Below are 80,961 nucleotides of genomic sequence, written 5' to 3'. Positions count from 1 at the left end.
CTAAATCAAAATCATAGTTACCACTGCGTAAATCACAATTACGTTTTAGCTCTCGTGTTAAAACTGACTTATCTTTTTTAATAACTATTGCTATTTCGCTTTTACTGAAATTCTGCTCTAATAATACACTAATAGTATACCTTTGTTCACTGGTTAAATGGCTCATTATTTACAACTTTGGTCAGGAGTAAATAAAGACAATTTATTCCATTCGAAGGAGAGGACTTTAATGTCCTTTCTTTTGAAAAAATTATCCTATCCCTTTTCCTGAGAGTTGCATTAACTAATTGAATCTAGTAATAAAATCAATGGCATTCTGTTTAAATGCGATTACGGCATCCTGTTTATTTGCAGAAATGAATACCAGTTTAGGAATGCTAAATTCTAATTCTCCGAGCATATTAAAAAAGGTATCTTCTTTAAAAGAAATATCTAAGAAGACGAGATCCGGTTTTTTTAATTGTATCGTATTTATTCCTTCAATTATGGAGTTAGTTTCGCAAACTATTTTCAGAATCATGAAGTTTTCCTTTTCAAATTTATTTATGATTTGTAAAGTCTCTTTTTCTTCTGTAATAATTACGGCATTAATAGGGGTCATAGATGTGTACTTAAGGGATAATTTATCCTTAAAATGAAGCAATATCTTTAGTTTTAAATGTAAAGTGTTTATTTTAAGTGTAATAGGTGAAATATAAAATATTTTTTTATGTTTGAAGATAAAACAATAAATAGCAATAGTGTGTAGTAGTTCTTTTTAAAAAATTAAAAGTAATAATTGTTATATTCTCTGTATTAAGTGTTGTTTAAAATTGTTTTTTGCTAAAATGATAACATCTTTTTAAATTAAATTTTGGTATTTCCAATAACACAATGGACTTTGATGTTTTTTATTTTTTTATGCTCATAAAAGGATTAAGTATTCACAATCAAATAGTAATGTTTTGATCCGTTTGAAGGTAATTTTAGAATATATACCTTTTAATCCTTTCAAGCAAGGTAATATTATTTCTTCATAAAAGAACTATTTTTGAAAGTTTGTACTATCCTTTGAATCCTTACAACAGTATCAATTAGTCATAAACTCCGTACCGATTCCTAGTCCGGAACATTATTTGCCTTTGATTTATACTTTTCTAAAAGGAAAATTCGAAGATTTAAGTTTTCTTAATGATAAATTATTGGTGGATGAATTCGGTGATGATTTTATACGTTTAGTGAAATAAATCTATTATTTAGGGAAAACAATATGGTTTTACCAAGTTAAATCTTAAAAATACTACGGACGAAAATAAATAAAGTATATAAATGGTTTCACTAAAGAATACTATTGTAGTTTACAAACCTAAATTGTTTTTATTGTCGTAGCTGCCTTATCAGTCAAGAAGAATAATTCGCCATCCAATGGTTTAATTAATTGAGTAGGATATTTTTCAGGATTATAAGCTCCATTCAGAACCTCGTTTAGGGCATGGGCTTTATTTTCTCCGAAAGTCACTACTACAATCTGCTTCGCTCTATTAATAAGCGGTGCAGTTAATGTTATTCGAAACATATTTTGCGACTCAAGATAATAGGCTGCTACCCATTTATCACGTTCTTGTAATACTACTTGCCCTGGAAAAAGAGAAGCAGTATGGCCATCGTCACCCATTCCTAATAAAACAAGGTCAAACTGTCCGCCCTCGCCAGTTATATTTTTAATAGATTTTTCATATTCTAAAGCATAAGCCTCAGCAGATTCTCCTTCCTTATACATAGGAAATATGTTGTTTTTTGGTATACTAACATGACTTAGCAGGGTATCGTTAGCCATTTTAGCGTTGCTAAGTGCATCATCAAGAGGAACCCAGCGCTCGTCACCCCAAAAAACAAAAACCTTTTCCCAATCTATTTTGGTCTTATAAGGAGCTGTTGCTAAAAGGGTGTAAAGAGCTACAGGCGAAGATCCTCCGGTAAGTGCAGCCACAAAGCGACCGCGTTTCTGTATTGCATTTTGTGCAGCAGCTACAAATAGATCTGCGGCTTGGATTGTTATCTCTTCTTTAGTATTAAAAATTCTTACCATCAGCTGCTACTTCTACTTGTTTTGTTTGTACTGCTTTTTTATTTTTTTCTGCCTTGTCCGCTTTCTCTGCTTTCTTTCGTAGCTTTTCTTCTTCGGCATCTAGCGTATTTGATGCCCAAGAATGCCCCTGACGAGCCAATAATTCATTTGCCGCTTCAGGACCCCAACTGCCAGCTTCGTATTTGTGTAAACTTGAAAATTTATCGTTTTCCCAAGCATCCTGAATGGATGTTACCACATCCCAAGCTTCTTCGACCTGATCGGAGCGCATGAATAAAGTTGGGTCTCCCTGTAAAGCATCTAATAAAAGGGTTTCATAAGCTTCGGTTGCTTGTGTAGAGCAGGAGAAATAGTCAAAAACCATTTCAGCTGGTTTTAACGAAAGAGACAAGCCCTGTTTTTTGGTCATAAACTGCAACCTAATATCCATTGCCGGTTGAATGTTTATAATCAATCGGTTTGGCATCATTCCTTCTTTTCCAAAAGAAAAAGTAGAATGAGGTACCGGTTTGAATTGTATAACGATAGAGGATTGTTTTTCCTTCATTCTTTTACCTGTTCGAACGTAAAAAGGAACACCTTGCCAACGCCAATTATCAAGATAAAACTTCATGGCCACAAATGTTTCTGTTGTTGATTTTGCATCAACTCCCTTTTCTTGCAGATATCCGGGTATCGTTTTTCCATTTACCGACGCTTTATCGTATTGACCCCTTACTGTGTAATGATTGACTTCTTCTGGTGTTATACGACGTATCGCTTTTAAAACGTCAGCTTTACGGTTTCTGACCTCATCTGCTTGTAATGATGTGGGTGCTTCCATGGCAACCATAGTCAAAATTTGCATTAGGTGATTTTGAATCATATCCCTTAATGCTCCTGCACCTTCATAAAATCCGCCGCGGTCTTCGACCCCAACTTCTTCCGCAACCGTTATCTGAACTGAGTCGATGAAGTTACGATTCCATAGCGGCTCAAACATAGAATTTCCAAAGCGGAAAGCTAGGATGTTCTGTACTGTTTCTTTCCCTAAATAGTGGTCTATGCGATAGATTTGTTCCTCTTCGAAGGTTCTTGCCAATAGCTTATTTAAGAGCTCGGCAGAACTTTTATCGTAACCAAAAGGTTTTTCAATAATAATTCGATCTTGGTCCGGATTAGCTGCAAGGTCTAATTTCTTAATATTATTAGAAATCGTTTCAATAAAAGAGGGTGCTATCGAGAGGTAAAAAAGTCGATTGGCACGTGCCCCAAAAGCCGAATCTATTGCGTCCAACTTTTGTTTCATTAGCAAGTATGATTCTTCTTTGTCGATATCATTTTGCAAATAACTAATATGAGAAGCAAATTGCTCAAATTCTTTTTTGGAGGTTATTTTATTTCTGGAAAACTCGGTCAGGTTCTCGCTTACATGGCTTCGATAAAGCGCATCGCTGCTTTTTTTCCTTCCAAGCGCAATGATCTCAAAATTTTCTGGCATGCGACCATCAAGATAAAGATTATAAAAAGCGGGGAAAAGCTTTCTTTTTGCTAAGTCACCTGTAGCCCCAAAAACAAGAATGATGGTAGGCTTTATAGTATCGAGATTATCCATTATGTTCCATTTAAAATTTAGTCATTCCACTCCGTGTGGAATATACCGTTAGTATCTGTACGTTCATAGGTATGAGCCCCGAAGTAGTCCCGCAATGCCTGTATTAAGTTAGTCGGAAGTTTTTCTGAGCGGTATGCGTCAAAATAGGCTAAGGAGTTCATTAGACCTGCTATAGGTATTCCTTTTTGAACTGCAAATTGAACTGTAGATCTAATATTGGATTGATTCTCATTTAAGGTCTTTGCAATGCTGTCATCGAGAAGTATGTTTTTAAGTTCCCCGTTTTTGGCATAAGCCTGACGGAAATCTTCTAAAACTGTGGATCTAATAATACATCCACCGCGCCAAATCTTAGCTATTGTCTCTAGGTTAAGCTCATAGTTGTACTCTTTCGAAGCTTTGCTTAGCAAAGCCAATCCTTGGGCATAGGTAATTAATATAGAAAAATATAAAGCCCCTTTAAGTGTTTCAATGGCCAAAGGAAGTTCTGTATCCGTTTGTTCTGCATTCCAAATCAATTTTGAGGAAGCCTCAATTCTTTCCAGTTTGTTTTTAGACATTTCCCGCATTGCAACGGCAGCATCTACTGTTGAAAGGGGAACTTCTAAATCCATGGCATTTTGAGAAGTCCATTTTCCTGTTCCTTTGGATTTCGCCCAGTCAGAAATTAGATTTATTAACAGCTGGCCGTCGGTATCTTTTTTCTTCAGGATGTGTCCTGTTATTTCAATCAGGTAGGATTCGAGTTCAGTGTTATTCCAGTCTTCAAATACTTTTTGAATTGTAGTATCGTCTAGTTCGTATCCGCGTTTCATAAGATCATATGCCTCTGAAATAAGCTGCATAATACCATATTCAATTCCGTTATGAGCCATTTTTACGTAGTTCCCTGCAGATCCGTTGCCTAAATATTCTACGCATGGTTCTCCATTAACTTTTGCTGCTATGGATTCAAAAATGGGACGTAGCCTTTCATAAGCTTCTTTATTGCCCCCGGGCATAAGGCTAGGACCAAAACGGGCTCCTTTTTCGCCTCCGGAGATTCCCATTCCAAAGAAGTGGATCCCTTTGGCAGATAATTCTGTATATCTACGGTCAGTATCAGTAAAATAAGTATTTCCGCCGTCGATAAGAATATCTCCTTTATCGAGGTGGGGCAGTAGGTTTTGAATGACAGCATCTACCGCTTTTCCTGCAGGTACAAGTATCATAATAGCCCTGGGCTGCTTAATAAGTTCAACAAATTCTTTTACGGCTGTTGTGGCTTTAATTCGGTGTTGAGAATGCGCTTCCTCTGTAAGAGAAAGAACTTTATCCGCATCTAAATCTAATCCAGCTACAGCATATTTTTGGTCTGCCATATTTAAGAGTAGATTACGTCCCATTACTCCTAGGCCCACTATCCCAAAATCGAATGTATTCATAAATAGTATGTAAATTTATTATTAGAAAAAAAAAGGCTGGACTTTATTTATAAAGTCCAGCCAAAATTAGTCAATTATTAGGCTACAGTAACACTATTTATAGCTTCTTTTAATGCTTTTGCAGCAGCAGCTGGATCTTCAGCACCATAAATGGCACCACCTGCAACAGCTACGTCTGCACCAGCAGCTACAACATCCTTAATTGTACTAAGGTTTACACCACCTGCTACAGAGAAAGGAACTTTTGCTAATTTACCCTCACTGATAAGTGTTTGTACAGAATAACCTGCTAATGTTTGTTCGTCAAGACCAGCGTGTAGTTCAACAAAAGCAACTCCAAAAGCAGTTACTTCTTTTGCTCTTTGTACTCTATCTTTAACTCCAATAGTATCAACTACTACCTTTTTACCGTATTTTGCTGCAGCTTCTACCGCGCCTTTTACAGTTGCATCATCTACAGCACCCATAACGGTTACTAGATCTGCTCCAGCTTTAAATGCGATCTCAGCTTCTAGGAAACCGGTATCTGCAATTTTCATGTCTGCAAAAATTAATTTGTCAGGGAAAGCTGTTTTCATTGCTGTTACCACACTAAGTCCTTCCGATTTAATAAGAGGAGTACCTAATTCTATAATATCTACGTAAGGTGCTACTTTATGTGCTAGTTCTAATGCTGCTTCTGTAGTAAGTAAATCAATTGCGACTTGTAATTTTGTCATGTCTAAAATGTTTAAAAAAAATTAATAATATAAAAAAAATCGTTATTCCAGGTTGGCGTGTTTCGGCCATAAATCTTCTTTGGTCAATTCTGATTCTTGCCAAAGCGACATAAAAACGCCTTCTAGGATAAATAATGTAAACTGTTCAAAAAGGCTGCCAGCATACTGCTCAGAGACTGAAACTCCAAAGTCAGTTTTTGTTGCCGCTTTTATGAATATAATATGGTCTGCCACTTCTGCTAATTTGCTTTCTGCATCTGCAGTCAGCGCAATAACTGTGGCTTTTTGTTTCTTTGCTTTCAGCGCCGATGATACTACTGAGGATGTTGTGCCGGATCCTGATGCCAGCAATAATAAATCTCCTTCAAGAATGGCGGGTGTATTTGTTTCTCCTACTATGAATACCGTAAAGCCTAAATGCATAAATCTCATGGCTGCCATTTTTAATGCAAGCCCACTTCTTCCAGCCGCCATCACAAAAATTCGTTTGGCTGCTTTAATTTCGTTAACCAAAACCTTTATCTCTTGAGGATTAATCTCATTTGCTAATTTTAGGTTTTCCTCTAAAATAACATGCAGGTTTTTGTTTGTCAAAGTATTTATACTCATATTGTTTTATTTTTTAATAAGACTCATCACTATTTTATGGGTCAGTTTTTTACACCAATAGAATGGAATAATTCTGATCGATATTTTTTCGATTGTCTTTGTGTTTTAATTGATTGAATTTACAGAAAGCCTTTTAGATTGTAATTCCTCCAATAGAGTTAATATCAATAATAAGGTTGTGATCAATTTTGCAACGGTAATTTGTATCTATTTGAATAGTACTAATTACTGAGGCAAAGATAGATCAGTAGGGAAGGAAGGATGTTATATAAACAGGACTATGCGGTATAAATTTGCGCCAGTTCGTTTTGAAGGTCTGTTGGCGTTTCCTTTAGTTTAGCTTTTACAAATTTATTAAGTGCTGAAGGGGAGCTGAACCCAAGGTCAAATGCGATTTCCTTATGCGAGCGATCCGTAAATAGTAATTGTCGTTTAATTTCGGTTAGGATCCGGTTGTGGATTGCATTTATTGCGGTTTCGCCAGAATATTTTTTATTTAGTGCATTTAACTTTTTAGTACTTATAGCTAGTTTTAAAGCATAGTATTGTACAGTGCGCTCGCTTTTGTATTGATGATTTAAAAGTTTTTTAAAGGCTATATAGGTATTCTGGTCTGGACCTTGAGTGTCCTGATGTAAAACAGGATGTTGGCCATGTATCGATTCAATGAGTCCCAAAAGGAAAATTTTGATATAAAAACGGGCCTGCTCCTTTTTAACAAGGCTCGGGGTATTGTAAATATCCTGTATGTTCTTTATAATTGGAAGTACCTGTTCAAATTCAAGGATAGAAAGTGCAGTGCAATTCAGGTGAGCCGATAAATTAACATTATAGGCACTAAGCTCATTTTTTAATATATCAGAACAAAACAATACTTCTTCAAATAATATAATTTTACCAGACAAATCAGTGGACAGATTTGACACGAAGGAGATTTGTTCCGGAAATATAATGGAAATTTTTCCTGAATTTAATAAATGAATTTTATCTTCGATATGTACTTTAATATTTCCAGATTCCACTAAGATAATACAAAAATGATCTTTTTTATGTGGTTCGAAATAATCTTGAGCACTTGTTGTCCCAAGGTCAAAAACTCGGAAGGACAAATTTTTATCCTCCGTTTTTTGAATATTTTTTTTAATCTCAAACCTCTTTAAGTACATAGGGTATTTTATAAATAAGTGATGTGAACGCTCTAATTAGCAACTCAAATGCAGGAAATTCCTTGGAGCACAACTTCCAATGTTACTTCAAACGATAATTAATTAAATTTAATACGCTTATTTAGTCGAATTATTTTTCTACTATATCTTAATTTAGGCATTGACAATAAGTATATTATGATGTTAAACGAAGTAGAAATAAATTATAAAAAAATAATTGACAAATATACACTTTCTTAATTTTAATAGAATGATTTAACTTAAAATTAGGCTATAACTAAAGTCAGTACTGATCTAAGATTAGTACCAAGTAGTTTATATTTGCTGGATTCAAGTTACTAATGCAACTTTTTGGTTAAACATATAATTTGGTGTTTCAAAATTAAATCTTTTTCTCGGACGGTTATTTAATTTTTTTTTCACTAATAACATATTGTTTATCAATTTTTAATTAGTTCTGGCTACGTCCATTAAAACGGTGCAATTTCCAGCTCTTTAATTTCCATTATAGGTTAAGAAACAACGTTAAGAATTGGATAATCAATTAGTAGCACTTTTTATAGATTAAAAGGTGATTTTTGAATTCATCAAATCTCTTAGTTTTTAGGCAAGGTAGTACCGATTTGCAATAAAAAAACTATTTTTGGTAATAATTACTCTATTTATTTTGCCATTTTTAAACCATTCAAACTATTAGAATTTTTGAATTATCACTTGTTTTTTTAACTGTATTTTTTTTGTAAAAAAATGAAGGATTCGTTACAGCACCTTTAAGCAATCACCAAATTTAATTATGAGTAAATTAAAAACGCACACATTAACTTAACTTCTTATCAATTTTTTACAATGAAAATAATAGCAGTCATTCCCGCACGTTACGCTTCAACACGATTTCCCGCAAAACTAATGCAGGATTTGGGAGGAAAAACGGTCATTTTAAGAACCTATGAAGCGGCCATAAATACCAATTTATTTGATGATGTTTTTGTAGTGACAGATTCGGATTTAATTTATGACGAGATCATTTCTCATGGTGGAAAAGCCATCAAGAGTATCAAGGAACATGAATCAGGAAGTGATCGAATTGCGGAAGCAGTAGAAAATCTGGACGTTGATATTGTTATTAATGTACAAGGAGACGAACCATTTATCGATGTAGAACCTTTGGCAAAAGTCATTGAAGTTTTTAGAAATGATTTGGATCAAAAAGTGGATTTGGCTTCATTGATGCGCGAAATTACAAATGAAGATGACATCAATAATCCGAACAATGTAAAAGTGGTCGTGGATCAAAATAGATTTGCACTGTACTTTTCACGCTCCGTGATTCCGTATCCAAGGGAGAAAAATGTAGGCGTTCGCTATATGCAACACATTGGAATTTATGCGTTTAGAAAACAAGCGTTACTGGATTTTTACAGTTTACCGATGCAATCTTTGGAAGCATCCGAAAAACTAGAGCAGTTGCGCTATCTTGAATTTGGAAAACGTATCAAAATGGTGGAAACTACACATGTTGGAATTGGAATTGACACACCAGAAGACCTAGAAAGAGCCAGAAAAATGGTATAGTTTAGTTCTGGTTTTCATGATCAAAATAGCCTTTCGTTTTTACTTTGGTGGAAAAGAAATTCAAGAAAAGCACAATGAAAAACAGAAATAATAAGGCTTGTGTAGTTACTAGAAATTTTCCAATGGTAGTTATTGGATGATAATCGCCATAACCAATAGAAGAGGAAGTTACAATACTAAAATAAACTGCGTCAAACCAGTGATAAAAAGGTCTGTTTAGGTAACTGCCAACGGAATAAAAGACAGCATACGCAAATGCAATCTCTAAATAATTAAAGAAAAGCAACAACATGGATCTCTTGTAGGATCGTGGTTTTGAAAATAAATCAGATGCAAAAATCAGAGTTGGAATATAAAAGACCGTTTCCAAAAACACATAAACAAGAATCCAAATAAGCCATTCTTCGCTTTGCCAATGATTTACTAATATCACTATTGGAAAAATCACTTTTAATAAAACATAAAAGTCTAAAGCTAGATCTTGATATTCAACTCCTTTCTTGGTGGCCCAATATTTAATGTAAATTCCAGGGAAAAGCAATTGCGAAGAAGCCAGTAATAATCGGACTATTTTTTCAATTCCATTGTCTTCTTGATGGTCGTTGTTCCAAATGGATTGTATGTTTTGAATCCGTTTTTGAATGGGATTGAATTGGGGCTGAGCACCTTGAGATGGTTTCCCTAAAAGCAATTTTTTTATAATTTTTTTCATTCAATACGCGTTTAAAATAGGCGATGTAAGAGTACAAAATAATTGTGCTGCAATGTTACTAGATTGGATTATAATTAATTTCTAGTTTTTTAGCGTTCCAATTTTTCGATTAAAATTAACTCGTTGTGAATTTCAATTCGCGGAATTGTTTTAATTTTAAATTGCTTGTTGTAAAATTCAGCGATATATTTTTTGTTTCTTATATTTTGCGTTTCATTCAAAATCATCGTATTGAAAAGAATAACACCGCGACTTTTTAAAAGAGAGCAAACCCTGTTGATGAAAAAAGTTTCAAATAAAAAATTTGGCATTGTCGTATCTAGAAAAATATCAATAATAATTAAATCGTATTTGGCTTTAGTTTTTAAAACAAATTCGAAAGCATCATCAATCACAATTTCAAGGTTTTTTATTTGGTCAAGTTTAAAATAGGCATTGGCTATTTTTATAATCTCGGCATCAATTTCAACTCCGGTAATTTTCCCTTTAAATTTAATTTCCTCCACCAATGTTTTTATAACACTTCCTCCAGCAACTCCCAAAACAAGGATATGATTCATATCAAGTATTTTTTTATATCCAATATTTTTTAATCCTAATCTCAAAATGCGTTGCAAGCTGCCATAAGAATAATTAGCGTTTTGTGAATCTAAAACTAATTCGCCATTAGCCCAAGTGACTTCAATAGATTTACTCAATACCGATTTTGTCTCATAAATTTTTATTGGAATAAGATAACTGAATATTTTTTTTATCATTGTAAGCTGTTTGACTCAAAAATAAGATTTAAATTATTTAATTTACGCTAAATAGAAAAGAATGAAGAAACAATTATACAAATGGATATTTTTCAGACTCATGGGTTGGAAAATAGTGGGTAGCATTAATGCAGATATAAAAAAATGTGTTATGATGGTAATGCCTCACACTAGTTCACATGATTTTTATTTGGGCATTTTCACCAGAGGAATTACCGGATTAGAAATGAATTGGGTTGGTAAAAAGGAATTATTTAGTTTCCCATTTGGATTTTATTTTAGATATATGGGAGGAGAACCTTTAGATCGCTCTGGAGGGTTGAATAAAGTCGATTCCATTGCAGCTATTTTTCAACGAAAAGAAATCTTTAGACTAGCAGTTGCTCCAGAGGGAACACGTCAAAAAGTAACCGAACTAAAAACTGGATTTTATTACATTGCTTTGAAAGCAAATGTGCCCATTGTTCCAGTAACTTTCGATTTTGGAAAAAAAGAAGTTAATTTAGGGAATCCTTTGTCGCCGTCAGGTGCAATTGAAAATGATATGGCCATTTTAAAAAAGCATTTCATAGGAGTTCAAGGTAAAAATCCTCAAAAGGGCTATTCAGTATAAATACAATTCAAAATAAATTGTTTAAAGTCAAAACCAGTTAAAAGAATTTTTACCAATTTCAAAAACACTGATTTGCAACAGACCACTAAAAAATTTAAATTCGTAACCTCGTGGATATATTTATATAGAGTACTTGCGGAACTGAATTCATGATGAGCAGAACCGCTACATAATTTGAAATGTTTTCATAGAATAGACCACTATTCAATAGTTTGACCAAAAGGAAGTCTCTCCCATAACCTTATTCTACTATTATCGGATCGGTAAAGCACTGACTAAGATTCCCTCTCAATAGCAGCATAGGTCTGAGAATCTCCATTATATTGTTCTACGAAAATAGAAATAGCATATGGAATTAGTCTACTCGGGAACGTAACTTTTGAAGGTTCCATTTTTATAAAAAATCACGATTTTATCAATTGCACTAGAATCAGGCTCTTTATTGCCGTTTGGATTTTCTATTTTTTTTGTTTCTAAGGATGGCTTCGGATCTGAGATGTTTATTTCCGAAAATAAATTCGCTGGAGTTGTATCCGTTGCAGGAGGAATTTGAGCATTAGATTTTATCATTGGCTCAATCGTATTTTCCTTTTTATCAAACTGCTCTGAATTTTTGGGAAAGGTTCCTTTTCCATTCAAAATCCAATACAAATCAACATCAGGAAACACGACTAATATTTTAAGAATAAAATCCAAGCTGGGTTTGTTTCTTCCTGATAGCAGGTGGGACAAACTGGAGCGCTGTACACCAATTTTATCTGCAAAAGAAGAAGCATTCAAGCTGTAATAATCCAGTATAATTTCTAATCTTTTTATAAAATCCTCTATGTTTACCATTGTAAATTAGTATTAAAAAACTACTATTTACAAATGTAATTAAAATCAAGTGAAATACCTAAATTACAACTGTAAATCACTTATTATCGATACTTTTTATTAAAGTTTTATTAAATGTAAGTATACATAAACCACTAATAAATAAATATTTAAATAACAATAAGTAAATCAATAACATTTGTCATTTAAAGGAATGCAAGCCTACGTAGTTTGCTTCAAATAAGTGTTTACATCAATGAAATAAATCAAATTAAAATAGTTTACAAATGTAAATATAAAGATGTTTACTTTTGTAAATCAAATAAAACATCATGGATTTAGAACAATTATTCAGTCAATATAAAGAAGAAACCATTCGCGGTCGTTACATTACTTTAGATTCTATTGAACCGTTATTGCAAAAATTAAACACCAATAATCAACTTCAAATAATTGGGAAATCAGTTCTTGGAAAATCAATTTATTCGTTTGAAATAGGTGAAGGTAAAACTAGGATTTTTCTTTGGTCGCAAATGCATGGGAATGAAAGTACAACTACAAAAGCGTTTTTTGACTTTCTAAATGTATTGCAGAGTGGCTCTGAATTGGCGCAAAAATTACTGAATACATTTACTTTCTGCAGTATTCCAATGTTAAATCCTGATGGCGCAACATTATATACGAGAGAAAATGCCAATAAAGTGGATTTAAATCGCGATTCGCAAGCACTTACGCAACCAGAAAGTAAGATTTTAAGAGATGTTTTTGAATCTTTTAAACCGGATTATTGCTTTAATCTTCATGATCAGCGTACTATTTTTGGCGCAAGCGATACGGGCAAGCCGGCTACATTGTCCTTTTTGGCACCTTCTTACAATAAAGAAAGAGAAGTGAACGAATCTCGATTAAAGGCTATTAATTTGATTGCGAGTATTAATGAAGAGCTTCAGCAGTATTTACCCAATCAAATTGGTCGTTTTGATGATTCGTTTAATATCAATTGTATTGGGGATACTTTTCAATATTTAGGAGTACCCACGGTTTTGTTTGAAGCAGGGCATTTTCAAAATGACTATCAAAGAGAGATAACTCGAAAATACGTTTTTATGGCATTGATTCTAAGTTTTACTGCACTGAGCGAAAACGTTATAGTTAGCAACGGAATTAACAAATATTTGAATATTCCTCAAAATAAAGTCGTTTTTTATGATTTTATGTATAAAAACATCAAAATAAATTATGATGGTATCGAAATAATCACCAATTTTGCAGGACAATATAAAGAAGAGTTAATTGAAAATCAAATTTGTTTTAATGCCTACGTTGTTCAGATAGGCGATTTAGAAAATTATTTTGGTCATTTTGAATACGATGCTAAAGGAGCACTTTATAAAGATGATTTTGATTCAATTCCTAAATTAAACCAAAAAGCTGATTTTTATTTAGATAATAACATAAAAGTTGTTAACGGAATGATAAAAATATAATATTTTCGTCTTTTTATTGTTTTTATGTATATTTTTATACTTTGTTAAAGCAATTAATAATATTAATTAAAGAGTTATGAGTAAATTTCGTTTAGATGAAGTAGATCACCAGATTTTAGATATGTTGATAGACAATACAAGAGTTCCATTTACGGATATTGCAAAAAAATTATTAATTTCGGCAGGTACGGTGCATGTTAGAGTTAAGAAAATGGAGGATGCAGGTATTATAATGGGATCTTCATTAGTGCTTGATTACGATAAATTGGGATATTCATTTATCGCGTATGTAGGTGTTTTTCTAAACAATACTTCTCAAACAAAATTCGTTTTGGAGAGAATTAATGAAATTCCGTACGTGACAGTAGCCTCTGTTACTACAGGGAAATTCAATATCTTCTGTAAAATTAGAGCTAAAGATACGAAGCATGCAAAGGATGTTATCTTTATGATAGATGATATAGATGGTGTGTATAGAACTGAAACTATGATATCTCTAGAAGAAAGTATTAATGACAAGAAGCGCTTGATGCATACTATTTTCAAAAATATGTAATTAGTCTTGAATGTGCTATATAATAAATATAACCTCAAGTTAATTCTTGGGGTTTTTTTATGACAAATGAATTAACTAAACCAACTACAACCGAATAACTATGTACACACTACCTAAAATCGAGCGTTTCAATCAAGACGTTCTATCGAAATATAATATTTACAATAGTGTTTTTATTACGCTGCCTTTTCACTCTATAGATAATACAGGAGCTTTACTTCCCTTATTTACAGATATTTGCGATACAGGCTTCAAAAAACAAGAAACACCAAAGGAAATAGTTGATTTTTTTGCTCAACGTTATTTACATGATGCCTCAGAGGCTGATAAAATTGACATCATGTTTCGCTTTATTCAGTATATTGAGCGCCAAATCGTATTATTTGATGCTATTGAAGATGCTGCTTTTCCGATTGTTAATAATATGGAAGGAAGAGGATCTCTCCGAGATATAAAAGAGAAGTCTGACGCAAAAAATAAACAAGAGGAATTAATTGATTTCTTAGAAGATTTCAATGTGAGAACGGTTTTAACGGCTCATCCTACACAGTTTTATCCTGGAGCAGTTCTTGGGATTATCAATGATTTGACAGAGGCAATCCGCAAGAATAATTTATTAGATATCAAGCAATTGCTAGCGCAATTAGGTAAAACTCCTTTCATTAAAAATGAAAAACCGAATCCTTTTGATGAAGCAGTCAGCTTGATTTGGTATCTTGAAAACGTATTCTATGAAACTTCCGGAGAAATGGTTCATTATCTTCAAAAAAATATTTTTGATGGTAACTCCATAAAAAATCCTTTAATTAAGCTTGGGTTTTGGCCTGGCGGAGACCGTGATGGGAATCCATTTGTAACAACGGAGATTACTTTAAATGTAGCCGAACGCTTGCGAACTTCCATTTTGAAATGTTATTATATTGAAATGAGAGGATTAAAAAGAAAATTAACTTTCTCAGGTGTAGATACTTTAGTTAATCAGCTTGAACAAAAACTTTATAGATCTGTTTTTTATTCAAAGGGGGAAATTTTTATCACTTTAGATGAATTTAAATCACAATTGAACAAAATAAAACAGATCATTATTGATCAACATCAATCCTTATATTTGGACGAATTAGATGCGCTTTTGATAAAAGTTAATTTATTTGGATTTCATTTTGCTTCTTTAGATATTCGTCAAAACAGTAAAATACATGATTCCGTGTTTCATGACATCGTCGCGTATTATTTAAAAACCGATGAATCTGTTTTTCCGAAAAATTATTTTGAATTAACTGAAGAAGAAAAATTTAAAGTCTTGTCAAATACAAGTGGTACTCTTGATCCTGCTGTTTTTGAAAATGAATTGACACGCTTGACAATTGAATCCGTTCAAGCTATCAAAACAATACAACAAAATAACGGAGAATTTGGTGCTAATCGCTATATAATTAGTAATAATGAAAGTGCGCTTAACGTAATGGAAACCTTTGCTTTATTTCGTTTAAGTAATTGGGAGGATCCTACAGTTGATATTATACCTCTTTTTGAATCGGTAGATGATTTGCAAAATGCGCATGCCATTATGGAAAAATTATATACCAATCCGGCTTATGCAAAACATTTAATTAATAGAAATAATAAGCAAACCATCATGCTTGGTTTTTCTGATGGTACAAAGGACGGAGGCTACCTTATGGCAAACTGGAGTATTTACAAAGCCAAAGTAGAACTTACAGAAATATCAAGGAAATATGGCATTAAGGTTATTTTCTTTGATGGTCGTGGTGGTCCGCCAGCTCGTGGGGGTGGAAAAACACATAAGTTTTATGCTTCTTTAGGACCAAAGATTGAGAATAATGAAATTCAGGTTACAGTGCAGGGGCAGACTATTAGTTCTAATTTTGGTACATTAGATTCTTGCAGGTATAACTTGGAAAATTTACTGAGTGCTGGTGTGACCAATCAAGTTTTTGGTAAAGGCGATAATGAATTGACTTTAGAGGAAAAAAGTATATTAGATCAATTGGCAGGTTTAGGATATGAAAAATATTTAAGTTTTAAGAATCATCCCAAATTCATTCCTTATTTGGAACAAATGAGTACGCTAAAGTACTATGCCAAAACGAACATTGGAAGTCGGCCATCGAAAAGGAGTAAATCAGAACATTTAGATTTTGCTGATTTAAGAGCCATTCCGTTTGTGGGTTCTTGGAGTCAGCTAAAGCAAAATGTTCCTGGTTTTTTTGGGGTCGGTACCGCTTTAAAATATTTTGAGGATACGAACCAATGGGATAAAGTCCAAGATTTATATGATCATTCTTTGTTCTTTAAAACCTTGTTGGAAAATAGTATGATGTCATTGGCTAAATCATTTTTTCCTTTAACCGCTTACATGAAAAAAGATCCGCAGTTTGGAGATTTTTGGCAAATTATTTATGATGAATTTTTAGAAACAAAACGATTGCTTTTAAAAATAGCAGGTCATAAAGAGCTTATGGAAAATTATCCAGATGGTAAAGCATCTATACAAATAAGAGAACGTATTGTGCTGCCATTGTTAACAATACAACAATATGCTTTATTGAGAATTAACGAGTTGAATAAGGAAAATACACCTGATGAATCCCTTATAAAAGTGTATGAAAAAATAGTGACTCGTTCTCTTTTTGGAAACACAAATGCTAGTAGAAATTCAGCTTAAAAAATATAAAATGAAATCAACACAATTACCTGTAAACGAATATGCAGCTTATTATACTCCTTATATAAACGCTTTGGGAGAAGTCACATTGATGGATGAATTAGAAATTTCATTACACGATTTTATTCATTTTGTACAAAACATTCCCATGGACAAATTTGATTATCGTTATGCCGAAGGAAAATGGACTATCAAAGAAATTATTCAGCATGTAATTGATACGGAACGCATTTTTGCTTATCGGGCATTGCGAATTTCGAGAGATGATCAAACGCCATTACCCGGCTTTGATGAAAATGATTATATTGACAATACGAGTGCTAACAGCAGAAGTATCCAGGATTTATTAACTGAATTTTCAGCGGTTAGACATTCGAATATGTTTCTATTTAAAAGTTTTTCAGTAATTCAGTTAGAAAGAGTAGGAACTGCTTCAAATGCAGTTGTCTCTGTTCGTGCAATTGGTTTTATTATGATTGGTCATCAAAAACACCATCAAAAAGTTTTTCAAGAAAGATATTTATAATTTATTGAAAACCGGCTGACCAGATTTTAAGCTTGTTTTCAAAAGACATGGTGTTAGCAGGACTAGTAGAAGGCATCACATAATACGTGATGCCTTTTATTTGGCCGAATTTTTTCAGAAAGTATTTATGACTTTCTTTTCCGTTAAAAATGACGGTAGTGATTCCAGGGAATTCTTTGAATAGTGTTTCAAAATCATTTGCTTTTTGATTTTTGATATGAATGTCTAAGCTCCCTTTTCTTTCGCAATTTTCTAAAACATCCCAAAGCCCAATTTTATTAGCTTGGAGCAATTGTATTTTATCTTCGAAAACTTCAGCAATTGGTAAATTATCCAACAACGTGTACATTATTTTCCAAAAATGATTTCTTTTGTGCGCATAATATTCTTGTTTTTCCAATGATGCAATGCCAGGCATAGTTCCTAGAATCAAAATTTCTGTTTGTGAATTCACAAAAGGAGGAAAGGAATAAATCATAATAATTACTAAACTACTGCATTTTCTTTTTCTAATATTGCTAATGCCAATCGGATCTTTCCATAATCAATTTTTTCTTCAAAATAATCAAAATAGGGTTTTAAAGTATTTGGTGATTCCAGTTTTATTCGTGCTTCGGCAATTTGCGTAACTTCTTCTTTTGAAATAAAAGAATCCAAATCTATGTCAGCGCCATCAAAGTACAATTTAGCTAAATGGGACATAATCGTACTTAGACCTAACTTTCTTTTTTGAGCAATTGCTTCAACAGAAAATCCATTTTTATACAATTCTAATGTTTCTTTATAAGTAGTAGCTTCTTTCTTTTTTCTGACAACTCTAGAATTTTGAAAATCAATAATCGCATTGATAAAAGCATCGCCATATTTTTCTAGTTTTGCTTTTCCAACGCCGTCAATTGCCAGTAATTCCTGATCGCTCATCGGTCTTTCAGTTTCCATTTGGCGCAAAGCCGCATCACTAAAAATTACATAAGCTGGAACGGATTCTTCTTTGGAAATTTCGTAGCGTAGTTTTCGTAAGGTTTCAAAAAGTGAATTCGTAACCGATTTGCTTTTTGCTTCCTTTATAACTTGCTTGTCGATATTAATTTTTTGGACAGTTGTGAGTTTTACTTTTTCGCCTTCAAATAAAACTTTTTTGGCGAAAGCCGTTAGTCGGATTTTATTTTGTTGATGAAAAGCAATTTCACAATAGCCTAAATTAATTAGTTGAATTAAATATTGGTTCCAGTCAAACCAAGAAAGGTCAGTTCCGATACCATACGTTTTTAAGTTTTGGTATCCTTTTTCATAAATATATGCATTTTTGGAACCTCGGAGAAAGTCGATGATCACCGGTAATGACTCCGTTTCATGCAATCGAATAATTGCCGATAACGCTTTTTGAGCAATAATGGTTCCATCGAAAAATAGCGGTGGATTTTTACAAATATCACAATTACCGCAGTTTTCTGTAACGAGTTCGCCAAAATAGGAGAGTAATATCTTTCTGCGACAGCTCAAAGCATCAGCATATTGTTTCATACGCTCTAGTTTGGCTAGTTGTACTTCAGCATTTAAACCTTGTGAGGCAAATTTTTGCAATTGAATCACATCGCCGTAACTTTCGAATAATAAGGTTTCTGAGGGTAAACCATCTCGGCCGGCTCGACCAATTTCCTGATAATAACCTTCAATATTTTTCGGCAAGTTATAGTGAATCACCCAACGCACATTTGATTTATCGATACCCATTCCAAAAGCAATTGTTGCACAAACGACTTGGCATTCATCATTAATGAATTCGTCTTGAGTTTTTGAGCGAATTTTATTATCTAAACCAGCATGATAGGCCTTTGCATTGATTCCAATTTTTTGTAATTTTTCGGCAAGTTCTTCGGTTGTCTTTCGGCTTAAGCAATATACGATTCCGGATTCGTTTGGTTTTTCTTGAATAAAATCTATAATTTGTTTTACTCTATCCAAAGCGGGACGAACCTCTAAACTCAGATTTTTTCTATCGAATGAAGCAATAAATATTCTAGGATTTATTAAGTTTAATTGTTGGCTAATATCTTTACGCGTAGCTTTATCAGCAGTTGCAGTTAAAGCTAAGATTGGAGTAGAAGGGAAGCGGTTTTTGAGGTATCCAAGATTCGTATAAGCGGGTCGGAAATCATGTCCCCAAGATGAAATGCAATGTGCTTCATCAATAGCAATAAGACTTATGGTTAAACTATTAAAAATATTGTCCAGAAAAGACAAGCTTTCTGGAGCAATGTAAACCAATTTAATTGCATTTGATTTTAAGCTTTCGATATAAAATTGTCGCTCCTCTTCGGTTTGACTGCTATTGATAAAACAGGCTTCAATTCCATTGGCTTTTAATCCATCAACTTGATCTTTCATTAAAGCAATAAGCGGAGAAATTACGATTGTAATTCCAGGAAATACTAATGCGGGCAATTGAAAACAAATTGATTTTCCACCACCAGTCGGCATTATTGCTACTGTATCTTGCCCGGAAAGAATACAGTTTATTATTTCCTCCTGATTGGGTCTGAATTTTTCAAAACCAAAGTTTTCCTTCAGTTTGGCGTGTAATAATTCTTGAGTCATTGTGGCGTATATTTAGAGGTCTAAAGTTATAAAAAAAGGAACTCGTGTAGGAGTTCCTTTTTATAAATATATTTAAAATGGGATTAATTAATCCTCATCTTCGTCATCATCGTCATCTGAAAAATCTTTTTCATCCGCATCATCGTCATCGTCATCATCACCTGAGTCATCATCTAGTTTGTCAGCAGCATCCTCATCCTCGTCCTCATCATCAATATCATCATCTAAATCCAATCCTTTAATTGGTTCAACAACTTCATCAATCATGATTTCATCATCTTCATCATAATTTTCAATTCTATCAGCTAGTTTAGTACTTACTTTAACTAAATAAATAGTGTCTTCAGTTCGTACTTCAACTGCTTCAATCAATTCATTTTTAGCGTTTCTAAAACTAATAATGTTTGAATCATCATAACCATCTGGAAATTTATCAACCAAAAGATTTAAAATTTCATTGGTAAGTTTTGCGTAATCAACTATTACTCTTTTCATAAAATAATTCTATAGGTCTAATAAATAAGCGAAAATTAAAGGTGCTACAATGGTAGCATCTGACTCAATAATAAACTTAGGCGTTTTAATATCTAACTTACCCCAAGTAATTTTTTCATTTGGTACCGCCCCAGAATACGAACCATAACTGGTTGTCGAGTCTGAAATCTGACAGAAATAACTCCAGAAAGGAATATCATGCATTTCCATATCTTGATATAACATTGGCACCACACATATTGGAAAATCTCCTGCAATTCCACCACCAATTTGGAAAAAACCTACACCATTAGTACTGTTTTTTGGATACCAATCTGATAAGAAAACCATGTATTCAATACCTGATTTCATTGTAGATGCTTTTAAATCTCCTTTTATTACGTACGATGCGAATATATTTCCCATGGTACTATCTTCCCATCCTGGTACAATAATAGGTAAATTTTTCTCGGCCGCTGCATACATCCAGCTGTCTTTTAAGTCGATTTCGTAATATTCCTCAAGAACTCCGGATAGTAACATTTTGTACATGAATTCATGTGGAAAATAGCGTTCTCCTTTGTCATCAGCATCTTTCCAGATTTTGTAAATATGCTTTTGTAAACGACGAAATGCTTCATGCTCAGGAATACAAGTATCTGTAACGCGGTTTAAACCTCTTTCCAACAAATCCCACTCGTCTTGTGGAGTCAAATCACGGTAATTTGGTACTCTTTCATAATGAGAATGAGCAACTAAATTCATGATGTCTTCTTCTAGATTTGCACCTGTGCAAGAAATGATATGCACTTTGTCTTGACGAATAATTTCAGAAAATATTTTTCCAATCTCGGCCGTACTCATAGCACCGGCCATACTCACCATCATTTTTGCACCATTGGCTAATTGTTCTTCGTATGCCTTAGCTGCGTCAACTAAAGATGCAGAGTTGAAATGCAGGTAGTGCTTTTCAATAAACTGACTGATTGGTCCTTTGCTCATTTTTTTTAATTTAAATACCTAATAATCATTACGTTAAAATTATTATTTCAAATTTAACGATTTTTAAAATTGAATAACTGAATGCTTGTTAATTTATTTTCGGTCGTAGCCTAATATTTTTAAAACGTCCTCTGAGGTTTGTTGTTCTGAGAAAACTTCAGTGGCTAAAATCCCGTTTTCATCTCTATCTATTAATATATGCTTGGGTTGCGGAATCAAACAATGGTGTAATCCTCCGTATCCTCCTATAGTTTCCTGATATGCTCCGGTGTTAAAAAAACCAATGTACAATGGTTTCTCTTTATTGTATTTTGGCAAATAAATAGCATTCATGTTCTGCTCGGAGTTGTAATAATCATCGCTATCACAGGTCATTCCGCCCAGTAGTACTCTTTCATAAGTTTCATTCCATCGATTGACTGCTAACATAATAAAACGTTTGTTGATAGCCCAAGTATCTGGTAAAGTGGTAATAAAAGAGGAGTCGATCATGTTCCATTTTTCTCTATCATTTTGTTGCTTCTGATATAAAACTTGATAAATAGCGCCGCCGCTTTCTCCCACTGTAAAGGAACCGAATTCGGTAAAAATATTTGGTACATCTACTTCAGCTTCATCACAAGCAATTTTTATCTGATTGATAATTTCATCAATCATATATTGATAATCATATTCAAATGCTAGTGAGTTTTTTATTGGAAAACCACCACCGATATTTAATCCGTCAAGTGTTGGACATTCTTTTTTTAATGCCACGTATACTTTAATACATTTTACTAGTTCATTCCAATAATAGGCATTGTCATTGATACCGGTATTGATAAAAAAGTGCAACATTTTCAGTTCCAATTTTTTATTTTCTTTGATTTCTCTTTTATAGAAGGGAACAATATTTTTGTAACCAATACCTAATCTTGACGTATAAAATTCAAATTTTGGCTCTTCTTCGGCAGCAATACGAATACCAATTTTGAATTTGCTTTTTATCTGTCCTTGTAGTAGATCTAGCTCTTCAAAATTATCAATAATTGGAATCGTATTTTTATGACCATTATTTATAAGACGTGCAATATTATCAATGTATTGGTCTCTTTTGAAACCATTACAAATCACATAGGTACTTTTATTGATTTTTCCGTTTGCCAATAAATTTTCAACAATATTAATATCAAAAGCAGAGGAAGTTTCAATATGAATGTTGTTTTTGAACGCCTCGTTCATAATGTATTCAAAATGAGAGCTTTTAGTGCAATAACAATAGTAATATTTTGCCTCATATTTATTTTTTTCCATCGATTTACGAAACCAGCTTTTGGCTTTATTGATGTTATTTGAAATTTGAGGTAAATAAGTAAATTTTAATGGCGTGCCATATTGCTCAACCAATTTCATCAAATCAATGTTGTGAAATTGCAGGTTATCTTTGTTTAAAGTAAATTCTTCTTGAGGGAAATAGTAGGTTTGATTTATTAAATCAGAATATTTTGTATTCATTAGATGTCGTAATTATAGATTAAAATATTGTAAAAATAAAGTAACCGATAATTCAAACCCGAATATTTGCATAAACGATCTGAAGCTTTTCGTGGTCTGCTTTTAAATATTGGAAAACTTCAAAACTAAAGTTTCCTTTGATAGAATAAAACCGCTTTAATATCTTTAGAAAAGACATCTTTTTTTGGGTTTTATTAGAACTATAATTTTGTTTGTTTTGACTTTTTTTCATTGGTGCAAATGTAAAAAATATTATATACGCAATGCAATCCTTTTTATAAAAATTAATTAAGATTTATAATCTAGAAATGCCTTAAGAATTAATTCATTTTCAACCGATTGATTGATTTTTATTTTTCCGATACCGTCAATCAAAGCAAACTGTATGTTTCCATACTCATTTTTTTTGTCGTGTATCAACAATTCCAAAATAGGCTCTATATCTTTTTCTTCAAAAATGATATCGTCATAGATGGATTTAATGCCAGATTTTATCTCAGAGAATTCCTCTTTACTAATTAGTTTTTTATGCAATGAGATGAAACTTTCCAAGATCATCCCAACAGCTATGGCTTCTCCATGTAACAAAGTTGTTTTATTTTCATTTTCCAAAAAATAGCTCTCAATGGCATGGCCCAAAGTATGACCAAAATTTAATGACTTACGAATATTTTTCTCTGATGGATCTTGGATAACAATTTCATTCTTTATTTCAACCGAACGGTAAATTAAGGAATCAAAATCAGCAAAATCAATGGATTTTAAATCTAAAAATTGCTCCCAATAGGCCTTATCATATATTAAACCGTGTTTGAGCATTTCAGCGAGACCGGAACGCATTTCATTTTGTGGCACCGTTTCAAGATATTGGGTGTCGATAAGCACCATTTTTGGCACATTAATAACACCAATTTGGTTTTTTAAATTTCCTAAATCGACCCCGTTTTTTCCGCCTACAGAAGCATCAACCATTGACAGTAATGTGGTAGGAATGTGAATAAAATCAATTCCTCTCTTGAATGTTGAAGCAACAAAACCACCTAAATCAGTAACAACACCACCACCCAAATTAATTACAAGGCTTTTTCTGTCGGCACCAAGTTCAGTGAGAACATTCCAAATTTGGACGCAAGTCTCAATATTTTTATTTACTTCACCTGCATCAAATTCAATGATTTCAATAGTAAGGTCAGTTTCGAGAAAAGGGAGAAATTTTGGAATGCAAAATTCATTCGTATTACTGTCAACAATAATAAAAATTTTAGAATACTTATTTTCATTCAAATGAATATTTAAGGCTTCGTATGCTTTTTCGTTAAAATGTATTGGGTAACTGTTGGCTTGAATTGATTGCATCTTTATGGATTAATTGGAACCGCAAAATAAGGTAATTTTTGGGGAATAATATTCAAAACTCTGTCTATATTTGTACAAAAATTATAACAAATAATGGAAAAAATATTCAATAATACCCAAGTTGCCTTTTCATTAAAAAGTGATACCGAATTAGATAGAGCTTATTTCCTTTTCAAAATGATTGCTAATCAGCCTTTAGTTCGAATTGGAACCGCTGTTACAAATTTTGCTTTGAAAGCCAATCTCCCTGTTGAAGGCTTAATTCGCGCTACTGTTTTTGACCACTTTTGTGGTGGTGTAAATGAAGTAGATTGCCTATCTGTAGTGGATAAAATGTATACGAAAGGGGTTTCTTCTGTATTGGATTATTCTGTGGAAGGTAAAGAAGAAGAAGATCAGTTTGATGCTGCGCTTGAAATGACTCTAAAAACAATTGAATTTGCAAAAGAACGTTTAGCTATTCCTTTTGCTGTATTTAAACCAACTGGTTTTGGTCGTTTTGAATTGTATGAGAAATTAGGAGATCAGCAAACGTTAACTCGGGAAGAACAAGCAGAATGGAATAGAGTAGTAGCACGTTTTGATTTGGTTTGCAAAGATGCTCATTCTAAAAATGTAGCTCTTTTGATTGATGGTGAAGAAAGTTGGATGCAAGACGCTGCAGATGATTTGGTAACTGAAATGATGCGCAAATACAACAAAGAAAAAGCAATTGTTTTTAATACGTTGCAAATGTATCGTTGGGATCGATTGGATTACTTGAAAAAATTACATGAGCAAGCCAAAAATGACGGATTCTTTATAGGAATGAAATTAGTCCGTGGTGCTTACATGGAAAAAGAAATGGCTCGTGCCGAAGAAAAAAGATACCAATCACCAATTTGCGCTTCAAAAGAAGCTACAGATGATAATTATGATGCCGCTGTTCGCTATATGATTGAGCATTTAGATCTAATGTCAATCTTTGCAGGAACTCACAATGAGTTAAGTACATATACTTTAATGGAATTGATGCAAGAAAAAGGAATTAAAACAAACGATGACAGAATCTGGTTTGGTCAATTGTACGGAATGAGTGATAATATCAGTTATAATCTAGCTGCTCATGGGTATAATGTAGCAAAATATTTGCCTTTTGGTCCCGTTAAAGATGTGATGCCGTATTTGATTCGTCGTGCTGAAGAAAATACTTCAGTTGCGGGACAAACGAGTCGTGAATTAGAGATGATAAAAGCAGAACGCAACCGAAGAAAAGGAAAATAGAAATCAGTTTTAAGTACATTTAAATCCATAAAAAAACTCCATTCTGATACACTGAATGGAGTTTTTTTTGTCAAATTAAGAAAAAAAATTTAAGAATTGCTAAACTGCAGATTACTTAAATTTTTATAGATACCATTTTCTAAAGCGATTAATTCCTGATGTGTTCCTTGTTCCGTGATTTTTCCTTTATCCAAAACTAAAATTTGATCAGCGCTTCGAATAGTTGAAAGACGATGTGCAATTATAATACTGGTTCTTCCTTGCATTAAAATCTCTAGTGCTTCCTGAACCAGTTTTTCGCTTTCACTGTCTAATGATGATGTAGCTTCATCCAGAATTAAAATACTTGGATTTTTCAATAATGCTCTTGCAATTGCAATACGTTGGCGCTGTCCTCCAGAAAGTTTAATGCCTCTTTCGCCTACAATCGTTTCAAATTTTTCAGGGAAACTTTCAATAAAATTAAAAGCATTAGCTTGTTTTGAAGCAGTAAGAATTTCTTCTTCGGTGGCATTTGGTTTTCCATAAGCAATATTTTCTCTTATGGTTCCGCCAAATAATATCACGTCTTGCGGTACAATACTCATGTTTCCACGAAGACTTTCTAAATCAAAATCATAAATATTTTTTCCGTCAACCAATATTTGTCCTTCATCAATATTATAAAAACGCAATAAAAGAGAAGCAATAGTCGATTTTCCGGTTCCACTTGGACCAACGATGGCTATTTTTTGACCAAAATTAGCCGTAAAACTAACGTCTTTCAATACTTTGATTTCTTTTCTTGAATGGTAACTAAAAGCTACATTCTTGAAGGTAACGTTTCCTTTTATTTTTTCAATTGTAGCAAGATCACGAACCGAATTAATTTTTTCAGGAGTTTCATCTAATAATTCAAAAACACGTTCGGTTGCGCCAATCGCCTTTTGGATTTGGGCATATAGTTCTGCAATTCCGCCAAAAGAAGCACCTACAAATGTGGAATATAATACAAAAGAAATCAATTGTCCTACGCTCATTTCGCCGCTGATGCTCAATCGAACACCAAACCATACTACGGCAACAATGGCTCCAAAAAGACAGAAGATAATGAATGATGCAAAGTAACCTCGATATTTTCCCCCTTTGATAGCAATGGTAACGACTTCCTTTATTTTTCCGTTGTAACGGGCAATTTCGTACCATTCATTGGCGAAAGCCTTAACAATACTGATGCCTTGCATAGTTTCTTCAACAACTACTTGACTTTCGGCAACTTTATCCTGAACACTTTTTGAATATTTTCTGATGAACCGTCCAAAAATAACGGCCGCCACGGCAACAAGCGGAACTACGGATAACATCAATAATGTCAGTTTAATACTTTCATTTGCCAATAAAAGAACGCCACCAATAATTAGAATAAATTGTCTTAAAAATTCGGCTATGGTTGATGTTAAAGTGTCTTGTATTTGGGTTATGTCAGAACTGATTCGGCTATTTAATTCTCCAACACGTTTTTGCGAAAAGAATGACATTGGTAATTTTACCAAATTACTGTAAAGTGCTACTCTAAGATTAGCCAATGTGTTTTCAGTAAAATTGACGAATAAGTACAATCTAAAAAACGAAAATATAGATTGAAGAAATAAAATGACAATTAATCCTAAAGCTATAGTATTAGCCTGAGAATTATCTTTGTTTTTTACGCAATCGATAAGCATTCCCATTAATTTAGGAAAAGCGAGAGCAGTCGCTCCGGTGAATAATAAAAAAATTAAACCTACATAAAATTTCCAACGATGATTTTCTGCATATTGAAATATTACAGTTGCTTTTTGAAGTGAAGTTGCAGTAATTTTTGATTTTGGTAAATCATTTTCTTTGAACCTGGCCATTATCTATTATTTATAGCGCAAATGTAAGACTATAACGAATCAATACAAAAAAATACTAGAGTTTCATTCTCATTATAAAGTGCTATGGTAGAGCACGAAAGTAAATAGAGTCAATATTTTATTGATTTTTTTTATTATTTTGCTTGCAGATACGATTTCTAGCTGTATATTTGCAATCGCAATAAGGAAATGAAAATAACTACATTGTTTAGGGCGATTAGCTCAGCTGGTTCAGAGCACCTCGTTTACACCGAGGGGGTCGGGGGTTCGAACCCCTCATCGCCCACCATAATTTACAAACCTCCAAAATCAAATGATTTTGGAGGTTTTTTTTGTTCGAAAAATTGACAGATATTTTATATAATCGGATCAATCCCAAAACCTGAGATTAATCCCCAAACTCCAGTATTCAACAAAACTGTAATAAAAAACACCAATAGTAGTTATTATGTAGCTATTTCATTACCAGTACGATTTGGCAATGACCATCCCGCAACATTTACTATAGGTTTCCAATTTGGCATTGTGTTCTAAAAATGCCTTGTCATAGATGAAAATCCAATATATACTTTGAAAGGATTACTTTTTTATTTCCTGAAATTAGGAACAGTTGGTTTTGTTGGTCCAGTAGCATTGTTTAACTATATGCATCGAGATTTAGATGAAAATAAAAAATGGATTTCAAAAGAAGAATAAAAATAAGGTTTAGCTTTAGCACAGTTAGCACCTGGACCATTAACTATTTATTTTTGATATTCCAACGGCACTAATAGCTATTGTTACAATTTTTGCTTTACTTTATATTAATAAAATTCAAAAACCATCTATTATTGCTGTTGCAGCAGTATTAGGTATCATTATAAAATTAATACTATGAACAGAAAAGAGTTTTTAAAATCGAGCACTTTATTAGGTGCAGCTTCGCTAATTCTTCCAACAAATAATGCATTTGCCACTAATCTAGCGGACAATTCAATTGATAAATTGGTTGATGGAAACGGCAATTATATTCAACAAACGCTTCCGTACAGTGAAATTTTTTTAGAACCCTACATGGATGCCGAAACCTTGCATCTACATTATACTTTTCATCACGGTGGCGCAGTAAAGGGAGCGAACAAGGATTTGCAAATGATAAAAAAAGCATTGGACGAAAACATTTTGGAAACCATTGATTTTTGGACAAAAAAATTATCACATCATTTTTCATCACATATTCTACATTCGATTTTTTGGACAAACCTTACCAATAAAAACACATTACCGCAAGGTGATTTGTTGCGGCGAATAGAAAAAAGTTTTGGGAGTTTTGATAAACTTAAAATCTTAATTGCTGCTACCTCAAAAAATGTAGATGGCAATGGTTGGGGAATTTTAGCGTATCAGCCTTACAGCGACAGTTTGGTAATTTTACAATGCGAAAACCACGAAAAGCTAACACAATGGGGTGCTATTCCTTTACTGGTTATTGATGTTTGGGAACACGCCTATTATTTAAAATACAAAAATAAACGAACCGATTTTGTCGATGCCTTATTTAATATCATCAATTGGGATAACGTAGCGATGCGATTAAACGATGCATTAAAATTGACGCAATAAAATGTTAAATAGACATATTCAAAACAACTATCATATAAGGTTTTTTAGCCTTATTTAAATTAAGGAATGACTAGAATTAAATGCCGTATTTTAATGAACCCTAAATATATTCTTTGCTACAGATTTTACAGATTATCAGAGATTAATTTGCCATAAAGCATTTTTTTTTATTCCTTAAAATCTGCGGCAAAAAATCTTTTAATAATTGTTATCGTATTTTTATATTGCGACAATATATCTTTCTAATTACTTATTTGTAATAATGAAAAATTATTTTGAGATCGGCAGTTCTTCAAAAAAGTGCAGTTATTTAAAATTGTAAAGAAAAATATCTAAATTTTTCAAGGCGATTAGTTCAGCTTGTTTAGAGGAAGTCGTTTACACCAATTGGGTTCAGGGTTTCGAACCGTTTATGGCCCACTATAATTTACAAACCTCCAAAGTCATTTGATTTTGGAGTTTTTTTTTTGGTTCGAAAGATTTACAGATATTTTATAAAATCTCTCAACACCATTAATTACTATAATGGCAGGTTCGAACTATGTAAGGTTCTAAGACATAATCCAACAACAATAATAGTTTTTTTTTCTCTACTTTTTTTCGTGATTCTTAGGATTAACGCTTGATTAATAATTAATTATCAACCAGACAAATCACAAAAGTAGTTTTTCCATCATCATTTTTATATGCCAAATAACCACCGTGAGCCTCTACAATGCTTTTGGACAATGTCAAGCCAATTCCGGCTCCTTCTTTTCTAGTGGTGAAAAAGGGTAAGAATATTTTACTTTCTATTTCTTTTTCAATGCCTTTTCCGTTATCGATAATCTTAATAAAAATTCTCTTTTCTTTAATTTCTGCCGAAATAATAATCCGCTTTTTTTCTGTATCTGCCAGGGCGTAAATACAATTCGTCAAAAGATTAATCAATACATGTTCAATTTGTTGAATGTCAACATTTAGCCTGTGGTCGAAAGCAATCGTGTTTATGACTTCTATTTGTTTTATTTTGAAAATTGGATCCATAATTTGGAAACTGTTTTTAACCATTTTCAACAATTCTGTTTTTTCCTTTTTGGGAGAAGGCAGCATGGCCAGTTTGCGGTAACTTTCAACAAATTGCTGTAGATGATCGCTCCGCCTTAACATCGTGGCAACACTGCTTTTCATATCGTCCAAGTCTTCCGTTGAAATGGTTTCCTGCTGCACTAAATCCTGTAGATTCTGAGAAAGTGACCGAATGGGAGTAATCGAATTCAACAATTCATGAGAAATAACCTTCATCAGATTGACCCAAGCCTCTTTCTCTTTTTTCTCGATTACATTTTGAATCGAATCCAGCAAAACGATAAAATAATCCTGATTGTAAATTTCACTCCTCGAAGTCTGCAGCACAAATGTTTGTCTGTCTTGTTGATTCACACGGATCTCTAATGACGTTTTAATTTCCTGAAAATCTTGCTCCTCGATAACTTCACACAAAGAAGGCAACTGATTTTTCAGATATTTCCATTTGGAAACTTTTGGAACGTTAAAATGTTTGGAAAAATAATCATTCATCAAAAATATATTCCAATCGGTTTCCTGTTTTTGCAGGATAATAATTCCAGTTTCAATATTGTTCAAAATAGAACGGTAAATAATGTCTTTTGAAACTTCTTCGTTTTGTTTGTTTTTTAGATTTTCATACAATTTGAATACGTTGGAATAATTTTCATACGATTTATGCTTTGAAAAATCGGAGGTGAAATCATTTTGCAAAATAGAAGTAATCGTTCTGTCGAAAAGTAAAAAGGCCTGCTTCACATAAAAATACATTTCAACGAGCAGTATAAAAATGATAAGGACACCAAATACGGCCGTGAAAACCAATCCTTTTTGAAAAAGAAAGAAGGAAATTCCGGTAGTCAAAAGAATAAGTAGCAATCTTATAAAAAGGAGATGGTATATTTTCCAGGATGTAAACATATTAGTTGGTGCTGATGTTATATTTTTCAATTCTTCGGTATAAAGCACCTCTTGACAATCCCAATTCCTCAGCCGTTTTACTGATATTGTTATTGTTTTTCAATAGCATCTTTTCGACGGCTGATTTTTCGATAGCCGACAGCTGAATATCGTCTGGATTATCCTCGTAAGTTGTTATTTGTTCTAAATCTAAGTCGGAAACGGTAATATGATTGTTCTCGCAAAGAATCACGGCGCGTTCTATTCTGTTTTCCATTTCCCGGATGTTTCCGTTCCAAGCATGTTTTTCGATTTGTTCCAATGATTTTTCATCAAAAGCGATTTCATCTCGTCCGTACTTAGCCATCATTTTTTGCAAGAGATAGTGAGCCAAAGGGATTTTATCTTCGTTGCGTTCCCGTAATGGAGGCAAAACAATTTCCATAGTGTTGATGCGATAATATAAATCCTCCCTAAAGTTTTTATCGGCGACTTCTTGCTTCAAATTTAAGTTGGTGGCGGTAATAATGCGAACATTCAAAGGTCTTGATTTGGATTCGCCCAATCGGGTTACTGTTTTGGTTTGAATAACCTGAAGGAGTTTAGATTGCAGATGCAAAGGAACATTTCCAATTTCATCTAAAAAAATAGTTCCATTTTCAGCCAATTCAAAACGTCCCGGAGTATCTGTTTTGGCATCGGTAAAAGCTCCTTTGGCGTAACCAAATAGTTCGCTTTCAAAAATATTGGCATTCAAAGAACCCAAATCAACGGGAATAAAAGCATTATTTTTTCTTTCGGACTGCAGATAGATGTGATGTGCCAAAACAAATTTACCGGTACCATTTTCTCCAAGCATTAAAACATTGGCTTCTGTTATTGCGACTTTATCAGCCAGTAAATAAGCCTTTTTTATAGCCTCTGAATTACCAATAAAGAAATCGTCAGTAGTGGCAACATCAATTAGTTTCTTTTGTTCTTTGCGTGATTTACTAACAGCTTGTCTAACAATATTAAGCAATTTTTCGTTGTCCCAAGGCTTTAAAATATAATCAAAAGCCCCTGATTTTAATCCTTCAACAGCTGTTTCTACTTTACCAAAAGCGGTCATTAAAATAACAATGGTTTTTGGCGAAAGCGTTTTTATTTCCTTTAACAGATACAAACCTTCTCTTCCGTCCTCGAAACCTATTCTGTAATTCATGTCGAGTAAAACCACATCAATGGTGCTTTTTGACAATAATTCAACCACATTTTTTGGATTAGTGAGTGTATAAATGTTCTCAAAATGTTTTTTAAGCAGCATCTTAGCAGCAAAAAGGATGTCTTCCTGATCGTCAATCACTAAAATGCTTGCGTTTGTCTTTTTCATTAACTGTTCATTTTTGGACAAAATGTGTTCAATACTGAACACGTGAAATTTGTATTAAAAGTAAAATATTTAAAAATGAGGTGATTGCAAGGTTTAAAATTTTGGCACGAAATTGCTTTGTACACTTGAAAATAACAACAATGGACACCATCCTTCCTCGTAAAAATAATAAAAATAAGTATCTATTCATCGCATTGCCGCTTTTTTTGGTTTTGGTCTTTTTGGTTTATTCTTCAGTGACTAAAAAAAGGAGCCTGAATGTCAAAAGAGCAGAAATTACTATTAAAACAGTCGAAAATAATTTCTTTGAAGATTTTATCGTGTTTCAGGCAAAAGTAGCGCCATTGAATTCTATTTTGATTAATATTACCGAAGGTGGCGCTGTTCAGGAAATTTATGTTGAAAATGGGGCGATGGTAAAAAAAGGACAAGCTTTGGCCCGACTTTATAATCCCAATACCGAATTGAATTATATGCAACAAGAAACTGCCATTATCGAACAAATCAATAATCTGAACAAATCAAAACTCGATTTAAGAAACCAGGAGTTGAATTTGGCCAAAGATTTAATTGCAATAGAGCACGATTATTTGGATTCTAAAAATTTATACGATTTAAATATGAAATTATTTGAGCAAGAAATCCTTTCTAAAAATGAATGGGAAAAAACAGTAGAAAATTTACGTTTCCAGAAAGAAAGAATGAAAATCATTAAGGAAAGTGTTACCAAAGAGAAACGGGCGAATCAAATCCAAATTGGACAACTGAATCAATCTATCGCCTTCATGGATAAAAGTTTGGGGATTTTGAGAACAAACAAGCAGCATTTTTTAATCTCAGCCCCGCTTTCAGGAAGACTTTCTTCTTTTGAACCGATCCTGGGGAAAACATACATTCAGGGACTAAGTATTGGGACAATTGATGTAATGAAAGGCTATAAATTGCTTGCCGATGTGGATGAGTTTTATTTGAACAAAATCACTGATGGCCAAAAAGGAACAGTCGATTTTAATGGAAAACCAATCCGTGTTCAGATTACGAGAGTCATTCCCGAAATAAAAAGTGGACGATTTGTGGTCGAATTGAATTTCACTTCCTCAGAAAGTTTGAATTTACAACAGGGATTGAGTTTTGGGGTTAAATTAAATTTGTCAGAAAAAACAAAAACAGTAGTGCTTTCCAAAGGAAGTTTTTATGAAGAAACCAATGGGAAATGGATTTTTGTTGTCAACGGCAGCAAAGGAGAACGAAGAGCAATCAAACTTGGGAAAGAAAATCCATTATATTATGAAGTTCTTGGCGGATTGAAAGCTGGCGAAAAAGTAATCACGTCATCGTACAAAGATTATAAACGGGCGGAAATATTAAATTTAGAATAAGAAATAGTAGGAAACATAAAAATAGCATCAATCAAAAAACGAACAATAGTATGATTCAAATTAAAAATCTTTCAAGAGTATTTAGAACCGAGGAATTAGAAACGAAAGCATTAAGTGAAGTTTCTATAACCATAAATCAAGGTGATTTTGTGTCCATCATGGGGCCTTCGGGAAGCGGAAAATCCACTTTATTAAATATTGTTGGATTGCTCGACAGCGCTTCCAGTGGAAGTTATCAATTGTTAAATCAGGAAATGATTGGATTGAAAGAAAAAGGAAAATCGAAAGCCAGAAAAGAAAATATTGGTTTTATTTTTCAGAATTTCAATTTGATAGACGAATTATCGGTTTATGATAATATCGAATTGCCATTGATTTATAACAAAGTTCCTTCTTCTGAAAGAAAGAAAAAAGTAGAAGCAATTGCCGATAAATTAGGGATTTCACACCGATTAAAACATTATCCACAACAGCTTTCCGGAGGACAACAACAACGTGTGGCCGTGGCAAGAGCTTTAATTAACGATCCGAAAATCATCCTTGCCGATGAACCTACAGGAAATCTAGACAGCAAAAATGGAAATGAAGTTATGGAATTGCTCACTGATCTACATTCCAACGGAGCAACGATCCTGATGGTTACACATTCTGAGTACGATGCGTCTTTTTCCCAAAAAACAATTTTGATGAAAGATGGAATGATACTTTCAGAAAAAAGTAATAAGCGGAATGTAGATGTATTAGTAACCGAATTAAAAAAATAAAGACATGCTAAAAGTAATTGTAACGCTAACGACCTTATTATTAAGTTCTATTTTATTGGCGCAAGTATCAGAAAACAGAGAAGTTGCCTCCTTTTCAAAATTACAGGCTTCACAAGGAATTGAAGTTTTTTATACCATTTCAAATATAAGAAGTGTAAAAGTAGAAACTGATAATTTAGAAAAATTAATTTTGGTAAAAACGGAAGTCGAAAATAATGTTTTAAAATTATATATCGGTTCAAAAGGGTCTAAAACCAAGAATACCAAAACAAATTTTATGAGGATAAACAACATAAATACAATTAATGGAATTAATTTTAAAATGTTAAAAATTACGATTTCTGGTCCCAATTTAGAAAGTATTAAAGCACTTTCTGCCGCTACTATTAAAATTGCAAACTTGAATAAAACATCCGGTTTGGATCTTGCAGTGAGTTCATCGGGAAGTATTTCAGGAAGCTTCGAATGTTCAAATGCTGTGATTGAAGCCTCCTCTAGTGGCTATCTTGCAGCCACAATTAATGCTTCTACAATTGAAATTGAATCAAGTAGCTCCTCTGATGTCGTTTTATCCGGAAAAGCAAAAAAAATTACTGTTAATACTAGTAGTTCCGCTGCTTGTAGACTAAAAAATTTAGAGGCTGAAGCCGCAATAATTAAAGCGAGTAGTTCTGCTAATGTTATTGTAACAGCAACAAAGTATATCAATGCAAGCGCATCTTCAAGCGCTGCTATTCGTTTTTATGGTAATCCATCTCAAATTGAAAAAGCAGAAAGCTCATCAGGTTCTATTTCCAATAAATAATCTACAAAATCAATAATCTCGGACAGATTAAATAAAAAAACTAGAGTTATGCTAAAAAATTGGACACGAATATTTTTATACCATCTCAAAAACGAGAAGCTTTTTTCGGCTTTGAATGTTTTCGGACTAGCAATAGGAATTGCAGGCTTAATTTTCGCTTTACTATATTGGAACGACGAACAAAGTTATGACGCCTGGAATCCCGAAAAAGACAAAGTATTTAAAGTTTTTACTGATATAGGGAAAAATGTAATTTGGCCCTACAATCCTGTCACTTTAGAAACCTATTTAAAAGACAACCCGAGCGTAGCAAATGTGGTTTATCACGATGGGTACCATGCGGATTTTTTTAAATACAAAGAAAAAAAACACTTTATAAATAAAACGCTAAATACTCAAAACGATTTCTTTGAATTGTTCCCTTTTGAAAGAGTAGCAGGCAACTTAAGTACTGCTTTACTAAAAGAGAATAGTGTAGCGATGAATCAAGAAACTGCTAAATTATTTTTTAAAGAAGAAAATCCAATTGGGAAGCAAATAATTTATGAGAATACCATTTTAACCGTAACAGCGGTATATAAAGTCCCAGGGAATTCCTCCATTAATCCTACAATGGTGATTAACCAGATGAAAGAGCAGCTTTTAGAAAATAAAGATTATTGGGGCAATTTTTATTATCATTTGATGATAAAATTAAAAGATCCTACTAAAGCAGAAGAAATAACCAAAAAAATTAACGAGTTATATTATCAAAATAAAACAGTTAAAGATGCAAAATCAGATGGAATGTCAGTTGAAGAGTATATAAAAAGTTACGGCTCCATAAAATCAGTTCTAAACCCATTGAGTACCATCCGATTGCATGCTATTGTGCCTGGTATGCCGGAAGGACAAGGAAATTATCAATTCCTAGTAATAATGCTAGGATTATCCGTACTTATAATTATTCTTTCTATCGCAAATTATATCAATTTGGCTACAGCCAATGCTATAAAAAGAGCCAAAGAAGTGGGAATTCGTAAAATCATTGGGGCCTCCAAAATGAATATTGTTTGTCAATTTATTTTTGAATCCATACTAATCAATCTGTTTTCGATATTTCTAGCCTTAGTAATTGTAGAATTAAGTCTGCCTTTTTACAATGAATTTTTAGAAAAAGAATTAATCATATACGGAAGTCAGTTTTACATCCAGCTTATTTTAATTTTTATTATTACTGTGAGTGTTGCAGGAGTTTTTCCAGCTGTATACGTGGCTAATTTTGAGACTTTAAAAGTACTAAAAGGTAATTTTGGGAGAAGCAAAAGTGGTATTTGGATGCGCAATGGAATGCTGATACTTCAATTTGCTATTGCTAGTTTTTTTATTGTCGGTTCTTATATTGTTTATGATCAGGTCACTTATTTAGCGAATAAAGATTTAGGATTCAAAGGCGATCAAGTAGTTGCTATAAGGTGGTTTAAATCAAAGGACATTGCAACTCACAAGAATGCGAATCAATTAATATTTAAAAAATATCAAACCATAAAATCGGAAATCGTAAAAATTCAAGGCATTCAACAAATTTCAACAGGAACTTTTAAGTTTGGCGGAGGAAATGATAGTAGTAGCAGTTTTTCTTATAATGGAGAAAACATTCAGGCTAACAACTTAGCTATAGATTACAATATGCTTGACATGATGCAAATTAAAATCAAAGAAGGTAGGAATATTTCTGAAAAATTAGCCTCGGATAGTATCAATTCAATGCTGATTAATGAAACAGCATTGAGCATGATGAAAGAGAAAAATCCTATTGGGAAAGCGGTACTTTGGCAAGGTAAAAAGTTAAAAATAATAGGGGTTGTCAAAGATTTTAATTTGTTGAGTCCACAATCAAAAGTTCCTCCTATGGTTTTCTTTCATCTGAAAACCAATGACTGGCTATTAGGAAATTTGAACAATATTTATGTAAAAATTGATGCAAATAACTCTGGGCAAACTTTAGCAAAAATTGAGGAATTCTGGAAAGAAAATGTAGATCAAGAGTATCCGTTTGAATATGATTTTGTTGATAAGGAGTACGCCAGAACATATGAAACCTATGTAAAACAAAAGAATCTTTTTTCATTGCTGAATATAGTGGTAATTGGTATTGCGCTTTTCGGGCTGTTTGCTTTGGCTTCTTATTCGATACAAAGTCGGATGAAAGAAATTGCTATCAGAAAAACTTTGGGTGCAGAAACCAATACTTTGCTTAAAGAATTATCAAAACAGTATATTTTATATTGCGCAATCGGGTTTTTAATCGCTTTGTTTCCAGTGTATTATTTGTTGAACAAATGGCTCGAAAATTTTGCCTTTAGGATTGACATCACTGTATTTCCATTTATTTTTGGATTCCTCATACTATTAGTTTTAACATTGATAATTGTGCTTTTAAAAGCGTATACCGCAACCCGAGTTAATGTTTTACATTACTTAAAATACGAATAACCATGCTAAAAAATTGGACACGAATATTTTTATACCATCTCAAAAACGAGAAGCTTTTTTCGGCTTTGAATGTTTTCGGACTAGCAATAGGAATTGCAGGCTTAATTTTCGCTTTACTATATTGGAACGACGAACAAAGTTATGACGCCTGGAATCCCGAAAAAGACAATGTGCATCAGGTTTTAGTAGAGTTAACAGGAATGCCCATTTTTTCAGATTGTGCTTTATTCCTAAAACCTATTTTAGATAAAGATGCTAATGTAGAAAAGATCGTTTATGCTGACAGTTGGTATCAAAAGGATAAAATTATCTACAAAGGCAAGAAAGAAATAGTTGATAAAATTATCAATGTTGAAGCTGATTTCTTTTCGCTATTTCCATTCGAAATTATTAAGGGAGATGCTGTTTCGGCATTAAAAGATGATTCAAGTGCTGCTATTTCAGATGTTATTGCTAAACGAGTTTTTGGTAACGAAAATCCAATTGGAAAACAAATAACATGTTTGGATCAAATGTTTGTGGTACGCGCTGTGTATCATATTCCAGGGAATTCCTCAATTGCTCCAGATGTCGTGATGAATAAAATGAAAGAATGGATGAGTGGGAATACGACATCTCCTTTTGTCCTTAAATTACTTTTAAAAGTTAAAGATCCGTCAAAAATTGAGAATACTCGAAAGAGCTTGGAAAGAATGTATAATGGCGATTTCATTGAAAGAACAGCTAAGCTGGAGGGGTTCACTCCCGAGGAAATGGCTAAGAAAATAGGTTATTTTAATGTAGTTATAGAGCCACTTTCAGAAGCGAGATTACATTCTATTGCAGATGGATATCCTGAAGGCAGAGGGAATTATCAGTTTTTGTTGATTATGGTCGGGTTATCTGTTTTAATACTCATTCTTTCGATTGTAAATTATATCAATTTGGCTACAGCTAATGCAGTTAAACGTGCTAAAGAAATTGGGGTTCGTAAAGTTGTGGGTGCTTCAAAAAGTACTATTGTTATTCAATTTATTTTTGAAACTGCTCTAATAAGTTTGTTTTCGATTTTACTAGCATTGGTTATTGTTGAGTTGACTTTGCCGTATTACAACGAATTTTTAAATAAGAGTTTACGAATAATTGGCAGTCAGTTTTATCTGCAATTAATTCTGATTTTCAGTATTACAGTTTTGGTGGCAGGAATACTTCCAGCCGTTTATGTTGCTAATTTTGAAACTTTAAAAGTTCTGAAAGGCAATTTTGGAAGAAGTAAAAACGGAACCTGGTTGCGTAACGGAATGTTGATTTTCCAGTTTATGGTGGCTACTTTCTTTATTGTTGGTTCTTATATTGTGTATCAGCAAATCGATTATCTAACCAATAAAGATTTAGGTTTTAAAGGAGATCAAGTGATTGAAATTAATTTGAATTTTCCTAATTCCGATTATGAAGTGAAAAAGGTTGGACAAAATATTTACAACAAATACACTACCATTAAACAAGAATTGGCTAAAATAAAAGGAGTTGAACAATCTTCTACAGGTCTGGTTTCATTCGATGGTTCAGACGATTCATTAGGTGGAGTATTGTATAAAGAAGAGCTTTTTAAAGGACGAACAATTGCGGTAGATTACGATTTTCTCGAAATGATGAAAATTAAAGTCATAAAAGGTAGGGGCCTTGATAAAAAATACGCTAAAGACACCATTACTTCTGTACTAATTAATGAAACAGCCCAAAAATTAATGAGTATGAAAGAGCCAATTGGACAAGAAATTATTGTTAAAGAACGAAAGTTAAAAATCATAGGAGTTGTTAAAGATTTTAATTTATTAAGTCCTGAAGTAGAGGTGTCAGGAATGTATTTCTATCATCTTAAAACGGTAGATATTGCTCAAAATATCAATAAGGTTTTCGTAAAACTAAAATCGGATAATATTGAAAATACGATTGCTGAAATTGACAAATTATGGGCAACGGTTAATACTGACTACCCATTTAAATATGATTTTGTAGACAAACAATATGCAAGAACATATGAATCTTATGTAAAACAAAAGAACCTATTTTCATTGCTAAATTTTGTGGTGATTGGCATTGCTCTTTTTGGTTTGTTTGCATTGGCTTCGTATTCGATACAAAGTAGGATGAAAGAAATAGCCATCCGTAAAACCCTTGGTGCAGAAACGAATGTGCTACTGAAAGAATTGTCTAAACAATATATTTTGTATTGCATCATTGGTTTTTTAATTGCTTTGTTTCCTACTTATTATTTGTTGAATATGTGGTTAGAGAATTTTGCTTTTAGAATTGAAATGACCTTGTTTCCATTCCTTTTTGGTTTTATTATACTATTGGTTTTAACGTTAATCATTGTTTTGTCAAGAGCCTATCAAGCAACAAAAACTGATGTTTTAAAATATTTAAAATATGAATAAAAAAATTGTTTTAACCGTTGTCTTCACAGCCTTTTGTGCTTTGGCAAGTGCTCAGGAAACTTCTTGGTCACTAAGCCGTTGTATAGAAACGGGTTTACAAAATACTATTGAAATAAAAATCAGACAGCTGGAAATTAAAAGAACAGAAAAATCACAAAATTCGGTTTTAAATCGAATGTTACCTACTGTCGATTTAAATGGACAACAAGGGTACATTTTTGGCTCCACCATTGATCCCGCAACGAATGCGAGGGTAAGTTCCAATTTTCAAAGTGATAATTTCTATCTCAATGCCAGAACTAATTTAATCGATTTTGGCGCTTTTGCAAATGCCCAAAAGGATAAAATCAATATCGCACAGGCTAAAGCCGAGAAAGAAGTTATAGAAAACGAATATAAATTACAAATTTTAGAAAGCTATTATCAGGCACTTTACACTCAGGAGTTATCAAAAATTCAAAAAGAGCAATTCGTACAAGCCACTTTTAATTTGGACAGAGTGACAAAAGAAGTCGCTATTGGCAGCAAACCCCAAAGTGATTTGTATGACATGCAATTGAGTTTCTCGGAGGAAGAAAACCGAAATTTAGAAACTGAACAATTGTATGCTATTAAAAAAATGGAATTGTTCCAATTAATGAATGTTAGCGATGCGGGCCTTTCGGATGCAATTGTATTGGAGTCTTATTTTAACGAAAGAGCCACTGAAGATTTAGATCAAGGAATCTATAATCCTAAAATAAAGCTTGCGGAACTCCAATACGAAAACAGTTTGAAATCGATTCGTGTAGAACGCGCTTTCAATTTGCCGGTGTTATCAGCCTATTATGGGTTTTCTTCTTTTTATTATAAAACTTTAAACCAGATGAATTCAAACACGGATGCTTTTTTTACGCAACTAGAAGCGAATAAAAGTCAGCAGATAGCAATGCAATTGACAATTCCGGTTTTCAATGGATTTAGGAATACTAAAAAAATTAGTGCTTCAAAAATAGAAAGTGAAAAATCAAAGTTGGTTATAGAACAGACAAAACAACTGTTGAACAATCAAATAGAATTAGAAAATCAAAACAAAAGAAATTATACGGAGTTTCAGGATAAATTGAACAAAAAACAGTCTTACGCTAAAGCGTCTTTGGCCACTACCCAAGCCAAATTTGAAAGCGGAAAAGTGGAAGCTGTCTTATATTCTTCGGTAAAAAATCAATTTATTTCTGCAGAATATGAGGTTTTAAAAAATAACCTTCAGCTGCAATATATAGATCTGAAAATAAATTTGTTAAAAAATAATAGTTTGTAAGTTATTGAAAGAGATGTCAATGCATTTACAGTTTAAATTGTTACTATTAATTTATTCAAATCCTGCATAAAATAGTTCGTAAACGCCCCCGTAAAAATTACAAAGAACTCTATTAGAAATAATGGAGTTCTTTGTAATCTTATTTTTTTAATACCTCTTAGATATAAAACGGTAAATTCCCCGGTTTTCATTACGCATCTTTTTTCTTCAAACTCCTACCTCTCGGTTCATCACCTTCATAAAGTACAATTTCAGAATGCAGAAACTGTGCGGCGGCTGCTGAATCATTCACTTTTGTAGCGCTACGTTCTAACATTTCTGATTCAAACTCCGTTAATACACTTTTCCTTATTCCATCTTTTCTCCATTGAGATAAAGGTCTGCATCCTTTTGAGATAGTGCGAGCCAATGAAAGAGCATCCAGTAACGCTTGATTTGCACCCTGTCCTTTGAATGGACTCATAGGGTGAGCCGCATCTCCAATAAGAGTTACTTTCTGTGCTTTTGCCAATAATTCTGGTTCTAGTAATTCCCGATCATACACAGGATAGCCAGAAATCTGAACTTCCAGAGTCGCCTCTAAAATCTGTGGAATGGGATCGTGCCACTGCGTTCTACGACGTGCTTCTTCCTTGAGTGCTTGAGGTCCTTTAGCACTTAACAACTTAGCATCTTCCTCTAGCATTGGGAAACTCAATTGCCACATTATCGAATCTGAAGCATAAGGCATGATGTAGATTCGCTCATTACCATTGGCTGTTTGAAATACAGTCGCCGAATCCAGTAAAGGACTATTAAGACCTTCGAGTGCTTTCAAAGGACAGATGCCTAATATCACTATACAACCCAGATAACGCAAAGGGCTAATATCATCACCAATCAGCAATCTTCGTACTGAACTTCGAATACCATCGGCTCCAACTACGAGATCCGCTTTTGCATTCTTGAGTTCCCCATCCACTTGAAAGCTTAAATCAACACCTTTGCCCTCACATTCCTTATAGTCTACTAACTGATATCCCCACTGTATAGCATTCGGTCCGCCGAGTTGTTGAAGTAATGCTAAACGCAAAGATTGTCGTGCAATATGAATATTGGTACGTTTCTGAAAAATTTTCGCATCTGACTGTATCCACTTTCTGATTCCCCATTCTCCAATAACTTTTCCATCGGTAGTATGAACCAAATGTCTTGTTGAAATCACCCCTTCTTCTAATGAAAAAATACCCAATCCCTCAATTGCTTTACTGGCTTGTTGCAATGTAAGTCCATATCCTTGAGATCTGGCTTCAAAATTATCATCGCGCTCATAAAGGGTAAAAGGAATTCCGCGGTGCAAACAGGCCACAGCAAGAGCTACGCCACCAATACCACCACCAATAATGGCAACATGTGGGTAGATTTCTTTATCTGCGACAGGAGGTCTGGAAGAACGAAGCAGCCCAGATCCGGAACATTTCGGGCAGGAGCGAAGGTGACCTTTAGGAGGCACCGGAGTACTCCCTTCACTATTCGTCATTTTAAATTGGTCTAATGCTATTTGATATTGGAGTCGCGCTTTCTTAGTTAGTCCTCGACTTTTCTTGCCTCTTCCTTGACATTCAAGGCACATAGTCCAGCTTCCTTCTTTATTTTCCAATTTTTTTACTTCTTGTTTTATTTAAACTTTTTTATTTCTTTTCTCTTAAAGAAAAAACCTAGTGGATACAATTTATGCTGATTTATTAATATTGCAGTTTTTGAAACTTTTATTACTTCTATGTAATTTAACGTGAGAAATTTATATTTTAAATGAAAATATATCTCATGGCTATTACGTAACTTTAGTACCAAAGAACAGCATTGCAAAATTACTTATTTCAATTTAAAACAGAAGGGATTTCTCAGCGCTATACTATTCGAATTTTTATTTAAATACTGTATAGAATGATTAGAAAATAGTTCTGCACAACCTCAATAAACTCCATTATAAATAGTGTAGTTTATCTTATTGTTAGAAATTTTTAACCTTAAAATCAATAAAATCCTTTATTTATCCTTCTATTATTTTTTCGGTTTTAGTTAAGAATTTTTCTGTGGCTTCTTCAATATTAATATTCATTCTCTCCGCCAGTACTGTGAGCCACCAGATGGATTCTCCTAATTTGTGCTTGAGTTCTTCCTGAGTATTTTCTTTGGGCCATCTTCCTTGTTGTGACATTGTAAGTCTTCCTACTAAACCTGCATCGGTAAGAAAAGCCAAGGCATCTTCTTCTATCGTCCATTCACTACCGTGGTGCGTACGTTCTAATTCGTGGTAGCGTTCTCTTATTTTTATAGAACGCTCTCTTAATTGTTCAAAATCTATTATTGCCATTGCTGTGAATTTTTAGTTTGTTTTAAATGCTGAAATCATTTCAAGAGGTACTTTTTAAATAAAGCATGCATCAATCTAAAGCAATTGGAGCTGCAAGACAACTATCCGGAATATCAAATGCTTTTACTAATGAAACAGCATCCGGCCTGATTTCCCAGCAAAGTTGATTCACCATCTTACGAATAGCTTTCGTTTTTGCAGCTTCCATATAACCATCTTCGAGATACCATCCTTTATTTTTTTCCATTTGTGAAAGGGCATACAATTGACATAACTGAGTCATTATTTCTTTACTTTTTTTGTCCTTGATAGCTTCTATGGCTTTTTGAAACTGCTCTAGAACAATTCGTTCGAGATACGCCTCAGCTACATCAATCATTTGGTGTTGTACCACATTAAAAGCATCATAAGGTTCAATTCCGCTATCAATTAGCTTTTTCAAACGCTTAGCTGCTGATGCCAATATTGTTTTTTCTCGATATTCGAAAGCGCTCAAGTGAAATTCATCATCTAATAAATGAGATTCCTCAGTTTTGCGCGTTACAATTGGATTTTTTTCAGAAATAGCTGTTTTAGCATTTTCAAAAACATAGTTAATTATTCCCATAGCATCCATTTCACCAAATGCCTTACGAAATTCTGACAAGCGATTTTTAGCAACTAATTGCATTAAAACAGTATTGTCCCCTTCAAAAGTAGTGTAGATTTCGGTATCATTTTTCAACGCATCGATTCTATTTTCGGATAAATATCCTTTACCACCACAGGCTTCGCGACATTCTTGTAAAACATCCGTGGTACTCCAGGTTGAGTAGGCTTTCATTCCAGCTGCCAAGGCTTCAATTTCTGGCATTTCCGATTCGGTTCTATCAACATAACGATTCGTCACGTATTGCAAAGCAAAATGAATGGCATACGTTTTTGCTAACAATGGAATCAATCTTCGTTGATGCATTCGATAATTCAATATTGGTACTTCTGAGCCTCCTTCGGGTCCAAATTGTCTGCGCTTGTCGCTATATTGTATCGCTATTGTCAATCCTGATTTGGCTGCAGCCAAAGCGGATCTCGGAATCCCAATTCGACCACCGACCAAAGTGCCCAGCATCGTAAAAAACCGTCGATTGTCACTTGGAATCGGACTTTCAAATTTTCCTTCTTCGTTTACCGAGGCAAATCGATCCAGCATGTTTTCTTTTGGAATAACCACATTTTCAAAACGAATGGTCCCGTTATCAACGCCATTAAGTCCCATTTTAAGTCCGCAATCACCAATTGTGATCCCCTTCATGATTTTGCTGTTAGTATCCCGAATTGGGACAACAAAAGCATTCACACCGTAATCTATTTCATCAATAATTAATTTGGCAAAAACAGTAGCCATCTGACCATGAACTGCTGCGTTACCAATGTATTCTTTCTGCGCCTTTTCATGCGCTGTATGAATGGTAAAAGTTTGGTTATTATGATTGTATGTTGCCGTTGTTTCTAATCCTTTTACATTCGAACCGTGATTGGTTTCAGTCATGGCAAAACAGCCGGGTAACTGCAGAGAACCTACATCTTTTAAGTATTTGCGATAATGTTTTTCGGTTCCAAGCGATTGTATACTCATTCCCCAAAGCCCGAATTGCACACCAAATTTAATTACCAAACTTAAATCATGATAGCTCAGCGTTTCCATTATCGCAAAATAATCGGCTATGTTTTCCCCACCGCCGTATTGTTTTGGATACGCCATGTTTCCTAAGTTTTCGTCTGCAAGGATTTTACACCAGTCGTATACTTTTTCACGATATACAGCAGTATCAGTTGAATTTTCATAGGCAAATTCAGGTCTGCTGATAACCGTTTTTACTTTTTTAATAATCTCAGATTGTTTTCCATCCAGAATTTGGGTCAGTTTTTCAATTTCGAATGTGTCTTCAGATTGATAATTTGAAGTAAAAGTATTTGATCTTATTTTAAAATTTCCAATTGCTTCTTCGCCTAAAATCCCCAAATCGTTTTCCAATTGAAGAAAGTCAGCTGCGTGATCTTTGACAGCAGAATCATTATCAGCAAGGGCTATCGAAACTTCAAATATAGATTTCAGCAAAGGATGGTGGTGAATAACAGTATCAATTTCACCTTTCCATTCAGCAAGTTGTGCTCTTGATGGAGGAACAGAAATCGCTACTTTTGAAAGAAGAAATTCTTGTCCTTTTTCGGAAATCCAGTGCTGTGAACCTATAAATTCTTGTAACGTAAAGAATTCTTTTTGAGATAAAAGGTCATCCGACCAAACGAGATAAAAAAATGGGATAAAAGCCTTTAATTTTGAATTTTCCATAATAACCTTTAATTAAAATAATAATTTCAGTTTGGTTAAGATAGGAAAAATTATTGACTAAAAGTAAGGAATAGTGGTATACTTGAAAATTTGGAAGGGAATTGGATTGGCTTTTTTAAACGAAAATGGCATAAAAATTAATCCAATGTCAAAGCACCGAGAATTTCTTCAGACAGGAAAGGTCCACCAGGATATTTGGCTGTATAATCCAGATTCATCCAGATTTGACCGCGTTCATCAACGTGATAATGAAGTTTGTTTTCAGTACTTTCATTGACAAATAGTACATTTTTGATTAGAAAATTGACTTTTTCTAAATCAGTAATAGAGCCTATCAGTATTTCCGGGTAAATATGTCCAGTAGTATGAATTAATCTGGGTGTTCCACCAATAGACTTAATTGCTGCAGCCATTAATATCGAATGATCATCACAATCTCCAGAAAAATAAAGCAGTGATTCCGTAGCCGTGGCTATATAGTCTCTTGCTTTTGGGTCGCTGACGTAGTTCCATCTGCTATTGATTTCTTTGAAAACGGCGAAGCACTGTATGATGGTTCTGTAATCAGAATATCCTTTTATGTCTTTAAAATGTTTTGTAGTAGCCATAACTGCAAAATTCCTGATTTTAGGATTTTGATATTCTATGGCATTGATAATTTTTGATTTATTGGGAAACGGAAGCAACTTTGCAATAATAATATCTTGTGGATATGGATTATCGGACATTGTATACAGTATTGAATTGTAATCTTCAAAAACACTGTTAAACCCATAATTACCAATAGTTGAGCCATAAAATAATACCAATACATACAAGATAATACAAAAGATAATAATGGTTCGTAAGAAGCGTAGAATAATTTGAATAACAACTACCATTACTATGAAAAGTATCACTCTATCAATATTTAGAAACCAATTGGGATTGATTAGATTTTGATGTACAATGATAAAAACGGGGATCGCAATCAAAATATTCAAGACAAAAATAATAACGTCATCCCAAGGTTTTTTTACCTGAAATTGCTGTTTTAGACCTTGAAAATTAATTTTTTTTATTTTTATCATAGCAAAGATAAAAACAGTTCTCTATACTGTTCTTACTATATCATCAAAAGTACCTTTTTTCTCGATAATTTTAAGTTGAAAAAGTTGATTTTGCACTTTGTTTAACATTATTTCTGAAAACGTATTTTGTGACCAACTGGTTAGCGATAACCATTCTTCTATATCCTCAATTTTTTGATGGTATTTTGATGCTAAGGTTTTCTCAATACGTGCAATAGCCTTAAATTCTTGAGTAGCGTTGTTGATGATTTTGATAATTTTCGAAATAATTTCGGGTTGATTTTCCAACATTTCATTCCGAACGGCTACTACAAAACAAGGCCAAGGCGTAGGGCAATCGCCAACACGACGAAAAGTGCCTTTGTCAACTAATGGCTTGGTCATAAAACGTTCCCACATAAAATAGTCTGCAGTTCCGTTTGTCAAAGCTTCAACGGCTCCATCAATTGTATTAACTATTTTGAATTGCAAATTTTCAGTTTTCCAACCTTGATTACCCGCATTGACATATGCCATTAACTGAGAGCCAGAACCCAATCTGGAAATAGCTACTGTGGTGTTTTCTAGGTCGGCTAAGACCTTATAATCAGAATTTGCTGCGACATGAATTCCCCAAATCAATGGACTTTCGACATAAACTTGAACAATTTTGCTTGGATTTCCAGCAATGATATCTTTTACAATTCCCTCTGTAAGGATGACCGCAACATCAGTTTCTCCATCACGAAGCATTTGACACATTTTTCCGGTTCCTTCAGGAACATCGGTCCATTGCAAATCGATGTTTTCTTTTTCGAAATCTCCGTTTTCGATGCTTAAATGCCAAGGAAGATTAAAATGTTCAGGAACTCCAGCTATTTTTATTGTTGTCATTATAGGTTAGGATTTTTTAATTCGTACCAATTCCAAGAAACGCCGTCCTCCAAGTATTGTTCGGTCATTTTTAGTCCAATTTTTTGTAATAATCTGTTTGATGCGATATTGGCAGTATGCGCTGCGGCTTCCATAATTTTGATATTCATTACATTAAAACCATAATCCAGCCAAGCAAAACTAGCTTCACTTGCATATCCTTTGCCCCAGAATTTTTCGTTTAACCGATATCCAATATCGTAGAAATGAATTTTATTATTCACCATTTCAGTGTTGTATTTTAATCCGGCCCAACCAATTAATTCATTTGTTTCTTTCAAAATAACAACAAATCGTCCAATATTATTTTGAACATACTGTGTTCTAACAGATTCGATATACGAATGTACTTCGCTAATATCTGTTAATGGTTTGTTCCAAAGATATTGATGCACCTTAGGATTGCTGTCCATTTCAAATAATGCTTCTGCATCTGAAGCTAGCATTTCCCTTAAAATCAATCGGTCGGTTTCTAAAATAAGATTCATGTTTTACTAAAATTTAATGGTTCCCGATTTAGCCCTGATAGCAGTGAAAATCCTTTTTCTTTTTTCTTTAAAAAGGAAAAGATTGCAACGTATAGCGGGAAATAGCTCCTAAAATTACACATTAATATCTTTAAAATTATTCAATCTTGCATACCGAATCATATTGGTGAAAGTCTCCTGATCTAGTTTTGGTATTTCTAGAATGGAGTTCAACAAAGTTGTATCGTATTCGTTTGCAGCTGTCGTAAAATAAGGGTTTAAATGTTTGCCAATGCTTTCATAATACAATTTTTCGATCGTGTTTTTATATGTAAAATCAATTGAATTTTGTATTAAAGTGAAATTAGTATAACCCACTTCCTTCATAATCAACCGCAATCCATTTACCATATTGAAACTTTTATTATGAACAATATTAAGCTGTTCTACATCGTCTCTTTCAAATGTGTTTACAATCACTTTTGCGACATAATCGACAGGAATAATGTTCAAAACGGTGTCATCATTGACGATAAAACGCACATTTTCTTGATCTCCTTTTCTTTGGGAAGTGAAGTGAAAGAATTTTGCCAAAAGATAAAAAACCATATATTTTGAAATAAAATACGGATTTTCTGTTCCTAACATTTTACCTCCAATCACACTTGGACGCAGAATTTGAAAAGGCAAACCAATTTTTTTACATTCTTGGGCTATAAAATTCTCAGAGTGGAATTTAGCATTCTCATAAGCATTGCGATGCTCCGGTTCGAATCCTAAACTATGAAAATCATTGTCAATTAATCCTTTTCGGTTTCCAGATGAAAAAGCAGTTCCAATGTAAATAAACTTTTTTATAAAAGGATGAAAGAGATTGAAAAGCGTTTTTGTGATTTTGGTGTTTTCGTCAAAAATCTTTTCGCGTTGTTCTTCATCGGTAGATAAATTTACGAATCCAGCTGAATGAATGAAATAAGCACCTTTTATTTGGCTTGAAAAAGTGTCTTGAATAACAGCCAAATCCGTATCGATGATCTCAATGTATTCGTATAGTTTTCTTAGGCCTTCATCTTTTATGATTTTTGGTGTATAACTGCTGGATAAGAGCTCATTTATACGATCTAAAGCAGATTTTTTGCCTTTATTTCGAGCAATTATAAAAAGTTTACCATCAATTTTAGTAGTGATGAAAAGCTCCAGAATTTCATACATAATATGAGAACCTAAAACTCCTGTAGCACCTGTAAGAATTATTTTCATTAGCGTTTTGTTCTAAAAACAAATGTAGTTTTAAAAAAATTAAACAGCACTTTTTTAAAACTACAAATGGAGAAGATTTTGAAAATTAATTTCTCTATCCCAAAGCAATTTTTTCTAATGTATACGCAATCAATTCATCAACGGCTTTGTACGGATCTTTGCTAAATGTTCCTGAAGCACGGTTGGCAATTATGGCATTTAATGACAATGCTTGATGTCCTAAAAGTGCCGAAAGTCCATAAATTGCAGCGGTTTCCATTTCTAAGTTGGTGATTTGGTTGTCACCAAATTCAAAATTATCCATTTTAGAATTCAATTCTTCATCTTGAATATTCAAACGCAATACACGCCCTTGTGGACCATAAAAACCACCGGCTGTTGCCGTAATTCCTTTGTGCATTTTATCGCTTTCTATGATTTTTTCCAATTTTTCGGAACAAGCAATTACGTATGGTTTTCCTTTTCTTAAATCCCAATTGGTGTGTTTCACAAAAGCATCTTCCATTTCCAGGTTCGAAACTTCGTCAATTAAATAGGAGCGGAGCATGTTGTCCAATCCTAATCCAAATTTTGATAGTACAAAACTGTCCACAGGAATATCCGCTTGCAAAGAACCCGAAGTTCCGATGCGAATGATGTTTAAAGAAGTTAGTTTTTCTTTTGGTTGACGGGTTTCCAAATCAATATTGACTAAAGCATCCAACTCGTTAATAACTATATCAATATTGTCAGGACCAATTCCTGTGGACATTACGGTAATTCGTTTGCCTTTGAAAATCCCGGTTTGGGTTTTAAATTCTCTTTTTTGTGTCGAAAATTCAATGCTGTCAAAAAACTGAGTAATTTTTTCCACACGATTTTGATCACCTACAAAGATGATATCGTGTGCAATGTGTTCTGGTTTTAAATTCAAATGGTAAACGCTACCGTCTGGATTTAATATTAATTCTGATGATTGTATCATTACTTTTTTTGTTTAAATGTTTAAGGTTTCAAGTTGCTCAACTGAACACTTTTTCTAACCTCCAACACGTTTTACTTTAAAGCCTTTTTCTTTTAAAATAGTCATTATCTTATCACGATAATCCCCTTGAATAATGATGGAATCATCTTTAAAAGTGCCGCCAACGCTCAATTTAGTTTTGATTTCCTTGGCAAGAATTTTAAAATCGGCGTCGCTTCCTTCGTAACCCTCAATTATAGTGGTTGCTTTTCCTTTTCGTTTTTCGAATTTACAAATCATAGGCTCTTTTTGAACGTATAATTCGTGAGCCACTTCCTCAATTTGCTCTTCAGGAGATGGTTCGTGATCTGGAAAAAGATTTTTTAATTGGTCTTGTAAGTCCATTTTTTTTAAAATTAATTGATTATTAAACCATTAAGAAGGTAAGAAAATTAAGTTTTTACGGCTCTTAATTTACCTTAATTTCTTAATGGTAAAAAAACAAAAAGACATCAAGCGAACTCGATGTCTTCCTTGAACTATAAATATAAGAATTACTTTTTAATAAGACCTAAATCTACTAAACGCTCGTATAAATAAGCTCCTGCGGTAATATCTTCGAATTTTTTTGGATGTTCTGCATCAATACAGTTTTCCAAACAATCCAATTTCATATCACTCACCGGATGCATAAAAAACGGAATAGAATAACGTGATGTTCCCCATAATTCTCTTGGTGGGTTTACCACTTGATGAATAGTAGATTTCAATTTGTTATTGGTATGACGCGATAACATATCACCCACATTAATTACTAATTCATCCGGTTCAGCAATGGCATCAATCCATTCTCCGTTGTGGTTTTGTACTTGTAAACCTTTTCCTTGAGCACCCATCAATAAGGTAATCAAATTGATATCTCCATGAGCAGCAGCACGAATAGCGTTTGCCGGTTCTGAGGTGATTGGTGGGTAATGAATAGGTCTTAAGATTGAATTTCCGTCTTTGGCATACTGGTCAAAATAAAATTCATCTAAACCAAGGTGTAAAGCCAAAGCTCTCAAAACATAAACTCCTGTTTTTTCTAGCATTTGGTACGCTTCTTTACCTACAATGTTAAAACGGGGAAGTTCTTTTACTTCAACGTTTTCAGGATACTCTGAAGCGTATTTTGAATCTTCAGACACATATTGTCCAAAATGCCAAAACTCCTTCAAATCGCCTTCTTTTCTGCCTTTGGCATGTTCTGTTCCAAAAGAAACATAGCCTCTTTGTCCGCCAATTCCAGGGATTTCATAACTGTGTTTTGTTTCTAAAGGTAAAGCGAAAAAATTTCTGATTTCACCATACAATTCATCAACCAACTGGTCGTTTAAAAAATGCCCTTTGAGTGCTACGAAGCCAATATCTTCAAATGCACTTCCGATTTCATTTACAAATTTTTGTTTACGTTTCGGGTCGTCCGAAAGGAAATCACGCAAGTCAACACTAGGAATGTTTTGCATACTTTTAAATATTTTTTAATAACTTGAAGGTAAAAACCTTGCAGATACAAATGTAAAGAATAATTTTATATCTGAATTTTAAAATTTACAAACAACACTAAAAAATATAACAAATTAATATAAAACTGTTATATTTTTTTATCTTTGAACCATACAACAAAACCGAAAAAATGATCTTCGATAGAAAAAATCTTACTGACAATCAATTATTAGATTTATATAAAAGAATACTTAAACCAAGACTGATAGAAGAAAAAATGTTGATACTTATTCGGCAGGGGAAAGTATCCAAATGGTTTTCAGGGATTGGTCAAGAGGCTATTTCTGTGGGAGTCACAGCAGTTTTAGATTCTGATGAATACATTTTACCAATGCACAGGAACTTAGGGGTTTTTACGGGAAGAGACATTCCGTTGTATCGTCTTTTTTCACAATGGCAAGGCAAAGCCAATGGATTTACCAAAGGTCGTGATCGCAGTTTTCACTTTGGAACACAACAATACAAGATTATTGGAATGATTTCGCATCTCGGACCACAATTAGGAGTTGCTGACGGAATCGCTTTGTCCAATAAATTGAAGAGAAACGGAAAAGTTACCGCAGTTTTTACCGGTGAAGGAGCAACAAGTGAAGGCGATTTCCATGAAGCATTGAATATCGCTTCGGTTTGGGAATTACCAGTTCTATTTGTCATTGAGAATAATGGGTATGGACTTTCTACGCCAACCAATGAGCAATATCGTTGTGAAAATCTAGCTGATAAGGGTTTAGGTTACGGAATGGAAAGTCATATTGTCGATGGAAATAATATTTTGGAAGTATTTAATTTGTTATCTGAATTGAAGGCTTCGATGAAAGAAAATCCACGTCCGGTCTTATTAGAATTCAAAACCTTCAGAATGCGCGGGCATGAAGAGGCGAGTGGCACTAAATACGTTCCACAGGAATTAATGGACATTTGGGCGATTAAAGATCCAGTAGAAAATTATAGAAAGTATTTGGTTGAAAACGGAGTTCTTACTGAAGAATTTGATGCTACTTTACATGCTGAAATAAAGAAGGATATTGATGAAAGTCTAGCTATTGCCAATGCTGAACCGGAAATTGAAGCTACTTTAAGTGAAGAGTTAAATGATGTTTATAAACCGTATGCTTTTGAACACGTTAATCCATCAGAGGAAAAAGAAAAGATTCGTTTTATAGATGCGATTTCTACTAGTTTGAGACAATCGATGGAACGCCATGAAAACTCAGTTATCATGGGTCAGGATATTGCTGAATATGGTGGTGCTTTTAAAATCACGGATGGTTTTGTAGCGCAGTTTGGTAAAGAGCGCGTCATCAATACTCCCATTTGTGAAAGTGCAGTGGTTTCGGCAGGAATGGGATTGTCAATTAATGGATATAAAGCGATTGTGGAAATGCAGTTTGCCGATTTCGTTTCGACAGGATTTAATCCAATTGTCAATTTATTAGCCAAATCTCATTATCGTTGGTTAGAAAAAGCCGATGTTGTAGTTAGAATGCCTTGTGGCGGCGGAACACAAGCAGGGCCTTTTCATTCGCAAACCAATGAAGCTTGGTTTACTAAAACTCCCGGTTTAAAAGTGGTTTACCCAGCATTTCCATATGATGCGAAAGGATTGTTGAATACTTCTATAAACGACCCGAATCCTGTTTTGTTCTTTGAGCACAAACAATTATACCGAAGTGTTTACCAAGAGGTACCAAAAGATTATTATACGATTCCATTAGGAAAAGCCGCTTTGTTGAAAGACGGAAACGAAGTTACGATTATTTCGTTTGGAGCAGCGGTACATTGGGCTTTGGAAACTTTAACCAAAAATCCTGAAATTTCAGCTGATTTGTTGGATTTAAGAACTTTACAACCTTTGGATACCGAAGCTATTTTCGCATCGGTAAAGAAAACGGGAAGAGTGATTATTTATCAGGAGGACAGCATGTTTGGTGGAATAGCCAGTGATATTTCGGCAATGATAATGGAAAACTGTTTCAAATACCTTGATGCACCGGTTAAACGTGTGGCAAGTTTAGACTCACCGATCCCGTTCACAAAAGCGTTGGAAGATCAATATTTGCCAAAAGGAAGATTTGAAAATGATCTGAAAGAACTCTTGGCGTACTAATAGTTAAAATTATAATTAGGTTATTTTTAGTGTTTAAATTCTAAAAATAACCTAATATCCAATAGATAATAATAAAAATTAGAATTGTGCCAAAACAACCACCGCCTAGTTTTTTGGCTCCGTAACCTGCTAAAATTGTTTTGAAAAATCCATTCATAAGTTTAAAATTTAATCATTTATAAAATTAGACTATATTTCCAGAATAACAAATTTTAGTTTAACGCAATGAAGATTTTCTTAATCAAAGCGATTTCTTTAGGTAGGTTATGTTTTTTCAGTGTAATCTCTTTATTGAAGTTGAGAAAAGTCTTATCGATTAATCAATTTTGCTTTTTCCTTAATAATGTCACTTATTTTTCGGTTTTCAATTTTGCTTTCGAGCCAAGAAATAATATCTAGATAGAGGAAAGCCCTTTTTTCATAGGTATTTTTTTCCAATTCAATAAAGCGTATTCTCATTTTTACAAATTCCTTTTTGATATCTCCAGGATAAATGGAGTTCAAGTTTTTCATGAACCGTATAATTTCTTTTTGTACTTCTTGCAAATCGTTCATTTTGAGTAGAAATTTATAGGTGTTTTTCAACTGATTTTCTAAATAATAATCGTTACCCATTTCATAATGTGCAATCAAACTTAATAAACGGGCAAAACACATTAAATCCTCACGCATGGAAAGGTTCTTGTTGTTTATGATTTTTTCTAAATAGAAAATACATTCTGCATATTTTTCGGTTCCAAAATAGATTGAAGCAAATTTATAGTAAAATAGCATTTCGTGGTGCTCATCAAGGTGGTCCGTATGAACTGTTAATTTATTTAGTATTTCAGGTATTAAGTATTCACTTTCAGAAAAAGTACCTTCCAAAATATGGTAATTTAACTTGTTGTTATACAAGTAAAGAAATGATAACGAAGCAATATTATCATTGACGGGAAAACGAGGATCTTTTATCGTTTCTTCTAATAATACCAAATATTTTTTAAATTTTGTTTTGTATTTCAACATATATAGGGATTCCAACAAGTAATGATTTCCCTTAAGGAAAAATACTGGATTGAGATATATCATGCTGGGATTATCATAAAAAAGGGTGACCCATTTCAAAGCATATTTATAACAAGATAAAAAATCCTGAACTAGGAAACTTCTCCAAAGATTAGCATTATAAAACCAATATTTCTCTCTGAAACCAAATTTTTTATCATCAAATTTTGAAAGATGCTTTTTGAAATAATCATCAATATAGGTGTACTCTTGGTCACTTTTCACATATCCAGTTTTCAGCATGATGCCATACAATTGGAGTGATAAATTTGATAATTTACTAGAAATCGTATTGCGATAATTCAACTCTTTTGCCTGAACTACCAGTTCATCTGCTCGACCTTGAATACTTCGGGTAATGTATTGTGATTCAATTAATTTTTCAAATTCAACAATTTCATACGCCATCAATTTTTCATCATTTTCTAAGGCAAGAATTTTAGTTTTATCCAAAATCTTCAAACTCTGCTTGTACAAACCTTTATTGTACAATATGGTAGCAAAATCGATTTGTTCCCGCAATTGATATCTAATATTCTGACTGGGAATATTCAACCGGATGCTAACCAGAATTTGCTTATATAAATATGATTTTAGATTGGATAATTGCACTTTTTTAATAATTCCACTTTTTAAAATTAGCTTCTCATCATACCCATCTGATTTATCTAAAATATTAAATAATTCAATGAATTTTGTATTCGAACTTGTCTCTAATCGACTTGCAAAAATCTTAAATTGTCTTTTTTCAGATTTTGAAAGTGATTTAATTAATACAAACAGAAAATCTTTTTGATGGTTAGCCATTGTAAAATAAAGTAGTATAATGTATTATAATTCAGTGTTTTATAAAGTTATTGGTTGCTTTATAAGTAGTATATTTCATTAATTTGAATTTTACATTCAAGTAATGAAAGATATTTTTGTTATCAAGTTGTGAAATTACATTAAATAAATGAAAATGAATAGAGAGAAAGTTCAAATTTTTGATACCACTTTGAGAGATGGAGAACAGGTCCCAGGATGTAAGTTAGACACCAATCAAAAATTAGTTATCGCAAATCGATTAGATCAAATGGGTGTTGATATTATAGAAGCTGGTTTTCCAGTTTCAAGTCCAGGTGATTTTTTATCTGTTTCAGAAATAAGTAAGATTGTTAAAAATGCCATAGTTTGCGGTTTAACAAGAGCTGTAAAAAATGATATTGATGTTGCTGCACAAGCTTTAAAGTATGCAAAAAGACCAAGAATTCATACGGGAATAGGAACTTCGGAATCACACATTGTACACAAATTAAACACCACCAGAGAAGATATAATTGCTAGGGCTAAATTTGCCGTTTCGCATGCTAAATCGTATATAGAAGATGTTGAATTTTATGCTGAAGATGCCGGTAGAACGGACAACGAATTTTTGGCTCGAGTCTGTGAGGAAGTCATTAAATCAGGAGCAACAGTTCTTAATATTCCTGACACAACAGGATATTGCTTGCCGGAAGAATATGGTGCAAAAATTAAATATTTAAAAGAAAACGTCAAAGGGATTGAAAACGTAATCCTATCATGTCACTGTCATAATGATTTAGGAATGGCTACAGCAAATTCAATTGCAGGAGCGATTAATGGAGCTAGACAAATTGAATGCACTATAAACGGAATTGGAGAAAGAGCTGGAAATACTGCATTAGAAGAAGTAGTCATGATTTTCAAGCAACATCCATATTTGAATTTAGATACCAATATCAATACGCGTCAACTGAATGAAATGAGTAGATTAGTTTCTGAAAGCATGGGAATGATGGTGCAACCTAACAAAGCAATTGTGGGAGCTAATGCTTTTGCGCATAGTTCAGGAATTCATCAAGATGGTGTGATAAAAAATAGAGCTACCTATGAAATTATGGATCCATTGGAGGTTGGTGTCAATGAATCATCTATAGTCCTGACCGCCAGAAGCGGCAGAGCAGCATTGGCTTATAGAGCTAAAAAAGTTGGTTATGAACTTACAAAAGTTCAATTAGATGCTGTATATCTGGAGTTTTTAAGGTTTGCCGATATTAAAAAAGAGATTCTTGATACTGATATTCATCAAATCATTGAAGCCTGTAAAATGAATAAGGAATTACTCCTTAATTAAAATATTTTGATTTCCATTAAAATCTAAATCCTACTATTATGAACTTAAAAATAGCAGTACTTTCAGGAGACGGAATAGGTCCGGAAGTAGTTTTACAGGCAAAAAAAGCGTTGTATGCCATAGGTGTAGTTTTCGATCATGAGTTTGTATTCGAAGATGCACTGATTGGGGCGGTTGCCATTGAAAAAACAGGAAAGCCACTACCAGAGCAAACTTTAAATCTTTGCCTTAATACGGATGCGGTGTTGTTTGGAACTGTTGGAGATCTTAAGCAAGATGGTAATTCTAATACTCATTTAAGTCCTATTCAAGGATTATTAAAGCTGAGACAAGCTTTAGGATTGTATGCTAACATTAGGCCCATAAAACCCTACAAAGACTTATTGGATTTGTCTCCAATAAAACGAAAAATAATTGAAGATACTGATTTTGTTATTTTTAGAGAAATTTCAGGAGGATCCTATTTTAGTGAAAAAAAAATCAATGAACAAGGAACTTTAGCTTCTGATTTATGTGAATATTCCGATGAAGAGATTATTCGGATTACCCATTTAGCCTTCAGAACTGCTCAAAAAAGAAGAAAAAAAGTTACACTCGTAGACAAAGCAAGTATTCTTGAAACCTCTAGATTGTGGCGAAAAATTGTTAAAGAAATCAGTGAAAATTATCCAGATGTTGCAGTAGATTTTTTATATGTTGATAACGCAGCGATGCAAATAATTATTAATCCAAAGCAATTTGACGTCATTTTAACGGAGAATTTATTTGGGGATATTCTGTCGGACGAAGCGAGTGTAATTACGGGAGCGATTGGATTGTTGCCTTCAGCATCTTTAGGAAATTCTAGTGCGCTTTTTGAACCCATTCATGGTTCTTTTCCTGAAGCAAAAAGGAAAAATATTGCAAATCCTATTGCTTCCATACTCTCAGCAGCCATGCTTTTAGATCATTTTGGTCTTCAAGAGGAATCTCGAAGAGTATATGAGTCCGTTGAAAAAGCAATTGAATTAAATGTCGTTACCGCTGATTTAAATCCGTATTCAAAATTTGGAACCAATGAAGTAGGTGACTTTATAACAAATTATATTTTGAGTAAGGACGACTTGTATTTTAAAAGTGATAATGTGTACATAGGACAGTCCACTATAGTTTAGTCTTTAAGAGGTCAAACGTTAAATCTACTTTTTCATATAAAATAAATTACATACAAATTAACATAAAATGGAATTAAATAAATACAGTAAAACCATTACACAAGATGAAACACAACCAGCAGCACAAGCCATGTTGTATGGAATTGGTCTAACTGAAGAAGATTTAAAAAAAGCACAAGTCGGAATTGTTAGTATGGGTTACGAAGGAAATCCGTGCAACATGCACCTAAATGGTTTAGCAAATGAAATAAAAAAAGGAGTCTGGAAAGAAAATTTAGTTGGATTGATTTTCAACACCATTGGTGTCAGTGATGGCATTTCAAATGGTACCGATGGGATGCGTTTTTCTTTAGTTTCTAGAGATGTCATTGCAGATTCTATTGAAACTGTAATGGGTGCGCAATGGTATGATGGTTTAATTGCTATTCCAGGCTGTGATAAAAATATGCCTGGTTCTGTAATTGCAATGGGTAGAGTGAATCGTCCATCAATTATGGTGTATGGCGGAAGCATCCATTCTGGGAAATGGAAGGGAGAATCGTTGAACATAGTTTCTGCCTTTGAAGCTTTAGGAAAAAAATTTAGTAATTCGATTACTCCGGAGGATTTTAAAGGAGTAATTCAAAACGCTTGTCCTGGCGCAGGAGCATGTGGTGGAATGTATACCGCAAATACAATGTCTTCGGCTATCGAAGCATTGGGGATGAGTTTGCCTTATAGTTCATCCAATCCAGCATTAAGTCCTGAAAAAAAACAAGAATGTATTGATGCTGGAAAAGCAATTAGAATCTTATTAGAAAAAGATATCAAACCCAGAGATATCATGACACGCCAGGCCTTTGAAAATGCCATAACAATGGTAGCTGTTTTAGGTGGATCTACCAATGCCGTCATGCATTTAATCGCTATGGCGCATTCAGTCGATATAGAAATTACGCTCAAGGATTTTCAAGATATCAGTGATAAAACGCCATTACTTGCTAATTTGAAACCCAGTGGAAAATACTTAATGGAAGACCTACATGAAGCTGGAGGTGTACCAGCGGTAATGAAATATTTATTAAAACAAGGATTGCTACATGGAGATTGCTTAACCGTTACCGGTAAAACATTGGCTGAAAATTTAGCTATTGTTCCAGATTTGCACGACGGTCAAGAGGTTATTCATGAAATTCAAAAAGCGCTGAAAGCGACAGGAAATATTCAAATTTTATTTGGAAATCTTGCTGAAGACGGTTGTGTGGCAAAAATTAGTGGAAATGAAGGAGAATATTTTGAAGGTGACGCTATTGTTTATGAAAATGAACAGGATGTAATTACAGGTGTTCGCAGTGGAGAAGTTAAACCAGGAAATGTAGTCGTCATTCGGTACTGCGGACCTAAAGGTGGTCCCGGAATGCCAGAGATGCTTAAGCCTACCTCGGCCATTATGGGTGCAGGACTTGGAAAAAGTGTAGCCTTAATTACTGACGGGCGTTTTTCTGGAGGCTCACATGGTTTTGTGGTTGGGCATGTTACACCTGAAGCTTTTGAAGGCGGAGGCATAGCACTGGTCAAGAATGGAGACATTATTACTATCGATGCGGTGAATAATACCATCAACTTGAAGATTTCGGAGGCAGAGTTCGCATCAAGAAAGGCAGAATGGGTACAGCCTGCTCTAAAAGTAAATAAAGGCGTTTTATTAAAGTATATCCGATCAGTTTCAAGTGCATCAACAGGATGTGTAACCGATAAATAAAAGTAAAAAAGCTGGAAGAATTACAAAAAGTAATTTTTATAGCGGTGGGAAAATAATTCTAATTGATTTTTGACATTGATTTTTGAAAAAGGCTTTTGCTAAAAAAAATAAAAAATGAAAAACAATAAAATATCTGGCGCTGAGGCCGTTATTAGATGCTTACTAGAAGAAGGAGTAAATTTGGTTTATGGGTATCCAGGTGGTGCAATTATGCCTGTTTATGACGAATTATATAAATTTAAAGATCAATTACATCATGTGCTTGTCCGTCACGAACAAGGGGCAACGCATGCCGCACAAGGTTTTGCCAGAGCCACTGGAAAAGTAGGAGTAGCTATTGCTACATCTGGACCGGGAGCCACAAATTTAGTTACAGGAATTGCTGATGCACAAATCGATTCGACACCTATGGTTTGTATTACTGGACAAGTAGGCAAACACTTATTGGGTTCTGATGCATTTCAGGAAACTGATATTATTGGAATTTCGACTCCTGTAACCAAATGGAATTACCAAATTACGGAAGCTTCTGAGATTCCAGAAATTATGGCTAAAGCTTTTTATATTGCAAAATCAGGACGTCCAGGTCCTGTTTTAATTGATATTACAAAAAATGCTCAATTTGATGAAATAGAGTTTAGCTATAAAAAATGTACTAGCATTCGAAGCTACAATCCAAAGCCTACTTTAAACCTCGAAAGAGTACAGGAAGCTGCTGAATTAATAAATGCAGCTAAAAAGCCATTTATCATTTTTGGTCAAGGAATTATTCTTGGTCAAGCGGAAGCCGAGTTAAAAGCGCTGGTTGAAAAATCAGGCATTCCTGCGGCTTGGACTATATTAGGTCTTTCGGCATTGCCAACAGATCATCCATTAAACGTAGGAATGTTAGGGATGCATGGAAATTACGGCCCCAATGTTCTGACCAATGAATGTGATGTATTAATTGCACTTGGAATGCGTTTCGATGACCGTGTTACTGGAAATTTAGCTACTTATGCTAAACAAGCCAAAGTAATTCATTTCGAAATTGACCCCGCTGAAATTGATAAAAATGTAAAAACAACGGTCGCTGTTTTAGCAGATGTAAAAGAGTCTTTAAGCGCTTTGATTCCTTTAATCGAAAGTAAAACGCATGAATCTTGGCACAATGAATTCAAGGAGAAGTATGAAATCGAATTGCAGGCGGTAATTAATGACGAGTTAAACCCTAAGAAAGAAGGAATTTCTATGGGAGAAACCATTGAAATGATTAATAAACATTCTAAAGGAGACGCCATAATGGTTTCGGATGTGGGACAACACCAAATGTTTGCGTGTCGTTATGCCAAATTCAATTCTACAAAAAGTAATGTGACTTCAGGTGGTTTAGGAACGATGGGATTTGCATTACCTGCAGCTATTGGCGCTAAAATGGGAATGCCAGATCGAGAGGTAGTGGCTATAATCGGCGATGGTGGTTTTCAAATGACCATTCAGGAATTAGGAACGATCTTCCAAACCAAAGTTCCAGTAAAAATTGTGGTCTTGAATAATGAATTTTTAGGAATGGTACGTCAATGGCAACAATTGTTTTTTGACAAAAGATACGCTTCTACTGAAATGATCAATCCAAATTTTATAGCCATTGCTGAAGGCTATTATATCAAAGCGAAAAAAGTTACTAAAAGAGAAGATTTAGATGCTGCCGTTGCCGAAATGATGGCTTCAAAAGAATCCTATTTCCTTGAGGTTATGGTAGAAAAAGAAAATAACGTATTCCCAATGATTCCAACAGGAGCATCGGTTTCGGACATTCGTTTGTCCTAAAATAGTTTAAAGTTTAAGGTTTAAAGTTGTTGGAACCTGAAAATAATGTTGCGCAACTTTAAACTTTAAACATAAAAACTTTAAACATAAAAAAATGGAAAATAAAACATTCACCATTTCTGTATATTCAGAAAACAACGTTGGCTTATTAAATAGAATATCTGGAATATTCTTGAAACGGCATATCAATATTTTAAGTTTAAATGTATCCGAATCGGAAATCGAAAGTGTCTCTCGATTTATTATTGTAGTGAATACAACAGAAAAATGGGTGCAAAATATAGTAGGACAAATTGAAAAGCAAATAGAAGTTATTAAAGCATTTTACCATATTGATGAAGAAACTATTTTTCTGGAAAATGCTTTATTTAAAATTGAATCCAGTTTATTATTCGACGAAAAACAGATTCAAAATATCATCAAAGAAAGCCATTCTGAAATAGTAACCGTAGCAAGAGACTTTTTTGTGATTTCAAAATCAGGGCAACGTGCTGAAATAGAAGCATTATACGAAAAATTAAAACCCTTTGGAATCATGCAATTTGTTCGCTCGGGAAGAATTTCCGTTTCAAAAGAAAGAATGCAAATTTCAACACTATTAGAAAAACTTAAACAAGAGCCTGTTTAGTTTCAAGTAATAAACCTATCAATTATTAAATTTTACATTCATTAAATATAAAAAAATGGCAAATTATTTCAATTCATTACCACTTAGATTACAATTAGAACAATTAGGCGTTTGCGAATTCATGGATCAATCTGAATTTGTAGACGGAATTAAAGCTTTAGCAGGAAAAAAAGTAGTTGTTGTAGGTTGTGGAGCTCAAGGTTTAAACCAAGGATTAAACATGAGAGATTCAGGATTGGATATTTCTTATGCATTGCGCGCAGATGCAATTTCCGAAAAAAGAGCTTCTTTTAAGAATGCTTCTGATAATGGATTCAAAGTGGGAACCTATGAAGAATTAATTCCAACCGCTGATTTGGTTTGCAACCTTACACCGGATAAACAGCATACGGCTGTCGTAACAGCAATTATGCCTTTGATGAAAAAAGGATCTACATTAGCTTATTCTCACGGGTTTAATATTGTCGAAGAAGGAATGCAAATTCGTAAGGACATTACTGTAATTATGTGTGCCCCAAAATGTCCTGGTTCCGAAGTACGAGAAGAATATAAAAGAGGTTTTGGTGTGCCTACTTTAATCGCGGTTCATCCTGAAAACAATCCCAATGGAGAAGGTTTCGCTCAAGCAAAGGCCTATGCAGTAGCAACAGGCGGTCATAAAGCGGGAGTTTTAAACTCATCATTTGTTGCGGAAGTAAAGTCTGATTTGATGGGAGAACAAACCATTCTTTGTGGAATGTTACAAACAGGTTCTATTTTATGTTTTGATAAAATGGTAGAAAAAGGAATTGAGCCTGCTTATGCTTCGAAACTAATTCAGTACGGTTGGGAAACTGTAACAGAAGCTTTGAAGCACGGTGGAATTTCAAATATGATGGATCGTTTGTCAAATCCTGCAAAAATTGAAGCGTTTGAATTGGCAGAGGAGTTAAAAGACATCATGCGTCCGTTGTTTCAAAAACACATGGATGATATTATTTCTGGTGAATTTTCAAAAAACATGATGATTGATTGGGTTAACGACGATATTAATTTATTGACTTGGAGAGCTGAAACTGCAGAAACTAACTTCGAGAAAACAGCGCCAACAGCAGCACATATTTCAGAACAAGAGTATTTTGACAATGGAGTATTAATGATTGCCATGGTAAAAGCAGGCGTGGAGTTAGCTTTTGAAACCATGACTCAAACAGGAATTATTGAAGAATCAGCCTATTATGAATCGTTGCATGAATTGCCTTTGATTGCAAATACAGTGGCCAGAAAAAAATTATATGAAATGAACAGAATCATTTCGGATACTGCAGAATATGGTTGTTATTTATTTGACCATGCTTGTAAACCGTTATTGACTGATTTCATGAAAACGATTGATACAACTGTAATAGGTAAACCTTTTTCAAATTCAAACGGAGTAGATAATGCGGTACTTATTGCTGTAAACAAAACAATACGCCAACATCCAATTGAAGAAGTTGGAGAATGGCTAAGAGAATCTATGACCGCTATGAAAAAGATTGGATAAATAAAAATTAGGAATTACCACATTAAAGGGTGTGTGGAATTAGCACTATATCATTTGATTATATAATATTTTGAATTAGTTAAGATTTATTAAAAAAGCTAAATGATTATGGATGCTTTTACATTCACTTAATTTTAAACGAGCTTAAAGTTGAGTGAAGTAATCCCTAATGAATAACGGGTCTGTAAAATGTCCCTATTGTTTTATAGTGTAAGTTGGTATAAAACATCTTGCTTTATTAATCCCATTTTAGTTGTTTTTTAGGATGTGATTTGTTCAATTTATTGGTGATTATTATTGTTGTTAAATTTTGTTGATACATTAGGTGGGGTAGATTTAAATCTATCTCGCCCTTTTGTGTTTTATAAATTTTGCCAAAAACAATAAAAATTTATCTAATTAATACCAAAATAGCCTTATAATTTCATAATCTGTATTTTTTTGTCGGTATTTATAAAATATATAACTTTAAGAATAGCTAGAGATTTAATACTTTTATAAAAAATTATATTATGAGCTACTACAAAATTGAAAATCTAGAACAATATTTTAAACATTACAATAAATCAGTTCGTGAACCTAGAAAATTTTGGGGTAAAATAGCAGAAGAAAATTTCACTTGGTACCAGCAATGGGATAAAGTTATTGACTTTAATATGGCTGATGCCGACATTAAATGGTTTACTGAAGCCAAAGTAAATATTGTCAAAAATTGTATTGACAGGCATCTTGCAAAAAGAGGGGAGAAAACGGCAATTATTTTTGAACCTAATGACCCTTCGGAGACCGCATTGCATATTACTTATACTGAATTGCATCAACGTGTTTGTAAAATGGCAAATGTATTGCGAGAACAAGGAATAACAAAAGGAGACCGAGTGTGTATCTACTTACCGATGATTCCTGAATTAGCCGTTTCAGTATTGGCTTGTGCTAGAATTGGAGCCATACATTCTGTTGTTTTTGCAGGATTTTCAGCCTCGGCAGTGGCCAGTCGTATTAATGACAGTAGCTGTAAAATGGTTATCACCTCAGATGGAGGTTTTCGTGGAAACAAAACCATTGATTTAAAAGGAATAATTGATGAAGCATTAGAAAAATGTCCTTGTGTCGAAAAAGTTTTAGTAGCCAAGAGAATTCACTCTGATGTCACTATGAAAGAAGGACGTGACCAATGGTTGCAACCACTTTTGGATCAAGCCTCCGACAATAATGTAGCCGAAATTATGGATGCTGAAGATCCATTATTTATATTATACACTTCTGGTTCAACTGGAAAACCCAAGGGAATGGTTCATACTACAGCAGGTTATATGGTGTATACCGCATATACTTTTAAGAATGTTTTCAATTATGAAGAAAGTGATGTTTTCTGGTGTACCGCCGATATTGGTTGGATTACCGGACATTCCTATATTTTGTACGGACCATTATTAAACGGTGCCACTACTGTACTGTTTGAAGGAGTTCCCTCTTATCCTGATTTTAGTCGTTTTTGGGAGGTAATCGAAAAACATAAAGTGACACAGTTTTACACGGCTCCAACCGCAATTCGGGCTTTAGCCAAAGAAAATATTGAATTTGTGCAAAAACATGCCTTGAAATCACTTAAAGTAGTGGGTTCTGTTGGTGAACCAATAAATGAAGAAGCTTGGCACTGGTACAATGACCACGTAGGTGCTAAACGATGTCCAGTGGTAGATACGTGGTGGCAGACAGAAACTGGCGGAATAATGATTTCACCCATTGCATTTGTAACTCCAACAAAACCAACATACGCTTCTTTGCCTTTACCTGGAATCCAACCTGTTCTTATGGATGATAAGCGCAATGAAATAGAAGATAATCAAGTGACGGGAAGCCTATGTATCAAGTTTCCGTGGCCAGGAATAGCTCGGACTATTTGGGGCGATCATCAACGGTACAAAGACACGTATTTTTCGGCATTTCCAGGGAAATTTTTCACGGGAGACGGTGCATTGCGCGATGAAGTGGGCTATTATAGAATTACGGGTCGTGTCGATGACGTAATAATTGTTTCAGGACACAACCTAGGAACGGCACCAATCGAAGATGCTATCAATGAGCATCCTGCCGTTGCTGAATCCGCTATTGTAGGTTTTCCACATGATATCAAAGGTAATGCCTTGTATGGTTTTGTTATTTTAAAAGAAACAGGAGAAACGAGAAATAAAGAAAACCTTATTAAAGAAATTAATCAACATATTTCAGACCATATTGGTCCAATTGCTAAGCTAGATAAAATTCAATTTGTTTCTGGTTTGCCCAAAACCCGTTCTGGTAAAATCATGAGGAGAATCCTTAGAAAAATTGCAGAGGGAGATTATTCTAATTTTGGGGATGTTTCCACCTTATTAAATCCTGAAATTGTAGAGGAAATAAAAAATAATAAAGTATAATTAAACTGAAGGTTGAGAATCAACTAAATGATTTTCAACCTTTTTTTTGGTTACAACAAAGAGATAAATTAAATAGAAAGAGCCAAAATGAAGTAATCTATCTAAACTATTTAAAACAATATTGTTAACAAAATAAGTGCCAATGGCGGCAAAAACATCATTAAAAATAAGGGCAAAGGCTCCAAAAAAGAAATAGTATGCTTTTTTATCTCCAAACTTACTTAAGTACAATACGGCCGTAACACCTAAAAATACAGTAATGATGGCGTTAAAAACTAAAATAATATTAAGATATTGATCACCAATAGCAGATATCAAAATATACAAAATTAGCAGTAAAAACATGCAATTTAGTAGTAATATAAAAAGTGTAAATCCACTAGGCAGTGTGTATAATTTACTGCTTTTAATGGATTGATAACCTAATCGTATTAAAAATAAATAGCAAAAAAAAGAGGCCGCCATGGCTGCTCTAAACAAGTGTGCTGAGTCCTCCCAAAACAAGATTAAAAGCTGATAAGTATAAAAAAAAGTTACAAATAAAAAATAATTTAAAGTGAGTTTATTGCCATTATTCATTACTACATAAGCAATAAAACTTGGTATTATGAATGGCTTAATAAAAATTACTAGACTGGGATCAAAAAGAATGCCTGCGCAATAATAAACAGTCAATAAAGTTACAGTAATTGAAAGCAATACTCTATTGATTATGTTTCTTTTCATAGTGAAACAAATTTAGTGCTTTAATTTTTTTATTACAAAATTTATCTAAAAATTTAGAGCATTTTAAAGCACTTTATAAATCTAAATTCTTAAGTTTACCACTATGATACGAAATTCAATAGTTATTGTTGGTGGCGGTTTAGCTGGACTTATTGCAGCAATTCATCTTAAAAACAATAATTATACTGTTTTAGTAATCGAAAAAAATGACTTTCCCAAACATAAGGTCTGCGGCGAATACATTTCCAACGAAGTTTTACCTTATCTAAAATCAATTGGTTTAGACATCAATTCGTTACATCCTACTGACATAGACAAACTTTCTTTTTCGTTAATTTCTGGAAAATCAGTAAACACAATTTTGCCTCTGGGAGGATTTGGAATAAGTAGGTATCAGTTAGACGACTATTTATATAACGAAGCTAAAAATCGTGGTTGTGTAATTGTTCAAGAGATGGTATCTGATATTGAATTTTTAGACGGTAAATTCACTATCGTCACCAATTTGAATACTTATTCTGCACCTATTGTACTTGGAGCTTTTGGCAAAAGATCCAATCTAGACATCAAATTGAAGCGCAATTTTATTCAAAAACAATCACATTGGCTAGGAGTTAAGGCCCATTATAAGCTAGATTTTCCAGAAAACTATGTTGGTTTACATCATTTCAAAGGGGGCTATTGTGGCGTCTCAAAAGTAGAAAATAATTTAGTAAATATATGTTATCTTGCAAATTATGACACATTCAAAAAGTACAAGTCTATTGAAGAGTATCAAACTAACGTCGTTTGTCAAAATCCAAATTTGAAAGAAATTTTTAAAAATGCTAAAATACAATTTGAAAAGCCTTTAACAATTAGTCAAGTTTCGTTTGAAGAAAAAAAATGTGTAGAAGATCATATACTTATGATTGGTGATACCGCCGGATTGATTCATCCTTTGTGTGGAAACGGAATGGCAATGGCTATTCACAGTGCGAAATTAGCGGCGGAAAATACAATAAATTTTTTAGAAAATAAAATAAATAGAGCCACCTTAGAAGATAATTATTTAAACGATTGGAATAAAAATTTTAAAAAAAGATTACAAACTGGTCGTCGGTTAGGAAAGCTATTACAACATGAAAAAACAGCACAAATTGTACTGAAAATTTTGATACTTTTCCCATTCCTTCTGCCAATGATAATAAAAAAAACGCATGGTAAACCTATATAAATGGCTATAAACACAACGCACAGAACCAATGATCCCGAAATAATGGATGACTTTCTGCTCGAAGGCGAAGAATTAAGAGATGCCTTGGATAAAATAGCTAAAATTAATCAGCTTTTAGGAGGAAATCAGTTAACTTTAAAAGGAGTAAGGGAACTAATTGCCAAAGAATCCAAATCAAAAGAAATTTTAATTCTTGATGTAGGTTGCGGTAATGGTGATATGTTAAGGACTTTAGCCGATTTTGGATTAAAAAATAATTTAAAATTCCGATTGATAGGAGTTGACGCTAATAATTTTACGATCTCACATGCTCGAAAATTATCTGAAGATTATCCCAATATCAGCTACCAATGTCTAGATATTTTCAGACCTTCATTTGCACAATTAAAATATGATATCGTTCTGTGCACTTTGACATTGCACCATTTCAAAGACGATGAAATTGTTCAGTTGTTGAACGTATTTGAAAGTAATGCAAGTATGGGTATAGTGATCAATGATTTACATCGAAGTGCAATTGCATACCGCTTGTTTCAAGGATTATGTTTTGTATTTCAATTGAACGACATGTCAAGGGAAGATGGATTGACTTCAATATTAAGGGGTTTTAAAAAGGAAGAGTTAGTTCGTTTCTCCAAAAAATTAAACTTTATCAACTTTAAAATTCATTGGAAATGGGCTTTTCGATACCAATGGATAATTTCAAAAATATGAGTGTAAAAATTAAAACCGTAACAAAACAGTTACCAAAATATTCCAGATATACAGATGAAATACTGCCTTTTTTGGATTCCTGGTTAGTAGGGCAAGACGAACGTTTCATTAGAAAAGTAAAAAAGATTTTTGAAGGAGCCGCTGTAGATAAAAGATATTCCATTATGGATCCAATTGAAGTATTTACAAAAACTTCATTTGAAGAAAGAAATGATATTTATGTTCGTGAAGTCATTGACTTAGGGGAAAAGGTTCTCGAAAAAGCACTGACTAAAGCCAATTGGAAACCAGAAGATTTAGATTACATCATTACAGTAAGTTGTACCGGCATTATGATTCCTTCTCTGGATGCCTATTTGATAAACAAATTAAAATTACGTCAGGATATTGTTCGCCTTCCCGTTACTGAAATGGGTTGTGCGGCTGGAATTTCTGGGATTATATATGCTAAGAATTTCTTGCAAGCCAATCCCGGAAAACGTGCTGCTGTCATTGCAGTTGAAAGTCCAACGGCAACCTTTCAATTAGATGATTTTTCGATGGCAAATATTGTAAGTGCAGCTATTTTTGGTGATGGAGCGGCTTGTGTGTTGCTATCTTCTCATGAAGATGATGAAGGCCCGGAAATCAAAGCGGAGGAGATGTATCATTTTTATGATAACATTCATATGATGGGGTTTAAGTTGACTAACTCAGGCTTACAAATGGTTTTAGACATTGAAGTGCCAGAAACAATTGCTTCTCATTTTCCAGCTATTATTTATCCGTTTTTGGAAAAAAATGATTTGAGAATCGAGGATATTGATCATTTAATATTTCATCCCGGTGGAAAAAAAATTGTACAAACTGTCGAAAGTTTGTTCTCGAGTATGGGAAAAAATATCGATGATACCAAGGAAGTTTTGCGCTCGTATGGAAACATGTCTAGTGCCACAGTTTTATATGTTTTAGAGCAAATAATGGAGAAGCAGCCTAAAAAAGGAGAAAAAGGATTAATGTTGAGTTTTGGTCCTGGTTTTTCGGCACAACGGGTTTTATTACAGTTTTAAATCAGTGTTCAAAAATATGACTAACCAAGAAATCATAGCAAAATTACCGTATTCCAAATCTTTTTTGTTTGTGGACGAAATTCTTCATATCAACGAAAATGGAGTTGCAGGGACGTATTATTTTGACGAGAATCTGGATTTTTACAAAGGACATTTTAAAGATAATCCGATAACTCCTGGAGTTATCCTAACAGAAGCGATGGCTCAGATTGGATTGGTTTGTCTAGGAATTTTTTTATTAGATGATTCATTTAATAAAGCTATTTCAATTGCCTTAACATCATCAGAAATAGAGTTTTTAAAACCGGTATTTCCTAATGAAAGAGTGACTGTAATTTCAGAAAAAATTTACTTTAGATTCGGAAAACTAAAATGTAAAGTCATTATGAAAAATGAAAAAGGAGAAGAGGTTTGTACAGGAATAATTGCAGGAATGATAATTTAAAAAGAGTAAAATAACTTAATATTCTTAATGCCTTTTTGATTTAAAATTAATTTTTGTATGGAAAAAAGAGTAGTTATAACGGGTCTTGGTGTTGTTGCTCCAAATGGAGTGGGACTTGATGTGTTTACTCATGCTATCAAAAATGGAATTTCAGGGATTAAGCACGACGCTGAGTTGGAGCGATTACAATTTTCTTGTCAAATTGCTGGAAAACCTGAAATTTCTACTCAACTAGCATTGCAATATTTCTCAGAATTAGAGTTACGAAACTTCAATTCAACGGGGATTTTGTATGGTGTAATCGCAGGAATAGATGCATGGAAAGATGCGGGATTATCCCTGGAAATCAAGGAAGAGCCGGATTGGGACAGCGGAACTATTTTTGGAACGGGAACTTCTGGAATTGATAAGTTTAGGGAAAGCATTTATAAAATAGATGATTTTCAAACACGACGGTTGGGAAGTACGGCCGTAGCGCAAACAATGAATAGTGGTGTAAGTGCTTACTTAGGTGGAAAATTAGGATTAGGGAATCAAGTGACAACTAATTCTTCTGCCTGTACCACAGGAACCGAAAGTATATTGATGGCTTATGAACGAATTAAATTAGGTCAGGCCAAACGCATTTTAGCAGGGAGCACCAGTGACTCTGGACCTTATATTTGGGGTGGTTTTGATGCAATGCGCGTGTGTACTTTCAAGCATAATGACGAACCAGAACAAGGCTCGAGACCCATGAGTGCTAGTGCTTCGGGATTTGTTCCAGGTAGCGGAGCAGGTGCTTTGGTTCTAGAAGATTTAGAAACTGCTTTGGCTCGTGGTGCCCGAATTTACGCCGAAGTCTTAGGAGGAAATATCAATTCTGGAGGGCAACGGGGATTGGGAACCATGACGGCACCTAATCCAATGGCGGTACAAAGGTGTATTAAAAATGCTATAGCAAATGCTGGAATAGATGCAAACGAGATTGATGCTATCAACGGCCATTTGACTGCAACTTCTAAAGATGGTTTAGAAATTCAAAATTGGAGCGTAGCTTTAGACCGAAAAGGGAAAGACTTTCCTTATATAAATTCCTTAAAATCAATGGTAGGTCATTGCCTGTCTGGAGCGGGAAGTATTGAAAGTGTAGCATCGGTATTGCAATTAGCTCATGGATTTGTTTTTCCGAATATTAATTGCGATGATTTGCACGCCGAAATTACAGCACTCATCGATGAGTCCAAGATTCCAAAACAATTCATAAAAAAAGAACTAAATATAATTGCTAAAGCCAGTTTTGGTTTTGGAGATGTGAATGGTTGTGTGATTTTTAAAAAATGGAAAGCAGCATAGCCTTAGACACCAAATTTATCACACCAGTCCTTTCATCACAAACAAAGTAGTAAAGCTAAAAAAATTAACAGAAAAAACAGATCAAATAAATGATAAGTAAGCAAGAAATAATCGAGCAATTAAAAACCATCGTAAAACCGTATGTACAAAATCAGGAATCATTTGATGCCCTTACAGAGGAAACCGATTTTATAAATGATTTAAAAATAAATTCAGCTAACCTTGTCGATGTAATTCTAGATATCGAAGAGAAATACAATATAATAATTGATAATGAATCGATGGAAAAAATGATAAATGTAAAATCGGCGATGGAAATTGTTGCAATAAAACTTGCTGAAAAGTAAATCACAAGTATTATAATGATGCATCTTTTATTGTTCTAAACTGAAAACTAGCAAATGATAGGAAACGATATTGTAGATTTGGCTTTAGCTAAGAAAGAAAGCAACTGGCAACGGAACCGTTTTTTAGATAAAATTTTTACAGAAAACGAGCAACTGCTTATTGCTAATGCTATAAATCCAGAGATAATGGTTTGGAACTTATGGACTAGAAAAGAAGCTGCTTATAAAATCTACAACAGGGAAACAGGAATCAGAGGCTATATTCCATTGCAATTAGACTGTTGGTACGAAAGTGAAAATTTAGGAACCGTTTCTTGCAATGGCTTTACATACCATACACAAACACAAATTTCAAACGAATCAGTTTATACTATTGCTGTTGCTAAAAAACAGTATTTTAGTCACATTAAGAAGATAGAATTAGAAACAAAAATCACCAAAATTAATGGTGTTCCATTTGTCAAAGATATTGCAAATTTGATTACGAGACCTGTTTCTATTACGCATCATGGGCATTTTTGGGAGGGAATAATGCTTGTTGATTAGAATGAAAGCTACTTAATGCCCAATCTCGATTTTAACTTTAAAAATAACAAAGCAGTTTTATACGCATCTTCGGCTGCTGAATTTCGATCGCTTTTAGGAATATTATAGGCAGTGCAAAGCTCCTCTAGAGAAAATTGCTTGTCGTTAATATCATTTAGTTTTCGATGCATAACATCAATGTCTAATGCTTCATTTTTTAAGCGCCCACAATCTAACTTTTCTAAAGCAACGTTGATCATTTCGACATCAAAATCGATATGATGTCCAACTAAAGTGGAATTCCCTATAAAATCGATAAATGCTTTTATTGCGTCCGGCTCTCCTAGTTTTTTCATTTTACTCTCTACCAGAAATTCATTAGAAAGACCATTATCATGAAAAAATTTATATTGTAATAAAACCGCTTCAAAACTGTCACCTATAATTATACTGCTATCAATTACTGCAAAAGAACCAATAGATAAAATAACATCTTTATCTGTATTTAAACCAGAGGTTTCTGTTGATAAAACAACATATCGAGATGATTTTTTATCAAATTTTGAAGCATAATTTTTCCAAAATTCAGGATGTTCTTTATTAATATTTTTTAGCCAGTCTAACATGATTATGAAAATTGTGTAAGTTGAAATTTTCCTTTTATAAGTTCTTCTAATTCCCTCATAGGAGCTAGTGCATTTTTTAATTTTTCACGATCTATTTTTGACAATTCTTCCAAATTTATAAATTGGCCGGAATTGTCATTTTTTAGACCTTCTGATATTCTAAACTTTGATAAAGTCAAAAAGGCTTCGGCACAATTAAGATAAATTTCAGCATGTTTTGGGTCTGTAATTGATAGTTGTTTGAATCTTTGGAACGTATTATTAATGCCTCTAATGTCAAAATATATAGCAAAAAGTCTCGCGCCATCAATCAATGGCATCAAGGCACGTGTTTTAATATCAAATTTATCTTTATTAATTCCCTCTTCTTCAACATTAAATTTTTTGAAAAAAGTTAAAGGAGAGTTTTTTCGTAATGCATCGTTTCCAAGAAAGTCAAAAAATAAGGTATTGTTTTTCGCATTTTTAAAAACGACATTTCCAATTGCATCTTCAATTTTTTGTTCTCCAAAAGTGATTTCATAATCAAAGAAAATACTGCTTAAATCATTACTGTTTTCACCTGGAGTATTCATCCAGCTGTCATACTGTTTTGTCCAGTCTGTCATAGACTTACACCACAACATATTGCTTCCCATGTGTCCGTTTGGACAAAGTTCATAACCAATTTTTTCAAGCGTGGCCGTCGTTCTTTTTCCCAATTTTAGGAAATAGTCTTTTACTTCTCGATATTTGTCCGCAGACACATCTTCAAAGATCAAAATACTATCTTGATCCGTCAATAATAATTGTTCTTTTCTACCTTGACTCCCTATACTCAACCAAGCAAAACGGGCAGGAGGTGAGCCTAAATCTAAAATCGACAATTCAACTGAACGTTTAATGATTGCCAAATTGATTTCGCTGGCAATATTAAATACGTGAGAAAGCGGTATATTTTTTGAAATGGACGTCTGAATTAAATCCGTTAACCGTTCCCGAATTTGTTTTAATTCTTTTGATGATTGACAGCGTTTAATTTCTTTTATTAAAACACCTGGATTATTAGCTTGCGCAAGAATTAAATCGTGCTCACTAATAATCCCTTTAACAATAGATTTATCGGTACCATCTTGCGTTACACACAAATGAGTCACATTATATTTTAGCATCAGCAATTGCGCTTCGGCTAAAGAAACATTTTCCAATACTGTAATTACAGGCGAAGACATTATTTTAGCAACAGAGGCAGTCATTGGAAATCGTCCCGTGGCAACTTTAGACCGCATATCGGCGTCTGTAATAATACCTAAAGGAATATTATTGTCACAAACTACAATATTATTCTTTAAAGCTTCGGTCATTAATTGAGCAACTTCTTGAACTATAGCGCTACTATTAGTTTTTAAGGGCGACGTATTGTACGATAAAGTTTGAAAGTATTGCATTTCGGACTGTTGATCTGAATAAAAAACGTTATCAGAGATCAATTTTCCTATTAAATTTTCTTTATCCTTTGGATTTCGCGTGTTCACAGCAAAACTTTCCAACAAAAAATTTAAAACTTCTGCATTATTGGCTACAAAAGGCCGAAAAGTAGCAATAGGAATGGCATAAACAATGCTTTCTTCTCTGGCTTTTGCCGTCATCATGTAATTGTTTTTAGCAAAAAATGGACGCAAACCAAAAATATCTCCTTCATTACATTTGTTCAATAGTGTTTCCTCTGCATCAGCTATCACAGATAAATTAATCACACCAGAGGCGACAACATAAAAGCTATCGTGCAAAAGATCATTTACTTGAAATAGTATTTTGTGCTTTTCCAAATTTACCACTCGGATACTGGTCGCAATTATTGATAACTCTACAAAAGTCAAATGATTAAATGGTGGATATTCTTTTAAAAAGTCAGCAATGTGTTCCGCAATTGTATTCATAGTTTGCAAATAAAGAATGTATATTTTTGTAAAAATAATAAAATTTAAAATCATAACGCAGCCATTTATCCGGCAAAACTATTAATTTATAAATTACTTAATATTTTCATAAAATAAACAAGAATGACAATGAATTAAATTGCCTTTTTTTACTTTTATAACATAAACTTAAACATTTTAAATCATGAAAGGAATTAGAAAAATGCATTTTTCGCTTATCGCCTTATTCATTGTGAATATTATTGCTGCTCAAGGAAAACCTACAAGCAGTAAAGAAGTAGCTACAGGAAAAATAAATGGGGCTACTATTACAATTAATTACGGCAGTCCGTCGGTAAATGCAAGAAAAATTTGGGGCGCTTTAGTACCATTTAATAAAGTTTGGCGTGCCGGTGCAAACGACGCAACTACTTTTGAAACAGATAAAGAGGTAACAATTGAAGGTGCAAAATTGCCAGCAGGGAAATATTCCTTTTTTATTCTACCTAGTGAAAAAGAATGTGTAATCATCTTTAACAAAGAGGCAAAACAATGGGGAGCTTATGATTACAAAGAAAAAGAAGATCAATTGCGTGTAACAGTAAAACAAAAAGTAGCTAAATCAGCATCTGAAAAATTAGTGTATACCGTTAATGCTAATAACGTAACGGTAAGTTGGGAAAATTGGACTATTCCAATAAGTGTTAAATAATTAGTGGATATCAAATATCTAAAGCATCACCAGTAGGTGGTGCTTTTTTTATGAAGTCAATTCTAGGACTTGCATGAGTTTCGCTATTCTCTATTTTACATAATATAAATTATAGTGCAAAAAAAACATAGTTTATTTAACTCTGAAAATACTTATTACTTATTTAAAGTAAACGAATACAATCCATCTAATATTTGACTTGAAATGTATTCGTCTTAAAGTCTCTGGGTATAAATAAATTTATTGTAGGTCGACACAATTACCGACTTTAGAAAAATACGTTTAAAGTTTAAAATAATATTAATTTGTTAGAAGCAGAAGTAAAAGCGGATAGCATCATTTTTGATGGAGATCTCACTTTTGATCTTCAAGTAGTAGAAATTAAAGATATAATAGTAACGGAATAATATTACTTTCCTACTTTCTTAAAAACCGGAATGCTTTATTTGAAATTTATCAACTGAAGCGGTCCGGTTTTTTTATGAAATCTGTTTTTAAACATAAAGCTAAAAATCTTTTTGATTTAAGAAACACACAGGCCTATATTATTTTTTTAAATCAGATAAAATCAAGTGCGTTGTGGGCTCTCCATATAATAAAAGTCGGTCAATAAATTGTTGCAGATGCAATTGATCTACTAAAACCACTTTCATACAAATATTATGTGCTCCAGTAATCCGGTGAATTTGCTTTATTTCAGGAAAATCAGCCAGTTGATTGCAAAACTCCTCTAATTTGCCGCTAAACAATTTAAAAAGAATAAAAACTTCCAGACCAAAACCAAGCTTGTCATTGTTGAGTTGGAGTTTATACCCTGTTATAACATTTGTTTCTTCTAATTTTTGAATGCGTTCTCTTACTGAAGAAGGCGAAAGTCCTATTTGTTTTCCAATTTGTACAAAAGTAGTTCTTGCATTTATTTCTAATTGTGCTATTATTTTTAAATCTAGAGTATCAACCATTAAAAAAGTTTTAAAAGACTAAAAATACAATTTTATAACGGAAAAATAGGAATTTATCGATCGAATAAATTTAGATAATAAAAGTGCAAATAGTACTTTTGAAGTATGGATACCACTCTATTACTACTCATAATTGGAATTTTTGCAGGTTTTTTTATTCAAACTGTTATTGGTTTTGGGGGTGCTTTGATTGCATTGCCCTTTTTGTTGATTGTCATGCCTTTATCCGAAGCGGTTTCTTATATTTCGATTTTTTATTTAATCTCCTCTCCTATTTATGTCTATAAGGAATGGGATCAAATTGATAAGAACTTATTAAAGAAAATTGCCTTTTCTTCATTTTTTGGAGTGCTCGCAGGAATATTAGTTTTAGTTTACGGAAAGCCTCTGATCTTAAAGCAAGCTTTGGGTGTTTTTATCATCCTATTTGTATTGAATAGTTTTCGTGTCAAAAAAAATGTAGTAATCTTAAAAAAAACTAAACACATTTTGGGTTTTCTTGGCGGTTTTTTCTCTGGTTTATTCTCTACTGGAGGTCCTTTATATGTAATAATTTTACAGAATGAAACTACCGATGTTAAGACTTTTAGAGCCACTATGTTTGGTACTTTAGCGTTAGTGACGCTAATGCGAATACCCGTTTTGATTGCAGGCGGCGTGATGAGTATGACCCAAGTTTACAATTCATTTTATGTTTTGCCGTTTTTTATCCTTGCTTTATTTCTGGGAAAAAAAGTCTATTTAAAACTTAATGAAGCACTTATAAAAAGAGTCGTAATAGCGCTCTTATTTGTATCAGGAGTAATGCTGGTTTTTAAAGTTTAATAAAAATATGGTAGACCTTACTTTTGAAAGCAGTATCGATCATTTTGAAATCATAACCAAATAAATCTTGTTTTGATTGATCCTTTTTCAAATATAGTTTCGCTATGTTTTCTAGTGCCATTTTGAAATCCTAATGAATATAAATCTACCGTATATTTATGTTTTACAATTAGAATTATGGTGCCTAATTTATTTTACTTAGCAGCTATTCGTCCATTATCATAAATCATATTAGTGCGGAAAGTGGTTTGATTCGTTTCTTAATTATTTACCTTTGCAAAAAATTAAAAATTGCGACTTAAATGAACAATACCGAAATGCCTAAAAAAAAATACGTTAAATTAATCCTCATTTTAGGTTCTCTTACCGCACTTGGCCCATTTTCAATCGATATGTATTTGCCAGGTTTTGCTGGAATTGCTAAAGATTTGAATACTTCTGTTGCCAACGTGTCCATGACTTTATCCAGTTATTTTATTGGAATTTCGGCAGGTCAATTACTTTATGGTCCGTTGTTAGATCGTTTTGGCCGAAAAAAACCCCTTTTTATTGGATTGTTGGTTTACATAGTAGCATCCTTAGGTTGCGTCTTCGTAACTGATATAGATACTTTTATTGGCTTGCGTTTCATTCAAGCAGTTGGCAGTTGTGCGGCAACCGTAGCTTCTGTATCTATGGTTCGAGATTTATTTCCTGTGAAAGATATTCCAAAAGTATTTTCCATGTTGATGTTAGTTGTAGGGCTTTCTCCAATGCTGGCGCCAACAATTGGCGGTTACGTAACCGAGGATTATGGCTGGCATACTGTATTTTTTATCTTGATGTGCATGGGAATCGTAATTCTAATTGCCGCCCAGATTATTTTACCCAATACTTATTTGCCGGACACTTCTATTTCACTTAAACCCAAACCAATTATTACTAATTTTATTAAGATTCTGAAAGAACCACAATTTTACACCTACTCTTTTGCAGGAGCCATTGCGTTCTCTGGTTTATTTACTTACGTGGCCGCCTCTCCTATTTTATTTATGGATATATTTAAGGTCGATGCCAAAACCTATGGTTGGATATTTGCGTTTATGTCATTGAGTTTCATAAGTGCCAGTCAATTGAATTCGTTGCTATTAAGAAAGTTCAATAGTGAACAAATGATTTTAGGAGCCTTACTTTCACAAACCGTGATTAGCGTTATATTTCTAATTTTAGCAGTGAATGATCTTTTAGGATTGTATGAAACTATCGCAATGTTATTTTTATTTCTGGCTTGTTTAGGAATTTCAAACCCGAATACAGCAGGACTTACCCTTGCTCCTTTTGCTAGAAATGCAGGAAGCGCCTCAGCGCTTATGGGTGCTATTCAATTGGGATTAGGCGCTTTTGCATCCTTTGCAGTGGGAATTTTTGTAACCAATTCTATGTTGCCTATGGTGATGATTATGACGGTTTCAACCGTTCTGGCGTTGCTCATTTTAATTCTTGGCAAGCGAAATATTAAAAAAATAGTTACAACTTCAGCAGAAGAATAATTGAAATTTCATGCTTTTCGAATTTTCTCCGCAACACTTAGCTCTTTCTTAATTGAAGGAGTTTTAAAGCGTTAGTTGAAAACGTTTATGAATTGTCGTCATAGTGTTTCTTTATTAATCCATTTTGTAACTACAGGAGCTTCATAGTTTTTCATATTCTCCAGTAATTCATTAGCGTTATCGCTAACTAAAAGCATTTGTTGATTGACGGCTTTTAAGAATCCTTTATCTACCATGGTCTGGATTAAAATGATTAAAGCGTCATAAAAACCGTTTGTATTTAAAAGGCCAATAGGTTTTTTATGCAGTCCAAGTTGTGCCCAAGTGAGCATTTCAAATAATTCTTCAAGCGTACCGAAACCTCCTGGCATTGCGATAACGCCGTTGCAAAGCGCATTCATTTTTGTCTTTCTTTCGTGCATCGTGTCTACTACAATTAACTCTGTCAAATTGGTATGTGCAATTTCTTTGGATTGCAAAAAGAACGGAATAACTCCAATTACTCTACCTCCTTCGCCCAAAACGCCATCTGCGACTGCTCCCATAAGGCCAATATTTGCGCCACCATAAACTAATTCAATATTTTGTTTGGCTAATGTTTGACCCAAGATGGTCGCTTGTGATTGGAATACTTCGTCTGTTCCCATGCTGGAACCGCAAAAAACTGTAATTCTTTTCATTGTAATTGTTTTTGTATATTAGAAAAAGGAAGCTTTTAATTGATACATTTATGGTGGTTTGTCATTTCGTCGCAGGAGACCCGAGAGTAAAACTCGAATAGGCTTAGCAAATTTTATTTATTGCTCATGTTATGTGATTTCTCCTTCGTTAAAATGACAAAATAAACGCAAATCTTGAAAATTGATGTCACAAAATGTCTCTTACTCATCCAAATTTGGTTAACCTCATGCCCTAATAGTCCTTATATTTATTCAGCTAAACTATAAAAATTTTATTACAAATGATAAAGTAAAACCCTTTTTTATATAATATTATCTAAAACAGAACCATAAAAAAACCATTGCATGACTTTCTCAAGCCTTGCAATGGTTTTTCAATTTTGATGTGAAATAATTCCTATTTCATTTTTTGTCTTTTTACTGGTTTCTCTGTCGGTTCGTTTTTGTTTTGTAGCAAATAATTAGCCAACAGTTTTTCGATCAAC

The 80,961-nt window shown here is 33.6% G+C and carries 70 protein-coding genes and 1 tRNA gene (1 of these 71 cut by a window edge); 34 read left to right on the top strand and 37 right to left on the bottom strand.

The window, feature by feature from the left end; translation table 11 throughout:
* From BLS90_RS17340 to BLS90_RS06845, 8 genes are all read right to left on the bottom strand, one after another.
* Positions 1-166 (bottom strand): helix-turn-helix domain-containing protein (locus tag BLS90_RS17340; RefSeq protein WP_139171394.1); only part of this gene is annotated, 166 nt, incomplete at its 3' end.
* A 117-nt stretch (positions 167-283) separates the two neighbouring features.
* Entirely contained in the window at positions 284-643 is a 360-nt protein-coding gene (locus tag BLS90_RS06875) for a response regulator (protein WP_139171393.1), read from the bottom strand.
* A gap of 702 nt (positions 644-1,345) precedes the next feature.
* Positions 1,346-2,068: a 6-phosphogluconolactonase gene (pgl, locus tag BLS90_RS06870; RefSeq protein WP_091256770.1), complete on the bottom strand. Its 723-nt coding sequence runs from the start codon at positions 2,066-2,068 to the stop codon at positions 1,346-1,348.
* Complete coding sequence (zwf, locus tag BLS90_RS06865) at positions 2,052-3,662, bottom strand: glucose-6-phosphate dehydrogenase (protein ID WP_091256767.1); 1,611 nt, start codon at positions 3,660-3,662, stop codon at positions 2,052-2,054. Before zwf ends, pgl begins: the two co-directional genes overlap by 17 nt.
* Before the next feature lie 17 nt (positions 3,663-3,679).
* Positions 3,680-5,086, bottom strand: coding sequence for an NADP-dependent phosphogluconate dehydrogenase (gene gndA / locus BLS90_RS06860; RefSeq protein WP_091256765.1), 1,407 nt, complete (start codon positions 5,084-5,086; stop codon positions 3,680-3,682).
* A 77-nt stretch (positions 5,087-5,163) separates the two neighbouring features.
* Positions 5,164-5,805 (bottom strand): 3-hexulose-6-phosphate synthase, encoded by a 642-nt coding sequence (gene hxlA / locus BLS90_RS06855; protein WP_091256762.1) that lies wholly within the window; start codon positions 5,803-5,805, stop codon positions 5,164-5,166.
* Between the two features lie 42 nt (positions 5,806-5,847).
* The gene (gene hxlB / locus BLS90_RS06850; protein WP_091256759.1) at positions 5,848-6,414 is read right to left on the bottom strand and encodes a 6-phospho-3-hexuloisomerase; all 567 of its coding nucleotides are present in this window, start codon (positions 6,412-6,414) and stop codon (positions 5,848-5,850) included.
* A 278-nt stretch (positions 6,415-6,692) separates the two neighbouring features.
* On the bottom strand, positions 6,693-7,580 hold the full coding sequence (locus BLS90_RS06845; RefSeq protein WP_091256756.1) for an AraC family transcriptional regulator: 888 nt from the start codon (positions 7,578-7,580) through the stop codon (positions 6,693-6,695).
* 846 nt (positions 7,581-8,426) lie between these two features.
* Between BLS90_RS06845 and kdsB the strand changes: the two genes are divergently transcribed.
* Positions 8,427-9,152 (top strand): 3-deoxy-manno-octulosonate cytidylyltransferase, encoded by a 726-nt coding sequence (kdsB, locus tag BLS90_RS06840; RefSeq protein ID WP_091256754.1) that lies wholly within the window; start codon positions 8,427-8,429, stop codon positions 9,150-9,152.
* A gap of 1 nt (position 9,153) precedes the next feature.
* On the opposite strand, the gene BLS90_RS06835 is transcribed toward kdsB, so the two are convergent.
* Both BLS90_RS06835 and BLS90_RS06830 read right to left on the bottom strand, forming a co-directional pair.
* Positions 9,154-9,864: a potassium channel family protein gene (locus BLS90_RS06835; RefSeq protein ID WP_091256752.1), complete on the bottom strand. Its 711-nt coding sequence runs from the start codon at positions 9,862-9,864 to the stop codon at positions 9,154-9,156.
* An 89-nt stretch (positions 9,865-9,953) separates the two neighbouring features.
* Entirely contained in the window at positions 9,954-10,622 is a 669-nt protein-coding gene (locus BLS90_RS06830; RefSeq protein WP_091256749.1) for a spermidine synthase, read from the bottom strand.
* 61 nt (positions 10,623-10,683) lie between these two features.
* On the opposite strand from BLS90_RS06830, the gene BLS90_RS06825 reads away from it, so the two are divergent.
* Positions 10,684-11,235: a 1-acyl-sn-glycerol-3-phosphate acyltransferase gene (locus BLS90_RS06825; protein WP_091256747.1), complete on the top strand. Its 552-nt coding sequence runs from the start codon at positions 10,684-10,686 to the stop codon at positions 11,233-11,235.
* A 360-nt stretch (positions 11,236-11,595) separates the two neighbouring features.
* Here BLS90_RS06825 and BLS90_RS06820 read toward each other — a convergent pair whose 3' ends face one another.
* On the bottom strand, positions 11,596-12,072 hold the full coding sequence (locus tag BLS90_RS06820) for a helix-turn-helix transcriptional regulator (protein ID WP_091256745.1): 477 nt from the start codon (positions 12,070-12,072) through the stop codon (positions 11,596-11,598).
* A gap of 311 nt (positions 12,073-12,383) precedes the next feature.
* On the opposite strand from BLS90_RS06820, the gene BLS90_RS06815 reads away from it, so the two are divergent.
* From BLS90_RS06815 to BLS90_RS06800, 4 genes are all read left to right on the top strand, one after another.
* Positions 12,384-13,538, top strand: coding sequence for a M14 family metallopeptidase (locus BLS90_RS06815; RefSeq protein WP_091256743.1), 1,155 nt, complete (start codon positions 12,384-12,386; stop codon positions 13,536-13,538).
* A gap of 76 nt (positions 13,539-13,614) precedes the next feature.
* Positions 13,615-14,094, top strand: a complete 480-nt coding sequence (locus BLS90_RS06810) for an Lrp/AsnC family transcriptional regulator (RefSeq protein WP_066082003.1) — start codon at positions 13,615-13,617, stop codon at positions 14,092-14,094.
* A 100-nt stretch (positions 14,095-14,194) separates the two neighbouring features.
* The gene (locus tag BLS90_RS06805; RefSeq protein WP_091256741.1) at positions 14,195-16,780 is read left to right on the top strand and encodes a phosphoenolpyruvate carboxylase; all 2,586 of its coding nucleotides are present in this window, start codon (positions 14,195-14,197) and stop codon (positions 16,778-16,780) included.
* Between the two features lie 10 nt (positions 16,781-16,790).
* Positions 16,791-17,306 (top strand): DinB family protein, encoded by a 516-nt coding sequence (locus BLS90_RS06800; RefSeq protein WP_091256839.1) that lies wholly within the window; start codon positions 16,791-16,793, stop codon positions 17,304-17,306.
* A 1-nt stretch (position 17,307) separates the two neighbouring features.
* Here the strand turns inward: BLS90_RS06800 and BLS90_RS06795 are convergent, their stop codons facing one another.
* The 6 genes from BLS90_RS06795 to aroB form a co-directional block, all read right to left on the bottom strand.
* Complete coding sequence (locus BLS90_RS06795; RefSeq protein ID WP_091256739.1) at positions 17,308-17,784, bottom strand: DNA-deoxyinosine glycosylase; 477 nt, start codon at positions 17,782-17,784, stop codon at positions 17,308-17,310.
* Positions 17,785-17,792: 8 nt separating this feature from the next.
* Positions 17,793-19,904: a DNA helicase RecQ gene (recQ, locus tag BLS90_RS06790; RefSeq protein ID WP_091256737.1), complete on the bottom strand. Its 2,112-nt coding sequence runs from the start codon at positions 19,902-19,904 to the stop codon at positions 17,793-17,795.
* A gap of 87 nt (positions 19,905-19,991) precedes the next feature.
* Positions 19,992-20,399 carry a DNA primase gene (locus BLS90_RS06785; RefSeq protein ID WP_091256734.1) on the bottom strand — a complete coding sequence of 136 codons (408 nt, stop codon included), beginning with the start codon at positions 20,397-20,399 and terminating at the stop codon, positions 19,992-19,994.
* Between the two features lie 9 nt (positions 20,400-20,408).
* Positions 20,409-21,380, bottom strand: coding sequence for a deoxyhypusine synthase family protein (locus BLS90_RS06780; protein WP_073353127.1), 972 nt, complete (start codon positions 21,378-21,380; stop codon positions 20,409-20,411).
* A 93-nt stretch (positions 21,381-21,473) separates the two neighbouring features.
* Positions 21,474-22,874 carry a type III PLP-dependent enzyme domain-containing protein gene (locus BLS90_RS06775; RefSeq protein WP_073353126.1) on the bottom strand — a complete coding sequence of 467 codons (1,401 nt, stop codon included), beginning with the start codon at positions 22,872-22,874 and terminating at the stop codon, positions 21,474-21,476.
* Positions 22,875-23,162: 288 nt separating this feature from the next.
* A complete protein-coding gene (aroB, locus tag BLS90_RS06765; protein ID WP_091256729.1) occupies positions 23,163-24,230 on the bottom strand; it encodes a 3-dehydroquinate synthase in 1,068 nt (355 codons plus the stop codon).
* Positions 24,231-24,323: 93 nt separating this feature from the next.
* On the opposite strand from aroB, the gene BLS90_RS06760 reads away from it, so the two are divergent.
* Positions 24,324-25,493 carry a proline dehydrogenase family protein gene (locus BLS90_RS06760; RefSeq protein WP_091256725.1) on the top strand — a complete coding sequence of 390 codons (1,170 nt, stop codon included), beginning with the start codon at positions 24,324-24,326 and terminating at the stop codon, positions 25,491-25,493.
* Between the two features lie 89 nt (positions 25,494-25,582).
* Here the strand turns inward: BLS90_RS06760 and BLS90_RS06755 are convergent, their stop codons facing one another.
* On the bottom strand, positions 25,583-27,370 hold the full coding sequence (locus BLS90_RS06755; protein WP_091256723.1) for an ABC transporter ATP-binding protein: 1,788 nt from the start codon (positions 27,368-27,370) through the stop codon (positions 25,583-25,585).
* 211 nt (positions 27,371-27,581) lie between these two features.
* Here BLS90_RS06755 and BLS90_RS06750 point away from each other — a divergent pair.
* From BLS90_RS06750 to BLS90_RS06745, 3 genes are all read left to right on the top strand, one after another.
* Positions 27,582-27,659 (top strand) — tRNA-Val (locus BLS90_RS06750).
* 281 nt (positions 27,660-27,940) lie between these two features.
* Entirely contained in the window at positions 27,941-28,066 is a 126-nt protein-coding gene (locus BLS90_RS17225; protein WP_262488569.1) for a chromate transporter, read from the top strand.
* A 177-nt stretch (positions 28,067-28,243) separates the two neighbouring features.
* The gene (locus tag BLS90_RS06745; protein WP_091256721.1) at positions 28,244-28,972 is read left to right on the top strand and encodes a superoxide dismutase; all 729 of its coding nucleotides are present in this window, start codon (positions 28,244-28,246) and stop codon (positions 28,970-28,972) included.
* 633 nt (positions 28,973-29,605) lie between these two features.
* On the opposite strand, the gene BLS90_RS06740 is transcribed toward BLS90_RS06745, so the two are convergent.
* Positions 29,606-30,970: a sensor histidine kinase gene (locus tag BLS90_RS06740; RefSeq protein WP_317039388.1), complete on the bottom strand. Its 1,365-nt coding sequence runs from the start codon at positions 30,968-30,970 to the stop codon at positions 29,606-29,608.
* Positions 30,942-32,291 (bottom strand): sigma-54-dependent transcriptional regulator, encoded by a 1,350-nt coding sequence (locus BLS90_RS06735; RefSeq protein WP_091256715.1) that lies wholly within the window; start codon positions 32,289-32,291, stop codon positions 30,942-30,944. The genes BLS90_RS06740 and BLS90_RS06735 overlap by 29 nt, the downstream gene beginning before the upstream one ends.
* Positions 32,292-32,431: 140 nt before the next feature.
* On the opposite strand from BLS90_RS06735, the gene BLS90_RS06730 reads away from it, so the two are divergent.
* Genes BLS90_RS06730 through BLS90_RS06705 form a run of 6 tightly spaced genes read left to right on the top strand, consistent with a single transcriptional unit; the run spans position 32,432 to position 41,434 of the window.
* Positions 32,432-33,670 carry an efflux RND transporter periplasmic adaptor subunit gene (locus tag BLS90_RS06730; protein WP_091256712.1) on the top strand — a complete coding sequence of 413 codons (1,239 nt, stop codon included), beginning with the start codon at positions 32,432-32,434 and terminating at the stop codon, positions 33,668-33,670.
* Positions 33,671-33,720: 50 nt separating this feature from the next.
* A complete protein-coding gene (locus BLS90_RS06725; protein WP_091256710.1) occupies positions 33,721-34,434 on the top strand; it encodes an ABC transporter ATP-binding protein in 714 nt (237 codons plus the stop codon).
* A gap of 4 nt (positions 34,435-34,438) precedes the next feature.
* On the top strand, positions 34,439-35,239 hold the full coding sequence (locus BLS90_RS06720) for a GIN domain-containing protein (protein WP_091256707.1): 801 nt from the start codon (positions 34,439-34,441) through the stop codon (positions 35,237-35,239).
* Positions 35,240-35,287: 48 nt separating this feature from the next.
* Positions 35,288-37,714, top strand: a complete 2,427-nt coding sequence (locus BLS90_RS06715; protein ID WP_091256704.1) for an ABC transporter permease — start codon at positions 35,288-35,290, stop codon at positions 37,712-37,714.
* A gap of 2 nt (positions 37,715-37,716) precedes the next feature.
* Complete coding sequence (locus BLS90_RS06710) at positions 37,717-40,134, top strand: ABC transporter permease (RefSeq protein WP_091256702.1); 2,418 nt, start codon at positions 37,717-37,719, stop codon at positions 40,132-40,134.
* Complete coding sequence (locus tag BLS90_RS06705) at positions 40,127-41,434, top strand: TolC family protein (RefSeq protein ID WP_091256698.1); 1,308 nt, start codon at positions 40,127-40,129, stop codon at positions 41,432-41,434. The genes BLS90_RS06710 and BLS90_RS06705 overlap by 8 nt, the downstream gene beginning before the upstream one ends.
* A 190-nt stretch (positions 41,435-41,624) precedes the next feature.
* On the opposite strand, the gene BLS90_RS06700 is transcribed toward BLS90_RS06705, so the two are convergent.
* From BLS90_RS06700 to BLS90_RS06655, 10 genes are all read right to left on the bottom strand, one after another.
* A complete protein-coding gene (locus tag BLS90_RS06700) occupies positions 41,625-43,046 on the bottom strand; it encodes an FAD-dependent oxidoreductase (RefSeq protein WP_091256836.1) in 1,422 nt (473 codons plus the stop codon).
* Between the two features lie 420 nt (positions 43,047-43,466).
* Positions 43,467-43,790: a nucleoside triphosphate pyrophosphohydrolase family protein gene (locus BLS90_RS06695; protein ID WP_091256695.1), complete on the bottom strand. Its 324-nt coding sequence runs from the start codon at positions 43,788-43,790 to the stop codon at positions 43,467-43,469.
* A 70-nt stretch (positions 43,791-43,860) separates the two neighbouring features.
* Positions 43,861-46,122, bottom strand: a complete 2,262-nt coding sequence (locus BLS90_RS06690) for an acyl-CoA dehydrogenase family protein (RefSeq protein ID WP_091256692.1) — start codon at positions 46,120-46,122, stop codon at positions 43,861-43,863.
* Positions 46,123-46,259: 137 nt separating this feature from the next.
* Positions 46,260-47,192, bottom strand: a complete 933-nt coding sequence (locus BLS90_RS06685; protein ID WP_091256689.1) for a transglutaminase — start codon at positions 47,190-47,192, stop codon at positions 46,260-46,262.
* Positions 47,193-47,213: 21 nt separating this feature from the next.
* Complete coding sequence (locus tag BLS90_RS06680) at positions 47,214-48,065, bottom strand: substrate-binding domain-containing protein (RefSeq protein WP_091256686.1); 852 nt, start codon at positions 48,063-48,065, stop codon at positions 47,214-47,216.
* Positions 48,065-48,592, bottom strand: a complete 528-nt coding sequence (locus BLS90_RS06675; protein WP_091256685.1) for a GNAT family N-acetyltransferase — start codon at positions 48,590-48,592, stop codon at positions 48,065-48,067. The genes BLS90_RS06680 and BLS90_RS06675 overlap by 1 nt, the downstream gene beginning before the upstream one ends.
* A gap of 114 nt (positions 48,593-48,706) precedes the next feature.
* Positions 48,707-49,831 (bottom strand): SDR family oxidoreductase, encoded by a 1,125-nt coding sequence (locus BLS90_RS06670; RefSeq protein ID WP_091256682.1) that lies wholly within the window; start codon positions 49,829-49,831, stop codon positions 48,707-48,709.
* A gap of 94 nt (positions 49,832-49,925) precedes the next feature.
* Positions 49,926-50,795 carry a nucleoside phosphorylase gene (locus BLS90_RS06665; RefSeq protein WP_091256679.1) on the bottom strand — a complete coding sequence of 290 codons (870 nt, stop codon included), beginning with the start codon at positions 50,793-50,795 and terminating at the stop codon, positions 49,926-49,928.
* Between the two features lie 54 nt (positions 50,796-50,849).
* Entirely contained in the window at positions 50,850-51,179 is a 330-nt protein-coding gene (locus tag BLS90_RS06660) for a translation initiation factor (protein ID WP_091256676.1), read from the bottom strand.
* Between the two features lie 149 nt (positions 51,180-51,328).
* The gene (locus BLS90_RS06655; protein WP_091256673.1) at positions 51,329-52,279 is read right to left on the bottom strand and encodes an isopenicillin N synthase family dioxygenase; all 951 of its coding nucleotides are present in this window, start codon (positions 52,277-52,279) and stop codon (positions 51,329-51,331) included.
* 170 nt (positions 52,280-52,449) lie between these two features.
* On the opposite strand from BLS90_RS06655, the gene BLS90_RS06650 reads away from it, so the two are divergent.
* Positions 52,450-54,426, top strand: a complete 1,977-nt coding sequence (locus tag BLS90_RS06650; protein ID WP_091256671.1) for an alpha-ketoacid dehydrogenase subunit alpha/beta — start codon at positions 52,450-52,452, stop codon at positions 54,424-54,426.
* A gap of 309 nt (positions 54,427-54,735) precedes the next feature.
* Here BLS90_RS06650 and BLS90_RS06645 read toward each other — a convergent pair whose 3' ends face one another.
* Entirely contained in the window at positions 54,736-56,280 is a 1,545-nt protein-coding gene (locus BLS90_RS06645) for a hypothetical protein (RefSeq protein WP_091256668.1), read from the bottom strand.
* Positions 56,281-56,434: 154 nt separating this feature from the next.
* On the opposite strand from BLS90_RS06645, the gene BLS90_RS06640 reads away from it, so the two are divergent.
* From BLS90_RS06640 to acs, 7 genes are all read left to right on the top strand, one after another.
* Entirely contained in the window at positions 56,435-57,610 is a 1,176-nt protein-coding gene (locus BLS90_RS06640) for a 2-isopropylmalate synthase (protein WP_091256833.1), read from the top strand.
* Positions 57,611-57,648: 38 nt separating this feature from the next.
* The gene (leuB, locus tag BLS90_RS06635; protein ID WP_091256666.1) at positions 57,649-58,764 is read left to right on the top strand and encodes a 3-isopropylmalate dehydrogenase; all 1,116 of its coding nucleotides are present in this window, start codon (positions 57,649-57,651) and stop codon (positions 58,762-58,764) included.
* 67 nt (positions 58,765-58,831) lie between these two features.
* Complete coding sequence (ilvD, locus tag BLS90_RS06630) at positions 58,832-60,505, top strand: dihydroxy-acid dehydratase (protein ID WP_091256663.1); 1,674 nt, start codon at positions 58,832-58,834, stop codon at positions 60,503-60,505.
* 114 nt (positions 60,506-60,619) lie between these two features.
* On the top strand, positions 60,620-62,314 hold the full coding sequence (gene ilvB, locus BLS90_RS06625; RefSeq protein ID WP_091256661.1) for a biosynthetic-type acetolactate synthase large subunit: 1,695 nt from the start codon (positions 60,620-60,622) through the stop codon (positions 62,312-62,314).
* Positions 62,315-62,408: 94 nt separating this feature from the next.
* Positions 62,409-62,942, top strand: a complete 534-nt coding sequence (gene ilvN, locus BLS90_RS06620) for an acetolactate synthase small subunit (protein WP_091256660.1) — start codon at positions 62,409-62,411, stop codon at positions 62,940-62,942.
* 55 nt (positions 62,943-62,997) lie between these two features.
* Positions 62,998-64,467: a ketol-acid reductoisomerase gene (gene ilvC / locus BLS90_RS06615; RefSeq protein ID WP_091256658.1), complete on the top strand. Its 1,470-nt coding sequence runs from the start codon at positions 62,998-63,000 to the stop codon at positions 64,465-64,467.
* Between the two features lie 512 nt (positions 64,468-64,979).
* On the top strand, positions 64,980-66,887 hold the full coding sequence (gene acs / locus BLS90_RS06610; RefSeq protein ID WP_091256656.1) for an acetate--CoA ligase: 1,908 nt from the start codon (positions 64,980-64,982) through the stop codon (positions 66,885-66,887).
* Here acs and BLS90_RS06605 read toward each other — a convergent pair whose 3' ends face one another.
* Positions 66,888-67,613 (bottom strand): hypothetical protein, encoded by a 726-nt coding sequence (locus BLS90_RS06605; protein WP_091256653.1) that lies wholly within the window; start codon positions 67,611-67,613, stop codon positions 66,888-66,890.
* Between the two features lie 103 nt (positions 67,614-67,716).
* Between BLS90_RS06605 and BLS90_RS06600 the strand changes: the two genes are divergently transcribed.
* From BLS90_RS06600 to BLS90_RS06570, 7 genes are all read left to right on the top strand, one after another.
* The gene (locus BLS90_RS06600) at positions 67,717-68,829 is read left to right on the top strand and encodes an NAD(P)/FAD-dependent oxidoreductase (protein WP_091256651.1); all 1,113 of its coding nucleotides are present in this window, start codon (positions 67,717-67,719) and stop codon (positions 68,827-68,829) included.
* Complete coding sequence (locus tag BLS90_RS06595; protein WP_091256649.1) at positions 68,830-69,543, top strand: methyltransferase domain-containing protein; 714 nt, start codon at positions 68,830-68,832, stop codon at positions 69,541-69,543.
* Entirely contained in the window at positions 69,540-70,592 is a 1,053-nt protein-coding gene (locus BLS90_RS06590) for a type III polyketide synthase (RefSeq protein ID WP_091256831.1), read from the top strand. The genes BLS90_RS06595 and BLS90_RS06590 overlap by 4 nt, the downstream gene beginning before the upstream one ends.
* Positions 70,593-70,608: 16 nt before the next feature.
* Positions 70,609-71,037 carry a 3-hydroxyacyl-ACP dehydratase FabZ family protein gene (locus BLS90_RS06585; protein WP_091256647.1) on the top strand — a complete coding sequence of 143 codons (429 nt, stop codon included), beginning with the start codon at positions 70,609-70,611 and terminating at the stop codon, positions 71,035-71,037.
* A 57-nt stretch (positions 71,038-71,094) separates the two neighbouring features.
* On the top strand, positions 71,095-72,372 hold the full coding sequence (locus BLS90_RS06580; RefSeq protein WP_091256645.1) for a beta-ketoacyl-[acyl-carrier-protein] synthase family protein: 1,278 nt from the start codon (positions 71,095-71,097) through the stop codon (positions 72,370-72,372).
* A gap of 92 nt (positions 72,373-72,464) precedes the next feature.
* The gene (locus BLS90_RS06575) at positions 72,465-72,719 is read left to right on the top strand and encodes an acyl carrier protein (RefSeq protein ID WP_220083872.1); all 255 of its coding nucleotides are present in this window, start codon (positions 72,465-72,467) and stop codon (positions 72,717-72,719) included.
* A 54-nt stretch (positions 72,720-72,773) separates the two neighbouring features.
* Positions 72,774-73,265 carry a 4'-phosphopantetheinyl transferase family protein gene (locus BLS90_RS06570; RefSeq protein ID WP_091256640.1) on the top strand — a complete coding sequence of 164 codons (492 nt, stop codon included), beginning with the start codon at positions 72,774-72,776 and terminating at the stop codon, positions 73,263-73,265.
* Between the two features lie 8 nt (positions 73,266-73,273).
* Here BLS90_RS06570 and BLS90_RS06565 read toward each other — a convergent pair whose 3' ends face one another.
* Together BLS90_RS06565 and BLS90_RS06560 are read right to left on the bottom strand one after the other, a co-directional pair.
* Positions 73,274-73,870: a 3'-5' exonuclease gene (locus BLS90_RS06565; protein ID WP_091256638.1), complete on the bottom strand. Its 597-nt coding sequence runs from the start codon at positions 73,868-73,870 to the stop codon at positions 73,274-73,276.
* 2 nt (positions 73,871-73,872) lie between these two features.
* Positions 73,873-75,789, bottom strand: a complete 1,917-nt coding sequence (locus BLS90_RS06560; RefSeq protein ID WP_091256829.1) for a DUF294 nucleotidyltransferase-like domain-containing protein — start codon at positions 75,787-75,789, stop codon at positions 73,873-73,875.
* Between the two features lie 184 nt (positions 75,790-75,973).
* On the opposite strand from BLS90_RS06560, the gene BLS90_RS06555 reads away from it, so the two are divergent.
* Positions 75,974-76,480, top strand: a complete 507-nt coding sequence (locus tag BLS90_RS06555; RefSeq protein WP_091256636.1) for a DUF2911 domain-containing protein — start codon at positions 75,974-75,976, stop codon at positions 76,478-76,480.
* 545 nt (positions 76,481-77,025) lie between these two features.
* Here BLS90_RS06555 and BLS90_RS06550 read toward each other — a convergent pair.
* On the bottom strand, positions 77,026-77,442 hold the full coding sequence (locus BLS90_RS06550; RefSeq protein ID WP_091256634.1) for an Lrp/AsnC family transcriptional regulator: 417 nt from the start codon (positions 77,440-77,442) through the stop codon (positions 77,026-77,028).
* A gap of 105 nt (positions 77,443-77,547) precedes the next feature.
* Here BLS90_RS06550 and BLS90_RS06545 point away from each other — a divergent pair, with 105 nt between their 5' ends.
* On the top strand, positions 77,548-78,267 hold the full coding sequence (locus BLS90_RS06545) for a sulfite exporter TauE/SafE family protein (RefSeq protein ID WP_091256632.1): 720 nt from the start codon (positions 77,548-77,550) through the stop codon (positions 78,265-78,267).
* A 317-nt stretch (positions 78,268-78,584) separates the two neighbouring features.
* Positions 78,585-79,796, top strand: a complete 1,212-nt coding sequence (locus tag BLS90_RS06540) for a multidrug effflux MFS transporter (RefSeq protein WP_091256826.1) — start codon at positions 78,585-78,587, stop codon at positions 79,794-79,796.
* 98 nt (positions 79,797-79,894) lie between these two features.
* Here BLS90_RS06540 and BLS90_RS06535 read toward each other — a convergent pair whose 3' ends face one another.
* Positions 79,895-80,476: an LOG family protein gene (locus BLS90_RS06535; protein ID WP_091256630.1), complete on the bottom strand. Its 582-nt coding sequence runs from the start codon at positions 80,474-80,476 to the stop codon at positions 79,895-79,897.
* A 397-nt stretch (positions 80,477-80,873) separates the two neighbouring features.
* On the bottom strand, positions 80,874-80,961 hold the 3' portion of the coding sequence (locus BLS90_RS06530; protein ID WP_091256824.1) for a DEAD/DEAH box helicase. Its footprint extends 1,250 nt past the window's final position; only the last 88 of its 1,338 coding nucleotides appear in the window; its start codon lies beyond the right edge, outside the window — the gene reads right to left on this strand; the stop codon is at positions 80,874-80,876.

The organism is Flavobacterium omnivorum, assembly GCF_900099915.1.
Taxonomy (GTDB): Bacteria; Bacteroidota; Bacteroidia; order Flavobacteriales; family Flavobacteriaceae; genus Flavobacterium; species Flavobacterium omnivorum.
The sequence above is the reverse complement of the archived record's forward strand: the minus strand, read 5'-3'. Positions and strand labels throughout refer to the sequence as shown.

Bases quoted from the DNA above. Each gene is read 5' to 3' on its own strand.
- pgl (WP_091256770.1), bottom strand. From the start codon at position 2,068: ATGGTAAGAATTTTTAATACTAAAGAAGAGATAACAATCCAAGCCGCA.
- zwf (WP_091256767.1), bottom strand. From the start codon at position 3,662: ATGGATAATCTCGATACTATAAAGCCTACCATCATTCTTGTTTTTGGG.
- gndA (WP_091256765.1), bottom strand. From the start codon at position 5,086: ATGAATACATTCGATTTTGGGATAGTGGGCCTAGGAGTAATGGGACGT.
- hxlA (WP_091256762.1), bottom strand. From the start codon at position 5,805: ATGACAAAATTACAAGTCGCAATTGATTTACTTACTACAGAAGCAGCA.
- hxlB (WP_091256759.1), bottom strand. From the start codon at position 6,414: ATGAGTATAAATACTTTGACAAACAAAAACCTGCATGTTATTTTAGAG.
- BLS90_RS06845 (WP_091256756.1), bottom strand. From the start codon at position 7,580: ATGTACTTAAAGAGGTTTGAGATTAAAAAAAATATTCAAAAAACGGAG.
- kdsB (WP_091256754.1), top strand. From the start codon at position 8,427: ATGAAAATAATAGCAGTCATTCCCGCACGTTACGCTTCAACACGATTT.
- BLS90_RS06835 (WP_091256752.1), bottom strand. From the start codon at position 9,864: ATGAAAAAAATTATAAAAAAATTGCTTTTAGGGAAACCATCTCAAGGT.
- BLS90_RS06830 (WP_091256749.1), bottom strand. From the start codon at position 10,622: ATGATAAAAAAAATATTCAGTTATCTTATTCCAATAAAAATTTATGAG.
- BLS90_RS06825 (WP_091256747.1), top strand. From the start codon at position 10,684: ATGAAGAAACAATTATACAAATGGATATTTTTCAGACTCATGGGTTGG.
- BLS90_RS06820 (WP_091256745.1), bottom strand. From the start codon at position 12,072: ATGGTAAACATAGAGGATTTTATAAAAAGATTAGAAATTATACTGGAT.
- BLS90_RS06815 (WP_091256743.1), top strand. From the start codon at position 12,384: ATGGATTTAGAACAATTATTCAGTCAATATAAAGAAGAAACCATTCGC.
- BLS90_RS06810 (WP_066082003.1), top strand. From the start codon at position 13,615: ATGAGTAAATTTCGTTTAGATGAAGTAGATCACCAGATTTTAGATATG.
- BLS90_RS06805 (WP_091256741.1), top strand. From the start codon at position 14,195: ATGTACACACTACCTAAAATCGAGCGTTTCAATCAAGACGTTCTATCG.
- BLS90_RS06800 (WP_091256839.1), top strand. From the start codon at position 16,791: ATGAAATCAACACAATTACCTGTAAACGAATATGCAGCTTATTATACT.
- BLS90_RS06795 (WP_091256739.1), bottom strand. From the start codon at position 17,784: ATGATTTATTCCTTTCCTCCTTTTGTGAATTCACAAACAGAAATTTTG.
- recQ (WP_091256737.1), bottom strand. From the start codon at position 19,904: ATGACTCAAGAATTATTACACGCCAAACTGAAGGAAAACTTTGGTTTT.
- BLS90_RS06785 (WP_091256734.1), bottom strand. From the start codon at position 20,399: ATGAAAAGAGTAATAGTTGATTACGCAAAACTTACCAATGAAATTTTA.
- BLS90_RS06780 (WP_073353127.1), bottom strand. From the start codon at position 21,380: ATGAGCAAAGGACCAATCAGTCAGTTTATTGAAAAGCACTACCTGCAT.
- BLS90_RS06775 (WP_073353126.1), bottom strand. From the start codon at position 22,874: ATGAATACAAAATATTCTGATTTAATAAATCAAACCTACTATTTCCCT.
- aroB (WP_091256729.1), bottom strand. From the start codon at position 24,230: ATGCAATCAATTCAAGCCAACAGTTACCCAATACATTTTAACGAAAAA.
- BLS90_RS06760 (WP_091256725.1), top strand. From the start codon at position 24,324: ATGGAAAAAATATTCAATAATACCCAAGTTGCCTTTTCATTAAAAAGT.
- BLS90_RS06755 (WP_091256723.1), bottom strand. From the start codon at position 27,370: ATGGCCAGGTTCAAAGAAAATGATTTACCAAAATCAAAAATTACTGCA.
- BLS90_RS06745 (WP_091256721.1), top strand. From the start codon at position 28,244: ATGAACAGAAAAGAGTTTTTAAAATCGAGCACTTTATTAGGTGCAGCT.
- BLS90_RS06735 (WP_091256715.1), bottom strand. From the start codon at position 32,291: ATGAAAAAGACAAACGCAAGCATTTTAGTGATTGACGATCAGGAAGAC.
- BLS90_RS06730 (WP_091256712.1), top strand. From the start codon at position 32,432: ATGGACACCATCCTTCCTCGTAAAAATAATAAAAATAAGTATCTATTC.
- BLS90_RS06725 (WP_091256710.1), top strand. From the start codon at position 33,721: ATGATTCAAATTAAAAATCTTTCAAGAGTATTTAGAACCGAGGAATTA.
- BLS90_RS06720 (WP_091256707.1), top strand. From the start codon at position 34,439: ATGCTAAAAGTAATTGTAACGCTAACGACCTTATTATTAAGTTCTATT.
- BLS90_RS06715 (WP_091256704.1), top strand. From the start codon at position 35,288: ATGCTAAAAAATTGGACACGAATATTTTTATACCATCTCAAAAACGAG.
- BLS90_RS06710 (WP_091256702.1), top strand. From the start codon at position 37,717: ATGCTAAAAAATTGGACACGAATATTTTTATACCATCTCAAAAACGAG.
- BLS90_RS06705 (WP_091256698.1), top strand. From the start codon at position 40,127: ATGAATAAAAAAATTGTTTTAACCGTTGTCTTCACAGCCTTTTGTGCT.
- BLS90_RS06700 (WP_091256836.1), bottom strand. From the start codon at position 43,046: ATGTGCCTTGAATGTCAAGGAAGAGGCAAGAAAAGTCGAGGACTAACT.
- BLS90_RS06695 (WP_091256695.1), bottom strand. From the start codon at position 43,790: ATGGCAATAATAGATTTTGAACAATTAAGAGAGCGTTCTATAAAAATA.
- BLS90_RS06690 (WP_091256692.1), bottom strand. From the start codon at position 46,122: ATGGAAAATTCAAAATTAAAGGCTTTTATCCCATTTTTTTATCTCGTT.
- BLS90_RS06685 (WP_091256689.1), bottom strand. From the start codon at position 47,192: ATGATAAAAATAAAAAAAATTAATTTTCAAGGTCTAAAACAGCAATTT.
- BLS90_RS06680 (WP_091256686.1), bottom strand. From the start codon at position 48,065: ATGACAACAATAAAAATAGCTGGAGTTCCTGAACATTTTAATCTTCCT.
- BLS90_RS06675 (WP_091256685.1), bottom strand. From the start codon at position 48,592: ATGAATCTTATTTTAGAAACCGACCGATTGATTTTAAGGGAAATGCTA.
- BLS90_RS06670 (WP_091256682.1), bottom strand. From the start codon at position 49,831: ATGAAAATAATTCTTACAGGTGCTACAGGAGTTTTAGGTTCTCATATT.
- BLS90_RS06665 (WP_091256679.1), bottom strand. From the start codon at position 50,795: ATGATACAATCATCAGAATTAATATTAAATCCAGACGGTAGCGTTTAC.
- BLS90_RS06660 (WP_091256676.1), bottom strand. From the start codon at position 51,179: ATGGACTTACAAGACCAATTAAAAAATCTTTTTCCAGATCACGAACCA.
- BLS90_RS06655 (WP_091256673.1), bottom strand. From the start codon at position 52,279: ATGCAAAACATTCCTAGTGTTGACTTGCGTGATTTCCTTTCGGACGAC.
- BLS90_RS06650 (WP_091256671.1), top strand. From the start codon at position 52,450: ATGATCTTCGATAGAAAAAATCTTACTGACAATCAATTATTAGATTTA.
- BLS90_RS06645 (WP_091256668.1), bottom strand. From the start codon at position 56,280: ATGGCTAACCATCAAAAAGATTTTCTGTTTGTATTAATTAAATCACTT.
- BLS90_RS06640 (WP_091256833.1), top strand. From the start codon at position 56,435: ATGAATAGAGAGAAAGTTCAAATTTTTGATACCACTTTGAGAGATGGA.
- leuB (WP_091256666.1), top strand. From the start codon at position 57,649: ATGAACTTAAAAATAGCAGTACTTTCAGGAGACGGAATAGGTCCGGAA.
- ilvD (WP_091256663.1), top strand. From the start codon at position 58,832: ATGGAATTAAATAAATACAGTAAAACCATTACACAAGATGAAACACAA.
- ilvB (WP_091256661.1), top strand. From the start codon at position 60,620: ATGAAAAACAATAAAATATCTGGCGCTGAGGCCGTTATTAGATGCTTA.
- ilvN (WP_091256660.1), top strand. From the start codon at position 62,409: ATGGAAAATAAAACATTCACCATTTCTGTATATTCAGAAAACAACGTT.
- ilvC (WP_091256658.1), top strand. From the start codon at position 62,998: ATGGCAAATTATTTCAATTCATTACCACTTAGATTACAATTAGAACAA.
- acs (WP_091256656.1), top strand. From the start codon at position 64,980: ATGAGCTACTACAAAATTGAAAATCTAGAACAATATTTTAAACATTAC.
- BLS90_RS06605 (WP_091256653.1), bottom strand. From the start codon at position 67,613: ATGAAAAGAAACATAATCAATAGAGTATTGCTTTCAATTACTGTAACT.
- BLS90_RS06600 (WP_091256651.1), top strand. From the start codon at position 67,717: ATGATACGAAATTCAATAGTTATTGTTGGTGGCGGTTTAGCTGGACTT.
- BLS90_RS06595 (WP_091256649.1), top strand. From the start codon at position 68,830: ATGGCTATAAACACAACGCACAGAACCAATGATCCCGAAATAATGGAT.
- BLS90_RS06590 (WP_091256831.1), top strand. From the start codon at position 69,540: ATGAGTGTAAAAATTAAAACCGTAACAAAACAGTTACCAAAATATTCC.
- BLS90_RS06585 (WP_091256647.1), top strand. From the start codon at position 70,609: ATGACTAACCAAGAAATCATAGCAAAATTACCGTATTCCAAATCTTTT.
- BLS90_RS06580 (WP_091256645.1), top strand. From the start codon at position 71,095: ATGGAAAAAAGAGTAGTTATAACGGGTCTTGGTGTTGTTGCTCCAAAT.
- BLS90_RS06570 (WP_091256640.1), top strand. From the start codon at position 72,774: ATGATAGGAAACGATATTGTAGATTTGGCTTTAGCTAAGAAAGAAAGC.
- BLS90_RS06565 (WP_091256638.1), bottom strand. From the start codon at position 73,870: ATGTTAGACTGGCTAAAAAATATTAATAAAGAACATCCTGAATTTTGG.
- BLS90_RS06560 (WP_091256829.1), bottom strand. From the start codon at position 75,789: ATGAATACAATTGCGGAACACATTGCTGACTTTTTAAAAGAATATCCA.
- BLS90_RS06555 (WP_091256636.1), top strand. From the start codon at position 75,974: ATGAAAGGAATTAGAAAAATGCATTTTTCGCTTATCGCCTTATTCATT.
- BLS90_RS06550 (WP_091256634.1), bottom strand. From the start codon at position 77,442: ATGGTTGATACTCTAGATTTAAAAATAATAGCACAATTAGAAATAAAT.
- BLS90_RS06545 (WP_091256632.1), top strand. From the start codon at position 77,548: ATGGATACCACTCTATTACTACTCATAATTGGAATTTTTGCAGGTTTT.
- BLS90_RS06540 (WP_091256826.1), top strand. From the start codon at position 78,585: ATGCCTAAAAAAAAATACGTTAAATTAATCCTCATTTTAGGTTCTCTT.
- BLS90_RS06535 (WP_091256630.1), bottom strand. From the start codon at position 80,476: ATGAAAAGAATTACAGTTTTTTGCGGTTCCAGCATGGGAACAGACGAA.